Origin of the sequence: Candidatus Flexicrinis affinis (assembly GCA_016716525.1) — a bacterium.
Classification (GTDB): domain Bacteria; phylum Chloroflexota; class Anaerolineae; order Aggregatilineales; family Phototrophicaceae; genus Flexicrinis; species Flexicrinis affinis.
Window position 1 is genome coordinate 115,343 of the sequence record JADJWE010000006.1, and the last position, 115,343, is coordinate 230,685.

Annotated in this window: 90 protein-coding genes (2 of these 90 running past the window's edge); 42 read left to right on the plus strand and 48 right to left on the minus strand. The window is 63.4% G+C overall.

Going from position 1 to position 115,343, the window contains the following annotated elements:
- The 4 genes from IPM16_15840 to IPM16_15855 all read right to left on the minus strand — a co-directional run.
- Positions 1-929, minus strand: partial view of an ABC transporter permease gene (locus IPM16_15840; protein MBK9124571.1) — the 5' end (the start) only. The gene continues 1,333 nt to the left of window position 1, outside the view; 929 of the gene's 2,262 nt are visible here — the first part of the coding sequence; its start codon is at positions 927-929; the stop codon falls past the left edge of the window.
- A 2-nt stretch (positions 930-931) separates the two neighbouring features.
- Entirely contained in the window at positions 932-2,479 is a 1,548-nt protein-coding gene (locus IPM16_15845) for an ABC transporter ATP-binding protein (protein ID MBK9124572.1), read from the minus strand.
- Positions 2,480-2,554: 75 nt separating this feature from the next.
- Positions 2,555-3,745, minus strand: a complete 1,191-nt coding sequence (locus tag IPM16_15850) for a glycosyltransferase (protein MBK9124573.1) — start codon at positions 3,743-3,745, stop codon at positions 2,555-2,557.
- 3 nt (positions 3,746-3,748) lie between these two features.
- Positions 3,749-4,636: an FkbM family methyltransferase gene (locus IPM16_15855; GenBank protein ID MBK9124574.1), complete on the minus strand. Its 888-nt coding sequence runs from the start codon at positions 4,634-4,636 to the stop codon at positions 3,749-3,751.
- A 229-nt stretch (positions 4,637-4,865) separates the two neighbouring features.
- Between IPM16_15855 and IPM16_15860 the strand changes: the two genes are divergently transcribed.
- Entirely contained in the window at positions 4,866-6,656 is a 1,791-nt protein-coding gene (locus IPM16_15860; protein ID MBK9124575.1) for an ATP-binding cassette domain-containing protein, read from the plus strand.
- Positions 6,657-6,709: 53 nt separating this feature from the next.
- On the opposite strand, the gene IPM16_15865 is transcribed toward IPM16_15860, so the two are convergent.
- The gene (locus tag IPM16_15865) at positions 6,710-7,465 is read right to left on the minus strand and encodes a class I SAM-dependent methyltransferase (protein MBK9124576.1); all 756 of its coding nucleotides are present in this window, start codon (positions 7,463-7,465) and stop codon (positions 6,710-6,712) included.
- Positions 7,466-7,606: 141 nt separating this feature from the next.
- A complete protein-coding gene (locus tag IPM16_15870) occupies positions 7,607-9,178 on the minus strand; it encodes an alpha/beta hydrolase (protein ID MBK9124577.1) in 1,572 nt (523 codons plus the stop codon).
- Between the two features lie 66 nt (positions 9,179-9,244).
- Between IPM16_15870 and IPM16_15875 the strand changes: the two genes are divergently transcribed.
- From IPM16_15875 to IPM16_15885, 3 genes are all read left to right on the plus strand, one after another.
- Positions 9,245-10,036, plus strand: a complete 792-nt coding sequence (locus IPM16_15875; protein MBK9124578.1) for a HEAT repeat domain-containing protein — start codon at positions 9,245-9,247, stop codon at positions 10,034-10,036.
- A 301-nt stretch (positions 10,037-10,337) separates the two neighbouring features.
- Positions 10,338-13,517 carry a PAS domain S-box protein gene (locus IPM16_15880; GenBank protein ID MBK9124579.1) on the plus strand — a complete coding sequence of 1,060 codons (3,180 nt, stop codon included), beginning with the start codon at positions 10,338-10,340 and terminating at the stop codon, positions 13,515-13,517.
- Positions 13,514-14,623 (plus strand): response regulator, encoded by a 1,110-nt coding sequence (locus IPM16_15885; protein MBK9124580.1) that lies wholly within the window; start codon positions 13,514-13,516, stop codon positions 14,621-14,623. Before IPM16_15880 ends, IPM16_15885 begins: the two co-directional genes overlap by 4 nt.
- 96 nt (positions 14,624-14,719) lie before the next feature.
- On the opposite strand, the gene IPM16_15890 is transcribed toward IPM16_15885, so the two are convergent.
- The 3 genes from IPM16_15890 to IPM16_15900 all read right to left on the minus strand — a co-directional run bounded on the left by IPM16_15890 (position 14,720) and on the right by IPM16_15900 (position 20,803).
- Positions 14,720-17,290: an ATP-dependent Clp protease ATP-binding subunit gene (locus IPM16_15890; GenBank protein ID MBK9124581.1), complete on the minus strand. Its 2,571-nt coding sequence runs from the start codon at positions 17,288-17,290 to the stop codon at positions 14,720-14,722.
- 207 nt (positions 17,291-17,497) lie between these two features.
- Positions 17,498-19,231 (minus strand): hypothetical protein, encoded by a 1,734-nt coding sequence (locus IPM16_15895; GenBank protein ID MBK9124582.1) that lies wholly within the window; start codon positions 19,229-19,231, stop codon positions 17,498-17,500.
- 99 nt (positions 19,232-19,330) lie between these two features.
- Positions 19,331-20,803: a S1 RNA-binding domain-containing protein gene (locus IPM16_15900; protein ID MBK9124583.1), complete on the minus strand. Its 1,473-nt coding sequence runs from the start codon at positions 20,801-20,803 to the stop codon at positions 19,331-19,333.
- 398 nt (positions 20,804-21,201) lie between these two features.
- Between IPM16_15900 and IPM16_15905 the strand changes: the two genes are divergently transcribed.
- The 4 genes from IPM16_15905 (at position 21,202) to IPM16_15920 (ending at position 25,426) form a co-directional block, all read left to right on the plus strand.
- Positions 21,202-22,908, plus strand: coding sequence for a copper resistance protein CopC (locus IPM16_15905; protein ID MBK9124584.1), 1,707 nt, complete (start codon positions 21,202-21,204; stop codon positions 22,906-22,908).
- Positions 22,909-22,993: 85 nt separating this feature from the next.
- Entirely contained in the window at positions 22,994-24,061 is a 1,068-nt protein-coding gene (locus tag IPM16_15910) for an SH3 domain-containing protein (protein MBK9124585.1), read from the plus strand.
- Positions 24,058-24,852 carry a hypothetical protein gene (locus tag IPM16_15915; GenBank protein MBK9124586.1) on the plus strand — a complete coding sequence of 265 codons (795 nt, stop codon included), beginning with the start codon at positions 24,058-24,060 and terminating at the stop codon, positions 24,850-24,852. The genes IPM16_15910 and IPM16_15915 overlap by 4 nt, the downstream gene beginning before the upstream one ends.
- Positions 24,853-24,859: 7 nt before the next feature.
- Positions 24,860-25,426, plus strand: a complete 567-nt coding sequence (locus IPM16_15920) for a methyltransferase domain-containing protein (GenBank protein MBK9124587.1) — start codon at positions 24,860-24,862, stop codon at positions 25,424-25,426.
- A 6-nt stretch (positions 25,427-25,432) separates the two neighbouring features.
- Here IPM16_15920 and IPM16_15925 read toward each other — a convergent pair whose 3' ends face one another.
- The 8 genes from IPM16_15925 to IPM16_15960 all read right to left on the minus strand — a co-directional run bounded on the left by IPM16_15925 (position 25,433) and on the right by IPM16_15960 (position 44,552).
- Positions 25,433-26,140 (minus strand): DNA alkylation repair protein, encoded by a 708-nt coding sequence (locus IPM16_15925; GenBank protein MBK9124588.1) that lies wholly within the window; start codon positions 26,138-26,140, stop codon positions 25,433-25,435.
- A gap of 209 nt (positions 26,141-26,349) precedes the next feature.
- On the minus strand, positions 26,350-34,554 hold the full coding sequence (locus IPM16_15930; GenBank protein ID MBK9124589.1) for a GAF domain-containing protein: 8,205 nt from the start codon (positions 34,552-34,554) through the stop codon (positions 26,350-26,352).
- Between the two features lie 24 nt (positions 34,555-34,578).
- Positions 34,579-36,873 carry a GAF domain-containing protein gene (locus IPM16_15935; GenBank protein ID MBK9124590.1) on the minus strand — a complete coding sequence of 765 codons (2,295 nt, stop codon included), beginning with the start codon at positions 36,871-36,873 and terminating at the stop codon, positions 34,579-34,581.
- A 2-nt stretch (positions 36,874-36,875) separates the two neighbouring features.
- A complete protein-coding gene (locus IPM16_15940) occupies positions 36,876-38,591 on the minus strand; it encodes a hypothetical protein (GenBank protein ID MBK9124591.1) in 1,716 nt (571 codons plus the stop codon).
- Between the two features lie 18 nt (positions 38,592-38,609).
- Positions 38,610-40,262 (minus strand): GAF domain-containing protein, encoded by a 1,653-nt coding sequence (locus IPM16_15945; protein ID MBK9124592.1) that lies wholly within the window; start codon positions 40,260-40,262, stop codon positions 38,610-38,612.
- Between the two features lie 3 nt (positions 40,263-40,265).
- Entirely contained in the window at positions 40,266-43,634 is a 3,369-nt protein-coding gene (locus IPM16_15950) for a GAF domain-containing protein (protein ID MBK9124593.1), read from the minus strand.
- A 70-nt stretch (positions 43,635-43,704) separates the two neighbouring features.
- Complete coding sequence (locus IPM16_15955; protein ID MBK9124594.1) at positions 43,705-44,130, minus strand: response regulator; 426 nt, start codon at positions 44,128-44,130, stop codon at positions 43,705-43,707.
- Positions 44,130-44,552 (minus strand): response regulator, encoded by a 423-nt coding sequence (locus IPM16_15960; GenBank protein ID MBK9124595.1) that lies wholly within the window; start codon positions 44,550-44,552, stop codon positions 44,130-44,132. Before IPM16_15960 ends, IPM16_15955 begins: the two co-directional genes overlap by 1 nt.
- A 247-nt stretch (positions 44,553-44,799) precedes the next feature.
- On the opposite strand from IPM16_15960, the gene IPM16_15965 reads away from it, so the two are divergent.
- The 6 genes from IPM16_15965 to IPM16_15990 are packed head-to-tail and all read left to right on the plus strand — an operon-like array spanning position 44,800 to position 49,794.
- A complete protein-coding gene (locus IPM16_15965) occupies positions 44,800-45,255 on the plus strand; it encodes a peptidylprolyl isomerase (protein ID MBK9124596.1) in 456 nt (151 codons plus the stop codon).
- A gap of 3 nt (positions 45,256-45,258) precedes the next feature.
- The gene (locus IPM16_15970; protein MBK9124597.1) at positions 45,259-45,588 is read left to right on the plus strand and encodes a hypothetical protein; all 330 of its coding nucleotides are present in this window, start codon (positions 45,259-45,261) and stop codon (positions 45,586-45,588) included.
- Positions 45,585-47,156: a glycosyltransferase family 39 protein gene (locus IPM16_15975; GenBank protein ID MBK9124598.1), complete on the plus strand. Its 1,572-nt coding sequence runs from the start codon at positions 45,585-45,587 to the stop codon at positions 47,154-47,156. The genes IPM16_15970 and IPM16_15975 overlap by 4 nt, the downstream gene beginning before the upstream one ends.
- Entirely contained in the window at positions 47,153-48,136 is a 984-nt protein-coding gene (locus IPM16_15980) for a hypothetical protein (protein ID MBK9124599.1), read from the plus strand. The genes IPM16_15975 and IPM16_15980 overlap by 4 nt, the downstream gene beginning before the upstream one ends.
- Positions 48,137-48,150: 14 nt before the next feature.
- Positions 48,151-48,606: a DUF3291 domain-containing protein gene (locus IPM16_15985; GenBank protein MBK9124600.1), complete on the plus strand. Its 456-nt coding sequence runs from the start codon at positions 48,151-48,153 to the stop codon at positions 48,604-48,606.
- A 9-nt stretch (positions 48,607-48,615) separates the two neighbouring features.
- Positions 48,616-49,794: an anhydro-N-acetylmuramic acid kinase gene (locus IPM16_15990; GenBank protein MBK9124601.1), complete on the plus strand. Its 1,179-nt coding sequence runs from the start codon at positions 48,616-48,618 to the stop codon at positions 49,792-49,794.
- Between the two features lie 138 nt (positions 49,795-49,932).
- On the opposite strand, the gene IPM16_15995 is transcribed toward IPM16_15990, so the two are convergent.
- Positions 49,933-50,148: a cold-shock protein gene (locus IPM16_15995; GenBank protein MBK9124602.1), complete on the minus strand. Its 216-nt coding sequence runs from the start codon at positions 50,146-50,148 to the stop codon at positions 49,933-49,935.
- Between the two features lie 442 nt (positions 50,149-50,590).
- Between IPM16_15995 and IPM16_16000 the strand changes: the two genes are divergently transcribed.
- From IPM16_16000 to IPM16_16025, 6 genes are all read left to right on the plus strand, one after another.
- A complete protein-coding gene (locus IPM16_16000; GenBank protein ID MBK9124603.1) occupies positions 50,591-51,094 on the plus strand; it encodes a GNAT family N-acetyltransferase in 504 nt (167 codons plus the stop codon).
- A 30-nt stretch (positions 51,095-51,124) separates the two neighbouring features.
- The gene (locus IPM16_16005; GenBank protein ID MBK9124604.1) at positions 51,125-52,630 is read left to right on the plus strand and encodes an ABC transporter substrate-binding protein; all 1,506 of its coding nucleotides are present in this window, start codon (positions 51,125-51,127) and stop codon (positions 52,628-52,630) included.
- A gap of 167 nt (positions 52,631-52,797) precedes the next feature.
- Positions 52,798-53,760, plus strand: coding sequence for an ABC transporter permease (locus IPM16_16010; protein MBK9124605.1), 963 nt, complete (start codon positions 52,798-52,800; stop codon positions 53,758-53,760).
- On the plus strand, positions 53,753-54,604 hold the full coding sequence (locus IPM16_16015) for an ABC transporter permease (protein MBK9124606.1): 852 nt from the start codon (positions 53,753-53,755) through the stop codon (positions 54,602-54,604). The genes IPM16_16010 and IPM16_16015 overlap by 8 nt, the downstream gene beginning before the upstream one ends.
- A gap of 186 nt (positions 54,605-54,790) precedes the next feature.
- The gene (locus IPM16_16020; GenBank protein MBK9124607.1) at positions 54,791-55,405 is read left to right on the plus strand and encodes a helix-turn-helix domain-containing protein; all 615 of its coding nucleotides are present in this window, start codon (positions 54,791-54,793) and stop codon (positions 55,403-55,405) included.
- 2 nt (positions 55,406-55,407) lie between these two features.
- On the plus strand, positions 55,408-56,274 hold the full coding sequence (locus IPM16_16025; protein MBK9124608.1) for a DNA-protecting protein DprA: 867 nt from the start codon (positions 55,408-55,410) through the stop codon (positions 56,272-56,274).
- A 174-nt stretch (positions 56,275-56,448) separates the two neighbouring features.
- On the opposite strand, the gene IPM16_16030 is transcribed toward IPM16_16025, so the two are convergent.
- The 11 genes from IPM16_16030 to menA all read right to left on the minus strand — a co-directional run bounded on the left by IPM16_16030 (position 56,449) and on the right by menA (position 66,108).
- Positions 56,449-57,786 carry an MFS transporter gene (locus IPM16_16030; GenBank protein ID MBK9124609.1) on the minus strand — a complete coding sequence of 446 codons (1,338 nt, stop codon included), beginning with the start codon at positions 57,784-57,786 and terminating at the stop codon, positions 56,449-56,451.
- Positions 57,783-58,385: an exonuclease domain-containing protein gene (locus tag IPM16_16035; GenBank protein ID MBK9124610.1), complete on the minus strand. Its 603-nt coding sequence runs from the start codon at positions 58,383-58,385 to the stop codon at positions 57,783-57,785. The genes IPM16_16030 and IPM16_16035 overlap by 4 nt, the downstream gene beginning before the upstream one ends.
- 63 nt (positions 58,386-58,448) lie before the next feature.
- Complete coding sequence (locus IPM16_16040) at positions 58,449-59,663, minus strand: methyltransferase domain-containing protein (GenBank protein ID MBK9124611.1); 1,215 nt, start codon at positions 59,661-59,663, stop codon at positions 58,449-58,451.
- Complete coding sequence (locus IPM16_16045) at positions 59,650-60,036, minus strand: hypothetical protein (GenBank protein MBK9124612.1); 387 nt, start codon at positions 60,034-60,036, stop codon at positions 59,650-59,652. The genes IPM16_16040 and IPM16_16045 overlap by 14 nt, the downstream gene beginning before the upstream one ends.
- 8 nt (positions 60,037-60,044) lie before the next feature.
- Complete coding sequence (locus tag IPM16_16050; protein MBK9124613.1) at positions 60,045-60,950, minus strand: ThiF family adenylyltransferase; 906 nt, start codon at positions 60,948-60,950, stop codon at positions 60,045-60,047.
- A complete protein-coding gene (locus tag IPM16_16055; GenBank protein ID MBK9124614.1) occupies positions 60,947-61,996 on the minus strand; it encodes a hypothetical protein in 1,050 nt (349 codons plus the stop codon). Before IPM16_16055 ends, IPM16_16050 begins: the two co-directional genes overlap by 4 nt.
- Before the next feature lie 11 nt (positions 61,997-62,007).
- Positions 62,008-62,475, minus strand: a complete 468-nt coding sequence (locus IPM16_16060; protein ID MBK9124615.1) for a hypothetical protein — start codon at positions 62,473-62,475, stop codon at positions 62,008-62,010.
- 171 nt (positions 62,476-62,646) lie between these two features.
- Entirely contained in the window at positions 62,647-63,693 is a 1,047-nt protein-coding gene (locus IPM16_16065) for a hypothetical protein (GenBank protein MBK9124616.1), read from the minus strand.
- A gap of 130 nt (positions 63,694-63,823) precedes the next feature.
- A complete protein-coding gene (locus IPM16_16070) occupies positions 63,824-64,654 on the minus strand; it encodes a coenzyme F420-0:L-glutamate ligase (protein MBK9124617.1) in 831 nt (276 codons plus the stop codon).
- Between the two features lie 139 nt (positions 64,655-64,793).
- Positions 64,794-65,150 (minus strand): hypothetical protein, encoded by a 357-nt coding sequence (locus IPM16_16075; GenBank protein ID MBK9124618.1) that lies wholly within the window; start codon positions 65,148-65,150, stop codon positions 64,794-64,796.
- A gap of 16 nt (positions 65,151-65,166) precedes the next feature.
- Complete coding sequence (menA, locus tag IPM16_16080; GenBank protein ID MBK9124619.1) at positions 65,167-66,108, minus strand: 1,4-dihydroxy-2-naphthoate octaprenyltransferase; 942 nt, start codon at positions 66,106-66,108, stop codon at positions 65,167-65,169.
- 129 nt (positions 66,109-66,237) lie between these two features.
- On the opposite strand from menA, the gene IPM16_16085 reads away from it, so the two are divergent.
- Together IPM16_16085 and IPM16_16090 are read left to right on the plus strand one after the other, a co-directional pair.
- Positions 66,238-66,495 carry a hypothetical protein gene (locus IPM16_16085; protein MBK9124620.1) on the plus strand — a complete coding sequence of 86 codons (258 nt, stop codon included), beginning with the start codon at positions 66,238-66,240 and terminating at the stop codon, positions 66,493-66,495.
- Positions 66,492-66,902, plus strand: coding sequence for an HNH endonuclease (locus tag IPM16_16090; protein MBK9124621.1), 411 nt, complete (start codon positions 66,492-66,494; stop codon positions 66,900-66,902). Before IPM16_16085 ends, IPM16_16090 begins: the two co-directional genes overlap by 4 nt.
- A gap of 52 nt (positions 66,903-66,954) precedes the next feature.
- Here the strand turns inward: IPM16_16090 and IPM16_16095 are convergent, their stop codons facing one another.
- From IPM16_16095 to hisS, 5 genes are all read right to left on the minus strand, one after another.
- Positions 66,955-67,941, minus strand: a complete 987-nt coding sequence (locus tag IPM16_16095; protein MBK9124622.1) for a Gfo/Idh/MocA family oxidoreductase — start codon at positions 67,939-67,941, stop codon at positions 66,955-66,957.
- Between the two features lie 148 nt (positions 67,942-68,089).
- Positions 68,090-68,491, minus strand: coding sequence for a site-specific DNA-methyltransferase (locus tag IPM16_16100; protein ID MBK9124623.1), 402 nt, complete (start codon positions 68,489-68,491; stop codon positions 68,090-68,092).
- Between the two features lie 126 nt (positions 68,492-68,617).
- Positions 68,618-69,619, minus strand: a complete 1,002-nt coding sequence (locus tag IPM16_16105) for a hypothetical protein (GenBank protein ID MBK9124624.1) — start codon at positions 69,617-69,619, stop codon at positions 68,618-68,620.
- A 275-nt stretch (positions 69,620-69,894) separates the two neighbouring features.
- Positions 69,895-70,380, minus strand: coding sequence for a DinB family protein (locus IPM16_16110; GenBank protein MBK9124625.1), 486 nt, complete (start codon positions 70,378-70,380; stop codon positions 69,895-69,897).
- 148 nt (positions 70,381-70,528) lie between these two features.
- Positions 70,529-71,860 (minus strand): histidine--tRNA ligase, encoded by a 1,332-nt coding sequence (hisS, locus tag IPM16_16115; GenBank protein MBK9124626.1) that lies wholly within the window; start codon positions 71,858-71,860, stop codon positions 70,529-70,531.
- 252 nt (positions 71,861-72,112) lie between these two features.
- Here hisS and IPM16_16120 point away from each other — a divergent pair, with 252 nt between their 5' ends.
- From IPM16_16120 to IPM16_16175, 12 genes are all read left to right on the plus strand, one after another.
- Positions 72,113-72,592 carry an NUDIX hydrolase gene (locus IPM16_16120; GenBank protein MBK9124627.1) on the plus strand — a complete coding sequence of 160 codons (480 nt, stop codon included), beginning with the start codon at positions 72,113-72,115 and terminating at the stop codon, positions 72,590-72,592.
- Between the two features lie 294 nt (positions 72,593-72,886).
- Complete coding sequence (locus IPM16_16125; protein ID MBK9124628.1) at positions 72,887-77,395, plus strand: S8 family serine peptidase; 4,509 nt, start codon at positions 72,887-72,889, stop codon at positions 77,393-77,395.
- Positions 77,396-77,584: 189 nt separating this feature from the next.
- Positions 77,585-79,036, plus strand: a complete 1,452-nt coding sequence (locus tag IPM16_16130) for a proline--tRNA ligase (GenBank protein MBK9124629.1) — start codon at positions 77,585-77,587, stop codon at positions 79,034-79,036.
- A 253-nt stretch (positions 79,037-79,289) separates the two neighbouring features.
- The gene (locus IPM16_16135) at positions 79,290-79,499 is read left to right on the plus strand and encodes a hypothetical protein (GenBank protein MBK9124630.1); all 210 of its coding nucleotides are present in this window, start codon (positions 79,290-79,292) and stop codon (positions 79,497-79,499) included.
- Positions 79,500-79,510: 11 nt separating this feature from the next.
- Complete coding sequence (locus IPM16_16140; protein ID MBK9124631.1) at positions 79,511-81,721, plus strand: CopD family protein; 2,211 nt, start codon at positions 79,511-79,513, stop codon at positions 81,719-81,721.
- A 12-nt stretch (positions 81,722-81,733) separates the two neighbouring features.
- Entirely contained in the window at positions 81,734-82,423 is a 690-nt protein-coding gene (locus IPM16_16145) for a toll/interleukin-1 receptor domain-containing protein (protein ID MBK9124632.1), read from the plus strand.
- A 297-nt stretch (positions 82,424-82,720) separates the two neighbouring features.
- Complete coding sequence (locus tag IPM16_16150) at positions 82,721-84,094, plus strand: Glu/Leu/Phe/Val dehydrogenase (protein ID MBK9124633.1); 1,374 nt, start codon at positions 82,721-82,723, stop codon at positions 84,092-84,094.
- A gap of 137 nt (positions 84,095-84,231) precedes the next feature.
- Positions 84,232-85,257: a phosphate/phosphite/phosphonate ABC transporter substrate-binding protein gene (locus IPM16_16155; protein MBK9124634.1), complete on the plus strand. Its 1,026-nt coding sequence runs from the start codon at positions 84,232-84,234 to the stop codon at positions 85,255-85,257.
- Between the two features lie 81 nt (positions 85,258-85,338).
- Positions 85,339-86,097, plus strand: coding sequence for a phosphonate ABC transporter ATP-binding protein (phnC, locus tag IPM16_16160; protein MBK9124635.1), 759 nt, complete (start codon positions 85,339-85,341; stop codon positions 86,095-86,097).
- A gap of 1,119 nt (positions 86,098-87,216) precedes the next feature.
- Positions 87,217-88,263, plus strand: coding sequence for an ABC transporter permease subunit (locus IPM16_16165; GenBank protein MBK9124636.1), 1,047 nt, complete (start codon positions 87,217-87,219; stop codon positions 88,261-88,263).
- Positions 88,264-88,384: 121 nt separating this feature from the next.
- Complete coding sequence (locus tag IPM16_16170; protein ID MBK9124637.1) at positions 88,385-89,590, plus strand: WD40 repeat domain-containing protein; 1,206 nt, start codon at positions 88,385-88,387, stop codon at positions 89,588-89,590.
- 26 nt (positions 89,591-89,616) lie between these two features.
- Positions 89,617-90,471: a tetratricopeptide repeat protein gene (locus IPM16_16175; GenBank protein MBK9124638.1), complete on the plus strand. Its 855-nt coding sequence runs from the start codon at positions 89,617-89,619 to the stop codon at positions 90,469-90,471.
- A gap of 55 nt (positions 90,472-90,526) precedes the next feature.
- On the opposite strand, the gene IPM16_16180 is transcribed toward IPM16_16175, so the two are convergent.
- Genes IPM16_16180 through IPM16_16195 form a run of 4 tightly spaced genes read right to left on the minus strand, consistent with a single transcriptional unit; the run spans position 90,527 to position 93,402 of the window.
- Positions 90,527-92,224 (minus strand): ATP-binding protein, encoded by a 1,698-nt coding sequence (locus IPM16_16180; protein MBK9124639.1) that lies wholly within the window; start codon positions 92,222-92,224, stop codon positions 90,527-90,529.
- A 38-nt stretch (positions 92,225-92,262) separates the two neighbouring features.
- Positions 92,263-92,631 carry a transposase gene (locus tag IPM16_16185; protein MBK9124640.1) on the minus strand — a complete coding sequence of 123 codons (369 nt, stop codon included), beginning with the start codon at positions 92,629-92,631 and terminating at the stop codon, positions 92,263-92,265.
- Positions 92,624-93,118: a transposase gene (locus tag IPM16_16190; GenBank protein ID MBK9124641.1), complete on the minus strand. Its 495-nt coding sequence runs from the start codon at positions 93,116-93,118 to the stop codon at positions 92,624-92,626. The genes IPM16_16185 and IPM16_16190 overlap by 8 nt, the downstream gene beginning before the upstream one ends.
- Positions 93,115-93,402 carry a transposase gene (locus tag IPM16_16195; GenBank protein MBK9124642.1) on the minus strand — a complete coding sequence of 96 codons (288 nt, stop codon included), beginning with the start codon at positions 93,400-93,402 and terminating at the stop codon, positions 93,115-93,117. The genes IPM16_16190 and IPM16_16195 overlap by 4 nt, the downstream gene beginning before the upstream one ends.
- A gap of 531 nt (positions 93,403-93,933) precedes the next feature.
- Between IPM16_16195 and rpsB the strand changes: the two genes are divergently transcribed.
- The 3 genes from rpsB to IPM16_16210 all read left to right on the plus strand — a co-directional run bounded on the left by rpsB (position 93,934) and on the right by IPM16_16210 (position 96,444).
- Positions 93,934-94,812, plus strand: coding sequence for a 30S ribosomal protein S2 (gene rpsB, locus IPM16_16200; protein MBK9124643.1), 879 nt, complete (start codon positions 93,934-93,936; stop codon positions 94,810-94,812).
- Positions 94,813-94,887: 75 nt separating this feature from the next.
- Complete coding sequence (tsf, locus tag IPM16_16205; protein ID MBK9124644.1) at positions 94,888-95,508, plus strand: translation elongation factor Ts; 621 nt, start codon at positions 94,888-94,890, stop codon at positions 95,506-95,508.
- 147 nt (positions 95,509-95,655) lie between these two features.
- Entirely contained in the window at positions 95,656-96,444 is a 789-nt protein-coding gene (locus IPM16_16210) for a UMP kinase (GenBank protein ID MBK9124645.1), read from the plus strand.
- 76 nt (positions 96,445-96,520) lie between these two features.
- Here the strand turns inward: IPM16_16210 and IPM16_16215 are convergent, their stop codons facing one another.
- Together IPM16_16215 and IPM16_16220 are read right to left on the minus strand one after the other, a co-directional pair.
- Positions 96,521-97,759 (minus strand): hypothetical protein, encoded by a 1,239-nt coding sequence (locus tag IPM16_16215; protein ID MBK9124646.1) that lies wholly within the window; start codon positions 97,757-97,759, stop codon positions 96,521-96,523.
- Positions 97,760-97,762: 3 nt separating this feature from the next.
- Complete coding sequence (locus IPM16_16220) at positions 97,763-99,382, minus strand: hypothetical protein (GenBank protein ID MBK9124647.1); 1,620 nt, start codon at positions 99,380-99,382, stop codon at positions 97,763-97,765.
- A gap of 69 nt (positions 99,383-99,451) precedes the next feature.
- Here IPM16_16220 and IPM16_16225 point away from each other — a divergent pair, with 69 nt between their 5' ends.
- On the plus strand, positions 99,452-100,534 hold the full coding sequence (locus tag IPM16_16225; protein ID MBK9124648.1) for a PASTA domain-containing protein: 1,083 nt from the start codon (positions 99,452-99,454) through the stop codon (positions 100,532-100,534).
- A 124-nt stretch (positions 100,535-100,658) separates the two neighbouring features.
- Here IPM16_16225 and IPM16_16230 read toward each other — a convergent pair whose 3' ends face one another.
- From IPM16_16230 to glgB, 4 genes are read right to left on the minus strand one after another with little or no spacing between them, the layout of a single operon-like run.
- Positions 100,659-101,609 carry an aminoglycoside 6-adenylyltransferase gene (locus IPM16_16230; GenBank protein MBK9124649.1) on the minus strand — a complete coding sequence of 317 codons (951 nt, stop codon included), beginning with the start codon at positions 101,607-101,609 and terminating at the stop codon, positions 100,659-100,661.
- The gene (locus IPM16_16235; GenBank protein MBK9124650.1) at positions 101,551-102,318 is read right to left on the minus strand and encodes a class I SAM-dependent methyltransferase; all 768 of its coding nucleotides are present in this window, start codon (positions 102,316-102,318) and stop codon (positions 101,551-101,553) included. The genes IPM16_16230 and IPM16_16235 overlap by 59 nt, the downstream gene beginning before the upstream one ends.
- A gap of 46 nt (positions 102,319-102,364) precedes the next feature.
- Complete coding sequence (locus tag IPM16_16240; protein MBK9124651.1) at positions 102,365-103,129, minus strand: enoyl-CoA hydratase/isomerase family protein; 765 nt, start codon at positions 103,127-103,129, stop codon at positions 102,365-102,367.
- A complete protein-coding gene (glgB, locus tag IPM16_16245) occupies positions 103,126-105,414 on the minus strand; it encodes a 1,4-alpha-glucan branching protein GlgB (GenBank protein ID MBK9124652.1) in 2,289 nt (762 codons plus the stop codon). Before glgB ends, IPM16_16240 begins: the two co-directional genes overlap by 4 nt.
- A 155-nt stretch (positions 105,415-105,569) precedes the next feature.
- Between glgB and IPM16_16250 the strand changes: the two genes are divergently transcribed.
- The 4 genes from IPM16_16250 (at position 105,570) to IPM16_16265 (ending at position 109,587) form a co-directional block, all read left to right on the plus strand.
- Positions 105,570-106,208 carry a TetR family transcriptional regulator gene (locus IPM16_16250; GenBank protein ID MBK9124653.1) on the plus strand — a complete coding sequence of 213 codons (639 nt, stop codon included), beginning with the start codon at positions 105,570-105,572 and terminating at the stop codon, positions 106,206-106,208.
- Positions 106,205-108,754 (plus strand): SMC family ATPase, encoded by a 2,550-nt coding sequence (locus IPM16_16255; GenBank protein ID MBK9124654.1) that lies wholly within the window; start codon positions 106,205-106,207, stop codon positions 108,752-108,754. Before IPM16_16250 ends, IPM16_16255 begins: the two co-directional genes overlap by 4 nt.
- A gap of 178 nt (positions 108,755-108,932) precedes the next feature.
- Positions 108,933-109,190, plus strand: a complete 258-nt coding sequence (locus IPM16_16260) for a hypothetical protein (protein MBK9124655.1) — start codon at positions 108,933-108,935, stop codon at positions 109,188-109,190.
- The gene (locus tag IPM16_16265; protein MBK9124656.1) at positions 109,162-109,587 is read left to right on the plus strand and encodes a PIN domain-containing protein; all 426 of its coding nucleotides are present in this window, start codon (positions 109,162-109,164) and stop codon (positions 109,585-109,587) included. Before IPM16_16260 ends, IPM16_16265 begins: the two co-directional genes overlap by 29 nt.
- 107 nt (positions 109,588-109,694) lie before the next feature.
- Here the strand turns inward: IPM16_16265 and nagZ are convergent, their stop codons facing one another.
- From nagZ to IPM16_16285, 4 genes are all read right to left on the minus strand, one after another.
- Positions 109,695-112,091, minus strand: a complete 2,397-nt coding sequence (nagZ, locus tag IPM16_16270) for a beta-N-acetylhexosaminidase (GenBank protein ID MBK9124657.1) — start codon at positions 112,089-112,091, stop codon at positions 109,695-109,697.
- A 1-nt stretch (position 112,092) separates the two neighbouring features.
- Positions 112,093-114,216 (minus strand): CapA family protein, encoded by a 2,124-nt coding sequence (locus IPM16_16275; GenBank protein MBK9124658.1) that lies wholly within the window; start codon positions 114,214-114,216, stop codon positions 112,093-112,095.
- 119 nt (positions 114,217-114,335) lie between these two features.
- Complete coding sequence (locus IPM16_16280; protein MBK9124659.1) at positions 114,336-114,737, minus strand: TIGR03618 family F420-dependent PPOX class oxidoreductase; 402 nt, start codon at positions 114,735-114,737, stop codon at positions 114,336-114,338.
- Positions 114,738-114,862: 125 nt separating this feature from the next.
- Positions 114,863-115,343, minus strand: partial view of a fasciclin domain-containing protein gene (locus IPM16_16285; protein MBK9124660.1) — the 3' portion only. 458 nt of this gene lie beyond the right edge of the window; 481 of the gene's 939 nt are visible here — the last part of the coding sequence; its start codon lies beyond the right edge, outside the window; it ends in the stop codon at positions 114,863-114,865.

Genomic DNA, 115,343 nt, shown 5'->3' on the forward strand with positions numbered 1-115,343 from the left:
GGATTGGTCAGGATGCCGCGTTCGTACATGGCGTTCACGAGCGAAAGCTGCCGTGACAGTTCATTTTCGTCCACGATGCCGCTGGCGAGCAGGCGGTCGTCAATGCCGCGCAGATCGTTGACGTAGTCCGACCCGGTGCGCGATCCCTCCGCCAGTTCGCTGATGGCCGCGATGGAATCGGCCTCGTCGCCCATCGGGTCGATGCCGAGCTGATCCAGTACGTCCAGTTGCTCCAACATGCGGCTGATCGTGACGGCGCTGCCGCGCTGGTTGGTGATGCTCAGGTAGGCCAATAGATCGCCCATGCTGTAGTCGGCGGCGACCGGGACCTGCTCGACAATCGCGGCGACATCCTCATCCGTGAGCGTGTCGAGCACGCCGTAGCTGCGGAAGATCGACGCGGCGCCGCTGCTGCCCAGCGCGACCAACCCGTCGGTGAGGGGCTGCATCGCGCGCAGGGTATCCGGGCCAACCTCTTGAATGCCCTCGATGCGCTGGCCAAGCGCATCAAGCGCGGCGGCGTCGAGGTTGTCGGCATAGGCATCGATCACTGCAGCGAAACGCGCAACGGTCTCTGCCCCCAGTTCGGAAAGGCGTGTCACGCTGCGGGCCAATAGGCGCAGGTCGCGATTGGTGAGCGAATCGTTCTCGGTGAACGTCGTCACTGAAGCGACGTCGGCCGCCGTGACGAGGTTGTTCACGGCGACACCGGTTGCGCCTTCGATGAACGCCGCGTAGGCGGTCAGCGCGATGTTGAGGCCGCGCCCGATATCGCCGCGCCCGCCGGTAATCATCATGAACGGAATCGTCAGAATCATGGCCGAGAGCACGGCCAGAACCGGCACGAAACGCGGCGAAATTCGCCGCCAGGAATATCCGATTGAACTCAGGGCCGACCCACCGGGGCGCTGCATCGTACCTTCCGCCATGGCTAGGCCGTCCCTTCCGGTTTGAGTTCGGCTTCACTGTGGACGCCGGCCATCAGCAAGCCGATCGACTCGCGCGTGGCGGTTGCCGCGTCCACGATGTCGATAATCTGTCCAGCGTACATGACCGCGATACGATCGCTGAGCGACATAATCTCGTCCAATTCGGTGCTGACCAGCAGCACGGCGACGCCCTCGTCGCGCATGCGCACAATTTGCTTATGGATGAATTCGATCGAGCCGACGTCGAGACCGCGCGTAGGCTGGGCGGCGACGAGCAGCTTGCTGTCGCGGCTCAGTTCGCGCGCGATGATCACCTTTTGCTGGTTGCCACCGGAAAGCGACCCGATGTTGGTGTCGATGCCGGGCGTGCGGACATCGTACTGCTTCACGAGCTTGTCGGCGTGTTCGGCGATCACCCGTTCGTTGCTCAGGATGCCGATCGAGAAGGGCGCCTGATAGTACTGCTGCAAGCGCATGTTGTCCTTGATTGGGAAGGGCATCACCATGCCGTTCTTCTGGCGATCTTCCGGCACATGCGCAACGCCCGCCTCGGTCACTTTGCGCGGGGGCGCATGCGTGACTTCCTTTCCCGCGATGCCGATATGCCCTCCCAGCACCGGGCGCAGCCCCGTCAGCGCCTCGACCAATTCGGTCTGGCCGTTGCCCTGCACGCCGGCCACGCCCACGATCTCGCCTGAACGTACCATCAGCGAGACATCACGCACGGCGGGTAGTTTGCGGTCGTCGAGTACGTTGAGGTGGCTGATCTCCAGCACGGTATCGCCCGGCGCCGCTGGCGCCTTGTCGACGCGCAGCAGCACCTCGCGGCCCACCATCATCGACGCCAGCGACTCTTGCGTGGATTGTTTCGGGTCGGCCTCGCCGGCCACCTTGCCCAAGCGCAGCACCATGATGCGGTCGCAGATGCGCAGCACTTCCTTCAGCTTGTGGGTGATAAAGATAATGCTGACCCCGCGCGACTTGAGCGTCTCCATAATGGAGAACAAGCCCTCGGTCTCCTGCGGGGTGAGCACGGCGCTTGGCTCGTCGAGGATCAGGATTTCGGCCTTGCGATACAGCGCCTTGATGATCTCGACGCGCTGCTGCACGCCCACCGACAGGTCTTGCACCATCGCGTCAGGGTCGACGTGCAGGCCGTACTGCTCGGCGATCTCAATGATCCGCGCGCGGGCAGAACGGCGGTCGAGGAACGGACCGCGCACGCTTTCGTTGCCCAGCATCACGTTTTCGGTCACGGTCAGCACCGGCACCAACTGGAAGTGCTGGTGAACCATGCCGATTCCGGCGCGGATGGCGTCGTTCGGGTCCTTAATGCGAATCGGCTGGCCTTTGACGAGGATTTCACCCTCGTCCGGCGCATACAGGCCGTAGATCATGTTCATCAGCGTGGACTTGCCTGCGCCGTTCTCGCCCAGCAGCCCCAATACTTCGCCGCGATGGACCTTTAGGCTGATGTGGTCGTTGGCGAGCACGCCGGGAAAGCGTTTCGTCAGCCCGCGGACTTCCAGCACCACGTCTGGAGTACTCATAAGTAGGGATCCCAATTGGCCGTGTTCGACGCGGGATTATAGCGAACGTCTGCCGCTTGTCACTAAGACCGGAGGCTACGCTAAGCGGCCTAGAATCCGTTCGGCGCGCTTGTCCCACGTGTGATGCGCGAACACGTCGCGGTGCGCGTTGTCGGCAAGGCGCGTGCGCAGCGTCGCATCGGTCATCACGTGGATGAGCGCGGCGCTCAATGCCGATGCCGACTCAGGCTCGAACAGCAGAGCATTGCGCCCATCGGTGAGCACATCCGCCCAGGACGGCAGGTCGGAGGCGATTAGCGGACGGCGCGACGCCATGTACTCGAACAGCTTGAGCGGGGACGTGTAGTACACGAAATGCGACTGCTTGGGCAGCGGCAGCACGCATGCGTCGAAGGCCGAGATCCAGCGCGGCACGTCGTCCGGCGACACCTGACCGGCGTACAGGAACCGCGCCGGGTCGAGGCCCGCCTGTGCCCACGCCTGCCGGTACTGCTCGGCCACATCGTCCGGCCCACCGACCAGCCCCAACGCCGCGCGCGCACGCAGGTCGGGCGGAAGCAGGCCAATGGCCGCGATGATCAGGTCGACGCCTTTGCTCATGCCGTAGGTCGTCAGGCGGCCCATGTAGCCGACGACGAACGGCTCGCGCGGCCACTTGGTGGCGGCGCGCGCGTCATCGCGGCTGGGGAGCGATTCAAACCGTGTACGGCGAATCCCGTCATGCGCGACGAGGACGTTCGCGGCCGGTTCGAGCGCGTGCAGATCGTCGCGCAGCGGCGGGGTGATCGCCACGGTGAGGAACGCGCGTTTGAGCGTCTGGCGCTGGATCCAGCGGCCGCGCCCGGAGGTCTTGAGGCTGTGCGCCTCCCAAACCATTTTGGCGCGCGGATACAGCAGGCTGACGAGCCACAGCGTTAGCGGGTCGCGCCCGTAGATCACGTCGGGCCGGGCAAACCGCGCACCAATCGCCGCCGCGATGCCGAACGTGGCGAGCATGATGTTGAACGCGAAGGCGACAAACGGCGCAGGCAGGCGCGAATCGGCCCACGGATGCAGATTCAGGCAGGGCACCTTGCGCACTTTGAACGCCTTCGGGACGCCGTAGAATGTGTACAGCGCGTCTTTTCCGGCGGGCGATCCGTGCCGCGCATACCAGAGCCGCACGTCATGCCCGGCGGCGGCGAACGCCTCGCAGTTCTGTGTGATCTGTACGCCGTGTGCCATCGGATTAGGCAGGCGCGCGCCGGTCAAGTAGATCAATCGCATCCGTCATGCCCCCCGACGCGCGAGCAGCTCGTAGCGATTACGATGCGCAGGCGGAAGATCTTCGACACGGCGGATCGCAACCGGCGCGGGCCGGATCAGTGTGCGATGGCGCCACAACGGAATGTATGCGAACGTGTACCCCGGCAGCGCCTCGCGCAGGTCGTCCAGCGTGAAGCCAGCGCGCCGCCACAACCGTTCGACGTACTCCAGCACGATCGCTGGCCGCGACCGGGCGATCGTCTCTGCTGCGCCGCGCAGCGCGGCCACGTCGAATCCCTCGACGTCGCACTTGATCGTGTCGACATGCGGGTGGCTGCGCGCCGCCATCAGCGCGTCGAGCGTCGTCACCTCGACATCGACCGACAGCCAATCGTCTTCGCCCGCGTGGGTTGCCAATCTGCCTTTCGACCATTCGGCTCGGTCGGGCGGGTAGTAGAACGGCAGCGTACCGGGCTGATCGGACACGCCAACCGGAATGACTTCGATGTTGGCATAATGCGGCGACGACGCGACGTTCTGCCGCAGGCGCTCGACGACATAGGGATTGGCTTCGACGGCGAATACGCGCCCGCGTTCCCCAACATGTAGGCTGAGCGCGGTCGTGTGGACGCCGAGATTCGCGCCGAGGTCGACTACCGTCCCGCCCGCCGGCGTGACCTGCTTGAGCACGCTCAGCACATGCGGCTCGTAGCGGCCCTCCACATACAGCTCTCGTTCGCGCGGGTTAGCGAGGTTTACGACGAGCCTACCCTGCCCCTGCCAGCGCATGAGGCGGTCGGCGTACGGCGGCGGGGGCAGCAGGCGTGCAGCAAGCGAGTGCCACCGCACAAACGGCACCGCGCGATTCATCGCACATACCGCGTCGAACATCATCGTCCCTAGATACGACATTTCCGTCTCGTTTGCAGATACCCTGCGAAGCATACCCGTACGCCGGGAGGAGTGCCAGTGCCGCCGTGACAAAAGATACATGCAACGCTCAGCGACGCGCGCGCGTACCTTATGATAGACTCGCCCCCGAGAACCAGAGGACGATGCAATGATGATTCGGAGACGCTCGCGGCGCAGGCAGCAGGCCAAGGACGCGAACACCGACAAGAACGGTCAGCCAGTCGAGGAAATGGAAGACGACCTGCGCGGCGTGCCGATGCAGTGGCGGCGCATGCTGGCGTATTTGCGACCGTACTGGCGCCGGCTGATCGTGGCCTTGATCGCGCTGCTGTTCAGCGCCGGGATCAGCTTGATCTTCCCGGCCGTTATCGGGCAGGTCATCGACACGGTCTTCGTCAACCGCGATCTGGCGCAGCTCAACACGATCACGCTGGCGCTTTTGGGCGTGTTCCTTTTCCGCGCGTTCACCACCATGATCGAGTCCTACAACGTGAACTACATCGGTGAACGGATCGTCGCCGACCTGCGCATGCAGGTGTTCCGCCATATCAGCGGGCTGTCGCTGGGCTTCTTCGTCCAACGGCGGGTGGGCGAGATCGTCTCGCGCATCAGCAGCGACGTCACGATGATGCGCTCGGTGCTCACCAACAACGTTAACACGCTGCTGCAGCAGCTGCTGATCCTGACCGGCTCGCTGGTGCTGATGATCGTGCTCAACTGGCGGCTAACAGCGTTCATCGTCGTGCTGCTGCCGGTCATCATGGCGGCAGGATTCGGCTTCGGCCGCGTGATCGGCCGCATTTCAACCCGGGTGCAGGACGAACTGGCCGGCACGACCGTGATCGCCGAAGAAGTGCTGCAGAACGTCAAAGAGGTCAAGAGTTTCGCCCGCGAACCGTATGAAGTTCAGCGCTACGAGAACGCGATGGTGCGGGTCGTGCGCTTGGCAATTCGGGTGGCGCGCTACAACGCCGCCTTCGGCGCGCTGATGGCCTTCCTTGCCTTCGGTTCGCTGGCCGGATTCCTGTGGTTCGGGGGGCGCGAGGTGATCGAGAATCGCCTCACCAGCGGCGAACTGGTGACGTTCCTCGTGTACGGGCTGTCGGTCGGTCAGAGCTTCGGCACGCTGGCGTGGCTTTACGCCGAGTTTCGGCGCGCGCTGGGGGCGACCAAGCGGGTGTTTCAGATCCTTGACGAGCATCCGACGGTGCAGGACGCTCCAGACGCAACGCCAATCGCGCAGGCCGAGGGACGCATCACGTTGGACGGTGTCGGTTTCAGCTATGACGGCCGGACGGATGTGCTGACCGACATCAACCTCGACATCGCGCCGGGTGAGATCGTCGCGCTGGTCGGGCCAAGCGGTGCCGGCAAGTCGACCACATTCAACCTCATTCCGCGCTTCTACGACCCGACCTTCGGTGCAATCAGGCTCGACGGGCGCGACTTGCGCACGATCACGCAGGCCAGCCTTCGCGCGCAGATCGGCATTGTGCCGCAAGAGACACTTCTGTTCGGCGGGACGATCCGCGAGAACATCCAGTACGGCCGGCTTGACGCGACCGAGGACGAGCTGATCGAGGCAGCCAAAGCGGCCAACGCACACGACTTCATCACCGAACTGCCGGACGGCTACGACACGATCGTCGGCGAGCGCGGCGTGCGCCTGTCTGGCGGTCAACGCCAGCGCGTCGCGATTGCGCGTGCCATCCTGAAAGACCCGCGCATCCTGCTGCTCGATGAGGCCACCAGCAGCCTCGACAGCGAAAGCGAGCATCTCGTGCAGGAGGCGCTGGCGCGGCTCATGACGAACCGAACGACGCTCATCATCGCCCACCGGCTGAGCACAGTGCGCATCGCCGACCGGATCGCCGTGCTCGAAAAAGGCCGGTTGACGGAGATCGGCAGCCACGACGAGTTGATGGCAGCCGACGGGTTGTACGCGCACCTGTATATGATGCAGTTCCGCGAAGCCGAAGCGGCCGACGGCCTACTTGCCAGCGATCCAGCGAGCGATTGACGGCTGTCTGTATCCTTTGTCATCGATTTTCGCTGAAGCGGGTAACGAACCGCTCAGTCGCCGACTTTGCGAGCGACATAGTAGCCATAGCTGACGGACGCCCGGTAATGCTCGTAGAGCGCGATTTCTACCTCCTCAGCCGCCGCGATGGCCTTTGCGGCATCGGAGTGGTTGTGCGATTCAAGAAATCCGCCAAGCCTGAGCTGGATGGGCCTGTAGTAATTGTCGAGCCAGCAGTATTCGGGAAGCGCAAAATAGCCGACCGGCGAATAGCCGTGCCGCTCCAATAGCGCCAGCTTGGCCGCGGCGGTATCTACCTCGGGGTACTCCGCATCCCAATGTGCCTGAAGCTCGGCGGGTCGATCATGCGTCAGCCATGTGAGTTCCGAGACGGCCAGTATCCCGCCCGGCTTTAGGAAGCGCCTCCACGCGGCAATCCCGGGTTCGAAGCCCATGTTGTAGATCGCGCCTTCCGACCAGATGGCGTCCAGTTCCCCTTGCTCGAACGGGAGCGCATCCATCGACTGCGCGAGCGTCGTGATCCGATCCGCGACGCCGGCCTTGGCGGCAGCACCCTCCAGCACCGCAAGGAACTCCGGCAAGAAGTCGACGGCGGTGACGTGTGCGTCCAGTTCATCGGCCAGCACCAGCGTGGATGCGCCGGTGCCGCAGCCGATATCGGCGACCTTGAGATTTCGCCGCCCCTTGAGTCCGGAGAGCGTGACGGCCAGACGCGTCTCGCCGTCGCCGCCGGGGCCTTGACGCTTACCGTCGATGTGGAGGTCGATAAGCAGTTGCAGGCTGTCCATTACGGGTGATCCTCCTACGCTCCGCTGTACTGTTTACTCGCCGGGAGCCGTGGCTCGGTGTGGTTTGCCGCACGCGCGAGCAAGACGCATGTCCGGCGAAATCGATTCCCCTCCCTGAGGGAGAGGGGCTGGGGGTGAGGGCTACGGCAGCTCGGCGTGTTCTAACAACCAGTCGGTCACGGCGTCGAGGAAGCCGTCCACAAAACGCGGTTGAAGCAGCGTGTATTCCGACGGCGAACCGGTCGCCGCAAGCTGGAACAGGTGATTGGCCGCGGGCAGTGTCTCGACCGTGACGTCGAGATTGCGCGCACGTGCCATCGCCGCCTCGAACGCAGGCCGGTGGAGTGCCGGATCGATCTGCGTGTCCAGTTCACCGAATAGGGCCAACACGGGTACCGTCACGATCGACCAGTCGGTCGACGGATCGTAGTTGAGCAGGAACGGCCACCACGGCCCGTCGAAACTGAGGAACTGCACGTTTGCGACCTCGCGGATGAACACGTCGATGTCGGTGACGCCCATCTGCTCCAACTGTTCCTGCGTTAGCTCGGCGGCCTGTTCGCGGATCAGCAGCTCGAGTTCGGTGCGCGCACCGGCCGTATCGCCGGCCGCAACGCGCGGGAAGAACCGGCCAAGAAAGTCCAGTTGCTCGGCGATTGCCGCGGCATCCTCGCCGTCGGCTTGATACACGCGCTCGGTTTGGTGCAGGATCGACTGCAGTCCGTCGACTGCCTGCGGCGCGAGCGCGACGACAAAGGCGATGTCGTTTCGGCTGCTCAGGATGATCGCGGCCGCGTTTGCCCCTTCGCCATGCGCGATCAACCCGACCTGTGCGGAATCGATGTCGTCGCGGGCCAGCAGCGCGTCAAGCGCGGCCGAGGCGTCAACCGCGAAGTCGCCGGTGGTCGCCTGATCGTGATCCCCGCGCGACCGGCCAACGCCCCGCTCGTCATAACGCAAGACGGCGAAACCCGCGCGCGTAAGATGATCGCTCAAGACCGCAAACATCGGGAACGATCCGCTGATGAGCTGCGTCTCGTCTTCGGTAACGCCCACCAGCGCGCCGTCACGGTCGTGCGGGCCGCTGGAGCTAACGAGGACGACCACAGGATGCGGGCCGTCGCCTTCGGGCAGCGTCAACGTGCCGGACAGCTCGGTGCCATCTGCGGCCGTAAACGAGACGTCCTCTGCGGTGTAAGGCGTGTCCTCTGGCAGCACGTCGGCGCTGCTCAGCGGCACGAGCCCATCGACCGCCGGCAGGAATACCGCCTGCTTGAGCGCGTCGTGCTCTTCGACGACCGACGCGAGGATGATGAAGTACGTCAGCGTTCCCTGCCCGGTAATCGCCACGTCGATCGCCGCGTCCGACCCGGCCGGCGCGAGAATCTCATAGATCGCCCACGTCAGCCCGTTGGCATCGCGGATTTCGACCGGCTCCGGCACGGTGTCGATACCGAACTGCGGCAGCAGCGAAACCAGCACGACATCCGGCGCTTCCGTGCGCGCCTGCTGCGCCATGAGGACCTGCGCGCCCGACTCGCGGCTCCACAACCCGGCAGTGACCTGTACCCAACTGCTCGGCACGACGCCCGTGAACGTATAGTTGAAGTCGGTAAACGGCACCAGAATGATGTCGTCGGCGGCCTCTTGCGCTACCGTTCCGGTCAGGACGAACACGGCCAGCAGCACAGCGGCGACAATCCGTTTGATCATGAGCAGTGCCTCACGTCGGTTGGCGTATAATCGCGGCTATTGTACAAGCACACCCGCGGTCGCCGTATGCCCAAGCCGATCGAACCGTACTTGCCCGACCTCTCCAACCCCGATGAAAAGGTGCGCCGCGCGGCGGTCAAAGGGCTGCGCCAGTCGCGCAACCCGGCGGCCCTGCCGCACTTGATCGCCGCGCTGGACGACCGCTCGTTCGGCGTGATCTACCATGCCGTGCGCGGGCTGGAGGCGCTCGGCGACCCGGCCGCGATCCCCCCGCTGATCGCGATGCTCGAACGCGACCGGAGCTGCGATGTGTGCGACGAGATTGGCGCGGCGCTGACCGAATTCGGCGAGACGGCCGTCGACCCGATGATCGATGCGCTGAAGTCGCCCTCGCCGCGCGCCCGGTCGATCGCCGCGCGCTGCCTCGGCCAGATCGGCGATCCGCGCGCAGTGCCCGGCCTGATTGGCCTGCTGGACGACCCGCACCCGTGGCCGCTGAGCGCCGCGCTGGCGGCGCTGTGGCGGCTCAAGGACGCGCGCGCGACCGATCCGCTGGCGGCCTTCCTCAGCCGTCCGGAAGACGCACTCCCGGCCGACGAGGTCACCTCCCCGTACGATCAGAAGCGCGCGGCCGCCTACGCGCTGGCCGAGCTGGGCGATCCGCGCGCGATCGACACCCTCGCCGACGCGTACACGCGTGACCGCGGCTCATGCGTGACCACCATCCAGCAGCTGGGCAAGATTCACGATGCCCGCGTGCGCCCGCTGATCGAACGCTATCTGGACGCCGACCCGCAGACCCTGTGCGCGTCGCAGGCACGGGCCACGCTCGAACACCTTAAAGCGCGGGGGCGGTAGTACATTGGGGCGCTGCCCCAAACCCCGCCAGAAGGCTTTCGCCCTCTGGACTCCTATACCCGCAGATTTGATGCGCATGCGCATCAGTTTCGCAGTAACGGGGTCAAGGGATGTAAATCCCTTGTGGAGGCTGGATCGCCGGCGTTTCGGGCTCAGCGCGGAAATTGTGAATTACCCAGTATCGCCACTGAGCCATCTGACATCATGATGTCCTCATTGACAGAATTGGTGGTATGCAATACGGTGTAATAACACGTTCCATTCGGGGTGCAGGGTGATTAACCGGGGTACACTGTCCTCGATGTTTGACATCCGCCGCAGCTTCCGGGCGCGGCTTGGATTTGTAACTCTAGCCGTCCAAGTAATCGTCGGGGTGGTGGCCACGGCATTTATTACGGCCGACGCGCTGCGCACCGCACAAGAAGGCGTTGGTGCTCGACTGGCCGACCTTGCAACATACGTGTCGGACACGTTCGACTGGACGATGTTCGAGCGCGTCCGCGAAATCCGGGTATCCGCGTCCCAAGTGATCCTCATTCACCCGGAGAGCCCAATCAGCGATAAACGGGAACTTCTCGAACTGGTACATGCAAACCACTCCGATTTTGCGTGGATCGGCCTCACCGATGCGAGTGGCACCGTAGTTGCCAGCACTGGCGGGCTGTTGGAGGGCGCAGACGTCTCTCAACAACCGTGGTTCATCAACGCGCAAGAGGGACCGTGGCACAGCGATGTCTATGTTGCGGACTCGCAGACCTCCCTGCTTCCCAATCCGTCGAATGAGCCGCTCAGGCTGATCGACATAGCCGCACCAGTCTATTCCGCGGATGGCGCGCTCATGGGTGTGCTCGGCGCTCACTTGAAGTGGTCTTGGACGGAACCGATCCGGAATACGTTTATCAGTGAAGTCCACTCCACCGAGGCCATTGACGTCATCGTACTCAGTGCTGACGGCGACGTATTGCTCGCACCCGAACACGTGACCGCGACGTCCTTGAGCACCCTCGAAAGCTTCCGTATTGCGTCCGATGCAGACCGCAGCTCGGTGATCGAAACGTGGCCGGACCAAGAACGCTATGCCGTAGGTGTCGTGAAAGCCGCTGGATTCGGCGAGTATCCCGGTCTCGGATGGATCGTGCTTGCTCGGCAGTCAACGGACATAGCGTTCGCGCCGCTGTTTCAGGTGCAGCGAAGGCTGATCTTGATTGGACTGTTGGCAGGTGGGGCCATTGGTGCGGCGGTCTGGTTGTACTCGAGCCGAATCGTACAACCCATCGTCAATTTGTCTCGTGCCTCGAAACAAATCAGCTCCGACGATTACAGCGTGATCATTCCGGTTCATCCCGGGCAGGATGAGATCGCGACGCTCGCACAGAGCCTGCACGACTTGGTCAACACACTGGTCCAGCACATCGGACAGCTGACGTTGAGTTCCGAAAGATTCCGCGCGATGAATCGAATCGATCGCGCAACCCTCGCCGCGAAACAGGTCGATGAGGCAGCATGGATTTGCGTTGATTTCTTTAAGTCTCATTGGGATATCGCCAGTGCAAGCATCGTCGCCTTCGGCGATGACACGCGTGAAGCGACCGTCCTCGCCGACTACGCCGCCAGCGGGTCAGGCCTGTCGACAGGTACGGCAGTTACACCGAATGCGTCCGCGCTTGAGGCCATTCACGACAACGGGACACTGGTCGTCGACGAGCTGGCACGTTTGCCTGTTGCGACCCCAAGCACAGCAGCGGATCTGTCGAGACCCGGCCGCGTCGCATACGTTGCGCCGATGTTTGTGCAAGGGCAGCTCGCGGGCCTATTCACCGTCGTAACCGATCGCAACCGCGCGACCGACCCTGAGAACATCAGAATCGTCAACGAATTCAGCAGTCAGATGGCCGTTGCTCTACAGCAAGAACGTTATCGCCTACAGATTGCGCAGCATATCGACCAGCTCGAAACGCGCGTCCAACAACGAACCGCAGAGCTATTGCAGGCCAAGAACCGGATCGAGGCCATTTACAGCAGCACGAGCAATGCGGTCGCGACCGCCGATTGCGACGGCGTTATCAATACCTTCAATCCGGCTTTCGTAAGGACGTTCCAACTCGCCGAGCAGAACATCGACGGCCGCCGGGTGACGGAGTTTGCGGAGGCCGACTCGCGAAGCGTCCTTGAGTCTACGCTGCGCAAGGTCTGCGCGACGGGCGAGCCACGCACGGTTAGCGTGGTTCTCCAACGCGATGGCTATCCATTTGAGGCCGATGTCGCGATCTCTCCGGTGCTGGGGGCCGACGACCTGCGGGGGATCGTCTTTGGCGTACGTGACGTGACGGAGAGGAATCGGCTCGAACGCGCGTTGCAGGCAAGCGAGGAGATGTACCGCAGGTTCTTGGACCTCACGCCGTATCCGATCGTCGTGATCAACAGCACGGGCGAGATCGTACGGATCAATGAACGGTTGACGACCTCGCTGGGTCACAAGGTCAGAGATTTGATCGGCAAACCCGTCGAGATCCTTCTGCCCGCGCGCGACCGCGAGCAGTACACAGCGCTGCGCAGGGAATACATGCATGCCCCGGATACTGTCGTGCTGGGGGTTAACGAGAGCTTCAGGGCCCTCCACCAAGATGGTCGTGAAATCGAAGTCGAAATCGGCCTCAGTCCGATCATACTTCAGGGCGAACGCATGGTCTTAATCCAGATCGTCGATGTCACCGCGCACCGGCTGCTGCAGAGAAGCCTAGAACTGGCTGTTGAGAGGGAGCGCGAGCTCAACGATCTCAAGTCGCGGTTCATTTCGATGGTCGCGCACGAATACAAGACACCGCTCGCGGTAATCCTGTCGTCCGTTGGGCTGATCCGCGATTACAGCGACCGCCTGTCCGCAGAGCGCAAGGCGAATCTGTTGGACACGATTTCAGTACAGGTCGAGGAATTGACCGCACTGCTCAATGATACCCTTACTCTGACAAGACACGAAGACAGCGGGACCGTTTTTTCACCCGAACCTGTGGACCTAATAGAGATCGTCTCTGCGCTGGTCGACGAGATCCAGTTGACCTGCCTTGCTACGCACAGGATCGAGTTCACGCATCGCGGGCAGTGCCAATCCATTATGATCGACCTGAAACTATGCCGAGGTGCATTGACCAACTTGCTGTCCAATGCCGTCAAGTACTCGCCGCAAGGGGGCAGCGTATTCGTTGACGTCGAGTGCGGTGAGTCCGAAGCGAGTATCAGCGTGAGGGATACCGGCATCGGCATACCGCAGGCTGATCAGGCGCGCATTTTTGAAACCTTCCACAGAGCGCATAACGTCGAGAACATCTCCGGAACCGGCTTGGGTCTGGTGATTGCCAAGCAATCCGTCGAGGCGCATGGGGGGACGATTTCATTCGAAAGTGTAGAAGGCGAAGGAACAACGTTTACAATTAGACTTCCTGTAATGAAAGATCCGCCAAAAAATCGGAGCGAACGACAATGAGCGCGAGAATTCTTGTCATTGAAGATCGATCTGATATTCGTCGGAATATGGTAGAGGTTCTTCAGTTCGAAGGATTCACGGTATTCGATGCGCCGTCCGGCGGCATGGGGCTGGGAATTTTACAGGTGCAGTCGCTCGATCTCGTCATCTGTGACATCAATCTGCCTGATTTCGACGGTTACCAGATTCTGCGTCATGTCAGGCAGGACAAGAACATGGCCAACCTGCCGTTTATCTTCGTAACGTCCCGATCCGAGCGCAAAGATGTACGGCTCGGGATGGATCTGGGCGCCGACGACTATATCACCAAACCGTTCACCAACGAGGAACTGCTTTCGGCCGTACATTCCCGCCTCGAACGTTCGAAGTCGCACGCTTCGGTGAACACAGTCGAGCTTGAAACCGCCAAGAAGCACCTCACGCAGATGGTTGCGCATGAGCTACGCACACCGCTCTCGTCGCTTTCCATGGTCGAGCAGATCATCTCGCGTCAGATCGACAATTTGACATCGGTGCAGATCCATGAGCTGCTCGACTCGTGGAAGTCCGGCGCGCATCGGCTGCACCATCTCGTTGAGCAGATGGTGCTGATGACACACCTTGACTCAGGAGCCCTTTCCGCGACAGAGATACGGCGTAACGGCCAATCGCACGATGTGTGGTCCATTGTCGATGCCGCGGTCAAGCTGGCGCGCCAGTTCTCCTATCGTCACCCGCACGGTGAGATCGTGTTTGATCCCGCGGACGAAAAACTGTTCGTCAAGTGCAATTTGCAGGCCCTCCGACATGCCTTCGCGGAGCTGATCTCCAACGCGTTGGATTTCACGCCGGAAGGTACGATGGTCATCATCAGCCAAAACAAGCACATGTCTCGCGCCCGCACGGAGATCATCGATTCGGGTGCCGGCCTCACGACGCGGCGACTCGAGCGCGCCCTGCAGCCCTTCGAACAGATTGACCGTCAAAAACAGGAGCAGCAGGGGATGGGGTTGGGTTTACCCCTAGCAAAGGCCATCCTCGAGATTCATGGCGGCGCCATCGAGTTCCAGCGCGTCGCATCGGGTGGAACCAAAGTTGTCCTGAGTCTTCCGCTTGCCGTGTACTAGCAGGCGGTTGCTAGTGTCGTTCGGGTCTTGCGCAACGACACAATAAAAAGGGCCGCGCGGTGATGCGCGGCCCTTCGATTTCGTGCGGTGTGCAGGCTAGATCGCCGGCGTTTCCGGCTCCGTGCGGAATTCGTTCTCGCCGGTGAATTCCTCGTCGCCGTTGACGAGGCCGAGCGCGTTGTCCTCCACGATGACGCGGACGACGCTGCCCAGACCGAAGCGCCCGGCGAGAATGCCGTCGGACAGCCGGTCTTCGACCTCATTCTGGATCAGGCGGCGCAGCGGGCGCGCGCCGAACTCCGGATCGTAGCCGTGCTCGGCCAGCCAGTCCTGCGCTTCTTCGCTCAACTCAAGCGTGATCGCGTTCTCGATCAGGCGGTCGCTGACCTTCTTGATCTCCAACTCGACGATCTGCTTGATCTCGGCGCGGGAAAGCGGGCGGAACACGATAGTCGCGTCAACGCGGTTGAGGAACTCGGGCCGGAAGACGCGGCGGAGCTGATCCATCACGTTCTTCTTCATGTCGTCGAAGCGCTGGGCTTCGTTGCGTTCCTCGTCGCCACTGATCTGGAAGCCGAGCGTTGTGCCGCGCTTGATCGTATCGGCGCCGACGTTGCTGGTCATCACGATGATGGCGTTGCGGAAGTCGACCTTGCGGCCGCGGGCATCCGTCAGGCGCCCCTCTTCCATCACCTGCAGCAGCATGTTGAAGGCTTCAGGGTGCGCCTTCTCGATTTCGTCAAACACGACGATGCTGTACGGGCGGCGGCGGATGGCCTCGGTGAGCTGGCCGGCATCTTCATAGCCGACGTACCCCGGAGGCGCGCCGACCAGACGGGCAATGCTGTGGCGCTCCATGAACTCGCTCATGTCGAGCTGCACCAGCGCGTCTTCCGAGCCGAACATGAATTCGGCCAGAGACTTGGTCAGCTCGGTCTTGCCGACCCCGGTCGGCCCGAGGAACATGAACGTCCCGATCGGGCGGCGCGGATCTTTCAACCCGGCGCGGCTGCGGCGCACGGCCTTGCTGATGGCATCGATGGCCTCGTTCTGGCCGACAATGCGGCTGTGCAGCGCGCGTTCCATCTCGAGCAGGCGCTGGGTTTCGTCGCTGGCCATGCGGCGGACCGGGATCCCCGTCCACATCGACACGACCTCGGCGATGTCGTCGCCCACCAGACGCGGCTGATTGGTCTCGCTGTTCCAGTTGGCCTTGAGGTCCGTTAGGGTGGCGCGCAGACCTTCGGCCTGCATGCGCAGGCGGTCGACATCGTTGGCCTCGGCCTCTTCGCCCTCCTGAAACTCGTCGATCTCCTCCTCGATGCGCGACAGCTCGGCTTCGGCTTTGCGCACCTGCGCGGCCTCAGGCGACTTGTACATGCGCAAGCGGGCGGACGCCTCGTCGATCAGGTCGATGGCCTTGTCCGGCAGGAAGCGGTCGGGGATATAGCGCGCCGACAGATTGGCTGCCGATTCGATCGCCTCGTCGGTGATCTCGACGCTGTGGTGCTGCTGATACGGTTCCTTGATGCCTTGCAGAATCTCGACCGTCTCTTCGATCGACGGTTCGGCAACCAGAATCTGCTGGAAGCGGCGCTCGAGGGCGGCGTCGCTCTCGATGTGCTTACGGTACTCGTCCAGCGTGGTCGCTCCGATGCACTGCAGTTCGCCACGTGCCAGCGCCGGCTTGAGGATGTTGGCGGCGTCGACACTGCTGCCGGCCGACCCTGCGCCGACGAGCATGTGCACCTCGTCGATGAATAGGATGCTGTCCGACGACTTCAGTTCTTCGATCACGCGCTTGAGGCGTTCCTCGAACTGCCCGCGGTACATCGTACCGGCCACCAGCGACCCGACATCCAATTGGAGCACGCGCTTCCCGAGCAGCGGGCGCGGCGTGTCCCCGGCGACGATGCGCTGGGCGAGCCCCTCGACGATGGCCGTCTTGCCGACGCCCGGCTCACCGATCAGCGCCGGATTGTTCTTGCGGCGGCGGCTGAGCACCTGAATGACGCGCTCGATTTCGGTCTCGCGGCCGACAACCGGATCGAGCTTGCCCTCGCGGGCCAGTTCGGTCAGATCGGTCGCCAGTTGATCGACCATCGGCGTCTTGTTTTCGCTGCTGCGGCGCGACGCGGCCGACCCCGACGAACCTACCGGACGGCGCGGTGTCGGAGACGTCGGTTCCTGCGGCTCGTTCGCCTGCGGCGGCTGAACCGGGCTGTCGCGCAGCACGTTGTTAGTCTGGCGGCGCACCTCTTCCGGCGTAATGCCAAGCCGGCGCAGCACCTCGATCGCGGTGCCCTCCGGCTGACGCACGAGCGCCAGCAGCAGGTGTTCGGTGCCGATATAGTGGTGGCCCATACGGCGCGCTTCGTCGATGGCCAGTTCCATCACGCGCTTGGTGCCGGCGGTCAGGTCGAAGTTGCCGGAGCGCTTAGGCGATTCCGGTTTCTTCATCTTGACGACCAGATCTTCGACACGGCGCGGATCGAGTCCGAGTTCGCGCAGTACGCGCCCCGCAACGCCGCCTTCTTCGCGCAGCAGCCCAAGCAGCAGATGCTCGGTGCCGATATGCGCATGGTTGAGGCGCTCGGCCTCCTCCTGCGCCAGCCCCAGCACCCGCCGGGCGCGCTGCGTAAAACGCTCCATACCCTTGTTGGCCACGGCAAAGACCTCCGCCGCATTTCGTGTGTTGACATTGACCCCGCATGGCGGCGACACAAATGCATCATCCGCCGGCGTGGTAGGAGAATTATACCGCAATCGGTCGCGATGTCGCGTCAGAAGTGACTTAGAATCAGTGTCACCCGTCACAATGCGCCGAAACCCCTACCAATTCGGGTAGGTGAATCGCGCACCGCTTTATACGCATCAGTCGACCAGCGCGGACAGGTCGTACAAGCGCACCTCCCACCCCGCAGCCACGGCGACGGTTCCGCCGTCCGAGCTGAGCGCGGCGGCGGTTGTCGTCTGGCCTTCGTAGACTAGACGCATCTCCTCGAGCGACCATACCTGCAGCGGTTGTGTCATCCCGGCACTGATCATGAAACGTTCATCCCCGCCGATTTCGAAGCGACCCCCGGCGACCCAGATGTCGTCCGCATACGTCAAGACGACCTGCCCGGTGCGCTTGTCGAACAACCCGGCCAGCGTCGCCGCGTAGTTCGCACTCTCCGCCAACAGCGCGTGATCCTGAAACGCACCGTTGATCCGGTCTGGCGGATGCGGAAAGTCCACCGACGGGTCGATCTCACGCGTGCTGACGTCGAAAGCAACGATCGGCTCAGGCGAACCGTAAGTGAACAGGGTGGCGCCGTCCGCGCTCCAGACGACCGAGTGCACCCAGTCGCCGGCGTTCAAGACGGCGTACGGGCGCGGCTCGGAGGGCCGTTCGTACGGCGGGAACTGCGACGGATCGACGTGCTCCGGCAGCCATTGCACACATCCGGCCCGTGAGCCGCACGCCTCGATCTCGCGCCGGTACGTGCCGTCGGTCACCTGCGTGAAGGAAGTGCTGGCGCAGTAGGCCGGGCCATCCTCGACGCTGATGAGCCAGTTCTGCGTCGGGTGCCATTCGACCCGCCCGCCAAGGTTGCCCATGAAGCTCAGGGTCGTGGGCGGCACGTAGGTCGCCTCGCCGGTCGTCCGATCCACAATCACCGGGCCGTCGTAAATGTGCGCAATCAGCCGTTCGTCAGGCGAGATTTGCGGCGTCGAGTACGCCTCGAAGTCCCAGGCGATCGGTTCGACCGCACCGGTGTTGTCGTCGCGAATCGTGAGGCCTTCCGGCGTGCGAAACAGGAACCGTCCGTCGCCGAGTACTTGCAAGAAGTCCCAGTCGAGCGGGTGGCTGTAGAGCGCGTCGGCGTATAGCCAGCGCTCGTTGTCCTGCACCCATGTGAACGGCAGCGGCGGTGCGCCGGACCGTTCTCCCAGCGGCCCGTCAGGCAGATCAAGCTGCTCGACGACGATCCCGCCGCGGTCCGAATTGGCGATCAGTGCCCGCCCCTCAGGCAGCAGCGCAACCACCGGGAAGTCGTATGCGGCTTCGCGAACGTGCAAGTCCGGCCCGATGATCGTGAATCGCGATTGCTGCTCGGCGGTCGAGACGATGAGCGCGGTCTCGCCGATCCACTGCACCCGCATGGAAGCAAAGGTCCACGTCAGTTCGCCGGCTGCCAGCGGCTGATCCGGCGTGCTCGGATCGATCACGAGCCACTGGTGGCCGCCCGGTGGTGCGCCGGCAGTGAGGATCAATACGCGGTCGACCACCGGCGACCACGCGAACTGGGCCTGCGAAAAGGTCCATGACGCGCCGCCCTCCGGCCCGGCGAGGACGAGCCCGTTTGGACCCGCAGACATCCCACACGTGCTGCTATCGCGCGTCCCCCCCATCAGCCAGCGTCCCGACGCCGACCACGTCCCGCCAAACGCACTGACGTCTGGGCCAAGTTCGGCCGTGATGATGCGGCTGTCGGTCCCATCGGCGCGCTCGATAACGTAACCGTCGTCAGTCGGGTAGTAGATGTACGGCGGCATCTCGTCCTGTGCAAAAACGCCGGTCGCCATCAGGACCAGACAGGCCGCGGCTGCCAGTCGTCTCATCGTCAAGCCTCCGTGCTAACGTCACACTCCAGTGTAAACAAAACGGCCCCGGAGGACTGTCCCCCGGAGCCGTTCGTATCCGATACGTAGAGTTAGCGACTAATGCTCGTCGCCCCAGTCGCGGCCGAGGTCGAGGTCGAGATACTCGGCGCTGTTGACGCGCTTGAGGCTCAGGCCCAAACGGCGATTGCGCACGTCGACCTTGATCACGCGCAGGGTGACCTCGTCGCCTTCGTTGACGACATCCTTCGGGTGATTCACGCGGCTGTCGGACAGCTCGCTGATGTGGATCAAGCCCTCGATCTCGTTGTTGTCGACCAGCCGGGCGAACGCGCCGAACTTGGTCAGCTTCGTCACTCGGGCGCGCACAAGCTGGCCCTGCGTGTACGCCGTGGCGATTTCGTCCCACGGGTCGGCCTCGGTGCGCTTGATGCTCAAGCCGATACGCTTGCGCTCGCGGTCGACGCTGATCACCTCGACGCGCACCTCTTGGCCGACCTTCAGCACATCGCGCGGGTGCGTGACATGCTTCCAGCTTAGTTCGGTCAAGTGCACTAGCCCCTCGGCCCCACCGATGTCGACGAACGCGCCGAAGTCCTCGAGGCTGACGACGCGCCCATTCATCAACTGGCCGACGTTGAGCTTGGAAATGAGCTCTTCCTTGCGCTTCTCGCGGCTCTCGCGATTCGCCATCCGCTCGGAGAGGATCAGCCGGTTCTGTTTCTGGTCAACTTCCATGACTTTGCAGTTGATCGACTGATTGACCATCGAGTCGTACTGATCCGGGGTCGACGCCTGCACGGCGCGGCGGCGTTCGTCGCTCATTTGGCTGAGCGGCACAAACCCGCGCAAGCGCCCGAAGCGCACGATCAGACCGCCCTTGTTGAAGCCGGCCACGGTGCCATCGAAGACCTTCTGCTCGCCGCGGTATTCCTCCGCCTGACGCCAGTCGATTTCCTCTTCGGCGCGGCTGAGCGAGACGAGCGTCTTGCCTTCGTGGTTCATCGGGTTGACGATGAAGACGGTGTACGACTTGCCTTCTTCGAGCTCCTGCAACTGCTGCGGAGACATACGCTCCAGCTCGCGGCTCATGATCTCGCCGGTCGTGCCTTCACCCAAGTCGAACGTGATCATCAGCGGCGACTTGGAAGCCAGCACGCCGGGCACCAGATCGCCACGGTTGAAGCGGCTGGGCGGACGTTCGGGCTTTGCTTCCGGCGCGGGCTGGGCCGCGGCTGCCGGTTCGGCAGGGGCCGGCTCGGGCGCCGCGGGTGCTTCGGCCACCGGTTCTGCAGGGGCAGACTCGGGTGCTGCGGGTGCTTCGGTCACCGGCTCTGCAGGGGCAGGCTCGGGTGTTTCGGACGACTCGGGCGCGGATTCAGAAGGCGCTTCGGCGGCGGCTTCTTCAGCAGCAGGCTCGGACGACTCGGTCTCTTCGACAGCGGCGGCGGGCTCATCTTGTTGTGGAAGCGGTGGCTGCGCGGAGGCGGCAGAATCCGCCTCCTCCTGCGGTTTTACATCCGCAGGCTCGCCGTTCGGCGCATCCATCGGCTTTTCCATCTCGTCGGTCATGCTCGATCCCTGTGTGTGTACTTCGGCTGCTGCCACGCCAACAACCCTGTCTTTAGTAGTGGGAGACGATTGCTGCTTCGGCCGCGCGTCCCGCGCGCCGTGCGCTATGCGCACAAAACTATGATCCGTGCAAACGGACACAATCACGGGGATTATACACACCTGCCTAAACGGTGGCAACTTATGCGTGAACCGTCTTGACCTACCATTAACGTGACACCATTCGCCGGGCATGATGGCGTGGTGCGCAGCCGCATTCGACTGCCTGCCACCTTTCGCTCAGCGCTTCATTTCGCCGCGGCTAAGGTGAGCGCGGTACAATGCCGGTCACATGAGATGAGGCGGGGCGTACCAGCGTACTAGGCGCGTGAAACGCCCGTTTGTGGAGACCGGTGTACATGACCCGACTTGCCCTGCGGCGCACGAGCGTGCTGGCCGTACTGATCATTGCGCTGGCGGTGTGGGCCGCGCCAGCCTTCGCCCACGCCAATCTGGTGAGCGCAAACCCCAGCGCCAACTCCCGCATGAACGCCGCGCCGGGCGCCATTCGCCTGACCTTCAGCGAGCCGCTCGAACCGGCCTACAGCGACATTCACGTGCGTAACCTCGCCGGTGAGGAAGTCGCGGCAGGCGGCCAGCTTGCGCAAGATGATCCGTTCACGCTCGAGCTGCCACTCGCCGGCAACCTACCGGACGATGTGTATACGGTCGCGTGGCGGGTCGTCAGCGCAGCCGACGGCCACGAGTCGACCGGGCGCTACACGTTCGGGATCGGCATGGCGGCAGGATCGGCCGTGCGCATCACCATTGACGAGTCCGTGCCGCCACTGAACGTGATCGGCCGCTGGCTGGATATGGCGGGCGCCGCGCTGACGTTGGGCGTCGCGGCGTTCGCAACGCTTGTGTGGCGACCGGGCCTTGTGCAGGGACTCCCGGTGCGGGACAGCCGCTTGCGCCGCGCGGGCGTCGCCGGGTGGGTGCTCGGCGGCGCGGGGCTGGTCGCCGGGTTATCCGCCAACGCATCGGTGATCGCTGGATCGCCGTTCCCGGCGAACCTGTGGGATGGCACTGCATTCGGAGTCATCGGCGGGTCAGGGTATGGCGCAGTCTGGCTGATGCGCGCCGGGCTGTGGGCGGTTCTCGGCGTAGCGCTGGCGATCCGGCAGGGAAAGCCCTTGCATTGGGGCGCGCTCAGCCTGATCGGGTTGGGGCTGGCCGTGCTGCCAAGCCTGATCAGCCACGCCCGTGCCTTGGGCAGCGGCGATGCCGTGTTGAACGACATGGTCCACCGCGCGGGCGCGGCCCTGTGGGTCGGCGGGCTGGCGGCGTGGATCGTGGTGCTGCTGCCCGCGCCGGATTTCCCTGCCGCCAAGCCGCTCTCGAAGGCTGTCAGCCGCTTCTCGAACATCGCGCGCCTGCTGGTCATGCTGCTGGCGATCGGCGGGTTGTTCGCCGCGCTCCAACAGATCACCGACGGCGACCTGCTGACCGCAACGGTGTATGGACGGGCGGCCGTGGTCAAGGGCGTTCTGTTCGTCGCGATGTTCGCGCTGGCAGGGTTCAATTTGCTGATCGTCGAGCCGAGGCTCAAGCGTGGGATCGAATCGTGGTCGCCGACGCTGCGGCTGACGGTCGGCGGGGAGTTGATTCTGGCGGCGGCGCTGTTCGTCGTGTCGGCGGTGATGGCATCGGGACTGCCGGCGATCGACGTAGCGCAGCTTCGTGCGCAGGCGGACGAAGCCAACGCGGTGACCGACGGCGCGCCGTACTTCGGCATGGAGATCGCCGGCGATGTGATGGTGCACATCGAGGTGCTGCCGGGTCGTGTCGGGGCCAATGAGATCATCGTGTCGCCGTTCGTGCTCAGCGACGACAACCGTGCGCTCTCCGACGCGGCCCACGTACAAATACGGGCAGTGCCCCCCGACGGCGGCGGGACTGACCTCACGTTCGACGCCGAACCGCTCGACGACGGCGCGTACGTCGTGCCGGAGGCGCTGTTCGATCGCGCGGGGACGTGGCTTCTGCAGGTGGTGATCGGGCAGGCTGGCGCGGACGACACCGTGACGGAATTCGAGGTGACGATTCCCCTACCATCGTCCTAATCGTTGAGAACCGCAATGCGCGCGCCCGTCCGAGACGCTATAATGAAACACAAGCTCTCATACATAAGAGACGGAGGGAGTCGTCATGGTGAAGCGGCTCATCTTGTTTGCGATGGCGGTGGTGGTATTCGGCGCAGTCAGCCTTGTGTCGACTCCCGTGCAAGCGCAGGCGTTTACGGGTAGCAACTGGACGGGCGAGTACTTTAACGACGCCAACTTCACGCCGCCGGCCGCGTTCACGAAGGTCGATCAGGTGTTGAACTTCAACTTCGGTGCCGGTTCGCCCACCAACGGGCAGGTGACGCTCCCGGTCGACAATTTCTCGATCCGCTGGAGCGGCACACAGCAGATCCAAACCGCCGGCACCTATCAGTTCACCGTGCTGCGCGAAGACGACGTCCGCGTGACCGTGAACGGCATTGTGATCATCCCCTTCACCGGGCAGGACATCGGCACGGCGCAGGTCGTCAGCGGGACGGTCGCGCTCAACGCCGGCCCGGCCACGATGACCGTCGAGTTCCGGGCCTTCACCGGCAACGCCAGCATTAACTTCTACTACCAGTTGGTCGGCGGTGGCGGTGGGCTGCAAACCCCGGGTTTCGCCTTTACGCCGACCGTCACGCTAACCGCATCGCGTACGCCGCTTCCGGCCATCCCGCCGGGCGCGCTGACGGCGACGGTCATCCGCGCCTCGGTGCTGAACGTGCGCGACGCCCCCACCACCGGCGGCCGCAAGCTCGGCCAGATTCTGCGCGGCGAGACGTATCAGGTGCTTGGCCGTGACGCCGACGCGCGCTGGTTCCTGCTTCAGCTTGGCGGGTATCAGGGCTGGTCGTACGGCTACTACCTGTTCGTCAACGGCAACGAGTTCAGCCCGCCGATCACCAGTCCGTTCGGCACGCTCGGCGTCCCCGGTGGCTTCCCGGATACGGGTGTCGTCGCACAGTCCACCGCGACGCTGGTGCTGCGCGATGTCCCAAGCGTCGCCGGAACGCAGATCGGCCGCGTAACTTGGGGCGGCTTCCTGCCGGTCGTCGGCCGCACGGGCGACGGATTCTGGTATCAGGTCGCGTGGAAGGGCACCATCGGCTGGGTGTATTCGCCGTTCACGAAGATCACGCAGGGCGACCTCAACAACGTCCCCGTGCGATGAGTGAACGCGCTCACTTCGTAAGTCTGTACATCGCGGTTGGCTCGACCAGCCGCGATGTCGTATTGGCGGATGTCACCGCCGCATTGGACGCCGCCGGGGGCCGTGCCTACGATCCGTTCGGACTGATGCCTGCCCCCGCTTTTGCCCGTGCGGTGAAACTGCTGGCCGCGCCCGTACAAGAGGGTTGGCTTCGGCTTGCCTCTGCGCCCGACAGCGATCTCGACCCGGTAGTTGGTGCGGCGTCGCATCATGGTCTGACGATACATGCCACCATCGATGCCGAGCTCGTGCCGCACGTCGCCGCGTATCGAAACGGGGAGGCGGTGGACTTGGCCGGCAGCTTGCCCGGTGCATTCGACCGCGCCCGGGTAAACGCCTTGCTGGCCGCGCCCGTTACCGGAAGCGGAAGTGCATTCGGCGGGGTGAGCAGCGCGGCGCTGCCACCCGATGTGCGCGCGATGGGCAGCGGGCTGGGGTCGCGGCAGGTGGAGCGCCTGATGCACACCATGACCGCCGGTATGGGCGGCGACAACCGCGCCGACGCACAAAGCGCGCTCGTCACCGTCGATTGGGAGGCCGGCGCGGGGCGCTGGCTGCGCGACGTTTTGATCGCCTGCGCGGTCGGCGACCGTGTCTTGCCCGACTATGCCACGCTGTCGACAGCTTATCGCGTGTTCAAGCGGCTGGAACGTCGACCGGGAGCAACCCTGTATCCCGGCGACTCCGAGGCGACTGCTGCTGCGCCAAATGCCCTCGACTACACTCCGGTGTACTACGGCTGGAAAGGCTAGACCACCCGTGAGCGCACGCGACCGCGCCACATGGAACAAGCGCTACCTCGACCTTGTCAACTCGCCGTTCCCGCGGCCCGACCTGCTGCTGATGGACTACACGCCGCCTGCCGCCGCCGTGGATGCGCGCGCGCTCGACCTTGCCGGCGGCCGCGGTCAGAACGGGCTTTGGCTCGCCGAACAGGGTTACGTCGTCGACATCATGGATATCAGCCGCGTGGCGCTGGACAGCGCCCGTGAGGAGATGACCCGCCGCGGACTGCGCCGTGTCAACCTGCTGGATGTCGACCTCGACACCATGCATCTGCCAGCGCAGACGTACGACATCGTGAGTGTGTTCCGCTTCTTCAACCGGCGGCTTCTGCCGGCGATCGGCCGGTCGGTCAACCCCGGCGGACGGCTGATCTACGAGGCGTTCTCGCTGCACATCCTCGACGAGCGCCCGAACATGAACCCGGACTTCTGCGTGCAGGGTGACGAGCTAGCGGACGCCTTCCCCAAGTGGAAGATCGTGCTGCACAGCACCGAAGGTGTATTCGCCCGCTTGGTTGCTATCAAGCCAACGGGCGGATAGTCTCGCCTACCCCTTCTTGCCGGTATCCAGCTTTCCCCGAACTTCGCGCACGACCAGCTTCGCCAGCGATTCGCCGTGTGCGTCAAGGAAGGAGGCCACCTCCTCACGGTGATGCTTGATCGCCGAGCGCAGCACCCAGCTCACCGCTTTGACGATCAGCTTGTCGCGTTCCGGCGCGTGATGCTCGGCCAATTCGAGGGCCAGCGCGATCAGGCGCGGGTCGTCGCTTGTACGCACCGGCGTCACCAGCAGGACGAGGCTCGCGCGCCGCTTGTTGATGTTGGCATCCACCGACAGCGCGCGCAGGAATGCGTCCCATTCATCCCAGCGGTCGAGCAGATCGGACGGCTTGAAGTTGTTCTGGCACGTCGTATCGACCTCAGCCCAACCCTGCAGCGTGCCCAGCCAGCGATCGAACCGGTCGAGCGGCAGCGCACGCCGCACGGCGTGTAGGCGGCCCAACAGCAGTCCGGCCAGCGCGGCCTCCTCAAAAGTCTGGCCATCGTACAGCGTATCAAGCAGGTCGAGCCATTCCGCGCCCGTCATCTGCTTGCCGTACGCGCGGACCAACTGCGCCACAAACGCGTGCAGTTCGTCCGCTTTCAAGCCCAGCGACTGCCGCTGCGATCCGGTGTAGTTGGCGAAACCCGACCATACCTCGTGCCCGCCCTGTTTCTCGGCCAGGAATGTTCGAATGTCTTCGATCGCGCTCATACTCGCTCCCTACTTCGATGATTCGGCAGGAGTCTGTCCTGCGCCGCGTTGCTCTCTTAACTCGCGGTATTGGACCGCGTGCGGTCCAATACCGCAGATAAGGGAGTCTAGAGGGCGAAAGCCCTTTGGAAAAACAGCCCTCACGCAACCGCCCCCGCTCCGGATCGTTTCGGAACAGGGGCGGCAATAGAACTGCATGTGGCGTGCGTCTAGTTGACGCGGTTGATCTTGTCGGTAACGCCCCTGATGAACGTCTCGTACTCAGACTGCGAGATTTCCGCCTTGGGCACGATACGCACTTGCGCCAACTGTTCGCGCTCTTCGTCGCCGAGGGTGGTATCGCTGGTGACGACCATGACCGGGATGTTTTGCGTCTCCGGATTCTCGCGCAGCTCGCGCAGCACGGCAAACCCGTCCATCTCCGGCATACGCAGGTCGAGCACAATCAGGTTTGGCCGGCGGATCGCCACCTGCTGCAGCCCTTCAATACCGCTGCTGGCGGTGTACACTTTGAATGTGCCGTGTTCGCGCAGCAGTTCGCCAAGCAAGCGCAGCGCGTCGTCCTGATCGTCGATCAGCAGGACGCGCGGGATGTTGGCGGCTTTCTCCGCACGGTGGACGGCTTCCATCAGGATGTCGGGCGAGAACGGCCGCTGCAAGAAGGCGAATGCGCCCTTGTCCAGCGCGCGGTCGCGATCTTCGCTCAACGTCGTGACGATCAGCGGAATGTCGCGCGTGTCGTCGCGGGACGTGAATTCCTCGAGCAGTTCCCAGCCTGCGCCGTTCTCGAAGTTGACGTCCATCAGGATGAGCGTGGGCTGCATGGCCGGCACGACCGCGCTGGCTTCGAGCGGCGACGCACACACGATCACTTCCCAGCCCTCGCGCTGCAGCGAACGCCGGAACTGGTCGACCATGTCCGGGTTGTCCTCGATCAGCACAAGCTGGCGCTTGACCTCGACAGGCATTGGCGGGACGAGCATTCCGGTGTTGCCTGTGCGGCGCGGCAGCGTCTTGGGGACGACCGGCTCGAGCGGCTCTTCCTCGGTGACGATCATCTCGGTCGGGATGGTCACGCTGAACGTCGACCCGACATTGACCTCGCTCTCGACCGTCAGCGTGCCGCCCATCAGCTCCATCAGCGACTTGGCGATCGGCAGGCCGAGGCCGGTACCGCCGGCAGTGCGCGTCAGGGACGAGTCGACCTGACGGAACGGTTCGAACAGCAGCGCCATGTCGTCGTCAGAGATACCGATACCGGTGTCGATGACGTCGATACGCGCAAACGCTTTGCCGTCCGCGGTGATCGGATAGGCTTGGATCGTCACCTCGCCCTGCCGCGTGAACTTGGCCGCGTTCGAGACGAGGTTTAAGAGCACCTGTCGCACGCGCGTCTTGTCACCGTATACGTTCGGCAGGTTGTTGGCCACGTCGAGGCGCAGCTCGATGGGCTTATCCTTGATCAGGCCGACGGCGATCGACCGCACCGCCTCAATTTCCGGCTTGAGGTCGAACTCCTCGACGTTCACCGTCATCTTGCCGGCGGTAATCTTGGCCTGATCGAGGATGTCGTTGATGACCGTGAGCAGATGCTGGCCAGAGCTGAAGATCGTGTTAAGGTCGGTCTCCTGCATCTCGCTGAGCGGGCCGGACATGCCCTTGAGCATCATGCGGCTGAACCCGATGATCGAGTTCAACGGCGTGCGCAGCTCGTGCGACATATTGGCGAGGAAATCGCTCTTGAGACGGTCCATCTCGCGCAGTTCGTCGTTGGCATGGGTAAGCCGTTCAAGCAGCTGGTTGGTCTGCACGACTGCGGTCAGCGAACTCGACAGCGTTTGTAGAAGCTGAACGACTTCGCGCGGGAACTCGTTGGTCTCGTTGCCCTCGACCACGATCACGCCGAGCAGTTCGCCAGCGCCGACGAGCGGCACGATCGCCGCCGAGCGCGACCCCGGCGACATGCGGCGGTAGGTCGGAACGCGGTCAAGGTTGTTGAACACCGACACGGTCTGCTTTTCGGCGGCGCGCAGCAGCGCGTCGTCGGGCAAGCTGCCGATCCGCACCGACATCACCTCGTCGTTCTCGATCCCGAAGCCAGCCACGGCCTCGACCTCGAGGGCTTCGCGGGTAGCGCCCGTATGATCCTGATACACGCGCTTGACGTACACGCCGATCGCGCGCGCGTTGAACGATTCGTACAGCGTATCCGCCGCGCTCTGCAGCGCCTCGCGGACGGTCGGCGCGGCGGCGGCGGCAGACGTCACCTGGAACAAGAGACCCATGCGGTCGGCTTGATCCTGCGCCGCTTCGTACAGGTTGGCATTGTCGATGGCAACCGAGATCTGCGCGGCCAATGTCGTTAGCGCGGTGATGTCGTCTTGGGTGAACGCGTTCGATAGGTTCGACTGCACGTCGAGCGCGCCGATCACCCGCCCTTTCAGGATCAGCGGCAGCGCCATCTCGGAGCGTGTCAGCGGCAGGAAGCTGTTGGGCGCGTGCACCACGCCCTGTGCGGACGTGTCCTGCGCGATCACCGGACGGCCTGTGGCGGTCACCTGACCGATCACCGAGGTCGAGCCTTTGGCCAACCGGTGACGGGCGGCGAGCATTCTCTCGCCTGCTTCGCCGGTCGATGCGCGCAGCACCGCATACTCGTCGCGGTCGTCCATCAGGAAGATTTGCGCATGGTCGTAGTTGAAGCTGCTGCGCACCAGATCGACGATCTGCGGCAGCAGTTGGTCAAGCTCGAGGATCTGACCGGCAGCGTTGGACACCTGCGCGGACGTTTCGAGCTGGCGGGCGCGCCGGTTGGTCTGATCGAGCAGCAGCGCCGCATCCAGCGAGAGCGAGGCCTGCTCACCGAACGACTGAAGGATACGCCGCTCGCTTTCGGTGGTCGCGTGCGGCTCTTGGCTCGAAATCCAGATGGCACCGAGCGAGCGCGACGCCACGCGCAGCGGGATGACCGAGAACGAGCGAGCGTTCAACACCATGCCGACTTCCGGGCTGATGCCGAGCTGCGCGAGCAGTTCCTGCGCACCAGCCGAGTGGATGTCGTTGATGCTGACCAACTCGGGCTGCCGCAGGGCTTCCCACCCGGGGAAGTCCTCGCGCTTGAACGTGACACCGCGCATGATCGGCGTTTCGTCGCGCGTCCACTCGGCCGTGATGGTGATGGCGGCGTTCGGGTTGTCCCATGACACGCCGTTGAGCTGCGCGACGAACGCATGCGTCAGATCATCCGACAACAACGTGGCGACCAGCGCATTCAACACGTCCGCGGCATTGGTCGCGTTGCTCAGCGCGCGTGATGCCTGATACAGCAGCGCGCTTTCTTGCAGCGCCATCTCGGTCTGTTGGAACAGCAGGCGGTTATCGATCGCGGTTGAGGCGACCTCGCCGATCTGCGACAGCAGGCGCTGGGCGTCGTCATCGAAGCCGACGGGCTTGCGCGAACCGAGCACCAGCCACCCGACGGGGATGTCGCTGATGGACGAGCGCAGCGGCACCGTCATCAACGATTGGACGCCGATCCGGTTCAATTCGGTCTCGGCCTGCTCGCCGACGACTTCCGGCTTGACATGATCGAAGTAGCGCACTTCGTCGTTGCTCAGCACGTTGATCAGCGCGCCTGCGCTCTCCAGAGGAGTCACGCTGCCGCGCGCTTCGCTAAGTTGGCCGGTCACCAGGTCGCGCAGGAGGATGTACGACTCGTCAAAGCCGAGGTTCTGCAATTCGAAGTTCAACACGTCGAGCGCCTCGTCGAGCTGCTCGGCCTGCGCCAAGCGGCTCTGCGCGCCATAGATCGTCACCGTTTCGTTCAGCACGTCTTGCAGCGAGCGTTCGAGCACGCGCAAGCCGGAGATGTCGCTGAACGTCAACACGATGGCGTTGGTTGCGCCGGCGACGTTGGCAACCGGCGCTGCGCTGATCAGCAGGTCGACCTCGCCGTAAGGCGTGCGCACCGCGACATCGTCGTTCGAGGCTGGCTCTTGCGTCGCTTGCGTGGCGTATACGCACAGCTGGTCTTCCGGGTACGGTTCGAACGTGTCGCTGCGGATCAGTTGGTAGTTCTCGATGGAGAACGGCTTGTCGACGCGGTCGCCGAGCAGCTCGCGCGCACGTTCGTTGGTGATGATCGGCAGCAGGTTGCGCGCGTCGAGCACGACGACGCCGGCGGGCAGCGTAGCGAGCGTGGACGAGAGCGTCTTCTGCTCGGACTGCGCTTGCAGGAACAGGCGCTGGTTTTCGAGCGCCACCGCGATCTGCGAAGCCAGCGTGCTCACCAGTCGGGCGTCGGCCTCGTCGAGGTTGGCGCTCTCGGCGGCGCGGCCCACGATCAATGCGCCGATGGCTTGATCGCCGACCCGAATCGGGGTCGCGATGGACTTGCCGTATACCGGGCGATAGGTCTGTGGCAGCGACCGAGGATCGTTGATGATAAGCGGCTCGGTCATGCGCAGCGTCGACGTCAGCGGGTGGGCATCGGTCGTGTGCAAGCGGTTGACGGTCGACTGTTCGTAACCCGGCAGGTTGGCGCTGATCGTCTCTAGCAGGTCGTTACGCGGGTTGTAGATCGCCAGATGCCAGCGGTCCAATTCGGCGGCTTCGGCTACACGGCGAAGCACCTCGTCGATCGACTGCTCGAAATCGACACCGATCTGGTTGGCAAGCTGCGCGGCCTCGGCCAACGCGAACGCGCGCTGTGCTTCGAGGCGGGCATTCTCGAACAGCAGTTTATTTTCTAGCGCCAAGCCCAACTGACCGGCGGTCGTTTGCATGAAGTTGGCGTAGCGGTCGGTCAGTCCCTCGGGACGGTTGCTGTGCGCCACCAGCGCGCCAAACCAGTACCCGTGCGACTCAACCGGAACGATGACCGCGAAACCGGCGCCGTTGCTGTGCAGTACGTCGGCCACTTTTGCGGCGGGATCAGTCTCGTCAATCGCGTCCGACACGTTGAGCGTCACAGCGCCGACGGCGTCTTGCAGTAGACTGGCAATCGGCAGCTCGTCGCGGCCAAAGGTGCGGCGCTCGCCCCCTTCGGTGATGCGCGACTCGGAACCATCGACCGCCCACTCGTGGGCGAGTTCCAGAAACGGCGCGTCTTGGCGCGGGTCAGGCTGCGCCAGCCAGATCATGATGCGCAAATCCTGCGCGCCCTCGGCTTCGACAGCCAGCAGCGGGCGTGAGAGGTGATCGACTGTTGCGCTGAAAATGTCGTCGGCTGTCTGGGCGCTCGAAATGGCGCGGGTGGCGATGTACAAGCGGCGGGTTTCGTCCAGCGCCTGCTCGGTGCTTTCCAGCAGGCGGCGGTTTTCAAGCTGTGTCGACATCTGGCCGGTAATGGCGCGGTAGACGACCCCGTCTTCCGGCGAGAATTGGCGCGGCTCGCTGGACGTGATGTAGAAGAGCGCGATCGGCGTCGCGCCGCTGAACAGCGGATAGATCGCGACAAAGCGCACAGCCTGCGGATCGGGCAGCCACGGGACACGCTGCGACAGCACCGGCGAAGTGCCGCGGTCGTCCAGCAGTAGTTCCGGTTCGCGGCTGCGCATCGGAGATTCCGGCGCGATGCGAATACGATGGCGGAAGTTGACCTGCTGTACAGCGAGGTTTTCGCTGTAGGCCACGACACGCTGCATGACCGGCCAGCCGGTCTCGTCCAATTCGCCTTCCAACAGCGCGAGGCTGAAGTTGACCTTCAAATCGGTGGTGGTCGCCAGCGCGGCGCTGATCAGATCGCTGAAGTCGCGGGCAGTGTTGATGATGCGGCTGGCAGCGTAAAGGCTTTCGTTGCGGGCGCTGGTCAGTTCGTTGCGCTCAAGCAGCAGCAGGTTGTCGCAGGCGATGCTGACCGGGTCGATCAGCGCCGGATACAGACGCGTCTCGCGCACACTGAACACGCGCGGCAGCGGGAAGCCGAACACCGCGATTCCGAACCACTCGTCGCGGACGGTCAGCGGGAGCACGAGGGCCGACCCGCAGGCCAATTGCTTGAACAGCGTGCGGGTGGCTTCGTCCATCCGGTCGTCGGTTTCCACGTCCTCGAGGAACAACGCTTCCTGCCGGTTGAGATTGCGCAGAAACGGCACGTCCTCAAAGCGGATCTCGCTGTCGTCCATCGGGTTCGGGCGGCGGCTTGCGGTACGCGCCGACGGGCTGTAGCGGTCGGCACGGATGACAGCAGTCTCGGGCACTTCGTCGTCGCTCACGGGATCGGCGAAGATCCAGATTTGGCTGCGATGTGCGTCAGGGATGGCGGTCGAGTGCACGGCATCGACCACGCCGGGCAGCACATCGGCTTCACTGAGGCTGCGGCTAAGGGTATAGAGCGTACGCGTCTCGGACAGGTTATTTTGCGATTCGGTGAACAAGCGCGCGTTTTCGACAGCCAGCGCAACGCGGTCGGCCACGGCCCGCAGCACGGTTTCGTGCGCATCGGTCAGCGGCTCTTCGACGTCAGGCTGAGCGCGCAGTTCGCCGATCACCTCGCCACGTACGCGGATCGGGACGCTGATGCCGATCTCGCCGTCCTGCGGCTCTTCGTCGACTTCCTCGACCTTCATCAGGTCGTACTGGTAGTGGTATTCGGTCGAGAGCGGGTCTTCGAACGATTCCCACGCGTCACGCGTCAACTGGCGGTTCAGCGCGTTGATCTGCTCGACGCGCTCCTGCGTCTGCTGGATGAGCTGCGCCTTGTTGATCGCGACGGCCAACTGGTCGGCCAACAGCCCGTACACCGGCAGGTCTTGCTCGCTGAACGCGTTGACCTGTGAGGATTGGATATCCAGCGCACCGATCACCTTGTTGCCAACGATCAGTGGCAGCCCGATTTCCGCGCGGGTCTCCGGCAGCAAGGCGTTGAAGCCGTGGCCGGCCTGCGGGTCGCGCGTGTCGTTGACGACCACCGGGAGCTTGGTCGACACGGTACGCCCGATGACCGTGGGCGAGCCGTAACGAATCTTGTGCCCCTGCTCGAGCATGCGTTGGCCGGCCTCGCCCTGACTGTAGGCGAGCACCGCGTTCTGCGAGACGTCGTCCAGCAGGAACACCTGCGTGTGGTAGAAGTTGAACTCGGCGCTGATGAACTGAATCGCCCGTGTCACCAGTTCGTCGATGTCCATCAAGCCGGCGGTCTCGCGGCCAATGCGCGAAGCAATTTCGATTTCGCGATTGCGCCGCCGCAGTGTCTCGTCCAGCTCGTCGCTCAGTTGATTGATCCGGAACGTCGCCGATTCGATGGCCCCCATCAAGGCATCGATTTGCTCGTCGTCGCCCGTACCGTTGGCGCTCGCGCCATTGGTCGCCGTCACCGGGCGCAACTGTGTCGCGGAAATACGCGAGACCTCGGCGGTTGCCAGCCGTTCGGCGGCGGAGTGCACGGCGGACTGGAACGGCCTCAGCGCGCTGACCAGAAGCCGGTCGAACAGGAAGACTGCCGCCACGCCCAGCGCAAGCACAATACCCGCCGTGACGACCGACGCGTTGTTGGCGTCGACCAGCAAGGCGGTCCCGTTGTCGATCAGCGCGACGCGCCACGGGAAGTCTTCACCCGGGTACGGGCTGACCAGACTGGTCGAGTACAGATCGTTGCTGACCCACGTATCGTTGAACGCGTCGGGAATCTGCGAGAGGTTGAAGCGCGTGGCCGTCTCGTCAATCGACAGGTCGGACAGCGCGAGAACGTCGTTGGTGTTGTTGACCAGAACGGCACGCCGTTCGGATTCGAACAGCGGGCTGGTGCTGTCGCCGACTTGCGACAACACCGATTGGAAAGCGGCCAAGCTGAGTTCGAGTTGCAGCACACCGCCCGTCTGATCGATGGCGACGTATAGGCTCACGGATTCGTTGAACGTATCGGCAGGGCCGACACGGACGCCGGTCTGCGCGGACTGCGCGACCGCGTTGAACGTGATATCGGTCTCCATAGACAGGCGCTGCCGATAGCGTGTCACCAACGTGACCTGACCGCCGAGGTTTTGCGCCTCACCCCACACCGCGTTGGTGCGGGTAAGATAACGTGCAGCGAGGTACAGGTCGGGCGACCGGGTGATCAGGTCACCGAACGAACGCAGCAGGTCGCGCTGGGCAAGGCGCAGGCGCGCGCTCGGCGCGACCGGGTTCGGCTCTGCAACGACGATCTCGTTGTAGCCGCGCACAAACGCGCTCGACGCCAAACCCTGCAAGTCGGTAGCGGCCTGTGCCAACAGGCTGTTGACGTCGCGGTTCACCACGCGCATCGCGTCTTCGCGTTCGATTGCAAGCCGCTCGCGCTCGCGGATTTGCGGCACGACAAACGCGATTACGACGGCGGTCGCGACAAACACGCCGAGGATCGGCAGCATGCGGAGGCGAATGCGCCGGAGCAGAGAGTTGCGCGCGGCCTGCGTCCGCCTGATGGTCGTCGTCATAGGTCAACGCTCCGTAAACGTACTCTACTCGTCCGAATTCACGCCGTTGGTGTAGCCGGCGCCACCCAACTTGAAGATTTCGCTGCTGCGCGTACGCCGGCGTGCGCCTTCCACGCCGAGGCGCAAGCTGACGTTGCGTGTTTGCAGCGCCTGCCCAACCTCGCGCACGGCCGTCGTCAAAATCGCTTCGACATCGCTTTGCGCGGTGATCTTGGCGGCGATGTCGTTCAGAACGCGTTCGCGCTCGGCGGCGCGCTGGCTTTCCTCGAACAGGCGGGCGTTGTCGAGGCTGACAGCCAAACGGCTGACCAGTTCCTCGGCAAGCTGCACTTTGTCGTCGCCGAATTCGTTCACCGGCAGTTCCCACAGCACCGCGCCAAGCACCTGACCGCGCAGCGCGATCGGCACCGCCAGCGGGATGGTGCGGTTGCTGGTGATCGATCCGATCTGAGTGACGCCGGTCTTGATGGCCTGCGCACGCAGCGTTTCGGTATCGGTGCGGGTGGGCGTCCCCGACCAAGCCACCAGTTCGCGCGAGCGTACCGAGAACAGGTGCTCGCGCCAAGCGGCGGCGGTGTTGTCACGGTTGGTGCGCGCGATTTCGTTCAGCGCGGCCACCGATTCCTGATACAGACGCGCGTTCTCGAGTGAGACGGCGATCTGGTCGGCCATCGCTTGCAGCGTACTGATCTGATCGGGCGTGAAGCTGTTGGCGACGGTGCTCTGCACGTCGAGCGCGCCGATCACGCGTTCACCGAGGCGCAGCGGAATAGCAAGCTCGGCGCGGGTGTTCGGCAGCAGTTCGTTGACTCGGTGCACTTCAGACGCTGCCGTGTCGAGCACGGCGGTAATCATGCCCTCGCCGGTGGTTCGGCCGATAACGGATGTCCCGCCAATGCCGAGGCGGTGGCCGCGTTCGAGGAGCTTGCGGCCCGCGTCGCCTGTCGAAGCACGCAGCACGGCGTTTTCGCCCAGTTCGTCGTTGAGGAAGATCTGCGCGTGGTAGATGTTCGGGAACACCTTGATGATGAGCGCCACGACCTCGTCCATCAGGCGCTGTTGGTCGCGCTGGGTGGTCGCGTAGCGGCCGACTTCTTGCGTCGCCGCGATGTCGCGGATGCTCGCCTGAAGACGTTCATTCAGCGCCCGGATGCTGTCCTTTGTCTGCTGGTGAACGGCTACCGCTTCGCGTAAGGCAGCACCGAAGGCGTCGCCACGCCGCAGCGCGCGCTCGTTGACTTCCAGCGGCGCGTCGAGATCGGACGAGATGACGCGGCGGGTTTCACGCAGCATCGTGGTGCCATCGCGCCATACGGCATACACCATCACGGTGCCGATGAGGGCCACGATTGGGATCAGCCACGGCGAGCTGCCGAACGCCGCTTCGGTAACCGATGTATCGAAGCGCCCCGTATTGACCTCGGTGATCAACGCCAGCGCCGTGTTCGGAATCGACAGGTAGTATCCCAGCATCGGCAGCGCGACGCCGGTGATCTGGTATTCGGCGAACCCGCGCTGGCCGGCCAGAGCCAGATTGATCGGGGCCGAGCGCACGGACTCGGTCGCTTGCTGAACCGAACCGGGATCGGTCAGCACGACGCCGGTACGGGTCGCCAAGTAGCTGACGATCGAGAACTGGGTCTCAGCGTCGGGGTCGGTCACACCCGCAAGGTTGTTCAAGAGCGTATTCTGGAGGTTCAGACGGCCGATCAGGAAGCCGACGATCTCTTGATCGATCTCGATCATCTGCACGATTTCGGCCTGATCTACGTCGTCGTCGGTGCGATACACGATAAGGCGCTGTGGTTCGCCGAGGGTTTGGGCGTCGATAGCGCCGCGGAAAGCCGGCGACTGTGAAATGTCGGTGCCGACGATTTCGCGCTGGGCCGCTTCGGTATCGAGCGGGTATACGCTGGCAGCGATTACACCCTCCGGCGATACCACGCGCACATACTCGAACAAGCCGTTCTCGATCAAGCGGAATCGCAGAAGATCAGTCGCCTCGGACCGCGCGACGATGTCCGAACCGGACGGCGTGCCGGTGATCTGGAGCAGACGCAGCAAGCGCGGGCGCAGATACGCCGTGGACGACGCGTTCTGGATGGTGTTGAACGCGTTCTCGACCGCGTCTTCAATACGCGCCGCACGCGTGATCGCGGCCTCGTACACGAAGTCGCGCAGGCGGCCTTCGGCTTCGGCTTCAGCAGCAGACTCGAAGGCGTTAATCACTAAGCCGCGGCTGATGACGATGAACGCCAGCAGAATCGCCGCGAGCTTGAGCCAGTACGGCCACTGGCGAGGGTTGAGGGCGGCTAGCATGCTTAGTCTCCGGCCACGGGTTCGGTGTCAGACAGCGGCGACGGGATCACCTCGGTAGAAGCGGGAGGCTCGTCGCGCATCGGCGGCGCTTGTTGTTGGAAGGGCTGCACGTGGATGCGCGAATTGACCGCGCCGAGTACTTCTCGGAAGCTCTCGACCGCCGTAGACAGCACGGAATCGACGTCGGTCGCCGAAATCAGGCGGTTGGCCACGCCGGATGCCAACGCTTCGCGCTCGGCCTGTGCGCGCGTCTGTTCGATCAGCCGCTTATTCTCGAGCGCGAGCGCCAGACGGCCGGCAAGAATGCGCGCCGTCGCGAGCTGGCGCTCGCTCAGCGGCTTGCTGCCGGGCAGCGAAAATGACATCACGCCGAGCGTCTCGCCGCGCAGGGTGATCGGCAGGCGCACGATCCGGCTTGCGCCGCGCTGTTCGACCTGAAGTTCGGCGCTTTCGAGCACCGGGCGCAGGTCGGTCGGCATGTCGTTGGCCGGAACCAGCGCGCCGCTGGGCGACACATCATAGCCGGCGAGCCGCTGACCAACGCGCTGATTGCGCCGGCCGGTCGAGGTCAGCTCCGCCAAACGGGCACGCAGGGATTGAGTCGTTTCCTGCTGTTCGCGCACGGTCGTCTTAAGCGACAGCGATTGGCGTACGGTCGTCAGCGTCGCGGCGATGTTGTCCGCCAGCGTCTGCAGCGTCAGCAGTTGATAATCGGGGATCTCCGACACGGCTTCGTGCTGTACGTCCAACACGCCAAGCAGGGTATCGCCATAAACCATCGGCAGCACTGCGCCGCAGACCGTAGTCGGCAGAAAATGGGTGCGCCGGATGAACGTGTCGGTGCGGTCGATACGCACGCTGCGCCGTCCTGTCGCGGCCTCGCGGACGGCACTGGTTTCAGGCAGGGCAGTCACGCCGGCGCGCTCGATACGCTGACCGCTTCCAACCGCCAGTCGAACGCGCTCGTCCAGCCCGCCGCTCGTGCCGATCAGGTAGAACTGGGCGAACGGGAACTTCATGTCCGCGCGCACAAAAGACAAAGCCTGACCGAGCAGGCGGTCTTCGTCGTTGATGTCGAGCGACGCGCCGATCGCGGCAACGCGCTGGAGCGCGATGACGTCGCGCTGAGCATCACTGGCGACAACCGGCGCCCATCCCGCAAATGCAATCAGAAGCGCCGAGTCGACGATTAGCGTGAACATGACGAGCAGCAGGTCGGGCAGCACCGATTGGCCCGGATCCATCACGACGGTTTCGGCCGTCTGCCGCTGCGCAACGGCCAGCACAATTGCGGTCGCCACCAGCAGTGCGCCGGTGATGGTCATACCGGTACGGCGCATCAGGCTGCCGGCCGCTACCATCGGGATCGACAGCACGATGACGCTGCTAAACGACAGCGAGCCGCCCATCACGGTCATCGCAAACAGGCCGAGCAGTGCGACCAATACCGCCGATGCCACGCCGATCAGACCGCGCCGCGCCGTAAGGTAGACGACAAGCGCTGCCACCGGGGCGACATACGAAATCACCAGCCCGGCGCCACGGGCCATCGGCGCATCCGGCGCGGTCGCCGCCGAAAGCAGGCTGAGGGCCAGCCACGGCAGCGCGATCAGCAGCAGTGCGAACCCGATGAAAATCAGGCCGCGCATCCGCTGCTGATCGACACGGTCCTCGAATACGACCGGCGATGAAAGAATTCCCGTCGATGAACGCTGCATATCTTGTCCTCCGCCCTGCTACCGCGCCGCCTGCCCGGACGGCATCAATCCGACGCGGATCGAGCCCTCGTCGGCGGCGAGGGTCTCTGCCAATTCGGTCAGCGAAATTTGCAGCAGTTCGTCGACCGTCTCAGCCTCCTGGAAGCGCGAGATGACGGTATTGATCCGCTGCTGCTGCGCGGATGTCGCCTGCGCCTCTTCAATTAGCCGCACCAGCTCGAGCGCGGCGACCAATCGTTCGGTAAACCCGATAATCGCGTAGATCAGGTCGATTTCAGTGTTATCGCCGCCAATGATCTCGATGGCACCGAGCGTCGCATCGCGTAGTTTAATCGGCGTGGCAGTCAAAAGGTCGCCGTCAGGCGTCCGACGAGTCACGACCGTACCGGAGTGATAAGCGTCGATCATAGCGGGCGTCCAACCGGGGTTGTACGTCACTTCGTCCCCGACGATCCGGATACCCGTTACCTCGGGCTGCGCACTCAAGGCGTCTTCCCATGCTTGGCGCGTCAGCTCACGGTTCAGGCGCTGAATCTCGCCGAGGCTCTCCTGCGCGCGCTTGGCCAGCTCCTGATTCTCGCGCACGCTGCTTTCCTGCGCGGCGAAGAGCTGTGCATTGCGGATCGTCACGGCAAGCTGGTTGGCGAGCGCCTGAAGCGCCTGCACGTCCGTATCGGAGAAGGCGCCAGCCTCCACGCTCTGCACGTCGAGCGCGCCGATGACGCGCTGTTCGCCTGCGTCACCCGCGACCTGCATCGGAAGCGCCAACTCGGCGCGTGTTTCCGGCAGCAGCGCGTTAAAGGCGTGCCCCGGCTCGTTCCTGGTGTCGTTGATCAGCACGAATTCGTTGGACAGCGTCACGCGGCCGATAACCGATTGCGACCCGACCCCGAGGCGGTGGTTGCGCGCGAGCAGTTCGCGGCCTGCGTTCCCGGTTGAGGCGACGAGATTGGCAAACTCGCGCTTCCCGTCCACAAGGAAGATCTGAACGTGGTAGAAACCGAACTGCTCCTGAATCGTGTTCACAGTATTCTGGAGCAGCGTCTCAAGCGCGGTTAGGCGGCTGGTCTGACGGCCGATGTCCGCTACCGAGACCAGACGGCGGAACGACCGTTCGGCCGTGACTGTCGTGCGCTGCGTGATGTCGAACAGGTAGCGGAACACGATCGCCACGACGACCGTAACGCCGATCCCGCCAACGGCCTCAATGCCGCGATCCGTCGGCGAGATGCCGGTCTCTTGGATGACCTCCAGCAGTGTGCGAAAGAACGGCACGGTTGCGATGACCGTCGCAACGATGAAGAACGGCGTCGTTGTCAGCGTGGCAGCGACGATGACACCCAAAACCACCAGCAGCAACCGGATTTCGTTCTGAGAAATGAACAGCGCCGCCGCTAAGAGGATGAACGCGGCGATCACGCCCGCCGCGTTGATGCGCCCTTGGCGCACCAACAGCAGCGCAACCAATCCAACCAACGATGTTCCGAGGTTCAGTGCCAACTGGCGCGGCGAGAAGATGTCTGCGCCTGCAGCGGCTTGTGCGACCGCGCCGAACCACGGCAGAATGAGCAGCACCCAGCTCAACGTCAGCGCAAAGCGCCGTTGAATTGAACCGATGCTTCCCGTCAGGACATTCTGGCGGGCGGCGCTTTGGCCGGTCGCAACACCCATTGACTACTCCTCGTTTACATCCCGGGCTCCATTCACGTTGTCGCGATGCGATTTCGACTGCGACTGCTCATCGGGCGAGCCCAGTTGAAGCGTAACACCTTTTGCACCCAATGAGTCTTGATAATTCTTCGCACCCGTCACAAGGGTGTCGTGCACGGTCGAGGTGCCCTGAAGGCGTTCGGCGAAGTGCGCCGTGACCTGCTCGGTCTTGGCCGAGCGTTGGGCGGCTTGCAGGTTTCGCGCGCGGTCGAGGGCTCCGCTGATCTGAGCAACCATCTGCACGAATACATTGGTGTCGTTGCGCGTGTAGATCTCGGGCTTGGCGCTGTCGATTTCCACAACGCCGACGACCCGTTCGGCCACGACGAGGGGCGCGGCCAGTACCGAGCGCACCGGCCGGCTTGCCACCAATGGGCGCAGATCAGGATTGGCCCGCATATCGCTGATGGAGACGGTGTCGCCCTTCTGCGCGCGCTCGGCCGGCGTGCCGTCCAGCCGGTAGTTGATCGGCTCGGTCGGGCGGTACGGGCGGCCGTTCTCGAACTTCATCACCACGCGCACGGACCCCGGTTCGGACGGTTCGAGTTCCGGCCACGACGCACGGCCTTGCAGCCAATCGGTGTTGACGAGCACCCACAGGTCGTCGGCAGGCAGGATGTCGTGTATGCGGTCGGCCACAGAGTCGAAGACTTCGTCGTCGTGGCTCGCCATCACCAAATCCGACGACAGCCGAGTCAGGGCTTCGAGCTGCGACGCCTGGCGTTGTGCCTCGCGGAACTGCCGCAGGCTGAGGAACAGCATGGCGAGCTGGTTGGTCAATGTGCGCGCTACCTCGACGATGGTCAGGTCGAACTCGTAATCGTCGCGCTTGATGTCGAGACCGATCGACCCGAAACAGCGTTCGGACGCGTCCAGCATCGGCAAAAACAGCATTTGCTTGATGCCCGACTCCACCAACGCGGCGCGGTTCTCAGGCGTCAGCTTGGTGTCGTTGGCGACATCCTCGACGATCACGGGTTGGCGGGTCTCGATGGTCTGGATGAGGTACGGGTTGTCCGGCGGGATGACGAGGCCGACCAGCTTCTCGTCGGGGTACTCGGCGACCACCTCGGCGGATTTGTCCTCGCGCACCAGCGTGATGCCCGCGTGGTCCACGCCGAGGGCGCTCGCAAACGTCCGCGCGCCTTCTTGCAGCAGGCTGGGCTCGTCACGTACCGTGAGCAGGCGCAGCGCGAGGTCGTTGACGACCTGCAGCACCGGGAATTCCTGCTTATGCGGCGTGCCGTTGGTTTCATTCATTGTCCTGACCTTCAGACTCACTTGATCGCATACAAGTTGGCAAAGTTGGGCAAATCCGGGCGTCATGTCGACAGCCGCGTGCAGAGCAACGTAGATCTGCGCGACGAGCTGGTTGTTGACGATGACCGGCAGCGCCACCGCGCTGTCGAACGTCAATTCCGTCTGGCGGATGAGCGCCGGCATCACCGGGTCGTCCTGCCAGTCGTAATCGGAATGGTAGAACACGGGTTTTCCGAACGCCCGCGACGCCAGCCATGTGCGGAAGAACCAGTCGCTGCGCTCGACGTCGAACGTTTCGTGCAGCGGGATGTCCGGCACGTCGCTGCGCAGGCCGTACAGCAGTCGATTGACGACGTAGCGTCCGACACGCTGTGTCTGGAACGGGTTGATCTGCACGCTGGCCCATGCGACGACGTCGTAGTCGGTGCCAAGACAGCGGCGGACGGTTTTCATCACGTCGGTCTCGTCATGGGCAGCCAACAGTGCGCGGCTGAATTCAACGACTCGCGACAAATCGTTGGGCTTGCCGCGCAGGTCGTCGTCGCGGAGCCGCACGACCGCCGCCGTCACCGGTAAGCTGATCCCCGGCAGCACGACTTGTAGCGGCTGGAGCAGTTCGGCAGTCGTCGCGCCGATGACCAGCACGCCGTGGACCTCGTCGTTGGCGACCAGTCCGATGTACGCGGCGGCTTTGCAGCCCATCGCCATCAGGCTGTGGGCCAAACGTGGCGCAAAGCGGGCCAGTCCGCTGTTCTCAAGCGCGTCGACGAACGGCTTCGCTTCGCCTAACCGCGTGATCATCTCATAGGAGTCGCGGCTGCGCGCATTGTCGTACAGTTCGTCGACGACGGGCTGCATACCACGCACGCTAAAGCGCGACGCCACCGCTTCGACGGTCAGCAAATGCGGGGTCATACCGCCGCGTACTGGCTCGTTGAACAGCGCCACCATGGCGGTCGTAATCGTCGGCGGCAACGCGTCCAGCACGGCGGCCGCTACACCCGGGTATTCGTCGGCATCGAGCATCTGCTGGCTGGCTTGCACCAAACGCGAAGCCCAATGCTCGCGCACCGACACCTCGTTCAAACCGCGCGCCGTATCGGTCAACAGGGCGATGCGGTCGGCAAGGCGCTGGAAGCTATGAATCGCGACATCGCTGATCACGCGCGATACGGTGGACAAGACGGCAAGCACCGCCGTCGTGCGCCCGATGCGCGAGATGGGGTAGAAGGCCGCGTTGACGAAGTCGTTAGCGTGCAGCCATTCGTATAATGCCGTGCCAAGCGTGAGTTTCGTGTCCGGACCGAGCGCGTGCAGCACGAACGCATCACCGGCGCACACACGATCGCGCAGCTTTTCGCCCAACCGCGACCACGCAATATCGAGCGAGATGCTGCGCCGGACATCGGCGTGGTTGGCCGGCAGGGGGCTCCATCCTTGCAAGTACCCCGCCTCGTCGTACTGCAGCACGTTGACGGCCAGCACTTCGCGCTTGGTCAGCAGGCGCTGCGCCACGATATCGGCCATCTGGCCGAGGCTGGTGGCCGTGGTGAGCGTCGTGAGGACGGTCAGCAGGTTCTGCTCGATCATCTGCTGGGCGTTGTCTCCGTAACGCTCCATAGCCGCGGCGAACGTGTTCACCGCGCGCGAATCGCGCAGGTCGAGCGCCAACCCGATTTGGCGCGCCAGATCGATCAGCCGCGCGCGGGCCTCATCGCCGAGCGCGCCGCGACGCGTCACCTCCAGCACGTATTCGGGCGCGCGGACAAGGTCGGCCACTGCCGGGAAATACCAGCGATCCGGCGCGTCGAACGCCGGCACGCCCTGATGCAGGACCGGCACCAACGCCGGATGCGTGCTGAGCCTGATGACTTCCCGCCGTTCAGAGTCAGACGCGGCGGGCACTGCCGCCGCTGTCGGGACCAGAATGTCGTCTTGAACTTGATACAACCGGAGATCGTACAGGTCGCGATCGGAACTACGTGCACTGTCGAGCAGACGTGCCAAGAGATCACGGGGAGGAGCAAGGCTCCTCGACCACTGGTCGATGATTGTGAGTAGGTCTGCGCCCATACTCCACCCTAACTGCCGGGTGAGCCCCCTTCACCCTGCGTTTCACGCTGAAACCGACACCCGCGTCCGGCTACTGCCATTCCCACACGGGTTCACCGTTCAGAAGACGCCGAATCTGGGTGGGGAAACGGTCGGGATCCAGTGGTTTGCCGAGAAACCCGTTGAAGCCGGCCTTCTGCGCCCGACGCATTTGTTCTTCGCTGGCTTCGGCGGTCACAGCACACACCACCGTGTTCTTGAGCTTCGGGTTTTGACGCACTTTGTCGAGCACCGCATAACCGTCATTATACGGCAGTCGAATATCCAATAGAATCAGATCGACGCGGGGAAGCATCTCCGCGTACTGGACGACCTGCCAGCCTGAGGTTTTCCATTCGCAGCGGCGAATCCCCATGTGATTGAGCATACGCGCAATCAGCATGAAGTTCGGCACCGTATCCTCCACGACGAGGACGTGCGCCTCAGTGGGATCCACCACCTTGCGCTCTTCAACCATCAATCGGCACCCCCGTTCTGCGATGCGTTAGCTGCCTGCACGGGCTCCGCGCGCTTGAGAAAGCCTCGTACAGTGTCGACGAATGTGTCAATGTCGATGGGTTTGCTGATGTATCCGTCGCATCCGGCAGCGATAAATCGCTCGCGGTCGCCTTCCATAGCGTTGGCTGTCAGCGCAACGATGGGAACATGGCGAATAGCGTCAAGCTTGCGGATTTGGGCAGTCGCCGTGAGGCCGTCCATATCCGGCATGCTGATGTCCATGAGGATCAAATGAGGAGGCTCGGCAATCGCCAGCTCGATGCCGGTTTGCGCGTTGTCGCTCTCGAGATATGTGATCTCAGGCGCAAGCATCGAGAACAACCGCTTGACCAGCAATCGGTTGTTCGGCTCGTCCTCGATATATAAGACACGGGTGGTCATTCCGTGGCGCCCCTCAATCTTCAAGCGTATACAGCATGGTACTGCAGACACACCCTCAGGCGATTGCAGCAAACCCATTGTAACCGTGAATTGTCGATCTGCAATTAAGGTTACAAGACCGCAATCATTCCGGGCCCTGCGGGAGTTTGGTACACTTGACCCCGACGTGCGCGCACCGACCGCACGGCATGTGATCCGGAGATACTCAGGAGATTCGCACATGAAGCAGTACAACACACCGCCGGCGATGGCGATCGACCCCAAGAAGAATTACACCGCCGAGTTCGTGACCAACAAGGGCACGTTTCAAATTCAACTGTTCGCCGACCGCGCCCCGATCACCGTCAACAACTTCGTGTTTCTCGCGCGCGAAGGGTTTTACGACGGGATTACCTTCCACCGCGTCATCGCCAACTTCATGATTCAGGGCGGCGACCCGACCGGCACCGGGCGCGGCGGCCCCGGGTACCGGTTCAACGACGAGGCCGGCTCGCTCCAGATTCGCCACGGGACCGGCGTCTTGAGCATGGCGAACGCCGGGCCGAACACCAACGGCTCGCAGTTCTTCATCACGCATTCGCCCCAGCCCCATCTCGACGGCAAGCACGGCGTGTTCGGGCAGATCATGGGCGACGGCATGACGGTCGTCAACGCCATCCGTCAGGGCGACAAGATCGAGTCGGTGACGATCACCGAGGCTTAGCCGATGAGCGATCCGGCCCCCGAACCGGTCGAGCCGATCAACGCCGAGCAGGCGCGCAGCTTGTTGTATCAGGCGATTCGCGACCGGCTGGGCGAGCATTGGGACGACGAAGAGACCGGATGGCGGCTGGTCACCGGCCATGACTACATGGCGCGCCTCACCCGTGGCCGGCGCAACGTCGACTTCTACGTCGACCTGCTCGGCAATGTGACCGTCGAGGAGAAGCCGATCAGCCCGGCGCAGGAACAGGGCCGGTTCAACGCGTGGCTGCTGCTGATCGCGTCGCTGCTGTTGGCGTTCGTAATCGCGTATCTGGCCGGTTTCTTCTCGTGATCCGCCGACTTGACCGTTGGGCGTTGGCGGCCGCGGCGCTGGGCATCGTGCTCGCGCTGCCGATCCTGACCTACCCGATGGGCCGCGATCAAGGCATGTACGCCAACATCGCGCAGAGCATCCGCGCCGGTGGCTTGCCCTACATTGATATGTGGGACATCAAGCCGCCGGCGATTTATTACCTTTACGCCACCGGATTCAGCGTGTTTGGCGCGTCTCCGCTGACTGTGCGCCTGCTCGACCTGATCGCCATACCGCTGGCGCTGCCGGCGTTGTTCGGCCTCACCGACTCGGCAGCGGGCCGGCGCGCGGCGCGCTGGGCAATGCTGCTGTTCCCCGTATTTTACTTCACCGAGACGTTCGCCAGCCTGAGTCAAAGCGACTCCTTGGTGCTGCTGCCGATGATGTGGGCCGCGTGGGCGGCGCACCGCGCGTCGAAAGCCCCGCCGGCCACCCGCCGCGCGCTCGGATTCGCGCTGCTCAGCGGCGCGTTGTGCGCGGCCGTGATGTGGTTCAAACACTATTACGCGCTCTTTGCGGCGGCGCTGGCCGTGGCGCATCTCGCGGCGCGGATCGCCGTGCGGGTTTCTCCGGGGCGTATCGTTCGCGAAGCGGCGGCGTTCGCGGTCGGCGGGTTGGCCGTCGGCCTGCCGGTCCTGCTGTATTTTGTGGCCACTGGCATCTTCGACGAAATGCTGATCGTCGCTAGCGGCACGTCGCAGTACAACGCGCAGGCGTTCTCGAGCTTGTCGGCGTTCTGGGATCAGATGGGTAATTACGTGGCGTTCCGCTGGTGGCACTGGGGGCCGCTGCTCGTGCTGGCCTCTACGCTTCCGCTGACGCTGCTGCTGCCCCGACGCCAACCTGCGCGCATGACGACGCTGATCGGCCTGTGGCTGGTGTCCGGCATCGTATTCGTCGTGATTCAGGCCAAGGGGTTCGACACGCATTGGCTGCCGATCCTCCCGCCGCTGACGATCCTCGCCGCGCTGGCGCTCGACCGCTGGCTGTCGGCGGCGCAGCGTATCGACCGCAGATTGGCGTATGCGATCGGCGGCGCGGGGGGTGCCCTGTTCGCCGGCATCCTCGCCAAAGACACGTGGGTGCGGGCGTGGCCGTACATCTCCGGCGAACAGGGCGTGCGCGGCTACTGGCGGCAGTTTCAGGCGGGCGACCTGAACGCATGGGACTCGCTGCAGATGGCGCGCTGGCTCGAAGAGCGCACCACCCCCAGCGACACGGTGTACATCTTCGGCTTCCGGCCTGAGGTCGCGTTTCTCGCCCAACTGCGCCCCGCGACGCGCTTTCAGGCGCAGTTTCCGCTGGTGGGAGACCGCTACCCGCAGGCATGGAAGCAGGAGAACGTCGATACGCTGTGGGCGGCGCTTCCGCCGTACGTGATCGTGCTGCGCGCCGATTATATGCCGTGGGTCACCGGCAGCGACGACGACTCGAATGTGATCCTTGCGACGCAATACCCCGCGCTTTCCGATTGGCTCGCATATAATTACGAACGGGACATTGAACTGGGCAATTTCCTCGTTTGGAAGCGTAGGGGGGATTCATGAGGGACGCCGCGGGCTTCTTGGGTACGGGTGCGTCATTGGCAAGCGATTTGACCTTGCTTGCATATTTGTTGTTTCTGCTGCCGGGCATGCTGCTCGGCTTTTATTTTGCGCGGCGCAAGAAGTTCTCGCCGCATCACAAGCTGGTGATGACCACGGTCGTCATCATCAACTGGATCCTGATCGGATTCCTGATGCTGGTCAGCTATCGCGAGGGGGTTATCCCATTTCTGTCGGCGGAGTTCAACGCCGACCCGCGCGTGGCGCTGCCCATCGTCCACGGCGTGATCGGGTTCACCGCACAAGTATTGGCGACCTACCTCGCTCTGCGCATGTGGTTCGAGAAGCGGCTTCCCAGCATCGTGATGGTGCGCAACATCAAGGTCTACATGCGCTTCACGCTGGCGATGTGGATCGTCACGGCGATGTTGGGCGTGGCGATTTACGCTGTGTGGTATGCAGCACCTTCGGGTGCAAGCGCCGATATCCCGCCCGGCGCGACTCCCGAGCTAGCGGCGACCGACGAAGTACGCGGCGACCCCGGACATGTATCGTCGCTCATCTCCGACGTGGGGCCGATCGGGCTACAGATAACGCCGGCAGCAACCTCTGAACTTGTGCCCGCAGCCACGATCGAACTACGCCCGGAATCGACCTCCGAACTGAATCCGGCGTCGACGCCCGAGATTCGACCAGCCGTGACGCCCGAAATCGGCCCTGAGTTCACGCCCGAACTTCGCCCGGCTATGACGCCCGAGATCCGCCCCGCTGCGACGGCAGAGATTTTTCCGGTATTTACTGCCGAGGTGCGATCTGACGCGGCCGAACGGGCAGCCCGGGATGCCCTGCGCGCCACCGAGGACGCAATCGACGCTCTGCAACGCGCGGCACGCGATGCGCAGCGCGCGACAGAGGACGCGTGGGACGACATCATGGATGCTACGGAAGACGCAGCCAAACGCCGTGATGATGACGATGACTAAACGAGGATACGCCGATGAGCAGCGGCTATCACATCGCGCAGATCAACATCGCGCGGCTGATCGAGGAGATCGATTCGCCGCGCATGGCGACATTCTTTGCCCGCATCGACGAGATCAACGCGCTGGCCGAGCGCACGCCGGGGTTTGTGTGGCGGCTCAAGGGCGACGACGGCAACGCCATGGCGATCCGCGTGTTCGACGACAACATGCTCGTCATCAACATGTCGGTGTGGGAGTCGATCGACGCGCTGTACAACTACACGTACTTCAGCGATCACGCGGAGGTCTACCGCCGCCGTGCCGAGTGGTTCCCCAAGCTCGGCGCGCAGCATCTGGCGATGTGGTGGGTCGAAGCGGGTCACATCCCGACGCCGGCGGAGGCCAAAGACCGGCTCGCCCACATCGAAGCGCACGGCCCGACGCCGACCGCCTTTACGTTCAAGCAGCGATTCGATCCGCCCAACAGCTAGAGGAAGCGTATGAAAGTCATTGGTTTGATGTCCGGCACGTCGGCAGACGCGATCGACGCGGCGCTGTGCGAGATCGACGGCGCACCGCCCAAGCTCGAGGCGCGCACGCTCCACGCCATCACCTACCCGTATCCGGACGGCTTTCAGGCGCGGATTCTGGAAGGCTGCCTGCCGGAGCACAGCCGCGTCGATACGCTCTGCCAGCTCAATTTCGACATGGGCGAGCTGTTCGCGAAGGCCGCGCTGGCAGTGATCGAGGCGGCCGGCCTGACCCCGCTGGACGTCGACCTGATCGGCTCGCACGGGCAGACGGTGTGGCACATGGTCCAGCCCGGCGGCGCGGTGAGCGCGACCCTGCAAATCACCGAAGGCGCGGTGATCGCCGAGCGCACCGGCATCACGACGGTCAACAACTTCCGCACGCGTGACGTCGCCGCCGGCGGGCAGGGCGCGCCGCTGACCGGCTACGCCGATTGGCTGCTGCTGCGGCACCCGACGGCCTGGCGCGCGATCCAGAACATCGGCGGCATCGGCAACGTGACATTCCTGCCGCCGCTGAGCGATACGCGCAGCGTGCCGGTCGCCTTCGACACCGGCCCCGGCAACGCGCTGATCGATGGCGCGGTGGCGTACATGACCGGAGGGCGCGAGGCCTTCGACCGTGACGGTCAGCGCGCGCTGCGCGGGCATCTCGACGAGGATTGGCTGCAAGACCTGAGCGCGCATCCGTACTACGCGCAGAAGCCGCCCAAGACGACCGGGCGCGAGTTGTTCGGCGCGGTAATGGCAGCGGAGTTGGTGCAGGCCGGACGAGCCAAAGGCATGAATGACGACAGTATCGTCGCCACGATCACCGGACTGACGGCGGCCAGCATTGCGGACGCGTACATCCGCTACGGCCCGACCCGGCCGGAGGAGGTGATCCTCGGCGGAGGCGGAGCGCGCAACCCTGCGCTGATGAGTCTGCTGCAAACGCTGCTGCCGGGGTCGCGCGTGCTGACTCACGAGGATGTCGGGCTGGACAGCGACAACAAGGAAGCGGTGGTGTTCGCGCTGCTGGCGCACGAGACGTGGCACAACCGGCCCGGCAACCTGCCCTCGCTGACCGGTGCGGATCACCCCGCTGTGCTCGGCCAGATCACGCCCGGGGCGAACTACGCGGCGTTGATCCGCCGGACTTGGTGTTGAGGGGAATTCGGAGCGTATGAGAAGCGTACGCCCTTCGCTGTCTTTCGTAGGGACACGGCCGATCTCGGGTAGCAAGTCAATATGCAACAAAAAGGGGGCTTCTCAGCCCCCGGGTTCTAAAGGTGTAGCGCGTGCGTGCTAGCTGTTCACGACCGTGACAGCGCTCGCCTGCATGCCCTTCCGGCCCTGCGTGATCTCGAACTCGACCTTAGCGCCCTCTTCAAGGGTGCGGAAGCCGCTGCTCTGGATCTCGGAGTAGTGGACGAACAGGTCTTCGCCACCGTCCTGGGAAATGAAGCCGAAGCCCTTTTCCCCATTGAACCACTTCACGGTACCATTCGTACGATTTGCCATTGTGATACTCCTAAACGGATTGGGTTTTGCCACGACCTGATCACACAAAATCCAATCGGTGTAGGATGCTTTGTGTACCTAGAGGGTTACTTGAAGAGTGACGACTGCCTGGTGAATGCGCGCATTCGCTGCTGCAGGAGGCTCTTACTGTTTCTCTTGTGAGGCTGATGGGTGCACAACCACTGCACCAATGTAGTCCGGCACCATTGCCGGGTTATGTGCTACATTGCTCAGTCAGCATAACAGAGTTCTTGCCGAATGATAGGGTGAACCTTGATCGCCGGACAACCGGGATAAAGAGGCTGGCAGACACCGGAGTCTGGCGCTTGAGAAACAAAGCAGGTTTGGTGCCGGCACTTCGCATTCCCCTTCCCCCTCTTCACTGGACTCTGGCGGGCTTTCGCGCGGGGCGGGGTCGCGCTACAGTCACCGTATGAGCGCCGTGTCGTTCCGCCCCATGACCCACAAGGACGCCGAGTTGCTCGCCGGATGGATCCCGCAGGTGCCGCTGTGGCAGCGCTACGGGCTGACCAGCGAGCGTGCGTTTTCGCTGCTGCTCGGCGGGCTGGACGCGGGCGACGTGCTGCCGGTCGCGGTCCTCGAAGGCGACTGGATCCCGGCCGGGTTCGCGTGGGTGCTGCCGCGCGGGGCGTTCGGGCGCAGTCCGTACCTGCGCTGGTTCGGCATCCGGCCCGGCCTGCACGGGCAGGGGCTGGGGAGTTCACTGCTGGCGCACGTCGAGCTGCTGGCGGCGGAGCATGGGCGTGAGCTGTTCCTGCTGGCCGCCGACTTCAACATCGAGGCGCAGCGCTTCTACATCCGCCACGGCTACGTGCAGGCCGGCACCCTGCCCGACTATGTGGTCCCCGGCGTGGGGGAATTGCTATACTTCAAGCGATTGGAGGCCCGTGCGGAACCGGACAACACGACATCGACCTCTGAGTAGTGGTTTTTGCATCCAGGGAGTAGACCAACCATGCGTAAAGCGTTTCTCGCCCTCGTTTTGATCGCCCTCGTGGCGCTGGCGATTTCGCCGGTGGCTGCGCAGGGCAACGTGCTGGTGATGGCCCGCGCCGCGGACACCACCGGCCTCGACCCGCACACCCAGACCGCGTTCGCGTCGTTCCGCCTGTTGGAGCTGATCTACGAACCGCTCGTCAACCTCGACGCTGACCTTAACGTCATCCCGGCGCTGGCCGAAAGCTGGGACTTCGCCGAAGACGGCATGACGCTGTCCTTCGCGCTGCGCCAAGGCGTGACGTTCCACAACGGCGCCGACTTCACATCAGCCGATGTCGCGGCGACGTTCGCCCGCATCCTCGATGAGGCCACCGGCGCCGCTGCCCGTGCCAACTACCTGAACATCGCGTCGATCGACACGCCGGACGACTACACGGTTGTCTTCAACCTGTCGGCGCCGGACGTGCCGCTGTTGGCCGCGCTGGCGACCACCAACGCCGCTATCGTCGACAGCGCCGATATCGAGAGCGGCGCGGTCGCCACGGTCGCCAACGGCACCGGCCCGTTCGTCCTCGACAACTGGACGCCGGAAGAGACCACCACGCTCAGCGCCAACGAGACCTGGTGGGGCGACGGCCCGAACGTCGACGGCATCGAAATCCGCATCATCCCGGATGAGGCGTCGATCCTCGCGGCCCTGCGCGCCGGCACCATCGACTTCGCGCTGCTCAACGACCCGCTCGTGGCGACGCTGTTGATCGGCGACGCCAACGTGCAGCTCAACCGCGTGCCGGCTATCGCCTACCACGTGCTGCAGCTCCGCGCCGCCGTCGAACCGCTGGACAAGCTGGAAGTCCGTCAGGCGATCAGCTGTGCCATCGACCGGCAGGAAGTGCTCGACACCGCGTCGCTGGGCGAAGGGATCGTGACCGGCCCGCTGACGATGGCCGCATTTGCGCTGCCGACCGACGAGCTGTTCTGCTACGAGAAAGACCTCGACAAGGCCCGTGAACTGATGACTGCGGCCGGGGTCGACGGCTTCACCCTCAAGGTGATCGCCGCCAACGCCGAGCCGCCCACCGCCCTCAGCGAGGCGCAGAGCATTCAGGCGCAGTTGGCCGAGATCGGCATCACCGTCGAGATCGAGTCGCTGGAACTGAGCGTGTACGTCGACCGCTGGCTGGCTGGCGACTTCGAGGCCGCGGTGGCGCTCAACGGCGGCCGCCCCGACCCGTACACGATGTACTCGCGCTACTGGCAGACGTCCGGCAACCTGAACAACGTCGCCGGCTACATCGACGAGACGCTCGACGACCTGATGGCGCGCGGCCGCACCGAGACCGATCCGGAAGCCCGCTACGAAATCTTCGCCGAGTTCCAGCGTCACCTGACCGAGATGGCGCCGTGGGTGTGGCTGTACACCGGCTACGAATACACTGCGCAGCTGCCGGTCGTGCAGGGCTTCGTGCCGTACCCGACCGACTCGCTGATCTCGCTGGCACAGGTCACCCTGAGCCGCTAGTCGGCGACCTGCACGTGCCAAGGGGCTAAAGCGCCCCCTGCACGCTCATTCACGCGGATTGGCCTCGTTCGCGGGGCCAATCCGCACAACACCGGTGATGCGCGATGCATATCCCTAACGGGGCATGCGACAGCGCCCCGTCTTTCTTTCCTTAGGCATCAGATATGATTCGCTATTTGACCCAACGCGCGATCGCCTTTGTGCCAACCCTGATCGGCGTGTCGATCCTGATCTTCTTCGCGATTCGGCTCGTCCCCGGCGACGCCATCGTGGCGATGCTCGGCACCGAAGCCGGTATGCTGACGCAGACTCAGCGCGAGTCGCTCGAGGTCTACTTTGGCCTCGACAAGCCGCCCGTGGAACAGTACTTCTCGTGGATGGGCGGCGTCGTGACCGGCAACCTCGGCCTGTCGGTGCGCCACGGCCAACCGGTGCTCAACCTGATCCTCGCGCGCTTCCCGGTCACGCTGCAATTGGCGGTGATGGCTTTGTCGATTGCACTCCTGATCGGCCTGCCTATCGGGATTCTATCGGCCATTCGGCACAACTCGGCGGTCGACCTGTTCGGGCGTCTGCTTGCGCTGCTGGGGCTGGCCACGCCGAACTTTCTGCTCGGCTCGCTGATCATCGTCGTGCTGTCGGTCGTGTTCAAGATCCTGCCCAATTCCGGTGACTTTACGCCGCTGCACGAAGACCCCGGCAAGAACCTCAGTCAGCTGATCTTCCCGGCGTTCACGCTCGGCTTTTCGTTCTCGGCGTCGGTGATGCGCACGACGCGCTCGGCCATGCTCGAAGTGATGGGACAGGACTACATCCGCACCGCCCGCGGTAAGGGGCTGGCGGGCGGCGTGGTCGTGCGGCGGCATGCGCTGCGCAACGCGCTCATCCCGGTCATTACGATCATCGGCGTCGAGCTGGGCTACCTGCTCGGCGGCGCGGTCATCATCGAAGAAATCTTCGCGCTGCCGGGGATCGGGCGGCTCGTCTACAACGCCATCTCGCAGCGGGACTACGCGCTGGTGCAGGGCGTGGCGCTGTTTGTCGCCTTCAACTTCGTCGTCATCAACCTGATCACCGACCTGCTGTACGCAGCCGCCGACCCCCGGATTTCGTATGGACAGCATGCCTAAGCCGCCCTCGACGTTCGCGCGCCTGCTGCGCAACCGCAGCGGACTGGTCGGACTGCTGCTGGTCGTCGTCTATGTGGCGGTCGGTGTGTTGGGACTGCTCGGCACGACTCCCTATCCGGTCAACGAGCAGCACGTCCGCGACCGGCTGACCGGCCCCAGCGAGACGTACGCCTTCGGCACCGACTTGTTCGGCCGCGATGTGTTCAGCCGCTTGATGAAAGGCGCGGCGAATTCGCTGCAAGTCGCCGTGCTCTCGGTGGCGATCGCCACGCTGGTTGGCACCGCTATCGGCACCGTCAGCGGCTATATCGGTGGCCTGTTCGACAACGTCGTGATGCGCATCATGGACGTGTTCTTCGCGCTGCCTGCGCTGCTGCTGGCGCTCGTGATCGTCAGCGTGTTCGGGCCGGGGGGCGGCACGACGGTGGTCGCCATTGGCATCGTCTACACGCCGATCTTCGCGCGCGTGTCGCGCGGGCCGGTGCTGGCTGTCAAGGAGATGGAATTCATCATGGCGGCGCGCTGTTTGGGGCTGTCGAACCTGCGCATCATGCTGCGCCACGTGCTGCCCAACACCCTCGCCCCGCTGATCGTGCAGGTCAGCCTCGCGCTGTCGTGGTCGCTGCTGACCGAGGCGGGCCTGAGCTTTCTCGGCCTCGGCACGCAACCGCCCGAGCCGTCGTGGGGCGTGATGCTCAGCGAGGGCCGCGCGCTGGCCGAGATGGCGCCGTGGCTGATGATTTTCCCGGCGCTGGCGATCATGCTCGGCGTGCTGGGGTTCAACCTGCTCGGCGATGGCCTGCGCGACGTGCTTGACCCGCGCCTGCGCGGCGTAAAAGCCTAAGGGCGAAGTTGCCAGATGTCAGTAGGCAGTTGTCAGCGACCCGGACACGGTAGTGCCGCGTCCCTACGAAATAGTCGGTTTTCCCGAAGCCTTACATCTGGCCACGGACTCCTGATAGCTGACTCCTGATTTCATACACCTCGCGTAGTGTATACTCATGCGCGGGGACTGCACATTGAGGCACGTATGAGCGACAACGAGTGGGTGAGCCTGCGCCGCGCGGCCGAGCTTCTCGGCGTACATCCCGCGACTGTCCGCAATTGGGCGGACAAGGGCGACCTGCCGTCGCGCCGCACGCCGGGCGGGCACCGCCGCTTTCGCGTGTCCGATCTGCAGCGCCAGATGCAAGCGGACAGCGAACTGCAGCCCATCGAAATTCAGGTCATCCTGCAAAGCGCGCTGGGGCAGGCGCGCCTACAGGTCGGGGATGGCGATTTGGCGAACGTGCCGTGGTACCGCGCCATGCGCGACGAGACCCGCCAGCACATGCGTGTGCAAGGCCGCGCCCTGCTGGAAGAACTGCGCGCGTTTCTCGCCGCCGGATCGCCGGACAGCGGCCTCAGCCGCGCCATCGAGATGGGCAAGCAGTATGCCGTCTCGCTGATCGAGGACGGTTTGACACTGCCTCAAGCCGTGCGCGGATTCCTGTTCTTCAGCGACTTTGTCATCAACTCCGTGCTGACGTGGTCGGAACTGACTGCGCCGCGCAGCCCGATCGAATGGGCCGCGCTGCTGCGCCATGTCAACACGTTCATGAACACGATGCTGTTGTCGATCATCGAATACTATCAGGAAGACTGAGCGTGGCCGACGCCGCGTGGGTGGCCCTGAGCGTCATTCGCGGCCTCGGGGGTAAGACGCTGCGTGCGCTGATCGACCGTTTCGGCGCGCCCGACGCGATCCTCGGCGCGTCGGCCAGCGATCTGCGCCGCGTACGCGGAATCGGCCCAGCGCTCAGCGCGGCAATCACCGCCGTCGACCTGCCGGAAGTCGAGCGCGCGCTGGCACGCTGGCAGGATCGCGGCGTCCGCATTGTGGCATCGGACGACCCTGAGTACCCCGCTGCGCTTCGTACACTCGACGACGCTCCACCAACATTATTCATCAGAGGCCATTGGCCGTGCCTGACCGAACGCGCTGTCGCCATCGTAGGGACGCGCACCGCCTCCCCCGACGCGCTCGCGCTCGCCCAACGCGTTGCCGGCGATCTGGCGGAACAGGGGGTCACGGTCGTCAGCGGGCTGGCGCTCGGTATCGACTCGGCCGCGCACATCGGGGCACTTGCGACGACCCGCGGCGTCACCGCGGCGGTGCTGGGCAGCGGACTGCTCGACATCTATCCGCCGCAGAACGCAGGACTCGCCGCCGCGATTGAACGGCGCGGGGCGCTCGTGTGCGAAATCCGGCCGGATTCACGCGTGAATACGCCGGCGCTCGTCGCGCGAAACCGCATCATCAGCGGGCTGAGCCAATGCGTCCTCGTCGTGCAGACCGACGCTGACGGCGGGGCACTGCACGCCGCCCGTGCGGCGATTGCGCAAGGGCGGCGCGTGTGCTTCGTGGACGATCCGCTGGGCAACGCCGACACCGGGCGCGGCATCGACGCGCTGCGTGAACTGGGTGCCGATCCCCTGCCGCCCGGCCTGTCGATCGATGCCCTGCTGGGCTAAGCGCGTAAATGAGAATCGTGCAGAGGCTTCGCCTCCGCACCTCCACAAGGGGTTGACACCCCTTGACCCCGTTACTGCGAACTCGGCACGCGAGCGTGCCGAGTTCGCGGAAATGGGAGTCCAGAGGGCGCAAGCCTTCTGGCGGGGTTTGGGGCAGCGCCCCAAAGCAGATGGCTAGACTGTCGTGCGCGGTTCGCGGATGAGGATGGCCGCTGCGCCGACGATCACAGCCATCACCGCGGCGCCGGCCAAGTAGGGGGCCGTCGCGCCGATGGACTGAAACAGCACGCCGGCCAGCAGTGGCGCGGCAGCGTTCGCCAGGCTGACCATGGCGGCCGATGCGCCAAGCGACTGCCCGTAGCGCGCGTCGCCGGCGCGTTGGGTGATCAGCGTGTTGATCGCCGGGCGGACCAGCCCTGCGCCGAGCGCGACCGGGACGACTCCCACGATCAGCCACACGACGGCGCCGATGCCCCGGTTGGACTCGGGTGGAAGGGGCACTTGCAGCGTCCCGATCACGGACTCGGTTGCGGTCGGCGCCAGCGAGGCGATCTCGCGCTCGGCGATTCGCGTGATGTAGAACGGGTGCGCCTGCTGCGGTGTGAATGCCAGCACGAACAGGCCGATCGTGAGGGCAGCGAGTGCGATCAACATCAGGTTACGCGCGCCGTAGCGGCGCGCCAGCTTGCCGATCCCGCGCGCCTGCACGCCAACCAGCAGCAACCCGACCCAAATGAACAGCAGCGCGTTGGCCTGCCCCAACATGCCGGCGCGGTTGAGCGTGAACAACCCGAGCGTCGCCTCGAAACCGAAGAACACGACCTGCTGCGCGAACATCAGCACAAGCAGCGCCGTAAAGCGCCGGTCGCTCAGCAAGCTGAACGCGGCCAGCGGCGAACGCGTGACCGACGTCCCCCGCCCGCGCCTGTCCGGTGGCAGCGTTTCCTTGAACGCGAAGACGGTGATCAGAATCGAGATGAACGAATACGCCGCGGCGATGAAGGCTGGCAGGGCGAGGCTGTCGACCGCTTCAAGCGAGGCGATGGCGATCGCCGGACCAAGCAGGAAGCCGAACCCGAACGCCGCGCCGGTCACGCCGAGCCCTTGCGCGCGTGTCGAATCGTCGGTGATGTCGGCCATCGCAGCCTGCGCGGTGGCGAGATTGGCGCCGAACAGGCCGTCGAACACGCGCGAGATCACCACCATCGTCAACGACTGCGCCAGACCGAGCATGACGAAGCTGATACACGTCGTGATCTGACTGATGATCAGCAGCGGTTTACGGCCGAAGCGGTCGCTGAGCGCGCCCATCACCGGCACACCGACCAACTGCGCCAGCGGGAACGCCGCCGCGGTCAGCAGCACTTCGAGCGGCGACGCGCCGAATACCGCCGCGTACAGATGCAGCAGCGGAAGGATGATCGTCAGCCCGAGCACGTCGACGAACGTCAGCGCAAAGATCGGCAGCCAACGGTCGACCGTCAGGCCGGGCCGCGGGGTTTCGGCGGTCATAGAACGGGGCGGTCTTTCTTGGGCAACGTGAGGAAAAGCGCGGCGAGGCCGTAGGTCTGGCACAGAATCTGCACGATCCGCGCCGTATTGTAGGCGTCGTCACCGCCGCGGTGATGCGTGCCGTCGAACGGCAGAGCAAGGTGTTCGAGCGCGCTGCGCAGGCCGACTCCTTGCTTGCGTTTGGTCAACCGCGCATAAACGCGCTTGAGGTTGGCGTGATGCGTGCCGAACGGATACGGCACGGCGTCGGCGGTGCACTGGGCCTCGAACAGCTTACGGTCGAAGCTGCCCCAACTGCCCCACATGCGCTCAGCCGAGCAGAACCGCTCGCTCAGCCACGCGCATCCCTCGGCAAGACCCATACCACCGGCAGCCATCTCCGGCGTGATGTGTGTGAGTTCGGTGCAGAAGGCACTGATCTCGCTGGTCGCTGGCTTGATCAGCACCGAATCCCGCGCGGTGATTTCAAACGACGTGAGATCGAGCGCGCTAACGCCGATCTCGATAATCTCGATACGTTGTCCGTCAGGCGGGGGGCCGCGCCAGCATGTCGCTTCGAGATCGACGATCACCAGTTGGTCAAGGAGCAGTGTCATCATTAGCCTGCCAGAATCCGGGCAGACTCTACCACAAGGCGGCGCTGAGAGATACGCCGGCGCGGCTCAATCGTCGAGGATGTCGTGGTTGGTCTCTTCGCCTACAGGTTCAAGCCAGACTTGAAGCGCGTGGTCTTGGCGCGTGAAGTTGCAGCCGTGATTTGGCGGATCCGATATCGGCGCGCCCAGCGGGATCAGGCGCACGCGAAGCTGTTCGGTGCCCGGCTCGCCGATCGCATGCCAACGGTCGAGCATGTCCTGCGCGACCAAGAACGCGTCCGACCCGGCGAAAGTGTGGCACTTGCCGCCACCTTGATACGGGACGAATGCGGCGCTGGCGGGGCTGAGTACGGCATATCCGCCGCCTGCATCCATGCCGTAGGCCTGCTGCCCTTCACTGATGAAGTAGGTCGCCAGAACGATGTCATCGGGGGCGTTGAGCATGGTGTACGGCATGACGCCCGACCAGATTTGTTCGCTGGTCAACGGCTGGCTGAGGAAGTTGATCTCCTGATCTGCGCTGAGCAGCAGATGCAAGCTCGCGCCGTCGATCTCGTCGGCGTCCAGCGACCACATGACCAGCGCGCTGCTGGCGACCTGTCGCACGAAATTCGGCACGGCGGAGGTGCCGCGCATCAGCACGAAGCGGCACGGCAGGTTTTCCGAGCTGTACAGCGAGCCGTCTTTGAGCACGTCGAACGCAGCCGACACCTGCCCGGCGTGGACCTGAATCGGCGTGACGAGCCTCCCGCGTGGCTTAAGCTGGCGCACCCACGCCTGCGGGACATCCCACACGGTTGCCGTACAGATAATGCGATCGTAGGCCGCACGCGGCGCGTAACCCGATGCGCCGTCGCTGGTGACCACCTGCACGCTGCCATACCCTGCGCGGGCCAAGTTCTCGCGCGCCTGCTCCGCGATGTCTTGATCCAGCTCCAACGATGTAACGTGTCCTTCGGTCCCGACAAGCGCCTTCATCAAGGCGGCGTTGTAGCCCGACCCGGTGCCAATCTCCAACACGTTCATGCCGGGCTTCAGCATCAGTTGATTGAGCATCTGCGCCATCATGGTCGGCTGGCTGGACGAGCTGATCGCCGCGCCGGTCGGGTCGCGCTTGATAATGATCGCCCGGTCGGCATACACTTCGTCCGGGTCGAGGTCGGGCAGGAAGTATGCGCGTGACACGGTCTTGAACGCAGCACGAACACGTGCATCGTGCAGCACGCCGCTGTTCTCGAGCTGTTTGATCAGGGCAGCCGTATCCGGCTTAATACCACGCACGGCGCTTCCTTAGGGTGACGCCCGCATCCGCTTGACTGGCCCGACGCGCCGTGCGCACGCGGCCCATCGCGTCGATGTGCACCTGCCCCGCGTTTTGAAGGCGTGCGAATTCATCCGGCGTGATGACCGGCGCAGGCTCGCCGCCCAAACGTTCGAGCCGCGCGCTCATGTCGTCCACCGGCGCTTCAGGCTGCGGGGGCAGCGTGGCGCGGCTTTCGACAGCCGGCGGTTCGGGCATCGCTTGGGGCGCTGCCGGGGGTTGGCTGGCAGCAGAAGGTGTGCCTGTCGGCGGCGTCTCCTCGATGAAGTTGTCATCGAACGCCTCGCCTTCGGGCGGCGTCGGTGGGGTGAGTTCCGGCATGTTATCGGGCATACGGCCTCCTATTCGTCCCGCAGGCGGCGATCCGCCTCGGCCGTTTCGATCGTAATATCGCCTGCCTGTGCGGCCAAATCCTCGAGGCTGAGCGGCGCTTCGCTCACGTCCTGCAAGCGGTCGCCACACACCAGACACTTCGGGTCGCGCGCGATGTTGACCCACAGCGCGCCGTGCGGCAGGGTGGTCTGTCCTTCGATAATCTCGAGCGCGGCGTTTGCCATCACCAGCGTGTTGGCCGGAAGCGGCGGCCGCGACCCGGGAAGCAGCAGCGTCAGCGCCACATCGGCCTGCGCCGCAGCGATCCGCACGACATGGATCCACAACCCCGGCTCCGCCTTGAGCGTGCCGTCCTCGCCGATCTGGCCGTAGTCCAGTTCTTCGACCGGGCCGGCGCTCAGGCCTTCGCGCAGTTCGGCGGCCCAACACGCATAACACGGGCCGTCGTAGGGGCGGATCACGCAGACGTCGCCACCCTCGCCGCGGGCGTAGACCCCGGCATAGACGGCAGGCAGATTGCGCGCCAGCGCCATCTCGTTTAGATGATACTTCATCCCTTCGCCGTCGACACCGACAATCATCAGGTCGGCGCCGTCGAGCGCGTCGGCGTGGTCGGCAATGTCTCCAGCGACGACACGCACCTGCGCATCGGGGTTGCGCTGCGCGATCAGGTCCGCCACCGCCTGCGCCTTGTTGACGCCAAGATAGCGCGCGTCGGCCACGTGCCGCACAACGTTCGGCTGTTCAAGGTCTTCCATGTCGACCAGCGTGAACCGGCCAACACCGCTCATGGCGAGGCTAAGCGCGACGAATCCACCGCCAGACCCGACCCCCACGACCACGACGTGCGCTTGCGCAAGCCGATGTAGGCCATCGCTGCCGATCAATCGCTCGACGCGATCCCACGCGGTCATTCGTCGTCCTCCCCATCGTCGCCGCTGTCCGACACGACCGGATCGGCCCCGGCGGGCGAGCGGCCCATCAACGCAGCGACGTAATCCACCAGATACATCTCCGGCGACCATGTCAGGCCGTCCGGCCACGGCATCGGATCGGCGTCGCGCCACGCCTTCTCGAATGCGTCGTACAGCTCCTCGTCGCGGCCCAATGGCACGAACGGCGCGGAATAGGCGCGCGGCGGCGACTCCGGATAATCGTGTTCGGTCGCCAGCAGCATCAGCGACTCTCCGCCCGCCCGCCCGAGCATGAAGCAGGCCTCCAGCGGCGGCTCGAGGTCGGTATCCCACAGCACCACCTGCGACACCAGCCATCCGTCGTGTTCCAACTGCCCGACTTCGAGGCTCAGGCGCGCGTCGTCGGCTAGGTGCCACGGCGGCGGCGGAAGTACGGGAAGCTGCGCGTTCGGATACACGGACGGAACAATCGGTCGGAACGCCTTGGCGCGCCGGTCGATCAACCAGAAGTCGACGCGCGTCAGCCCGCCGTGGCCGTCGGGAACGGCGACGTAGTTCACCGCAGCGCCGTCGCGCAGTGTCGGCGGATGCCCGAGCGTAACGATCGGCGCCAGCCAAAACGGGATGTCCGGCGCCTCTGCCAGCAGGGTGACCGCCGAGGCCAGATCGCCACCGCTGGGGGCGATCATATAGCCGGGCTGTTTATGCCAATCGCCGATATGCGCCAGCGGCGCTTCGGATTTGAAACCGGCGTCGCGGCGCAGTTCGGCATCGGCCCGCCAATTCTCCAAAAGCCACGTGAACTGATCGTATTGGCTTTCGCCGCCGTGAGCGAAGGCATAGGCCTCGCGCTGCACGTCCTCCTCGTCAGGGGCGATCGTATCCAGCACATACAGGGTCGGCACGCTGCCGGCGGCGCCCGGTTGGTGAATCAGACCAACCAGCGCCTCACCCGTTTCGTCGTGGATGAAGCGTGCGGCACCCTTCGCCATCTTGTCGATGACGCGCTGGGCGATCACGAGATTTGGAAGCTGTCCGTCGCTCATCGGGCTTCCTTTCAGCGGCGCAAGCGCGGATCGATCTGGCTGGGATCGACGGTCTCCTCGATACCCGGCCAGACACCGGTCGCCCGCCACGTGTAATAGGCGTAAATCCACTGCACCGCCCACGCCGCAACGGTCACTGCTGTCGATTTGGCGGGGTTCCAGCCGTAGCTTTCGCCGTCTTTCGGATTGAAAAGGCACAACTGGCCGTCGACATACTGATGCTTGCGGCTGTAGATGCGCGGATGGGTCACGTAGGCCTCGGCAGGCTGATTGGGGTAGTCCGCCGGGTAGACGATCTTCACCGTGTGAATGCGCTCTTTCAACCGCGTCAGGTTGATCTCGATGTCGCCGTGCCAGTACAGCAAGCCGGTTTCCGGCACGTTGAGTTTGAATGTGTTCCCGAACACCGCACGCATGCCTTCGACTTCAAGCCGAAGCCGGGCCGAGACATTCTGCCGTGTACCCCACCAAGCAGGCATCGCACCTGTCGCTTTCCACTGCGTTCGTCGTGCTTAACTTTAGTCTGAAAGCGCGGCGGTGTCTATGTTATCTCATACGGGTGGCGGGGGGATTCGGTTGCGGCGTGCCGGGCAAAACAAAAGCCCCCGCACGGTCGCGTGCGGGGGCTTGACGATATTACGCGGTCAGGCTTAGAAGCCGCCCATCGCACCCATCATGCCCATCAGGTCCATGACAGTCGCAACCGGGGCGCCAGCCGGGGCCGACAACGCCGGAGCGGCGTTGAAGTTGGCGAAGCTGAACCCGCCGGTGATGCTGATGCTGTCCATCGACTCGCCGGTGACGGCCGCGAACGCCGCGCCGTCGAGGGCGATGTTGAACTCGACATCGGTCTGGTAGAAGCTCGCCAGATCGACCTTCTGCGTGACACTGACGTTGATGGCGCTGCCCAGCGCGCTGAGCATCTGCTGCGCTTCGGCCAGTTCCGACTCGCTCAGTTCACCGGCGCCGGCCTGCGACATCACCAGACCCATGAACTCTTCATTGTTGAAGATGGCATTGAAGTCGAGCGTGGTGTTGAAGACCGCCTTGCCGTCCTCATCCGCGCCGCGGGTGATGATGGCCGCACCCATGAGCGAATTCATCAGGGCTTCGGTCTGCGCCGGGTCCATGGCGGCCGCGCCACCGGTATCAGGCATTTCCATACCACCCATCATCGGCCCAAGCATCTCAAGCGCGCCGACCAATTCGAGACCTGCCCAATCCGCCGGCAAGCCCATCGCTCCCAGCGCCTCTGGGCCGCCCAGCAGCGGGGCCAACGCGCCGAAGTTCAGGTAACCGACGCCGTCGATCAGCAGCAGGTTGAGGTCGATCATGCCCATCGCGTTGATGTTCAACTCGCCGTCGAACGCACCGAGCACGCCGCCCAAGGCGCCAAAGACTGCGGTCGGATCAGCGGCGGCCCCGGCCAGCGCGTCCATGTCGATGGCCGCAATGGCAGCGGGATCAATCGCGTACGAGCCGTTGCCCGTCAAGGGAATAATGTCCGATCCCGAGCCGATGTTGAGGGTGAAATCGAACGTGGCCGACGTCAAGCCTTCTTGCGCCGCCGCCGACTGAACCAAAATATCGCAGTCCGCGCCAGTCAGATTGCCGCAGAGCGGATCCTGTGCAAATGCCGAACCGCCAAAGGCCAGCATCGCGAGGATCATGACGAGAATCATCAAGTACTTCCGCATAGTGAGGGGTCTCCGTTCCGTAGCGATAAAGCAGCCAGCAATTCACTGGCCATCCAACCCATTATACGCGAATTCTGTGGCGCGGTAGCGTTGACAGCGAATTCAACCGGAATCAACGCAGCATTTAGGCCTAGACGACCGGGCGAAGCGCAGGCAAACCGTTGGTCAAGCCCAGCCGGAGCGCCCCGACGGTGAGCGACTCGACGTAAATGCACATGTCCCACGGGATCGACACGTCCGCGGCGGAGAGCGCAACCTCCTCGATCGGCACGCCGCTGTTGCGAATCACGGCAAAAGGAGTGGCTTCGTCGCGTTCGCCCATCACCAGCTGCGCGGCAACGCACAGCGAATCCGCCACGCCGCGCTGCGTGACTTGCATGGGGTTACCGAACAGGTCGGCCTTGCCGCGCTCGTCTGCGACTGGGCGGAAGCCCGCCATCGCCAGCGCAATGCCGGTCGTACCCCAGCGCCCCGGCACCAGCCAACTGTCGGTGAGGATCACACCGATATCCACGCCGAAGTGTTGGCGAACCTGCGCCCTGATCCATGCGGCTGTGCCGTACGGGTCGGCCGGGAACAGGACGACCTGCCCGCTGGGGATGTTCGATCGGTCGAGGCCGGCGTTGGGCGAGATGATTCCGTGCACATGCGTGAGCAGAAACCCGAGCTGAATCCCACCAAACACATGCTCGGCGTTCTCCAACACGAGCTGCGCCATCTTGGGGTTCATGTTGTACTGGGCCGCCACACGCTCGGCGTCTTCCGAAACGACAACGTCGGCAAGGTTGACGACGCGGCCTTCGGAAATCGCGGCGTATTTGCTGGACACGGCCAGCACGTCGCCATCGGCCAGCGCGAGATCGGACGCATTAAGCGCGTCCTCGAGGGCGGAGATCAGGTCGAAACGGTGAGTCTGCACGGTAGCGCGTACGGGGAAGATTTGCAGGGGTGTGGGTGTCATCGACGTCGTGAATCCGTTAACGGGAGGTATCCCAATGGTGTAGGCGGTGTGGCGTTCTGTGAAACGTCGTCACACATCCTAACAAAGCCACCAAGAATTGCCAGTGCCGGACTGGTTACGACTGCGTTTCGATTCGCCGCTATCCCGCCGCTCCCCACGCCTCGCGCAGCCACGCAGCCACCTCACCGTCGACGTCGGCTTCATCGTAGAGTTCGATGTGATGCGTGAAACGCCCCGGCCGCGGCTCGACAACCTCTTTCCAGCGTGGTGACGGGTCGTGCCGCCGTAGCCCGATGGTCAGGACCAGCGGGGCGGCGGCGCGCTTCAAGACCTTTGTCGGACACCACGCCCACGCAAATGCGATGCGCCGCCGAAACGCGACCTGACTCTTGCTGACTCGCAGTTCGCAGTCGCCAATCGCGTCAACAGCGCGGCAAACCTCGGCAAAAAGCCGCAGCGCAACAGGCTCACCCGCGAAGTACTGTTCGGGAGTCACTGACCCTCTTCCCAGCTCAGATCAGCGCATCGAGCAGGAGCCACAACAGCCATCCGGCGACCATCAGCAGGCCGAAACGCCCGTGCAAGCGCGCCGTGCGGCCCTGCGCGGGGTGCAGCGTGGCCGGATCGTCCTCCGTGTTGAAGATGCGGATCAGCGCGCGCGCCTCCGGCAGCGTGAGGGCGACCAGCGCGGTGGTGACCGGCACCGCGCCGAACACGATCAAAGCTGCCAGCGCCACATAGGCACCGCCGACCAGCACGACGTACTCGACCCGCGCGGCAGGCCGGCCCAACAGCACGGCCAGCGTTCGCTTGTTGGCGGCACGGTCGGCCTCCATGTCGCGCAGGTTGTTGGCGTGCAGAATTGCCGCTACCATCAGCGCGACCGGAAGCGAAATCCACACCAGATCGGGCGCTAGCTGACCGCGCGCCATGACGTAATACGCCCCGACCACGATCAGCGGTCCCATGAAGATGCCGGCGGCCACTTCGCCGAGGCCGTTGTACGCCAGCGGGAACGGGCCGGCAGTGTAGATCACGGCGACCAGCGCGCCGCCGATGCCGATCGCCCACAGCAGCGGGCCGCTTTGCGACAGCAGGAACAGGCCGATCAGGCAGCCCGCGACCAGCGAGACCACCGCCCCGATACCGACCTCGCGCGGGGTAAGGCCGTACTTCTTGATCGCCATGCCCTGCCCGTCGACTTTGAGGTCGTCGCTGCCGCGGACGAAGTCGTAGTACTCGTTGACGAGGTTGGCGGCGGTCTGCAGCAGCATCACGCCGATCAGCGAGAGCGCGAACAGCAGCACGTCGAATACCCCGTCGCGAATGGCGGCGGCGGCGGCCACGCCCATCGGCACATAGGCGGCGGTGAACACGCGCGGGCGCGTCGCGCGGATCCACGCTTGACGTTTGTTGACCGGCGCGGCCGGGGCGGGCGCAGCAGGTGCGGACATGGACTAGCGTTCCTGCAAGTGACGAGTGGAATGGGGCGCAGTATAGCGTCAATCCGTTAGCCGCGTCTAAGTAGGTGAATTGGGATCGTGATACAATGCTCGTGAACGCCGGGACACAGGATGACTGTGATGCTCAACGCTCCAGCGCGATCCGTACTAGACGTGGTTACCGACTTTCTCGCGGCCAATCCATCAGCCGACGAACTGCTCGCCTACCACCTTCCTGAAGATCTTCAGGCACGCGTTGATGACCTCGTGGAGCGTAACGCCGAGGGTGAGCTGACACCTGCGGAGCAGCAGGAGCTTTTCGACTTCGTGCGCGTGGATGACCTCATCGCATTGCTCAAGGCGAAGGTTAAGCTGCGACAGCGCGATGGTGATGCGTGACAATATCTCAAGCCCTGCGCAGGCAGATCCGATCGCAGGCGGGATACTGCTGTGAATACTGCCGTGTAACTGAAGACAATCGCCTATCAACGTTTCAAGTTGACCATATCATTCCCCTAAAACACGGTGGCACCGACGATCCGTCCAATCTCTGCCTTGCCTGTCTGAAGTGCAACAGTTTCAAGGGGTCAAATGTTGCGGGTCTTGACCCTGCGACCGGAGATCCGACGCGTCTGTTCGATCCACGCAGACAGAGTTGGCGCGATCACTTCGAAATCGAGCCTGACGGCGTGATCAACGGTTTGACTCCGGAAGGTAGGACAACCGTGGACGTGCTGCGTCTGAACGATTTGCCCAGTTTGGTGGCCCGTCGCGTATTGATTCTGACGGGAGAGTATCCATGTTGATGCCGCCACAGTTATCCTAACCCGAGCCTAGCGATGTGCGCCGCGGGCGCGATTACGCGCGGGCGGACTTGAGCAGCATGTCGACCACGCGCATATTCTCGACACCGTCCTGCGGGGCGTAGCGCGGCGGACGCCCGTCGATCAGCGCGAGCGCGAAATCATCGGCCATCAGCGTATAGGAATTAGCCGGCGGTACGGTGATCTCGCGGTAGGTGTCGCCATCGGGGCCGGCCTGCCACCAGCGGATGAACGTCGCGCCGTCGTCTGGCACGACGAACGCTTCTTCAACCGTGATCTTGCCGTTGGTGCCGCGCAGGTGGTAACGGTGATTGTGATGCCCGCGCAGCGAACAGTCGAAGTGCCCGATCACGCCCGATTCGAACTTGAGTACGCCGGCCAGCACCTCGTCCACGCCCGATTCCGCGCCGAAGCGCGCGACGGCATGCCCGGTGATTGGCTCCGCCCCCGCCATCAAGCGCGTGACGTTGACGCAGTAACAGCCGACGTCCATCAGCGCGCCGCCGGCCAGCTCGGCGCTCAGGCGGATGTTGTCCTCACGGGCGATACGAAAGCTGAACGCAGCCTCGACCGCCAGCAGCTCGCCGATGGCCCCGTCGTCGAGCATCTGCTTGACCTGCACGGTCTGCGGATGGAAACGGTACATGAACGCCTCGGCAAACAGGACACCGCGTTCGGCGAAGGCGTCGACCATCGTCTGCGCTTCGGCGGCGTCGGACGCCAGCGGCTTTTCGCACAAAGTCGGCTTGCCGGCCTCGGCGCACTTGATACTCCACTCGGCGTGCAGGCTGTTGGGCAGCGGGTTGTAAATCGCGTCGACGTTCGGGTCGGCGAGCAGCTCTTCGTATGAGCCATAGGCGGTCGGGATGCCAAGCTCGTCGGCGTACTCGCGCGCCGCGTCGCTGTTGCGGCTGGCGACGGCGGTCACGACGCCGTGTGCACTCGCCTGCATGGCCGGGACGACGCGCTTGCGCCCGATGTTGGCGGTGCTGAGAATGCCCCAACGGATTTTGTCGGTCATGGCGGTCGGCTTTCGGTGATCGTGGGCACGGACCGCCGATTATAGCGCGGAGGAGTAGTCTCGCTTATTCAGCGAACTCTGAGCGTCGTTTCTCGGTGAGCTGTCGTCCCCCTCGGCCTCTTCCGGTTCCTGCCGCCAGTCTCGAGGGTTACGGTGGTTCACGGATTGAATCTGCATCATAGTAGTATTGATTGCTCTTTGAGAAAAGAAAGATCGTTTCATGATCAACAGTTGGTCTAGTAGCCACAGATGATGGCATCGCGTTTGGTTTATGCCAGATTACTTCGCTTCGAAGAATCCATCCGACTTCCTGCAGCGCAAATGCAACCCGCCACGGTATTCCCAGAAGCTGACCATTTCGATAGGTATCTCCAAGATTTAGCCATAAGGTACCGTCGTTTTTGAGAGCGGGGTATAGATGTTGGAAGAGGTTCTTCAGCTTCTCAACATACTCAATTGGGGACTGTTCACGTCCGAATTCATGAGCATCGGGATCTCCTTCCTGCGAGTAGACCCTGTGCCCGAAATACGGGGGACTTGTGACAATCATCTGGATGCTTTCGCTGGGCAAGTGCGCGGCAACTGACCAACTGTCACCATTGATGATTGAATCTCGACACTCACTCTCGGTCAAATCACGAGTATGGTCGAAGTGGATTATCTGCACAGATTTCACCTATTCGTTATCACCAGTCTTCTTAGGATGAATGACGCCGTCTAATACATTGGAAACGAATTGGTTAAGTGACTCCTGTTCGCTCGAGCCAAATTCGATGAATTCACTGGGCGAGATTTCAAAATTCACTAGATAGTCAACGGCTTCCTCTATTGCTCGAGCTTCGCGCCGCGACCAATTCTTGGCCACTATGATAACCGCAAGGTAATCATTGCTTCCACTACTTTTCGCTGACGTGATCGCTGACATAATATCACGTGTGAAGAGGTGAGAATGGCCACCACCCTCGGTCTCTCTTGTCTTTATTGGCACAAGCATCCTGCTCACCGTTATACCCTTGCCATCGAGAAGATTGACGCTCACGTCGTAGCTTTCGGAGCCAATGCTGACCTGGGACGCCGGTATTTCCACGCCACCAAATACACCGTAGTGACGGTGTGTTTCGTAATAGCTTTGAATGGCTACCAATAGCGCGGAGCGAACTATAGTCTCTTTCTCGTGACCCTTGATGCTACGCCGAGATCCCTCGAGACGATCAACAATCACCTCACGTATCGCCTCCCAAGAAAACGTCCGCACATGCTTGCGATATTTAGTTATGAGCTGTGCCAACACGTCAATCTCAACGTCGGTGCGAGGCTTCCTCGTAGCTTGGACAATACGCTGGACCATTGGGGCTAATCTCTGTTGAGGCGCATCTCGAATCGTCCATGAGAAAAAATAGTAGCATGCCTTGGAATGCGGGTATGTCCTACCAACCCCATCGAACAAGAAAGGAACGTCGTGCCTATCTTCCACACTGTAACAAGCCCGAATACCCTGCCGAAGGTCATCTAGATCCGAATGGTTGAGTATTTCCGTAAAATTCCGTGTTTCAGAAAGCACATCTTGGAATGTTCGTTCAATCCATTCGTAAAATGGCTTTGCCTGATCTGCAAGTCGTGTAAGGTCGACAAGTCTAGCATGAGATATGTCGACACCAGCCACGATCAGTAGTTCCATAGCGATACTGCCCTGATTTCAGATCTGAACCAACAAACTCGAAAGTGCAACTAAAGACTAACAGATAAAACGGTGTGCAACAGTGCTTGATAGCTGTGATCGTCGTGCCGTATCACCGTTTGAGTCGATATCGACGCGCTGGGATCCCCTCGACAAGGCAGTGAGATATGCATTACCAGTTAACAGTACTAGCTACTTCATTGTCGTAATCGCATCAACCTCTAGCACCGTTCTTTTGGTCAATTGTTCAGTCGTATGAACCTACCGTGACTTGGCTACACGTGATCGTAGCAGTAGAACACGAAGTCCTGCGGGCCGGTCTTGACGCCCAGATCGTGCAGCAGTCTGAGCGTCTGCGCGCGGTGATCGGTGCCGTGGTTGGCGACATGCAGCAGCACCTGCCACAGCACAAGGTCTTTGTCCTCGCCCTCCGACCACGGCTTTTGCAGCAGCATGTCGTCGCGCAACGTGGCCAAATACTCGCGCATGCGCCCCTCGACCTCATCCCAATGCCGGCGGATGACGTCTCGATCCACCACCGCCGCATCCTCAATGTCCTGCGGTTCCACGCCCCGAAGCTGGCTGAACCAGACTTCGTCAACGTTCATCAGATGCACGAGCTGATCCCGTACCGAGCCGATCGAATAGGCGGCTGGCTGGACGAACAGCGCCTGCTCCAGCGGCACGACGCAGGCGTCCCAAATCCTGCGGTTCTCGCTGATGTGGTAGTCGTACAGCATGCGAAACGCGTCGGCGTTCATGGGGTGTCGGGCCTTTCGTGGAAGCGAGGGGCTTGTCGTATTGTAGACCACACCACTGTGCAGCGTGCTGACGGCACTGCAAACGGCCACGGCAGTGCCGTGGCCCTACGAACGCACGTGACCTGACGTCTGACGACTGAAAACTCCCCTACGCCAGCATGTCGCGCACGGTGTCCGCCAGGACCGCCGATGCGACTGTGACTTCCACACCGTCGCGCAGGCGCTTGACCTTGACCTCGCCGCGTGCCGCCTCGTCCGGCCCTTGCAGCACGACCAGCGGGATGCCCTTCTTGTCCGCATAGTTGAACTGCTGGCCGACCTTGCGGTCTTGCAGCATCAGCTCGGCACGAATGCCTGCCTCGCGCAGTTGAGCCGTGAGCGCAGTCGCCGCCGGGCGCAGATCCGGGCTGAACACGCCGACCAGCGCCTGCACGACCGTCCCGCCGATGTGCGCCGGATACAGGCCGAGTTCGTCCATCACGTCGATGATGCGCTCGATGCCGAGGCTGACGCCGGTCGTCGGCAGGCTTTCCTTGCGGAACATGCCGATCAGCCCGTCATAGCGCCCGCCGCCGCTCAAGCTGCCGATCTGCGGCTCGGTCACGACCGTCTCGAAGATCGGGCCCGTGTAGTAGCCCAACCCGCGCACCATCGTGAAGTCGATCTCGACGAACTGGCGGGGCACGCCGGCGTCGTCCAGATGCGCGGTCAGGTCGCGCAGTTCGCGAATGCCTTCCGCCGCCGAGTCGACGCCGCCCATGGCGTCTTCGAGGAGGGCGAGCTTGTCAGCGCTCGGGTGATTGTCGACCAGCAGCGCCATCATGCGCGCAACGGCCTCCGCGTCGATCCCGCGCTGGATCAACTCGTCGCGCACGCCATCGGCGCCGATCTTGTCGTACTTGTCCACGCTGCGGTACAGGTCGCCGAGCTGCGCGTCCGGCACACCGCTGTAATGCCCCATCGCGCTCAGCAACTTGCGGTTGTTGATCTTGACCGTGAAGGTCGGGAAGCCAAGCCGCCGCAGAGTCGAGACGACTACGCCCAGCACTTCGGCGTCGGCGCTGACGTCAGCGACGCCCACGATGTCGACGTCGCACTGGTAGAACTCGCGATAGCGGCCCTTCTGCGGGCGCTCGCCGCGGTACACCGGCGCGAGCTGATAGCGCTTGAACGGCAGCATGATCTCGGCTTCGTGCATGGCAACCACGCGCGCCAGCGGCACGGTTAGGTCGTAGCGCAGCGACAGTTCCTCTTTACCGCCGGGGTGCTGGGCGTTGTAGATCAGTTTCTCGGCGTCTTCGCCGTACTTGCCGTACAGCGTCTCGCGCAGTTCGAGCACCGGCGTGCTGAGCGGCTCGAAGCCGTACAGGTGGAAGACATCGCGGACGACGCCAAACACGTAGTCCCGTTTGATCATGTCGGCGGGCATGAAGTCGCGCATGCCTTTGGGCAGGCGGGGTTGGATGCGATTCGTACTCACTCGAAGCTCCTGTGCGTGCAAGGTCGGACAGGTCGGATGGATGTACTGCGAATTGTGCGCGTTTATGGCGCGATTGGGTAGGGAATGATCTAGCGAATCGAATCAGCCTCGAGGAGAGGCTGGTGTCGACGTTGGGGGAAGCAGGGAATAGTCATAGGCTCACGATAACGCATGCGCCGGATCTGTCGACCGCCGAAAAGCGGGGGTTGTGCGGTACGATTGCCGGGTTCTAATCCGCGCGAGGTTCATCCCATGCCCATCCCCGAATACGTCCGTACGATGCGCGCTCGAATCGGCCATGACCTGCTGGTGATGGTCGGGGCGGCGGCGGTCATCCGCAACGACGCCGGCGAGGTGCTGCTACAGCTCCGGCGTGACAACGGGCGGTGGGGGCTGCCCGGCGGCGCGGTCGATCCCGGCGAAGACCCCGCGGCAGCTGTCATCCGCGAGGTGCTGGAGGAAACCGGCCTCGTCGTCGTGCCGGAGCGGATCGTCGGCGTGTACGGCGGACCGGAGCTGATCTTCCGCTATCCCAACGGCGACGAAATCGCCCTGACCAGCATCACGTTTGCGTGCCGGGTCAGCGGCGGCGCGCTCGGGATCGGCGACGACGAGTCGCTCGATCTGCGCTGGTTCGCGCCCGACGCGCTGCCGGACTCGGTACTGCCCATGCACCGCGAGCGCATCCATCACGCCGTCACGCGCGACACGCCTTATTTCCGAGTAACGTGAGCAGATCGCGTTATAACGTGTAACAGTTTTCCCACAATTGCGGCAGTTTTATTTGGCACAACATACGAAACTTGTAATTCCTCAACATTTCTCAGCAAACGCCGCGGCGTTAAGCCTGCTATCATCCTTGTTGGGATTCTGTGAGGTCCATGTTGGCCCGCGGCACGATCACGCGGGTCAGTGTGATTCTCGCCGAACCCACGTGCTTCCCATACAGACCTTCTGCGAACGCGTGGTTCTGTCGTGGGAAGTTCGTAGTTTCTGTTCTGCGGGCCTCATGGAGGGGTCGAAACTATGAAGTATCGCCGTCTAGTTGTCTTATTGGTCCTTGTGCTTGCGCTGGTCGCCGTTTTACCTGCGGCACAGGCGCAAACCGTCAAACCCAACGTATACGTCAGCGAAGGGGTCGCACAGGCCCTGAAGTCAGGCCCGGCGAACGTGCTGGTCACGCTCGATGTTCCGGTCTCCAGCAACCTCCAACAAGTCCGCGACTCCGTAGCGGCTGCGCAAGCGACTGTGCTGAACGCTCTCAATCCGCGCACGTACGCATTGAGAGCGCAGTACTCGCACGTCGCCGTGCTGTCCATGTCTATCGAGCCTGAGGCGCTCGCGGTCCTGACCGGCTTGCCCAACGTCCGCGCGATCAACCTCGATCAGGAACGGTTCCTCTCCGATCTCGAATCGAACACGATCACGCAGATCTCCGACGTGCACACGTCCGGTTACACCGGTGTCGGAACGCGTGTGGCGGTCGTCGACAGCGGCATCAACGGCACGCATGTCAACCTTAGCGACGACCTTTACTATGAGGCATGCTTCCGGACTGAAGCGGACTGCCCCGCCGGCACGTCCGGCCCGGGCAGCGCACTGGATCAGGATGGCCACGGCACGCATGTCTCGGGTATCGTGACCGGCTCTGGCGGCACCGCCCCGGATGCCGAGATCATCGCCCTCAAGGTGTTCACCCTCGGCAGCACGAGTGACACGAACATCCTCAACGCGCTCAATGCCGTCATCAGCAATGACGCGACGTGGCAGACCAACGTCGTCAACATGAGCCTCGGCGGCGGTAATTATGCCACGCAAGCGGCCTGCGATCTTGACAACGCGTCTTATGTGACGGCGTTTGCCAATCTCAACGCACTCGGGATCGCGGTTTTCGTCTCGACTGGCAACGACGCCTCGATCGTTGACGTGAGCGCCCCGGGCTGCGTCACCGGCGCCATCGGCGTCGGCTCGACCAGTGACGCCGTGTTCACCGCGACCTTTAGTGTCTGCACCGAAAACGGCCAGCCCGACAAGGTCACGTGCTACTCGAACACCACCGCGACTCAAGGTGCCGGCGAGTTGATGGACATCCTTGCGCCCGGCTGTTTGATCACGTCCGAGTGGACCGGCAGCCCGACCGCGATGGACACCATCTGCGGCACGTCGATGGCAAGCCCGACCGCCGCCGGCATCGCGGCCACGCTGCTCTCGCTCGATCCATCGCTCACACCAACCCAGCTTGAGGATCTGATTGAGTCGACCGGCGACCCGATCGTCGATTACCGCAACAGCGTGACGTATCCGCGCATCAACGCGGCTTCGGCCTTCGCCGCACTGGCGATCACGCTGCCGACGCCGACCAATCTGGTCGCGACCCCGATCAACGCCACGCAGATCGACCTGACGTGGGACGACATCGCCGGCGAAGACCAGTACGAAGTGCAGCGTTCGCCGGACGGTGCGGGGTGGGCGCCGCTGGGAACGACCGGCACTGATGTCACGGCACTGTCAGACCTTGCGACGCTGTGCGGCACCAACTACTACCGCGTGCGCGGCGTCGACACGACCGGCCCCGGCTATTCGCAATGGTCCAACGTTGCGACCGCCACGACCCGCGCTTGTCCGCTGGCGCCGACCTCGCTCGCCGCGACGATCTTGACGTCCAGCTCGGTGCAGCTCGACTGGGCCGATAACGCCACCGACGAGACGGCGTACCACGTCGAGCGATCGGACAACGGCGGCCCGTGGGGCAATCTCGTTTCGCTGCCGGCCGACAGCATCACGCACACCGACAGCGGCTTCGCCTGTGGTCAGTACAGCTACCGCGTGCGCGCCGAGCGCAGCGGAGACTTCTCGGCCTACTCTAACGAAGTGACCGTCGGCCCGTGCGCGCCGGACAACGACCTGATTGAGAACGTGGAAGTGGTGACGGGCGACTATCTCGACGTAGAGCCGAACATCCGTTACGCCACGATCAGCCCGAGCGATCCGTCGCCGAGCTGCCGCTTCGCTGGCCCCGCGCAAGGCTCGAACAGCGTGTGGTACAGCATCACGCCGGTCGGCCCGATCAGCCTGTCCGTCGATACGCTGTCGTCCGACATCACCGGCGGTGGTAACCCCGCGTTCAACGACACGATCCTCGCGATCTACACCGGGACTCCGGGGTCGCTCACGCAGGTCGCCTGCAACGACGATTTCAGCGGCGCGAATTTGCTGTCGCAGATCTCGAACTTCACGATGAACGGCGGCACGACGTACTACATCTACGTTACCCGCTGGAGCGTTGTACCGATGTCGTTCGACGGTACCCTGCGCGTCAACTTCGTCATCAATGAAGCGCCGCCGGTGCTGAGCGCGACAGGCGTCGTCGATGGGGTCGACCTGTCATGGACGAGCGTAGCCAGCGCCACCGAATACCGCGTCGAGCGCAAACCTGCGCTGTCCGGCGCGTTCGCCGAAATCGCCACGGTGCCAGCCCCGACGACGACCCACACCGATACACCGATTACACCGTGCGCGGTCTACGATTATCGTGTCCGCAGCTACAACAGCGGCACGGCGAGCTTCGGCGTGTATTCGAACGTCGTGCGCATGGAACCGTCGAACTGTAACCTCGCACCCGACAACGATTTCGCCCAGAACGCGGAAGTCGTGTCGTCCTTCCCGTCGACGGATACCGAGTCGGGCGTGCCGTACGCCACGATCTCCGCGGGCGATCCCACCGTTCAGACGATGGGGGACTGCACGATCGGCTTCCCGCGCACCGGAACGAACTCGATTTGGTATCAGTACACGCCGTCCGGAGATGGTGTGTTCGACATCAATACCAACGGTAGTTCCGGTTCCGCGGCGGATACGATGATCGCCATCTTCACCGGCACGTATTCGGCGCTCACGCAGGTGGCATGCGATGATGAAAGCGGCACAGGCTCGCAGTCGCTCATCAACGACTTCCCGATGTCGGGCGGTACGACCTATCTGGTGCTGGTCGCGCGCTGGTCGAGTACCGCAACAACCTCAGCCGGCACGTTCGTCGTCAACTTCGACTTCGTGCCTGATGCGCCGGGCGACTTCACATTGACCTCGCCGGCGGATGCCTCGGTCTACACGCTGCCGACGGTCCCGACCTCCTTCGAGTGGACGGCGTCGAGCGGCGCAGACACCTACACCTTCACGGTGAACGACGGCGTGAGCGACATCATCACGCAGACCGGCATCGCCAGCACCAGCACGACGCTGGATGCGGGCGAACAGGCGCTGCTGGTCGCGGGCAGCTACACGTGGAGCGTCACGGCGGTCAACATCACTGGAAACACGGCCGCCAGCAACGCGCCGTTCGACTTCACCGTCGATCCGGCCCCCGTGCTGCCGGGCGCCTTCACCCTGACCTCGCCGGCGGATGCGTCGGTCTACACGCTGCCGACGGTCCCGACCTCGTTCGAGTGGACCGCGTCGAGTGACGCCGACACCTACACCTTCACGGTCAATGACGGCGTGTCGGACATCATCACGCAGACTGGCATCGCCGGCACCAGCACGACGCTGGATGCGGGCGAACAGGCTCTGCTGGTCGCGGGCAGCTACACGTGGAGCGTCACGGCGGTCAACACCGACGGCAACACAACCGCCAGCAACGCGCCGTTCGGCTTCACGATCAACCCACCGCTGGTACCTCCGGGCGCCTTCACGCTGACCTCGCCGGCGGATGCCTCGGTCTACAACCTGCCGACCGTCCCGACGACGTTCGAGTGGACCGCCTCGTCGGATGCCGACACCTACACCTTCACGGTCAATGACGGCGCAAGCGACATCATCACCATCGCCAGCCTCGTGACCAACAGCGCGACGCTCGACGCCGGCCAACAGGCCCAGCTCGGAATCGGCAGCTATACGTGGTCGGTCACGGCCTACAACACCGACGGCAATACGACCGCCAGCAACGCGCCGTTCGGCTTCGATGTCACGCCCGAGCAGGCCGAACGTCTGTTGAACGGCAGCTTCGAGACCGCCGGCGCCAGCGAAAGCGAAGCCGCCGACTGGACGGGCAAGCTGCTGACGACGAAGGACAAGCGGGTCTGCGGTAAGCCCAACTTCCCGGCGACCGACGGAAGCTGCGTGTTCCGCTTCAAGTTCGGGGTTGGCGCATCACCCAGCCGCAACCTCTCGCAGACGCATACCGCGCCCGCATGGGGCAACACCGGCGAGCACCTCGATCTCAGCGTGTATGCCGCGGCCAAGAACTTGACGGCCGGCGCGAAGGTGATCTTCAATGTCAAGTACACCGACGACACCAAGTCCAAGGTGACACTCGACCTGCCGACCGGCACGTATGCGGCGACCGAGTTCACCGGTGACATCGACATCCTGCTGCAGGTGGCGAAGGTCAAGGTCAAGATCAAGCCGGGCGCAGCGACCGGCAGCTTCTGGCTCGATGATATGTCGATGCTGTGGACGCAGGCGATCCCGCGCGAGGTCGTTCGCAGCGACGTGCTTCCGGTACCGGTCGCGCCGAACGGTTTCCGCGGCAAGAACTAACCGATCGTCCGCTGACGATCACGACGCCCGGCGCAGCAGTGCGCCGGGCGTTTCTTTTTGGGGGTATCTGCGGGATATTCGCTTGATACCCCCAGTTCTGAACTACCCAAGCCGCGCTGTCGGCCCGTATAATGTGGCGACCTGCATCCCGCAGGATCGTTTATGTTCCGCGCAGCGAAAAGGATCGTTATGGCGCAGCAAGCAGTCACTCCACTCAGCGAAGACGTCTCGAAGTGGTACAACGAGATCATCTACCGCGCGGACATGGCTGCCCCGTCGCCGGTACGCGGATGCGTGATTATCAAGCCGTATGGCTACGAAGTGTGGGAAGCCGTACGCAATGGGCTTGATCGGCGTTTCAAGGCGACAGGCCACCAGAACGCGTACTTCCCGCTGTTCATCCCCGAGAGCTACTTGCGCCGCGAGGCCGAGCACGTCGAAGGCTTCAGCCCCGAGCTGGCGGTCGTCACCATCGGCGGGGGCAAGCAGCTCGAAGAGCCGTTGGTCGTGCGGCCTACCAGCGAGACGATCATCGGCGAGGCGTTCGCGCTGTGGATCCAGTCCTACCGCGATCTGCCGCTGCTGATAAACCAGTGGGCCAATGTCGTTCGCTGGGAACTGCGTACGCGTCCCTTCCTGCGCACGGCGGAATTCTTGTGGCAGGAGGGGCACACCGCCCACGCGACGCACGAGGAAGCCGAGTTCGAGACACTGCAAATGCTCGACATCTACGCCGACTTTGCGATCACCGAGGCGGCGATTCCGGTTATCAAGGGGCTGAAGAGCGAGAACGAGAAGTTCGCCGGCGCCCTGCGGACGTACACGATCGAAGGCATGATGCGCGACGGCAAGGCGCTGCAAAGCGGCACGTCGCACAACCTGGGCCAGAACTTCGCCAAGGTGTTCGACATCAAGTACCTCTCGCGCGACAACGTCGAGGAACTGTGCTGGACGACGAGCTGGGGACTGTCGACCCGTATGGTCGGCGCGATCGTGCTGGCGCACGGCGACGATAAGGGCTTGCGTCTGCCTCCGATGGTCGCGCCTATTCAGGTCGTGCTGCTGCCCATTTACAAGACCGACGAGGAGCGCGTCGCCGTCGAGTCGACGGTCGAGCGAATTGCCAAAGAACTCAAGGCCGCCGGCGTCCGCATCCACGTCGACAACCGCGAGGAGACTCCCGGCTTCAAGTTCAACGACTGGGAGATGCGCGGCGTGCCGGTGCGGATGGAGATCGGCCCTAAGGACGTCGCCAACAACAACGCCGTGCTCGCGCGGCGCGACATCCCCGGCCGTGACGGCAAGCGGTTCGTCTCGCAGGACGGCATCGTGGACGCGGTGCGCGACTTGTTGACCGAAGTGCAGGCCAACCTGCTCGCCGACGCGACCGCCTTCCGCGATAGCCGCATCCACGACGTGTCGACCTACGACGAGTTCAAGCAGGTGATCGAGGCCGACGGCTGGGCGCGTGTGTGGTGGGCTGGCGAAGACGCCCGCGGCAGCGCCGACGAGGCGCGCATCAAGGAGGAGACCGGCGCGAGCCTGCGCTGCTTCCCTCTCGATCAGCCTGGCGGCACCGGTCGGTGCTTCCTGACCGGCAAGACCGCCGACCGCGTCGCGCTGTTCGCGCGGGCGTATTAGGCGGGAAGGTCTCAGGAATCAGGTTTCAGGAGTCAGGATACGGCGTGTGGCGCAGACCACGCGCCGTTTTTTGTCTCCATTCTCTAATCCGCATGTTGTGCGTCCTCAATCCCGCCTCCTGAGGCCTGACGACTGGCGGCGGACAGCCATCTTCTGATACCTGACGACTGAATCCAGACTCCTCCCCTCGTGAAATACCGCACAAACCCGAGCGCATTCTGCTAAAATAGCGGCCGTTCGAAAGGCATCCGCAATGAACTTGCCGATCTTCCTCGCCCACGGCGCGCTCGGCTCTTGGGACGAGATCATCTTCCTTTCCGTATTTGTCGTGTTTCTCGCGATCATGGGCATCGCGTGGGTGCGCAGTCGCGCGATCGGAGACCGCGACATCGACGACGACGAACCGGCGTCTCCGCTCGATGCACCGGCCGACGACTCGCCCGACCGATTCACCCTTCAGTAACGCCCGTGCCGATGTCTCGCCGTACCGTTCTCCTTGCCGTGCTGTTGATCGCCGGCGGCTTGCTCTCCTTCGGGGCGAGCGCGCACGGATTCCTCGTGCGGGCCGTGCCCAACGACCGCGCCGTGCTCGAGCGTTCCCCGGCGCGCGTGCAGTACTGGTTCAGCGAAAGCCTCGAACCGGCCTTCTCCAGCTTGACTGTGCGCACCCCGGCCGGCGAGGTGATCGCTGAAGGTGGAAGCGACCCGGACAACACCGCTCTGTTGAGCGCGACCCTACCGCCCAATCTTCCTGACGGCGCCTACATCGCCGATCTACGCCTCGCGTTTGCCAGCGACGGCCACGTCATCGCCGAGACGCGCGTGTTTTTCGTCGGCGGCGAGGTCGCCGGGGTCGGCAGTGGTGTCGACGCCAGTGTCAACGTGGTCGAGGCCGTGTGGCGTGCCTTAACCGCCATCGGGCTGATCGTGAGCTTCGGCGCGGTCGGGCTGTATGCATGGGTGCTGCGTCCGGCGTGGGGCAGCGCGGCGCATCCTGCCGGTGGACTGCCTCCGCGCGTGATGAATCGGCTGACGCTCGTACTCGCCATCGGCTTGGGCATGACGATCGTCGCGCAGATCGCCGCGCTCTTGCAGCAGTCAGTGACGTTCTTCGGCGTCGATTTCGGGCTGGTGCTGTCCCAATCGCTGTGGGGCGTCGTGCGCAGTTCGACGTTCTTCGGCCAAGTATGGACAGCGCGCATGCTGGTGGTCGGCATCACCGCGGTGATGATCGCAGCAGCGTTCATCAACCGCCGCAGCCAACCCGAGCTCACCCGGCCGATGTGGTCGGCCGCGATGTGGGGGCTGGCGCTCGCGCTCGGCAGCCTTAGCGTGGTGAGCCACGCGCCCGGATCGCGGGCGGCGGCGTGGGCGGCAGTCTTCAACGACTGGACACACCTGCTGACGATTGCGCTGTGGGTCGGCGGATTGGCCGCGCTGGCGGCGGTCCTGCCTGCTGCACTGCGCCCGCTCGATCGTGAGGCTGCGCGCAAGGCACTGCTCGCCGCGCTGCGTCGCTTCTCGCCATTGGCCGCAGCATGTCTGTTCATCGTGATTGCGACCGGCGTGTTCAGCGCGTCGCTGTGGGTTCGCCCGGCCGATCTGGTCACGAGTTCGTACGGCCTGAGCCTGCTGGTCAAGCTGACGCTGGTGGCCGCGCTGGTTGGCGTGGGCGCGCTGCATCACGCGGCGCTCAACCCGCAGCGGTTCGACCGGTGGGCGGGCTGGGTCGAGCGCATCGGCGGGTGGCGCCGCACGCTGCGGATCGAGGCGGCGTTCGGTGTGCTGGCGCTGGCCGGTGCGGGTTGGTTGACTGCGACACCGGTACCGGTACCGTCCGATGCGCTGGTGGCCGTCGCGCCGCTGACCGCCGTGCAGACCGTCGACGATCTCACCGTTTCGCTTTCGATCAGCCCGGGCGGGCCGGGGATTAACACGTTCGACGCGACCGTGACGCGGGCCGGCGAGCCCGTCACCAACGCCCGCGTGACGATGCAAGCCGTCAGCCCCGAGCGCGACGTGCGCGCGCCATGGAGCCACTTCGAACCTCTCGACAGCGGCGGCTACGCCACGGTCAACGCAGACATCGACCGCGAGGGGGCGTGGTGGACGCTGATCGACGTCGCCACACCAGACGGCGAGACGACCCGCGCCGCGTTCACGTTCGATGTCGCGCCGGACGCAGCGGTCGAGGCGACTATCCCGCTCAACCTCGTTCAGGCCGGCGCGCTGGCGCTGGCGATTGCTGCATTGATCGCGGCCCTGCGCCCGGTGTGGCGCGCGCTGTACCGTCGGCTCGACCTTTCGCCGCAGGCAGTGACGATCGTGATCGTCACCGTGTTCGGCTCCGGCGCGGCGCTGGCGGCGGGATACTTGTTCATCGCAGCGGAGAACGAACGCTATTTCGCGACCGTCAATCCGCCGCCGCAGGTCGTCAACCCGACACTGCCTGACGCCGAATCGCTCGCACGTGGCGCGGCGTTGTTCGGGTCGGCGTGCGCGGGCTGGTCGCCCGACTCACCCGGCTGGGAGGCGCTGACGATCCGCCTCGACCGCACGCGGGACGAAGAGCTGTTTGCATTTACCCGCGACGGCTTCCGCGGCCTGCCCCCTTGTGATACCCTGACCGACGCCCAGCGCTGGGACGTCGTGAATTATGCTCGTTTCGCACTCCGTCCCGGATAAGGAATCCGTCCCATGCCCGTGAATCTCGCATTCCATGACACCGATGCTGCGCTCGCCGAAAAGCTCGCTGCCGACTTGAGCGCCGCGAAGATCAAAGGCCCCGGCACCCTCCTAATCGCGCTCATCTCGCGCGCCTCGGCCGCCGACGCCGATGTGCTGCGCCAGATCGACGAGGCCGCAGAACTGCGCCAGCACGTCATCCCGCTGCGGCTGGACGACGCGCCGCTCCCGCGCGTAATCGACCATCTCGACGCACTCGACCTGCGTGAGGGGGCGTACCCGTTCGATCGGATCAAGGCACGCGTGGCGGAGCTCACCGCGCCGAACGCGCCGCGTCCGCTGACGACCCACACGGCGAGCTTGCGCCGGTCGAACCGCCGCGCGGCGATTGTGGTATCGATCATCGCCATCGCTATCTTCGCCATCGGCCTGTACGGGGTCGGCGTGCTGGGCATTCGCGCACCGCAAGACGAGTTCGACGCGGTGGAGACGGCCCGCATGGATCAGCGCAACACGCTCATCGCCCCGACGCTCGAGCCGTTGATTCCAGTCGGGCAGTTCGCTATCAGCCAGTTCGAGCTGACAGTGACCGCTGTGCCGACACGCCTGCGCGAGTATTTGATCGGCACCGTTACGGCCACGTCGCAGGGGACGTACATTCCATCGCCGACACCGCGCATCACCGCCACGCCGGGGGAATAGGCGAGCAGTGGCAAGTGATGAGTGCTGAGAATCCGCCGCATTCCTCGCTCGCTGACCATACTCGTCACTACGCCCCGATCAGGCACAGTTCACGCGGCCGGACCTCTGACTTCTGATTCCTGACTCCTGCCAACTGGCTCCTCCCCACTGCGTTATACTCGGTCGCGCACCTGTTCAATCAGCCGCACCATCGCAACGCCCGGAGATTGCTCTATCGAATAGTCCAGTCACGTGAAAGGATTCCTTATGGCCGTCACAGACCGCCCCGCCGCTTCTTTTAGCCAGAACGTCCACCACATGATCGACCGTGCCCTCACGCACTTCGATCTGCCCCCCGGCCTTGCCGAACTCATCAAGGCCTGCAACAGCGTCCTCGAAGTCCAGTTTCCCGTGCGCCTCGACAGCGGTGAATACCGCATCTTCCGCGGCTGGCGCGCCACGCACAGCGATCACCGCCTGCCGGTCAAGGGCGGCATTCGTTATTCACCTGACGTGCATCAGGACGAAGTCATCGCGCTGGCGACGCTGATGACGTTCAAGTGCGCCATCGTCAACGTGCCGTACGGCGGGTCGAAAGGCGGGCTGGAGATCGACCCGCGCCAGTACAGCGTCGACGAACTCGAGCGCATCACCCGCCGCTTCGCCCGAGAGCTGTACATGAAGGGTTACATTAGCCCGGCAACCAACGTCCCCGCGCCGGACATGGGCACCGGCGGACGCGAGATGGCGTGGATCGCCGATACGTACAAGGCGCTCAACCCGACCGACATCAATTATCTGGCATGCGTGACCGGCAAACCGCCCGAGCACGGCGGCATCCGCGGCCGTGTCGAGGCTACCGGACGCGGCGTGCAGTACGTCATCCGCGAGTTCTTCCGCCACCGCGACGACGTGCAGCTCGCGCGGCTTTCGCCGGGGCTGGCCGGGAAGCGCGCCGTTGTACAGGGACTGGGCAACGTCGGCTATCACGCCGCCAAGTTCCTATCGACCGAGGATGACGTGCGGGTTATCTGCGTGATCGAACGCGATGGCGCCGTGATCAACGAGGACGGCATCGACATCGACCACCTGCGCGCGCACATCGTCGAAACCGGCGGCGTCAAGGACTTCCCCGGCGGGCGCTTCGAATCGGATGGGCGTGGCGGACTGGAGATGGAGTGCGACATCTTGATCCCGGCCGCGATGGAAAGCCAGATCTCGCTCGAAAACGTCGACCGCATCAAAGCGCCGTTGATCGTCGAGGCGGCTAACGGGCCGGTCACGTTCGACGCCGACTCGCGCTTGCGCGCGCGCGGCACGGTCGTGCTGCCGGATACGTACGTCAACGCGGGCGGCGTCACCGTCTCGTACTTCGAGTGGATCAAGAACATCTCGCACATCCGCTTCGGGCGCATGGATCGGCGGTTGGACGAGATGCGCAGCCAGCGGCTGATGGACGCGCTGGAGGTGATGACCGGGCGCGAGCTGCCGGAGTCGCTGCGCAACGGGCTGATCCTCGACTCCGACGAGCTTACGCTGGTGCGCTCCGGCCTCGACGATACGATGCGCTTGGCGTATCAGGAGATCAGCGAAGCGTTCCACCGCAACGAGAAGATCACCGATTTCCGGACGGCGGCGTTCTACGTGGCGATCAAGAAGATCGTGCAGACACACCTTGAAATGGGCGTCTAGCGATGTTAACCGGGATTTTGGCGATCACCCGCCAATGTCTTAAACGTGGCTTAACAACAAAACGCTAATCTTTAACCCGTGATCACCGATCACCTGTACATGGCAAGTGGTCATTCGATCGTAACTCAGGAGGCTGTATGCGTTCTCGTTTTGTGATAGTTGCTATTGTGGCGCTGCTGATCGTTGGCGCCGTCGTTCCGTCCGCGCTGGCGCAGGACGCGCTTGGCTCGGAGGGCAACCCGATTCAGGTGTACTTCGTACCGTCGGTTGAGGCGGGTGTCATCGTTTCCGGTGGCGAGGTCATGGCGCAGGCACTGGAAGCCGCGACTGGCCTGAGCTTCGAGGTGTTCGTGCCGACGTCGTACGCGGCGACGGTCGAGGCCATGTGCGCCGCGCCGGACAGCTCGATGGGCTTCATCCCGGCCGCTGGCTACGTCATCGCCAACAACCGCTGCGGTGTCGAGGTTTCGGCCGCAGCCGTCCGCCGCGGCTGGCCGGTCTACTGGGCCGCCTACATCGCCCGCCGTGATAGCGGAATCCGCACCTTCAACGACCTGGCCGGCAAGAGCTGGGCTTACCCCGATGCCGGTTCGACCTCCGGCTTCATCTTCCCGTCGGTCGAGCTGGGTCTGGCTGGCATCGAGCCGGGCGAGCTGGTTGAGGCCGGTAGCCACAACAACGTCGTCACCGCCGTCTACAACGGCGAGGCCGACTTCGGCACCACGTTCTTCAGCCCGCCGGTCGGCGAATTTGGCGCATGGAGCATCGGCGACAGCCCCGAGCCGTACGACCTGACCGTTGAAGACTCGTACATCGGTGACGACGGCAACCTGTACGTCGGCAACCTGCGTATCCTCGACGCCCGCGCCAACATCCGCGAGACCGCGCCGGACGTGATCGACGCCGTCAAGATCGTGCGCCTCAGCGCCCCGATCCCCAATGACACCCTGAGCTTCGGTCCGGACTTCCCGGCGGAACTCGCCGATCAAATCGTCGACGCGCTGATCGAGTTCTCGGCGACCGAGGAATGGGCGCAGTCGATCGGCAGCGAGGACTTCTACGGCTGGAGCGGCCTCGAGCGCGTTAGCCCCAGCCTGTATGACATCGTGCGCGGTCAGTTCGACGTGCTGGGCCTGACCGAAGAAGACGTCTTCGGCAACTAAGGTCGTTTCGGCCTTAGCACCCGTTGGGTATACTACGGGCAGGGAGGCACCTCCCTGCCCGGTTTTATTTGAGTACATGCGATGCTGATTATCGAAAACCTCACCAAGATCTACGACAACGGCTTCAAAGCGCTGGACAACATCAACCTCGAGATTCCGGACGGCCAGTTCGTCTCGATTATCGGCTTGAGCGGCTCCGGCAAATCGACCCTGCTGCGCTGCATCAACCGACTGATCAAGCCGACCCACGGGCGCATCATTTGGAATGGCATCGATATCACCGCGGCCAACGAGGAAGACGTGCGCGCGATCCGGCGGCGCATCGGCATGATCTTTCAGCAGTTCAACCTCGTCAAACGCTCGTCGGTCATCACCAACGTGCTGCAAGGGCGGCTCGGGTATACCAACCCGCTGTTCAGCTTCATCAATTACTTCCCCAGAAGCGACCGAGACGAGGCGCTGGCAAATCTGCAGCGCGTCGGCATCAAGGAGCAGGCATACAAGCGAGCCAGCGCGCTCAGTGGCGGTCAGCAGCAGCGCGTCGGAATCGCTCGCGCGCTGATGCAGCAGCCCGAGCTGATGCTGGCCGACGAACCGGTCGCCAGCCTCGACCCGGCGACGTCGCACAGCGTGATGAAGTACCTCGAAATCCTGAATCAGGAGGACGGCATCACGGTGTTGTGCAGCCTCCATTTCCTCTCGCTCGCGCGGGCTTACTCCGATCGCGTAATCGCGCTTAAAGACGGCGTGCTGATGTTCGACGGCGGCCCGCAGGAAATCGACAACGTTCGCTTCAAGGAAATCTACGGCGAAGACGCCGTGGAAGTCCAGATCAACTAGGCGTAGGACGGAAAAGCCATCATGCTCACGCCTCCAACCGATTCTCGCAAGGCACTCCGCCGTCTGCTCATGATCGCGGCGATCACGGCTGGGTTCCTGATCTACAGCTACGGCTGGACGATCACCGATATCGACCTCGTCAAGCCACAGGAACTGCCACGGCAGGAAGGCGTCACCCGCGCGCTGCAAGAGCTGCTCAGTCCCAATCTATTCGATCAGGACACCGAGACCGAAATCTTCGGCACAGAGTTCCGCATCGGCTGTGATACCGGCGACCTGCCGGACGTGGCGCAGGCCGCCACGGGCGAACCCGCCCTCACGATCGAACCGGCCTGTGGCGAGCCGGGCGACCGCGTATTCTTCAGCATCGGCAATCTGCCGGTCAACGCGCGCAGCGGCCTGCGCTGGGTGACCGCCTCGGGCGAGGGCCGCCCGCGGGATGTGTTCGTAAGCGAAGATGCACCGCGCGGACGCAATCAGTTCTTTATCCATTCCGACGGCGGCTATTCGGGCTACATCGAAATCCCGCGCATCGCCGGCACGACCGGGGAAGTCCATCGGCTTGAACTGGGCGTCGTCATCCCGATCGGGACGCCGTACGCGAGCCCGACGCTGGAAGAGGTCATTCGCCGTATGATCGAGACGATCTTTATGGCGCTGATGGCGACCACCATCTCGATCCCGATCTCGGTGGCGATCAGCTTCTTCGCCGCGTACAACCTGATGCGCCCGATCAAGATGCAGTTGGGCAGCGCGATGCTGTGGCTGGCGGTGCTGCCGTTCGGTTTCCTGCTTGGGGCATGGCTGCTGACCGAAGTGATGCGATTCACGTTCGAGATCGGCAGTTTCCGCGCCTTCAACGCCACACCTGCCGTCATCGGCTTGAGCCTGCTGGTCGGCGTCACGGCCGCGACGCGCACGACCACGCTGCAACCTGACACGGGCCTCGCCCGACTCCGGCAGATCGCCACGCGGCTTGCTGCAATGGTGGTGGTGGCTGCGGTCATCGGCCTGATTGGCGGGTTCGGAATTGCCGGTCAGGATGGCCTCAGCGACCTCGCGTCGCGCTTCGAGCCGGACGGAAATCTGCTCTCCGGCATCCTGAACAGCATCGGCCGGATGGTCGGCATTCTCGGCGGAATCATTGAGCTGGCAACCCCTCTCATCGCTGGTGCGATCGCGGCGCTCATGCTTCCCGGACTCGTCAACGAACTTGTTAAGCCGATCCTGCGCACCGTGACCGGCGCGGCGAACCATGCCATCGGCGCGGTGCTCGGCGGCATCAGCGGCGCCTTTGCGATGGGTGCCGTCGCCGCGGTTGCGATGGGCGCGGCACTGCTCGGCCTGCTGCCGGTGTTGGTCGGGGCGCTGTTGGGACGCGCTGCCATTACAGGTATCGTGAACCGCTTCTTCCCGCCGCCGCCGGTTTTCCTCGTGACCAACACGGGCCGCACGGTGCGTTCGCTGGTCGGCCTCGCCGGGGCGCTGGTTTCCGGATACGCCACGTTCCTGATCCTCAACGTTGGCCGCACGTTGATCGACGGCACGCTGCCGCCGGTCGAGAACGGCTCACTGCTCGGCCTCGTCACGCTGCCGACCTATATGCTGACTGCGATGACGATCGGCCTCGTGCTGGGCGCCACGGCCGGCGGGTTCAGCGGCGTGCGCGGATCGTTCGCCATCGGCGACGTGCTGTACGGCTTCACGCGCAACATCTTGAACGCCCTGCGCTCGATCGAACCGCTGATCATGGCGCTGATCTTTGTGGTGTGGGTGGGCATCGGCCCGTTCGCCGGCGTGCTCGCGCTGACGCTGCACTCGATCGCCTCGCTTGGCAAGCTGTACAGCGAGCAGATCGAAACGATCGACAACGGCCCGATCGAGGCGCTGCAGTCGACCGGCGCCAATCACCTGCAAACGGTGATCTACGCCGTCGTGCCGCAGATCGTCCCGCCCTACATCGCCTTCACGATGTACCGCTGGGACATCAACGTGCGCATGTCGACGATCATCGGCTTCGTCGGTGGCGGCGGTATCGGCCTGCTGCTCAACCAGTACATCAACCTGCTGCGCTACAGCGACGCGGGCGTGGCAGTGCTGGCGATTGCGCTCGTCGTCTCGGTGCTCGACTACCTCAGCGCGGCCATCCGCGAGCGGTACACGTAGCCACAAGGCCCCTGCAGTGCTGAGTGTGAAGTGATGAGAAACGAGCATAGCCCAACACTTCGAGTCGTATAGGGCTGCCATAGATCGGTGAAGTCAGCCGGGGCATCAGGACAGCGGAAACATGCGCGCATTGGTCATAGCGTTTCTGCTCATTGCTGCGTTTACAGACGGGATCACAGCCCAAGATGACGTCGTGTTCACGTTCGGGCGCGGTGCGCCGGAAGTCATCGTGTGGGACGATTCCGGCGATTCGTTCTATGTGAAGACGAAATCCGGTTCTGTTTGGGCGTATGACGTTGCAACCCTGACCGGACAATCTTCAGATCGGGTCGTGCCGGAGTACGGTTACTACTGGAACGACTCGATGCAAATTGTGGAGGTCGAGTGGCCAAGCAACACCGGGCAGTGGCTCGCGGTGACCCGCGGCGCAGGATACTACGGGGCCGTCGAAATCTATGAGGCAGGGGGAAGTGAGCCGACTGCTGTACTCAGAGGTCATCTGGACGTACAGGGTTTGCGGAGCGTGGCGTGGTCGAATGATGATTCTCGCATCGTTACTTGGGATAGCTACGGCCTCATTCTGGTGTGGGACACAACGAGTTTCTCGTCTCTAGGCAGGATCGAGGATCACGTACTTACGCACACCTATGCGTTTAGTTCAGATTCGCGGTGGATCGCTTTGGGCGACAAATACGGCCGGGCGCGAGTTTTCGATACGACTACTGGCGACCTCGTGCACACGTTCAACAGGGCGCGCTACTACGCCTTGCTGATAACGTGGCAGCCGGATGGCACGTACTTGGCAGTCCACACGTACGGGCGCGCAACAACCAGTAAGGTCTACCGTGAGGAGTGGGTTGTCGACATCTACGACACAGCAACAGGTAAGTTCGCCACCTCCCTAAACTATGCAATTCCTGTAAATAGTGCAGAATGGCATCCCGACGGTGATTACTTGGTGGCGGCGACTCGTGACGACATCCTCATTTGGAAGCCCGGATTCTGGAAGGCGCGGAGACTTCCAATCGAACCGCCATTCAGCGCATTCACGTCGGTTTACTTCTCGACCGACCACAAGAGTCTCGTGGCGAACTTCTCTAACTGCTCACATTCTTCGCATGGCGACATTATCGTTATGGACGCAAAATTGTTCGCGGTCGAGCAGACGATCAGCTGCATTGAGAAACTTCCGCCCGAGCTGCGACAACCGCGGATCAGCCTGATCAATCGGTGGCAGCCCGGGCACAGTCCAGACGGTCAATTTCAGACCGTGAATGACTGGGGCTCAGGATTTCGCTTAGTTCGCGTGGCGGAACATGAGAATTAGCCGCAAGTCCGCGCTATAGTATTGGCATGATCGACATCGATTCGCAGTGGGATTACAACGACCCGGCCGGCTCGGAGATGCGGCTGCGCGCCTTGATTCCGCAGGCCGAGCAGTCCGGCGACCCGGCGCTGGAGGCCGAGCTGCTCACGCAGATTGCGCGGGCGATGGGCCTGCAAATGCGCTTCGACGAAGCCCACGCCCTGCTTGACGACGCGCAGGCGCTGCTCACGCCGGACATGCCGCGGGCGGCGGTTCGTTTGGCCCTCGAGCGCGGACGGCTGATCAACACGGCCGGCGATCCGGGGGCGGCGTTCCCGCACTTCGAATGGGCGTGGGGCTATGCGCGCGATACGCAGCAAGACTTCTACGCCATCGACGCGGCGCACATGCTGGCGATCGTAACAGGTGGCCGCGCGGCGCTCGACTGGAACGCGCAGGCGCTCGACATCGCCGTCAACAGCAGCGACGCTCGGGCGCGCAATTGGGCCGGATCGCTGTACAACAACCTCGGCTGGGCGTATCACGATCTGGGCGACTACAACCTCGCCTTGCAGGTGTTCCTCGACGCCTTGCAGTTCCGCGAGGTGCAGGGCGAGCAGCAGGCGATCCGGATCGCCGCGTGGTGCGTGGGCCGCTGCCTGCGCTCGCTGGAGCTGTACGACGAGGCGCTGACCATGCAGACCGACCTGCTCGTACAGTACGGCGGCAGCGATCCGAACGGGTACACCGAGGAAGAGATCGGCGAGTGCCTGCTGGCGTTAGGGCGCGGGCCGGAAGCGCGCAAGCACTTCGCCGCGGCCTACGGCGTCCTCAGCCACGATCCGTGGCTCACCGCCAGCGACCCGGCGCGCATCGAACGGTTGCGGGCGTTAAGCCGGTAGATAGACATGTCCGCATCTTCTCGAGATCGGACTCTGCACGCGATTTCGAGCTCCATTACTTGGCGGCGAGGTAACTCACGACGCGGTTGATGAACAAGCGTGCTTGACCAAATCTCTCGGGATCGTCGACTTTGCGGAGGGCGTCGGAGATCCATTCCGATTTTGAAGCAGGGAGTCCTCTTTCCCAGCCTTCAAGTTCTCCGACCGGTACTATGAATAGGCCTATCTCTGCAAGCTCTTGGAGGAGCGTTTTGCACGTTTCATGGGCTTGGCCTTTTAGTGCATTGATTCCATGCTGCTTGGGCTGGCTCCACGCGCTTGCTTCCGCGAGTTCGCGATCGATCTTCTTTATAGTCTCAACACTCAGGGATTTACCATTTTCCAGTTCGTCTGCATGTCGTCGCAGGGTCGTAGCGATAGATGACTTGTCGCGTACAGGCGCAACATGCTTGAGATCTGCATTGATGCTCTCGAATTTCGACTGAATCTGCGAAAAATCCTCACCGAGTGACTCGACAACCGACTTGAATCTTGCAGCATCCTGCAATACGTCGAAGTCGGCAATCACGGCCACTGGCACATGCAGCTCTATGTACGAAGCAGCTAGGGCCGGAAGACCCGCGCTACCAGCACCATGCACAAAGTGGATGTCGATCGGTGCGACACCATCTAGTCCGAGTGCGAGACCTTCATAGAATCGACAATCCGCATCTCCTTCGCAAACAATAACACCCTTGTGGAACGCTCCCTGAATTGCATCCGTAGACCTAAGCAACGGCTTTTTCCATAGGTGCCGGAGGTCTTGATTGTCGAGTGTATATATACTAGTGGTATTTCCTATTCGTTCGACTCGGCAAATCTGAACTGCACCATCAGAATCGAGAGCCCCTTTGATGATGTCGCTGCTGTGAGTTGCAACGATTACTTGCCGACCCTCTTGTTGTGCGGTATCGGCCAATAGTCTGCCTAATCTTCGAGCCTGTGGTGGATGCAAAAACGCTTCCGGCTCGTCGACCAAGAACACCTTGTACGGACTACACCTCAATGCGAGTAGACAACCTAAGAAGCTACGTATGCCGTCACCCTCTTGCTCCAACGGCGTAGTGCTGTTTCGTAATGCTTTCAGGTAAGTCATGGAAGTTTTGTCATCGTCTACTGTCCACGGAACCTGTTTTCCGATACGTATGCCGATATCTACCCCAAGCCCCGGATCGAGCATGAGGCTAACATCAAATGCAGCTCCAGTTTCTGAATTGATTGCTTTCAGCACCTGTGAATTAGCTTGTAAGGCGTGAAACTCATGTTTGGGTGCCTCGTTCAGAACATCGATTCTACGCACCGGCCGTGTCAGGTTCAGCCGCGTTTCAGCATTAAGTGAGCGGATCAGGAAATGCGCGAACTTCTCATGAAACAGTCCCGAAGTGTATGTTGAAAATGAGTCAACTGGTTTGACAGTTAAACCAGCATTGATCTCTTCTTCGCTTAGTTTTTCGTCGATCGTGACGAACATCCGCTTACCGCCGTCAATCACGGTCGGGAAGTTCAATCTCATCCAGTCAACCCATTCTCGTGGATTCCCACGCCTAACAGTTTCTGCATCTCCTATCACTAGACCTGACGTGCTCGAACGTGTGTCGTGAGTTTGGATCCGCCGCGTGATCTCGCGCAAAATCGTACTCTTACCGGAGCTATTTGCTCCAATAAGGACAATGAGTGTGTCTGGTGAGAGCGCTATCTCCTTACCATTGAGCAATTTGTGACCTAACCCCGATTCAACGGACGGGCAGAGTGTCAGGGGCAAGTGAGTTGCTCGAATTCAGCAGGGCTGAGATAGCCCAAGGCTGAATGCCGCCGCTGACGGTTGTACCACACCTCGATGTATTCGAAGATCGCCTTGCGAGCTGCCGCGCGTGTCGCAAACGGACGGTCGGCGCACTCGGTTTTCAGCGTTCCCCAGAAGCTCTCCTGCATGGCGTTGTCATAGCAGCGCCCGACATCACTCATGCTGAGGGTCACCTGGTCGTTCTCCAACAGACTCAGGTAGTCGTCGCTGGTGTATTGACTGCCCTGGTCGGAATGGTGCAAGCGCGGTGCACCACGCCGCCCCACCGCCAGCCTCCACGCGTCACAGACCAGTGTTTTGGTCGGGCGGTCACTCATCGCCCACCCCACAATGCGCCGCGAAAACACATCTTGAATGCCTGCCAGATACAGCCATCCCTCGCGGGTCGCGATGTAGGTGATATCCGACAGCCACTTTTCGTTCGACTGCTTGGCCGTGAAGTCGCCTGCCAGCAGGTTCGGAGCGCGGCGGTGGGTCGCATCGCGCTGGGTAGTCGTCTTGGAAGCGCCGTCGCCCTTTGGTCTGTAAGCCCATCTGGCGCATTAGCCGCGCAATCCGGTGCTTGCCCGCCCGCTCGCCATGTGCCCGCAGTTCCGCCTGAACGCGCAGCGTGCCATAGGTCTGGCGGCTCGCCTCATGGACCGCTCGGATCCGTGCGCTCAGCCCGTGATTGGCTTGCGCGCGACGGCTGGGCGTGCGTTTCAGCCAGTCGTAGAACCCGCTCACCGACACCTTCAGCACCGCACACAACCGTCGCAGCGGATACACCCTCCGCTCCTCGGCGATGAACCGGTAGCGGCTCACGACTCCCCCCGCGAGAACACCTGGATGGCTTTTTTTAGGATATCCCGCTCCTGCTTGACGATCTCCAGCTCGCGCTTCAACCGCCGCAGCTCCGCTTGCTCCGCCCGCGCTTCGCTCGGTTCCAGCCGCTCGTCCTGCACCCGGTAGCGCTGCTGCCACTTGTAGATCAGTCCTGGCGTCAGATCCAAGTCGCGTTCGATCTGCGCAATCGTCCGCGTCTTCTCCGCTACCATCGCCAACACGTCCCGCTTGAACTCCTCGGTGTACTTCTTGTAGCGTCCCATCGTCCTCTCCTTACGCTCAGTCTAACGGACATTTTCTCCGTCCGCTAAACTGGGGTAAGGTCATTGAGCTTGCGAATGTAGAACTCTACGCTACTCGACTCTACTTTGGCACGAACCGGAGCCGCATCAGATTCCGACAATTGTTCACCCCCTGCTCTGTCGTTGTGCGAGAATAGTTCGCGGAGAAATCTGCGTATCTTGCTCTCTGTCATGTGCGATCGGACTGCATTCCGCTCAGGCTCTTAAGCCGCAACTCTTGGTTACAATCTGACATTATAGCATTGATAGCAAAGACAAATACGCCCATAATCCTCTACCAACACACTGACACCTTAGCAATCGAAGTGCATCTGCGGCGATACCCCACCCTTGCCGTTGCGCTGCATTTCCATATAATTCGTTCAGCCGCATGACCCATGTCTGCGGCTAATTTCACACGTCTGGACCGGCCTCCGGCGTCGGCACTACGGTGTCGCGGGGGGCGGGATGAAGGGCGTGATCGTCGAAACGCCAACACAAGGAGTAGTACCCATGCCGTCCAAGGTCACGATGCGCGACCTGCTGGAAACTGGCGTCCACTTCGGGCATCGCACCCAGAAGTGGAACCCCAAGATGTCCCCGTTTATCTACACCGCCCGCAATGGCATCCACATCATCGACCTGCGCCAGACGTTGACCAACCTCAACGCCTATTTCGACATGGTCGCGGAAGTTGTGCGTAAGGGCGGCACCATCCTGTTTGTCGGCACCAAGCGGCAGGCGCAGGAGACGGTGTTCAAGGCGGCTGTCGACTGCGGCATGCCGTACATCAACGAGCGTTGGCTCGGCGGCACGCTGACCAACTGGCGCACCATCAAGGAGCGCATCGACACGCTCAAGAAGCTGGAAGCCCGCCGCGACAAGGGCGAGTTCAGCCTGCTGACCAAGCGCGAAGCCCTGATGCTTCAGCGCGAGATCGACATCCTGAATCAGCGCCTCGGCGGCATCAAGGACATGAAGCGCCTGCCCGAGATGCTGGTCATCGTCGACACCAAGCGCGAAGAAACGGCCATCAAGGAAGCCAACGCGCTCAACATCCCGGTGCTTGCGCTGGTCGATACCAACTGCAACCCGGACGTGATCGACTACATCATCCCCGGCAACGATGACGCCATGCGCGCCATCAAGCTGGTGGTCGACGCCATCGCCGATGCCGTGAAGGAAGGCAAGGCGATGCGTAAGGCCGAAGACGAAAGCTTTGACGACGACGCCGTCAGCGCCGCCGCCCCCGTCATCGACTACGAAGAGGAAGACGAGGACGAGGACGACGAGCGGTATCTGGGTAAGTCCACCCTCGCCAAACTTCGTGACGCCAAACTCTTCGACGAAGGCGGAGACGAGGAAAGCGCGGAAAGCGCGGACGACGAATAAGGCACACCCAGCCCACCGCAACCGCGATGGGCTGTTTTACGACAACCAGCCGAACCACAGGCGATAGGAGCAGAAATGGCTGAAATCACCGCACAAATGGTCAAGGACCTGCGTGAAATGACCGGCGCAGGCCCCTTGGACTGCAAGAAGGCGCTCGAACAGTTCGCCGGCGACATGAACAAGGCCGCCGACTTCCTGCGCGAGAAGGGCCTCGCGAAGGCCGCCAAGAAGCTGGGCGCAGGCCGCACCATGAACGAAGGTCTGATCGAGACCTACCTGCACTTCAACAAGCGCCTCGGCGTGATGGTCGAAGTCAACTGCGAGACCGACTTCGTGGCCGCGACCGACGCGTTCAAGAACTTCTGCCGCGAACTGGCGATGCATATCGCGTCGCTGTCGCCGGAATACGTCAGGCGCGAGGACGTGCCCGAGGCGATCGTCGCCAAGGAGCGCGAAATTCAGACCCACCGCGCTGTCGAAGAAGGCAAGCCGCCCGCCATCGCCGAGAAGGTGGCCGAGGGCCGCATGGCCAAGTTCTTCGAGGAGATCGTGCTGATGGAGCAGCAGTACTTCCGCGACGACTCGAAGACGATTCAGCAGTTTCTACAGGAAACGGTGGCCGAGGTCGGCGAGAGCATCCAGATCGCCCGCTTTGTGCGCTTCGCACTCGGACAGGGTGGCGCTGACACCGAATAGTTGTGGTATACTGCGTTCCGATGCGAACGAATTTCCACACCCACTTCGCTGTCCAAACAGCCCACCGCATGGGGATTAGCCAATGTGCTAGTCCCCTTTTTTTGCCTGCCGACCGTGTCAGCATCGTTCGTTGAAGGGGACTCCATGATGATCGAATCGACCACTGAAGCCGCCGTTGACGCCTCTCAGGAAGTGCCGGTAACCCCGCCCGGGCCGTACCGGCGAATTGTGCTTAAGCTGAGCGGTGAAGCGCTCAATGGCCCGCAGGGCTTCGGCATCGACACCAATCGTGCCGAAGTGATCGCCCACAAAATCCGCGAAGTCCACGAGCTGGGCGTACAGATCGGGGTCGTGATCGGTGCAGGCAACCTGTGGCGCGGAACGACCGGCACCAAGCGCGGCATGGAGCAATCGACCGCCGACCACATGGGCATGATCGCCACCGTCATGAACGGGCTGGCGCTGCAAGACGCGCTGGAACGCATCGGCATCGCCACCCGCGTGCAGACCGCCGTCAGTATGAACGCCATCGCCGAGCCGTACATCCGCCTGCGCGCAATCCGCCACATGGAAAAAGGGCGCGTCGTCATCATGACCGGCGGCACCGGCAACCCGTACTTCACCACCGACACCGCTGCCGCCCTGCGCGCTATGGAAATCGACGCCGACATCGTCATCAAGGCAACGAAGGTCAACGGCGTGTACAGCGCCGACCCGAAGAAAGACCCGACCGCCCAGCGATTTACGCATCTCAGCTACGATCAGGTGCTGTCCAGCCGCTTCGAAGTGATGGACATGACCGCCTTCGCGCTGTGCCGCGAAAACGACATGCCGATCCTCGTACTGGACTTTGAGGCCGAGGGCGACCTGGTGCGAGCGATCAAGGGCGATACCTCGGTCGGCACGCTGGTCAGCCACGAGGGCGGGCTGCTGTAGGAAGTTTGCAGACGCCAGTTTCAGTTATCAGGGACACAGTACGGGCGCGGGAGACTGCGCCCGTTTGATTCTGAGGCTACGGCGACGTACTGCGCTGGATCAGTAGTCGCACGGCGCTGTCATCGTAGATCACGAACTGCGTCTCGCCGTTGGCGTGCAGCGCGTCAATGACCTCCGCCTGCGTGATCGGCAGCGGGTCGCCGGCCAACGTCAGCGTCATATCACTGGTCACAAGGCTGATCGCCATGAGGTCGGGGAACACGTCGGCCAGTCGGACGATCAGCGGATCGGGCGGCTCATCAAGTCGAAACTGGCCGGCAGTCCGAACCACTGCAATGCCATCTATCGCGAGCTGATCGACGAGGGTTTGATACTGGTACGCGCCGGATGGGCCGCCTGCGCGCGCACCGCCGGTCAGCGCGAATGCCGCCAAAATCACGACAACATTGACGACGACGAGCGCCAGCGCGCCAAGGGCAATTGGACGCATGCGCCGTATGGGCAGCAGGCCAACCGGACTGGCCGGAATCGGCGAAAACGACACCGCGTAGCCGTTGTCGAAGGCAAAACGCAGCAGCGCGTAGATAAGGATGACCGCGCCGAGCATCTCGAACGTTTCCTCGATCGTCGCGACGATCAGGTACGGGTACGTCACGCCGCTCTCGCCGTACATGCTCGCGCTGATCCCTTCGATGACGAACGCGCCGCCCACATACACCACGGCGGCAACCAGAAACAGCGTCCGTGTCGATGCCGGCAAACGGAGCCAAAAGCGAATGTACACCAGCGCAAAGAGGACCAGCGGCGGCAGCGCGGCGAGCTGCCAGCCAAACGTCAGAAACCCGCTGAGGTCGAAGTCGGTTTGCAACCACTCGGCGAAGATCTCATGGATCGATGCCGCCTCGTCAATCGAGAGATACAGAAACACCAGCGCAAGGCCGAACCACAGCAGTGTCCCCGGCAGACCGGACTTGCGGCGGCTGACGGCGATCCACAGCAGCAGAACCGACGCCCCGAACAGCAGCAGCGCCGAGTACCACGTGGGGATGCTGTTCTCGACATTGACGCTGAACAGGTCGAGGGCGAGCACGAAGTACGGATGCCGGGCTTCGTCCAGTACGACCTCCGCCAAATACTCGGCGACGAGGCTCTGCGCACCGAAGAACACGGCCAGCCCGCCGAGAAGCAGGCCGACCGTGCGCGGCGCCAACCGGAGGTCTAGGCGCACGGTTCGTCTTCCGAGCGCTAGAGCTGCCCCGCCGGACTCCGGTGACGAATCGCCGGCATCCGACGAGGCAGCGTCGATATCCTGCATTCGTTAGGACGATCTGCGGCTGGAACCGCTGCCCCGGCCCGAACCGCTGCCCTTGCCGGAACACTTTAGCTTGAAGCTGCCCCGGCCGTTGCCTGAAATCTTGCACCCGATCGGCACGAAGATCGGGCCGCTGGGCGCGCCGACGAGGATGATGTCGATATCCACGATCACGACGGTGACGGCGACGATGACAATGGTCGTGCTGCCTTCCAGCAGATCGCCTTCGACGCGAATGATGTCACCGATGCGGATAGACGTCAGCACCGGGTCGTTCGCATCGATTTCGATATCGAGGCCGAAGATCGTGATGATGTTGATGTTGATCTCATCGACCGGGCCTTCGATGATGATGACCACACCGGACGTGTCGTCTGAGGTGACGCGGTAGCTGGCCGTGTCGGTATCGCTGACCGTCTGGCCCTCGTATTCTCCGGATGCGGTCGCTGTGTTGGTGTAATCGTCTTCACCGGTTGGGAACGGCCCGATGACGCACTCGTAGGAAGCTCCGGGAGCCAGTTCGACCGGCAGGATGCACGAGGCCGTGCTGTAGGTATCGTCGACCAACGTGAGATTGGTCAGCGGGACGTTGCCGGTGTTGGTCATCGCAAGCTTGTAGACCACGTCGCGCACGCGGCCAACGCGAATCGTATCGGCCCACGTCGAGCCGCCGTTCTTCGAAATCTGCTTCTCGATAGTGATTTCGGGCAGGTTGCCGCTGAAGTAGTGCGCTTCGTCGCTTGTGGTAATCGTGACGCCTTCGTACGCGGCGGACGCCGTGGCGATGTTGGTATGCTGGCCGTCTTCGACCGCGAACGGGCCGATTGTACACTCCGCGAACGCCCCGACAGGAAGGGCCGCCGGCCACGTGCATCCCGACGTATCGAACATGCTGTCGGTCAGTCCGATGCCGGTCACCTCGACGTTGCCGACATTCGTGATGACGAACCGGAACGAGACCTGATCGCCGGCCTGATATTCGGGGCCGGGTGCGTCGTCGGCGTTGTCCCATGTGACGCCGTCGTTCGAGACGAACTTGTCCACGTCGATCGAGGCGGTCTGGCACGACGGACCGGGCAGTGATGCGATCTCAAACCCGTTGCCTGCCTTCACTGCAACCTGTACGTCGCCTTCTGCGACATTCCCGAGGAATGCGATGCTGTACGTGCGTGAAGCGCTGGTAGAAAGCGGCAGGTCCCACTTCATCCCGGACACACCGGTCGTCGGGTCGGTGCCGAATGACACGGCCTCCGATGGAACGGTCTCGACGACCAGAAGCGGCGGCGTACAGCTCGGGATGCCAACGTCGAAGTGGCTGAGATCGGGGGATTGGTCGACGCCCACCACCACATACGAAAAGCTGGTCTGGTTCAATGCGCTGTCGTACACGCGTCCGCCATAACTCACGTTGAAGCTAAGCAGCTGTGTCGCCGAGTCGTTCTGCGCAACACCGATCGAAACGATAAACGTCAATGCCAGCAGCAGCACGATCGCGCATAAGTCCATTCTCCATAATAGATCGATGACTTCAGGTGCGAAGATGCCTTCATCGTACACGTTATACCGTTGAGCATGCGTGAATGTTGCTGGCACCAGTACATAAGTACGCACATCATCATGCAACATCTTTCGCGGTTCCTCGGTTATGCTTTATAGGCCATTCGCTCAATTAATCGTGTTACCCGGGGTCAGCTCATGTTGAAACGTATATTGAAGGCAGCGGCGGTATGGATGATGGTCGCCGCATTGTCTACGGGTATCGCTGCGCAGGATGAACAGGTCGCCGTACCTGACGTTACCGGCCTCACAGTGGCGCAGGCCGCCGCACAGCTCAACGCGGCAGGCCTTGCGCTCGGCCGCGAGGTTGTCGTACCGGTCGATGGACGCACGCCCGACGTCGTCAGCGGCCAGTCGGTCGCTGCCGGCCAATCCGTAGACGCGGGCACCGAAATCAACGTCGAGATCGCGCGCTCGGCCAACATCCGCCTGGTATACGACGATAACGATCTCACGATGGTCAACCTGACCGGCGACGTCCTGCGGCTGAGCGGGCTGTCGTTCGAGACGGTCGACAGCGCCCAACCGGCGGCCTTCAACGCTGGCCGTTGGTCGGACATCGTACGGCCGCGCCAGTGTACGCAGGTATGGTCCGTAGGTCGAAACGGGCCGAAGTCGCTCCCGGAGTGCGAGTTCATCCAGAACTGGCTGACGACCAACAATCGCGGCGAGCATTTCTGGACGACCGTCAGCGGCGCGCGCACGTTTCGCGTGCTGCAAAACGACGTCGAGCGCGCCGTGTGCGAGGCGGCCCCGCCCAGCTCGCAGGATCGCCCGCTGACGTGCGAGCTGTACATCGCCGCCGACGCGCAGGGCGACGACGTGCCGTTCATCTACATCGCCTATACCCGCGACACGCTCGCCATCATCAATATCTCGCCGGACAAGTGGATGCGTGTCAACAGCCCCACGATCATCAACGGCTTGGAGAACCCTGACCCGTTCGGGCGGGAATTCAAGATCAACAACAATCTGTTCGGCCGGCCAGAGATTGTCGCGCGGGTCAACCGCCTCGCGCCCAATCAGTGCGTGCTGTTCGCCACCGACGCCGTAACCCAGCCTGCCGGACTACAGAACTGCAACGTGATCGCCACCTATACCGTGCAAGCCTCGCAGGCGTGGTGGAGCGCCAACTTCGAGGTTCAGGGCCAAGACGGCAAGCGGCGGCTGTGTAATGCCGCGCTGTCCGACCGCACGACGGTTTGCATCATGCCCCGGTAGGGAAAGGAATCAGTTGGCAGGAGTCAGTTGACAGGGGCGCAGGGCGAGGCAGCGTGGTTCACAGTCTCGTAATGACTGACGTGGCTCGATTGTGTCTCATCACTCAGCACTTTCAACTTCTCGCTTAGTCCTCGCCGGCGTACAACTGTTCGACGTAATCCGTGATGGCGCTCAGGCGCGTCTCGGGAAAGTCGAACGCCCACTGGGCGGCGGTCTCCCGCGCGAGCCGCGTATACAGCGCAATCGAGGAGAACAGCGCGCGCCAACTGCTGGGTGCGTCGAAATGCGCAAACACGCTGTGCAGCGCACCCCAGATGTCGTCCCGTACCCAACTGCGCATGAAGTCCCCGCGCGACCACGTATCGATCGGCTCGGCGGCGGTGGCTTGCGCGTGCCAGACCAGCATCGTCAGCAGGCAGTTTTGCTGGTTCTGATCGGCCCACTTGACCTTCCACAGGTTGTGCCGCGCGATCTGCTTGGCGACATACACCGCGCCGTAGAAGTAGGTGTCGACCGCCTGTGAGAATGCGTTGGCGTCCGGCGGCTCGAACGGCGGGACATCGAACGGGCGCGGGGCGGGCAGTCTAGCCGCCAGCCCGTCCTTGTCGAGCAGGATGTCGTAACCGCGCAGGTGACTGTTCCACAGCCGCTGTTCCTCGACCAGCTGGCGCAGTACCGACACCGGCGCGGTCGAGAAGTCGAGCTTCAGACCGCCTTCGTACAGGATCAGCCAGCCGCGCTGCTCGTCCTGCTGTTCCTCGACAACCGCCCACACCGGCGCATAGCCTTTGACCTGCTCAATCCACGCGGCATGGTCTGCGAAGTCGTCCCGGACGAACAGCTCGAGATCGAGGTCGGAATACGCGTCGGCCGGGTTGCGCTGGCGCGCCTGCGATCCGGTGACAAGCACCGCCCGCACGTCGTCCACGCCTGCGGCCCATGCCACAATATCGCGCTTGATGGTATCGAAGAACGCCCCAATGCTGTCCGGATCGGTCGTCATCGCCGCTAATCCGTCAGGCTGGCCGGGCGATGACGACCATACGCGGCGCACCGTCCTCGAACTCACCGCCATCGAGGTCGCCGTAGACCGTAGTCACTTCCCAACCGGTCATCATCAGCAGCAGCTTGATTTCGCTGTAGAAGTAGTAGTACAGGCGCAGCGGCGCAAACGTCCGCTTCACCGTGCCGTCGGCGGTGATCTCGTCGTAAATCCACGTCACTTGAAGCGTCTGCATGGTGCGGTCAAGCGTGCTGATAGACTGCTGCATGACAAGATGGCCGGTCTCTGGCTCAAGGAAGGTGCGCTCGAAGATCAGCCCGTCGGTGTCCTCGGTGGCATACACGTCACCGGCGTTGGGCAAGTCGAGCACGAGCAATCCATCGTCGCGGGTGCATTCGCGCAGGTGGCGCAGCACGGTGATCTGCGAGTCCTGATCGAGGAAGTGCATCAGGCCGTTATACGGGACGAGCGTCAGGCCGAACTTGACGGGGAACTTGAACGTACGCGCATCGCCTTCGTGAAAGTGCATGCGGTCGGTCAGCTCCTGCTCGGCGTCGAGCAGGGCGCGGGCGCGTTCCAGCATGCGCGGCTCGTTGTCGATGCCGTGAACGTCGTAGCCGGCGCGCGCCAGCGGGAACATCACACGGCCGGTGCCACATCCTACGTCGAGGATCGGCCCGTCGATGTCCTGCGCCAGCTCAAGGTAGAACGGCAAGTCGTCGTTCTTGTCGGTGTTCTCGGCGTCGTAGTAGCGTGCAATTTGGGCGTAGAAACCGCTCACGGTGTCGTCCTTGCAGGTGCGATAGTCTGCTGCCTCTATTATACGCCTAGCGGCGGTTCAGGAATGTCTCCACCGCGCGCAAGTGGTCTTCGGCGGCCCACAGCGCTGGGAACAGCTCGCGTTCGGTGCGCAGCGCGTCGGCGTACGGCTGTGTCAACCCCGCCCACAGCACGCGCTTGATCGCCGTAATGACCGCCGGCGGGTGCTGGACGATACGCCGGGCGAGTGTCAGGGCTTCGTCCAGCGCCTGCGCGCGCGGCGCAACATGATGCGCCAGCCCAAAGGCCAACAGCTCGTCCGCGCCCATGGGCCGGCCTTCGAGCAGGATCGACAATGCACGGCTGTAACCGACGATGCGCATGAGCCGCTGGCCGGCGCCCCACCCCGGCGTGAGCGCCATGCGAATCTGCACAAAGCCCATCTGCGCGGCCTCGTCGACAATGCGCAGGTCGCAGGCGACGGCGATTTCGCTTCCGCCGCCCAGCGCGTAACCGTGAATGGCAGCGATGACCGGCACCGGCAGGCGCTCCATGGTTGCCAGCGCATCGCCCATAATGGCGATGAATTCACGCGCATCGGCCTCGGTCGGGCGGCCTTGCAGGTCGATCAAGTCGCCGCCGGAACAGAACGCATCGCGCCCTGCCCCGGTCAGGATCAGGGCGCGCAGCGACAGGTCACCGGCCAGCGACTCAATCAGCCCGTGGAACCGAATCATCGACTCGAGGGTGAGCGCGTTGCGGACGTGGGGCCGATTGAACGTCAGGACGGCGATGCCGTCGGCGTCACGGTCGAGCAGGACATCCCCACTCATCCGACAATTCCAACGTTGGCGTCCGGGTCGGCCGGGGGCGGCAGGGTCACAAAGGCTGGCGCTTCGACCGTTTCAGGATCGCGCTTCGCCTCGCGGTCGGGCCTCAGCACGATCACCGCCAACGGTGGAACGGTCAGCGTCAGGCTGTGTTCCCACTCGTGGTGGCGGTGTTCTTGGCTGTGCAGCGGTTCGGGATTACCGACGTTGCCGCCGCCAAATTCGGACGCGTCACTGTTGAGGACTTCACGGTAGGTGCCGGGCTTCGGCACGCCGATCCGGTAGTCGTGCCTGACGACCGGCGTCCAGCTCGCGACGACGATCAGCATGTCGTCTTTGTCATCGGCGTAGCGGATGTAGCTGTAGACACTGTTCTCGTTGTCGTTGGCGTCGATCCACTTGAACCCGTCGAAATCGTAGTCGTGCTGCCACAGCGACGGTTCGTCACGGTAGAACGCGTTAAGCCGCTTGCACCAGTTCTGCAGCGACTGATGGGTGTCCCACGACAGCAGGTGCCAATCAAGCTGGCGCGCCTCGCTCCACTCGCGCCATTGACCGATCTCCGAGCCCATGAAGTTGAGCTTCTTGCCCGGGTGGGTGTACATATAGCCGAACAGCAGGCGCAGGGTGGCGAACTTCTGCCACCAGTCGCCCGGCACCTTGTTGATCATCGAGCCTTTGAGGTGGACGACCTCGTCATGGCTGAGCGACAGCACGAAGTTTTCGCTGAAGGCGTAGAACAGGCTGAACGTGATTTTGTCGTGCTTCCAGCGCCGGTAGACCGGGTCGGCCTTGAGATACTCGAGCGTGTCGTGCATCCAGCCCATGTTCCACTTGAACGTGAAGCCGAGGCCGCCTACGTAGACCGGTCGCGACACCATCGGCCATGCGGTCGACTCTTCAGCGACGGTGATCGCCCCCGGCGCTTCGCGGTGGACAACCTCGTTGAACTGGCGCAGGAACATGATCGCTTCGAGGTTCTCCCGCCCGCCGTAGCGGTTGGGGATCCACTGCCCGTGCTCGCGCGAGAAGTCGAGATAGATGATCGACGACACGGCGTCCACGCGCAGGCCGTCGATGTGGTACTCCTTGAGCCAGAACAACGCGCTGGCGATCAGGAAATTGCGCACCTCGTTGCGGCCGAAGTTAAAGATCAGCGTCCCCCAGTCGGGGTGTTCGCGCTGCAGCGGATGGTCGTGCTCGTAGAGATGCGTGCCGTCGAAGTAGTTGAGGCCGTGGCCGTCCTTGGGGAAGTGCGCCGGCACCCAGTCGAGGATCACGCCAATGCCGGCCTGATGCGCCGCGTCGATCAGCGCCATAAGCTGATGTGGCGTGCCATAGCGGCTGGTGGCGGCGAAATAGCCGGTCACCTGATAGCCCCAACTGCCGTCGTACGGGTACTCGGTCACCGGCATCAGTTCGATGTGCGTGTAGCCCATGTCCTTGACGTAAGCGATGAGCTTGTCGGCCAGTTCGGCGTAGGTCAGCCACGAACCATCGTCGTGGCGCTGCCAACTCCCCAGATGCACCTCGTAAACAGCCATCGGTTTCTTGAGCGGATCGCCCTGCGCGCGCGCTTCCATCCACGCGCTGTCGCCCCAGCGGTAGCCGGATAGCTCGGTGACGATCGACGCGTTGGCGGGCCGCACCTCGCAGAAGAAGGCGAACGGGTCGGATTTCTGGAAGCGCCAACCCTGATTGTGCGAACGGATTTCGTAGCGGTAAACCTCGCCTTCGGCGATGCCGGGGACGAACAACTCCCATACCCCGCCTGTGCGCATGCGCATCGGCAGGCTGCGCTCGTCCCAACGGTTGAAGTTGCCAATGATGCTGATCCGCAACGCGTTCGGCGCCCAGACTACGAAGTTCACGCCGCGTACGCCCTCGTGTTCGACTATGTGCGCGCCGAACGAGTCGTAGGCGTACAGCAGGTTGCCCTCGCCCCACAGGTAGAGATCGAAGTCGGTCATCAATGGGCCGAAACGGTACGGGTCGTCGACCTCGGTGGTCACACCGTCGAAATCGGCCTGCTTCAGGCGGTATGTGAACCCTTCCGCTACCGCACCGTCAACAACAGCCGAAAACAGCCCATCGGCATGTACTTTTTCCATCGAATGCTGGGTGCCGTCCGGCAGCACGACGGCGAGTTCCTTCGCCCACGGCCGAAATACCCGAACGGCAACGCCGCCATCAACCGCATGCGGGCCAAGGACGTCAAACGGCGCGCCGTGCCGTCCTTCGATGAGCGCCGCCACTGCATCGGGATGAATCTCCGCGTCCAAAGCCATGTATCATAATCCTTTACACGTATCTGCCGTTTGGTCAGAATACGGTCGATTGTAGCGCATGCCGGCTATCGGCCGCGATACGCGCACAATTGCCGCGTTACCCCGCATCCCGTACAATGCGGCACTGTGATACAGCACCCCGTTGAGGACAACCTGTGGCCCGCAAACCCGCCGAACAAGCCGTCAGCCGTGAGGACATCCTCCACGCGGCGGCCGAAGTCTTGCGCCGCAACGGTTACGAAGGCACGACGATGAAGGACATCGCCGCGCAGGTCAACTTGACCGCGGCGAGCCTGTATCATCACTTCGAGAACAAGGACGTGCTGCTGTTGGCTGTGCTGGAGTTAGGCTTGCAGTACGTCGCCCATGAGATCGAGGCCGTCGTCGCTGACGTGTCCATGACCTGCACGGACAAGCTGCGCCGAATCGTCCACATCCACATCGCCAACCAGACCGAGAACCGCCCCGCCGGTGTGGCGATGGTATACGAAGTGCGGCATATCGTGGCGCAGCAGCCGCGCGGGGGTCTATCGGATGAGGCGATCGCCGAGTACAACGCGCGCCGCACCAGCTTTTTCGCCGAACGCCGGCGGTTTGAGGCGTTGTTCCAGCGCGTCGTTCACGAGGGGATCGAAGCGGGCGAGTTTCGGCAGGTCGATGTGCCGGTCGTCGTCAAAACGATCCTCGGCGCGAACAACTGGGTGTCGGTGTGGTACACCGAAGGCGGCCGCCTAAGCGGGGAGCAGATCGCCGAGGAAATTGCCGAATTGTTCGTGAGGGCGCTGCGTCCGTGAAGCCAATTCGCCTAGAACTCAAGAACTTCCTGCCCTATCAAGTCCCCGACCCGCTGCGCTTCGACGGGATTCACCTCGCCTGCCTGACCGGCCCCAACGGCGCCGGCAAATCGTCGGTGCTGGACGCGATCACGTGGGTATTGTGGGGCACCGCGCGGTCCAAGCGCGACGACGAGCTGATTCATCAAGGTCAGACCGAGATGCACGTCCAGTTCGACTTCGAGCAGGACGACGTGCTGTACCGCGTCATCCGGAGGCGGTCCAAGAAGGGCAAGACCGGCAGCACCGAGCTCACGCTGCTGGCGATGAACGACGAGCAGTGGAACTTGATCAGCGAGCCGTCGATTCGCCAGACCGAGAAGAAGATCGTTGACATCCTGCACCTGAGCTACGACACGTTTGTGCATTCGGCGTTCTTGCAGCAGGGCCGGGCCGATGCCTTCACGACCCGCACGCCGGCCGAGCGCAAATCGATCCTCGGCGAAATCCTCGGGCTTGAGCAATGGCTGAAGTACGAGGCGGCGGCAAAGGAACGCTACAACGCGCTCGAACGCGAGGTCGACCTCAACCGCCGCGAGATCGAGTCGATCGAGATCGAACTTGCCCGGCGGCCCAGCCTCGAAGCGGACAAGGCGCTGGCAGAGGCCAGCGTACGCGAGGCGGAAGAAGCGCTGGCGCTGGCGCAGCAGCGGCTCGACGTGGTGCGCGATGCGCCGGACGCGCTGCGACGCGCACAGGCCGACCGCAAGGACCGCGTCGACCGCGAGCTCGACCTCAAACGGCAGCAGGACGAGGCCGAGCACGAGATGGCGCGGTGGGCTGGCGAGATCGACGAGTGCCTGCAGATCGTGGCCCGGCGCGCGGACATCGAGGGCGGCTACGACTCGCTGCAAAGCGCGCGCGAGGCCGACCGGTCGCTGCGCGACAAGCTGGACGCGCTCACCGACATCGATCGTAAGCGTGCGGACCTCAACAGCCAGCTCAACACGATCCGCGCCCGCCTCGACGCTGAGATCGAACGGCTGGAGCGCAGCATCGACGATCAGCAGGCTGTGATCGACGCCGACCCGTCCGCCGAACTCGAGTCGGTGCAGGCGGAGCTGCGCGCGCTCAACGAGGCCGAGGCCCGGCGGGCCGACATGCAGCGCGAGGAGACGCGCATCCGCGAGGAGATTGCAGAACACAAAGCGCGCCTTGAGACCGTTGGCCAAGAAGGCAAGGACATGGTCGAACGGCAGGCGAAACTCGAAGCGACCGATTCCGCAACGTGCCCTTTGTGCGGTCAGGAACTGACACCGGAACATCGCGCCGAGATGCTTGCCCAGCTCGAAGTCGATATTGTCGCGCATCGCGAGCGTTACCGTGCGAGCCGCGACCGTGCCAAGGAACTGGACGACCGGCTGAAGCAGCAGGAGCGCGAACTCAAACAGCTCACCGCGACGTTGGCCGGCATGGCCAAGCTGCAGGAACGCGCCGGCCACCTCTCCGCCAGCGCGGCGGCGGTCGCTCAGGCCGCGGGCCGGAAAGCCGAGGATGCGCAGCAGCTTGAGACACTGATCGCGCAGCGCGACACCGGCGACTATGGCTACGACGTGCGCGAGGCGCTTGCCGCCCTTGACGCCGAGGCCGCGGCGCTCGGCTACGACAAAGGCGAGCACGACGCTACTCGCCGCACGCTCGACGATTACATGCAGTACGAACGGCTGAAGGTGCGCCTCGAGTCGGCGCTGGAACAGCTTCCCAAGTTCGAGCAGTCGCGCGCCAACGCCGAGGCGCGCCGCGACCGTCTCGCGCTCAATCTGTCGACGCTGGCCGGTGAGATCGAGCAGATCGACATTCAGCTTGCCGGGTTGGAGGAGCGCGCCCGCGAATACGCCGAGCGCGAGGCCGAGCGCCGGATGCAGGACAATGTCCGCATTCAGGCGACCGGCCGGCTGGCCAAGATCGAGCAGCAGCTCGATACGCTGGACAGCCGGCTCGAACGGCGCGCGTATCTTGAGGAGAAGCTCGCGGCCGACCAGCACGAGATGGGCCTGTACGCGGAACTGCGTACGGCGTTCGGGCGCAACGGCGTGCCGGCCATGATCATCGAGTCGGCCATCCCCGAGCTTGAGGAACTTTCAAACGACCTACTGCGCCGGATGACCGAGGGCCGCATGGCGCTGCGCCTGATCACGCAGAAGGACAAGGTCACCGGCGGCGTGGCGGAGACGCTCGACATCGAGATCGCCGACGAGCTCGGGACGCGCAGCTACGAGACCTACAGCGGCGGCGAGGCGTTTCGCATCAACTTTGCGCTGCGCGTGGCGCTCAGCAAACTGCTGGCACGGCGGGCTGGGGCACAGCTTCGCACACTGTTCATCGACGAGGGCTTCGGCACGCAGGACGAAACCGGCCGCGCCCGTTTGGTCGAGGCGATCAACACCATTCAGCACGAGTTCGAGCTGATCCTTGTCATCACCCACATCGACGACCTGCGCGACAGTTTCCCCGTGCATATCGTGGTCGACAAGACGTCCGCCGGGAGCCGCATCAGCATCCGGTAGGGCGAGTGATGAGTGATGAGGAAGGACTAGGGCGGGCACAGAGCACACAGAGGACACAGAGCGCACAAAGGCTGTTGTATGGGCGAGCCGGGGGCTCGCCCAGCTTGACACGTAGCAGGCGGAGCAAACTTCACGGTCAAACGATGCTATACTCAATCCATCTGGCTTGAGGTTCCACATGAACGACACCAACCCCAAATCTAGCGCGCACGCGCTGGAGAAGCAGCTAAAACAGCTCACGCCTGTACTGGCGGAAGCACTCGCCGCGGTCAGCGCTGACGAGGACGACGTTGTCTCGCTTCCCGACCGCAAGACGCGACGCGAACTGATCGCCGCATGGATCGGGTCGATTGAGTCTGATGCCAGGGACGCCTCGACGTCGATTGACGAAACACTGAAGCAGGCGTATGGCGACGCAAAACAGCCTGCTGATTGACACCAACATACTCGTTGCGGCGGCATATCCAAAAGACATCAACCATCAGCAGGCCATTGTCTTCTTCGAGGTCTACATTGATCGCGACCTTGTCGTACCTGCTCCCGTACTGAGCGAGTTGTTCCACGTCTTGCTCGTGCGGGAAGGTTATGCGACGGCGCTCGGTGCTGTCGCCCATACCGTTCGCACATTCGAAGTCGTGTCTACACAACGCAGTGACTACATCCGAGCGATCCAGATTATGCGTCAGCACCTCGACGCGCAGCTCGACCTCACCGACGCGACGGTGATGGCGCTGGCCGAACGGCTTAACATCGCGGAGATTGCCACGTTCGACCGGCGCGACTTCTCGATTGTTCGGCCTAAACACAGCGACAGCTTCACGTTGCTTCCGTGATACCTAGCGGCTTGCCCTGAGCCTCACCCCGCGTCGCGTCGCTCCGCCGCCTTATCACTGGCAGCTGCCCCCTGAAACCTGACAACTGACTCCTGGCAACTTCCTACTCACCGCTCGCGCTGCAGCAGGATCAGCGTCTTGTCGTCCAGCAGCTTGCCGTTAAAGCGCGCGTGCAGCGCCTGATTGGCATGCGCGCTGACCGTGTACACCCACCGGCGCGGCGTCGATTCACGCAGCACGGAGCCGCAGTCCTCACAGGTCACACGATGGCGCACGACCGGCACGCCGACATAGCGCCGCCGCACCGCCTTGACGTGCAGATGCGTTGAGCCGCACGCCGGACACCGCTCGATCGGCACACCGGCCCGATAGCGCCCGTTCGAGCGCGCATTGAGCGTGTACAGCGCCCCGTAGGCCAGACCCACGCCGCCCATCAACGCCAACGGAAGCACCGGCAGCGTAAACGGCTCGGACGGCGTCGACGGGGTGTCGGCCGGCGCGTTCGACGCTTGGAGCGGCGGCAGCGCGGCGATCACGGCCTTGGTGGCCGTTGGTTCGGGCTGCGGTTCCGGCGTCAGGCTGGACGGCACCGAAGCGACGACCGGGTTGGCGACGCGTGTCCCGCTGGTGAGCGGCTCGCGGGTCGGTGTGGGGGTTGGCGGGGGAAGCGTCTCCACCGGCGCGCTGCTCTCGTCCGGCACATCGGACGGGAACAGCATGGCGACCGTCGTGCCGCTTGGATCGACCGGCGCGGCCAGTCCCATGTCGGCGCGGCGTGGGATCAGCGCAAGCGCGACGCCCTCGCCGATTTGCGCGCCGCCGTTGACGAAATCGCGCGCGCCGTCCAGCGCCACCGGGAGGCTGCCGCGCGGATCGACCCGCCCGAACAGCACGCCGCATGCCGACGGCACGCTTTCCGGCAGCGGCGAATAGGTCGTGACGTATGCCGACACGCCGGGGAAGGCCGTCCAGTCGAACGGCGAGAACAGCGCGACGGCGATCGTCTTGTCGGTCGGTAGCGCGTTGACAAGCGCCTGCTGCGACCGGTCCGAGCCGGCGTTCAGGGTAAAGACTACGGTCAGGTCGGCGCGGCGCGAGGCGTCGACGGCCCGCGCGATGTCGCTGTTGGACGGGCTTTCGGCCACCCCGACCCAGCGCACGACATCCGACGGCAGCACGTCGCACTCGGTGCGAATCGACGGGCGCGATGCCGGGTAGACCAGCGCGACGGTGCGGTCGCCGATCAGCGGCAGCACGCCGTTCTGGTCGTATGCAATGGTTGTCCCTGCGTCAAATATCTCGCTGACCAATGCCGCGCCCGACGGCGCATCCACGCGCAGTTCGGCCGACTCGGGGGTCAGCGGCTTCCAGTCGAGCAGGCCGTAGCGCGCCTTGGCATCCAGAATCCGGCGCACGGACTCGTCGATGCGTGCCTCGGTCAGGCGGCCCGAGCGCACGGCGTCGGCCGTCGCCTTGATCGCCTCGACCTGCGTGTTGGGGCTGAGGTGCGCGCCGAAGGCGACGAGGTCGACACCCGCTTCAATGGCGCGGATCGACGCTTCGGGGATGCTGTAGGTCGTGTCGATCGCATCCATCTCGATCGCGTCGGTCATAATCAGGCCGGTGAAGCCCATCTCCTCGCGCAGCAGGCCGGTCACCACGTTGCGCGACAGAGACGCCGGCAGCGGGCCGTCGGGATCGAGCGCCGGGTACCAGATATGCGCGACCATCATCGCTTCGACGCCGGCCGCGACCGTCCAACGGAACGGCGCGAACTCGACGGCTTCAAGCTCGTCCACGGCGTAACTGACCACCGGCAGCGAGGTGTGCGAATCGTGCTCGGTGTCGCCGTGGCCGGGAAAATGTTTGGCGGTCGCCATTACGCCGCCGGCCTGCATGCCGCGGATCAGACCAGCCAGCATTTGACCGGTGCGCTGCGGCTCGCTGCCGAAGCTGCGCCGGCCGATCACCGGATTGCGCAAGTTAGTGTACAGGTCGGCCACCGGTGCGAGATTGAGGTTGACACCTACGGCGGACAGCTCACGGGCCATCGCCTCGCCCGTGCGCACGGCCAGCGAGACATCGCCGGTGGCGGTCAGCAGCATCATGGCCGGGAAGGTCGTAAAGCCGTCTTTGAGGCGCGCGATCACGCCACCTTCCTGATCGGTGGCGATGAACATCGGTGTACCGCCGGCATCGACCACCGTTTGCTGCCAGTCGTTGATGAGCGCCGTCACCGCGCGCGGGTTGCCGACGTTGCTGACGAACAGCACCGCCCCGCCGGGCTGCCAGTCTTGCAGCATGCGACGGTTCGGTTCGTTCAGCACCGGGCCGTAGATGCCGACGAGGAACATCTGGGCGACCTTCTGTTCCAGCGTCATCGACGCCATCAGCGCGTCGACGCGCGACTGCCCCAGCGCCGGGGCAGCGGACAGCACGGCGAGGATCAGCGCCATCAGCGCCGCCCATGCCGAGTGAACCGGAACCTGACGCCGTATCGACACGCTAGAAGACTCCGTGCTGCACCATCAGGACATACAAGAAGTTATCGCGCTCTTCGGCCGTCATCAAGCGCGGACGGGTATTGTCCTCGATGATGCCGGGGTAGATGGCGACCGTCGTCAGGCGGCCGTCATAGATGTACAGCTCGTCGAGGCTGAAGCGCACCCCCGCCCACCACGGCTGATCGAACATGAAATTGCCGATGCCATAATGCAGGAACGCCGTCCCTTCGCCGTAGCCGGTGATGACGTTGTACGTCTGCGGGAAGTGCGCCTGCGTGCCGATTACCACGTCCGCGCCGAGACGGGCGTAGTTGGCGAAGTCGACGCGCTGCTGGGCCGTCGGCGCATATTGGTCGAACTCCCAATACTGCACAGAGAGGATCACAATGTCATTCTCGGCCTTGAGCGGCGGCAGCACTACGCGCAGCCACGCCGTGTCGCACGGGGCGGCGCCGGGGCGGTTCTGCGCTTCGCTGACGTGAGCATAATAGGGGCCGGGCAGGTTGCAGCTCACCCACGCGATGCGGTTGCCGTCGCGCTCGATGATCAGCGGGCGCTGCGCGTCGAGGATCGTATCGCCGCCGCCGACGGTCGAGAATCCTTTCTCAGCGAACAAGCGCAGGGTAGCGCGGTACGCATCGTAGCCATAGTCGTTGTTGTGGTTGCCGCTCAGCTCGACCACATCGACACCGAGCCGGTCGAATACGTCGAAGTGCTCCGGCTTGGTGCACATGCTGTTGCCCCCGCCGAGCCGCTCCGTGCCGCCGCGCGGGCAGTCTACGACCGCCGAGACCTCGTTGGAGACATGGAACACGTCGGCGCGGGTGGTGTACGGCGCGATCAGTTCGGCCGCCCAGTCGACGCCGTTTGCATCCATCTCCGGCGTGACGTTGCGCGCAATTGCCGTGACGCCGGACAGCATGACGGTCGTGAGCTTGGCCGGGTCGTAGTTCGGCGTGTAGCTCGCCATCGCCAGTGGATAGGTTTCGAGCGCATACAACGGGTGCTGTTCGTCGATCCACAGCACGCGCAGACGCAGGGACATGGCATCCCACGGCACGATCGCCCAGCGCGTCCGGTCGCGGTACAGGTCGTTGAGGAGCGCCGTATCGTCCTCCACGGTGCGAATGTTCGGATGCAGCGGTTTGCCATAACCGAACAGCCCGTCACGCGTGGCGCGCGTCACCGTGAGTTTGGCGTCGTCCTCACCCCGCAGCACGGCGTCGAACTGCGCTCGCGGCAGGTTGAACACCCGGCTGGGGAACGCGGCGACCGGCACGAACAGCGCCAGACCCACGCCTTGCTGGGGAGGAGGCGTGTTGGTCGCAAACAGTACCGGCGCGGGGGGCGGCGCGAGATGCGCCCCGTAGAACGCCAAGTAGTCGGTCACGTGCGCCGACCAGTACGCGTCGTTGTGCTGGCCCGCCGGGTGGATGATGTAGGTGTGCTCAATCCGCGCTTCCTTGAGCCGCGCGTCCATGATGTCGAGGCCCGGCGCGGCGTAATCGTCGATGCCGCGGTCGAGGTACAGCGGCGGCGGGTTCTGGACGACCAGCGCCAAATCGAGCGGGTTCTGGTCGTCCGGCGCGTGGTACAGGTCGAAGAAGGCCGAATGCCCACCGATCGCCGCGAACTGATCGGGATAGCGCAGGCCGATCTGATACGCCCAGAAACCGCCGCGCGAGATACCGCCGATGGCCCGCCGCCTCGGATCGAGGTTGAACTGTGCCTCGGCCGCGGGGATCAAGTCGTGATAAACGACCTCGCCCCACGAGTCCGGCCCGAACTGGTTAGTATTGGCGAGCTGTTCGCCATAGGGCAGCACGATCGCCATGGGCGGCAGGGTCTTGTCGGCGATGCCGATTTCGAGCTTGCCGGCCACGTCGAGGTCGATCCAGTGGCTGTCGTCGCGGTTCGAGCCGCCGAACAGCACAACGTACGGCAGGGGTGCATTCTGTTCGGCGCACGGCGGCAGGATGACGGTCGCCATGAATCCGCGACCCGCGCGCGGGCTGTCGAGCGTCACGCGCTGGCGGGTGCTTGCGATTTCACTGCACGTCGAGGGTTGTGCGGCGGGTAGGCTGACGGCTAACGAAAAGACGATGAGCGCAAGGACAAGGCGCATCCGTTCGACCTGAGTAGTTCATGGGCATCAACCGCGCGAGTATACCGGTTTCGACGCGCGCGTGTAACGCGCGATTTTGTACCGCGCCGCGATTACAGGTGTGGGTTGTCGACGTGGCGCTAGTAACGAATGGCGACGGTCTTGGCCGGCTTCACACGGACGACCATCGTATCCGTCAGGTCGCCTTCGGGCGGATTCGGATCGCCGTACTTGCCCATTACCAGCGCGACGAGGCGACGCTTTTCCTCAACCTCGGTGACTTCTTCGGCCACCCCTTGCATGCTGACGAACGTGATCGGGTCGTCCGGCTTGCTGACGCACACGGCGATGCGCGGGTCGGCGCGCAAGTTGCGCCCTTTGACCGTGGATACGCCGGTCATGAACACGATCTCGCCCGCATCCATCTCATACCACACCGGCACGAGGTGCGGCTGTCCGCTGCCGTTGACGGTCGCTACGAGCACGTCGCGGCCGCCTTCCGCCAAGAACGCCTGTATCTGTTCCGCCGTCAGGTTCTCCATGATCTCCCCCTGTGTTGGATCGCGCGAGTATACCAACGAGACGTCAGTTCGCGGAGCACGAACGCGCGAATCAAAACGGGGCCGGATCGTGACGACCCGGCCCCGCCAAAAACGTCACGGAGCGACTACATGCCCTGCGGCAGCAACACCGCGTCGATGACGTGGATCACACCGTTGCTGGCGATGATGTCGGTGATGATGACGTTCACCGAACCGTTCAGCACGACACCCGCATCGGTGACTTCGATCGTAATGTCCGAGCCCTGCAGCGTGGTCACGCTGTCGAGCGTCACGACATCGGCGGCCAGCGCCTGACCGGCAACCACATGGTACAGCAGGATGTCGGTCAGCGTCGGGATGTCGTTCAGCAGCGCCTCGACGGTGCCGGCCGGCAGCGCGGCGAACGCATCGTCGGTCGGGGCGAACACGGTCAGCGGGCCTTCGCCGTTGAGCGCGTCGACCAGACCGGCGGCTTGCACCGCAGCGACCAGCGTGGTGAAGCGGCCGTCTGCAACGGCGATTTCAACGATCGTGCCGGCAGCAGGCGCGTCCTCGATCGGCTGTTCCGGAGTCGGCGGCAGCAGCACCGCGTCGATGACGTGGATC

Excerpts from the sequence above, each read along its gene's own strand:
- IPM16_16185 (MBK9124640.1), bottom strand. The coding sequence starts at position 92,631 with ATGAGTGACCGCCCGACCAAAACACTGGTCTGTGACGCGTGGAGGCTG.
- IPM16_16030 (MBK9124609.1), bottom strand. The coding sequence starts at position 57,786 with ATGACCGCCGAAACCCCGCGGCCCGGCCTGACGGTCGACCGTTGGCTG.
- IPM16_16055 (MBK9124614.1), bottom strand. The coding sequence starts at position 61,996 with ATGAGCGACGGACAGCTTCCAAATCTCGTGATCGCCCAGCGCGTCATC.
- IPM16_16085 (MBK9124620.1), top strand. The coding sequence starts at position 66,238 with ATGCTCAACGCTCCAGCGCGATCCGTACTAGACGTGGTTACCGACTTT.
- IPM16_16230 (MBK9124649.1), bottom strand. The coding sequence starts at position 101,609 with ATGGCGGTGAGTTCGAGGACGGTGCGCCGCGTATGGTCGTCATCGCCC.
- IPM16_15985 (MBK9124600.1), top strand. The coding sequence starts at position 48,151 with ATGAGCAGCGGCTATCACATCGCGCAGATCAACATCGCGCGGCTGATC.
- IPM16_15970 (MBK9124597.1), top strand. The coding sequence starts at position 45,259 with ATGAGCGATCCGGCCCCCGAACCGGTCGAGCCGATCAACGCCGAGCAG.
- IPM16_15945 (MBK9124592.1), bottom strand. The coding sequence starts at position 40,262 with ATGGGTGTTGCGACCGGCCAAAGCGCCGCCCGCCAGAATGTCCTGACG.
- IPM16_16070 (MBK9124617.1), bottom strand. The coding sequence starts at position 64,654 with ATGACACCCACACCCCTGCAAATCTTCCCCGTACGCGCTACCGTGCAG.
- IPM16_16280 (MBK9124659.1), bottom strand. The coding sequence starts at position 114,737 with ATGGAGAACCTGACGGCGGAACAGATACAGGCGTTCTTGGCGGAAGGC.
- IPM16_16050 (MBK9124613.1), bottom strand. The coding sequence starts at position 60,950 with ATGACCGCGTGGGATCGCGTCGAGCGATTGATCGGCAGCGATGGCCTA.
- IPM16_15845 (MBK9124572.1), bottom strand. The coding sequence starts at position 2,479 with ATGAGTACTCCAGACGTGGTGCTGGAAGTCCGCGGGCTGACGAAACGC.
- IPM16_15955 (MBK9124594.1), bottom strand. The coding sequence starts at position 44,130 with ATGGTTGAAGAGCGCAAGGTGGTGGATCCCACTGAGGCGCACGTCCTC.
- IPM16_16150 (MBK9124633.1), top strand. The coding sequence starts at position 82,721 with ATGATCGACCGTGCCCTCACGCACTTCGATCTGCCCCCCGGCCTTGCC.
- IPM16_16225 (MBK9124648.1), top strand. The coding sequence starts at position 99,452 with ATGTTGAAACGTATATTGAAGGCAGCGGCGGTATGGATGATGGTCGCC.
- IPM16_16140 (MBK9124631.1), top strand. The coding sequence starts at position 79,511 with ATGTCTCGCCGTACCGTTCTCCTTGCCGTGCTGTTGATCGCCGGCGGC.
- IPM16_15960 (MBK9124595.1), bottom strand. The coding sequence starts at position 44,552 with ATGACCACCCGTGTCTTATATATCGAGGACGAGCCGAACAACCGATTG.
- IPM16_16110 (MBK9124625.1), bottom strand. The coding sequence starts at position 70,380 with ATGAACGCCGACGCGTTTCGCATGCTGTACGACTACCACATCAGCGAG.
- IPM16_16100 (MBK9124623.1), bottom strand. The coding sequence starts at position 68,491 with ATGATTGTCACAAGTCCCCCGTATTTCGGGCACAGGGTCTACTCGCAG.
- IPM16_16035 (MBK9124610.1), bottom strand. The coding sequence starts at position 58,385 with ATGATGACACTGCTCCTTGACCAACTGGTGATCGTCGATCTCGAAGCG.
- rpsB (MBK9124643.1), top strand. The coding sequence starts at position 93,934 with ATGCCGTCCAAGGTCACGATGCGCGACCTGCTGGAAACTGGCGTCCAC.
- IPM16_16155 (MBK9124634.1), top strand. The coding sequence starts at position 84,232 with ATGCGTTCTCGTTTTGTGATAGTTGCTATTGTGGCGCTGCTGATCGTT.
- IPM16_16170 (MBK9124637.1), top strand. The coding sequence starts at position 88,385 with ATGCGCGCATTGGTCATAGCGTTTCTGCTCATTGCTGCGTTTACAGAC.
- IPM16_15865 (MBK9124576.1), bottom strand. The coding sequence starts at position 7,465 with ATGGACAGCCTGCAACTGCTTATCGACCTCCACATCGACGGTAAGCGT.
- IPM16_15930 (MBK9124589.1), bottom strand. The coding sequence starts at position 34,554 with ATGACGACGACCATCAGGCGGACGCAGGCCGCGCGCAACTCTCTGCTC.
- IPM16_16045 (MBK9124612.1), bottom strand. The coding sequence starts at position 60,036 with ATGCCCGATAACATGCCGGAACTCACCCCACCGACGCCGCCCGAAGGC.
- IPM16_15950 (MBK9124593.1), bottom strand. The coding sequence starts at position 43,634 with ATGGGCGCAGACCTACTCACAATCATCGACCAGTGGTCGAGGAGCCTT.
- IPM16_15980 (MBK9124599.1), top strand. The coding sequence starts at position 47,153 with ATGAGGGACGCCGCGGGCTTCTTGGGTACGGGTGCGTCATTGGCAAGC.
- IPM16_16005 (MBK9124604.1), top strand. The coding sequence starts at position 51,125 with ATGCGTAAAGCGTTTCTCGCCCTCGTTTTGATCGCCCTCGTGGCGCTG.
- IPM16_16220 (MBK9124647.1), bottom strand. The coding sequence starts at position 99,382 with ATGTTGCATGATGATGTGCGTACTTATGTACTGGTGCCAGCAACATTC.
- IPM16_16260 (MBK9124655.1), top strand. The coding sequence starts at position 108,933 with ATGAACGACACCAACCCCAAATCTAGCGCGCACGCGCTGGAGAAGCAG.
- IPM16_15895 (MBK9124582.1), bottom strand. The coding sequence starts at position 19,231 with ATGAGACGACTGGCAGCCGCGGCCTGTCTGGTCCTGATGGCGACCGGC.
- IPM16_15965 (MBK9124596.1), top strand. The coding sequence starts at position 44,800 with ATGGCGATCGACCCCAAGAAGAATTACACCGCCGAGTTCGTGACCAAC.
- IPM16_16165 (MBK9124636.1), top strand. The coding sequence starts at position 87,217 with ATGGTCGGCATTCTCGGCGGAATCATTGAGCTGGCAACCCCTCTCATC.
- IPM16_15925 (MBK9124588.1), bottom strand. The coding sequence starts at position 26,140 with ATGAGCGCGATCGAAGACATTCGAACATTCCTGGCCGAGAAACAGGGC.
- IPM16_16105 (MBK9124624.1), bottom strand. The coding sequence starts at position 69,619 with ATGGAACTACTGATCGTGGCTGGTGTCGACATATCTCATGCTAGACTT.
- IPM16_16125 (MBK9124628.1), top strand. The coding sequence starts at position 72,887 with ATGAAGTATCGCCGTCTAGTTGTCTTATTGGTCCTTGTGCTTGCGCTG.
- IPM16_15915 (MBK9124586.1), top strand. The coding sequence starts at position 24,058 with ATGAGTGAACGCGCTCACTTCGTAAGTCTGTACATCGCGGTTGGCTCG.
- IPM16_15855 (MBK9124574.1), bottom strand. The coding sequence starts at position 4,636 with ATGTCGTATCTAGGGACGATGATGTTCGACGCGGTATGTGCGATGAAT.
- phnC (MBK9124635.1), top strand. The coding sequence starts at position 85,339 with ATGCTGATTATCGAAAACCTCACCAAGATCTACGACAACGGCTTCAAA.
- IPM16_15850 (MBK9124573.1), bottom strand. The coding sequence starts at position 3,745 with ATGCGATTGATCTACTTGACCGGCGCGCGCCTGCCTAATCCGATGGCA.
- IPM16_15990 (MBK9124601.1), top strand. The coding sequence starts at position 48,616 with ATGAAAGTCATTGGTTTGATGTCCGGCACGTCGGCAGACGCGATCGAC.
- IPM16_15935 (MBK9124590.1), bottom strand. The coding sequence starts at position 36,873 with ATGCTAGCCGCCCTCAACCCTCGCCAGTGGCCGTACTGGCTCAAGCTC.
- IPM16_16175 (MBK9124638.1), top strand. The coding sequence starts at position 89,617 with ATGATCGACATCGATTCGCAGTGGGATTACAACGACCCGGCCGGCTCG.
- IPM16_15995 (MBK9124602.1), bottom strand. The coding sequence starts at position 50,148 with ATGGCAAATCGTACGAATGGTACCGTGAAGTGGTTCAATGGGGAAAAG.
- IPM16_15880 (MBK9124579.1), top strand. The coding sequence starts at position 10,338 with ATGTTTGACATCCGCCGCAGCTTCCGGGCGCGGCTTGGATTTGTAACT.
- IPM16_16145 (MBK9124632.1), top strand. The coding sequence starts at position 81,734 with ATGCCCGTGAATCTCGCATTCCATGACACCGATGCTGCGCTCGCCGAA.
- IPM16_15910 (MBK9124585.1), top strand. The coding sequence starts at position 22,994 with ATGGTGAAGCGGCTCATCTTGTTTGCGATGGCGGTGGTGGTATTCGGC.
- IPM16_15875 (MBK9124578.1), top strand. The coding sequence starts at position 9,245 with ATGCCCAAGCCGATCGAACCGTACTTGCCCGACCTCTCCAACCCCGAT.
- IPM16_16275 (MBK9124658.1), bottom strand. The coding sequence starts at position 114,216 with ATGCGCCTTGTCCTTGCGCTCATCGTCTTTTCGTTAGCCGTCAGCCTA.
- IPM16_15905 (MBK9124584.1), top strand. The coding sequence starts at position 21,202 with ATGACCCGACTTGCCCTGCGGCGCACGAGCGTGCTGGCCGTACTGATC.
- menA (MBK9124619.1), bottom strand. The coding sequence starts at position 66,108 with ATGTCCGCACCTGCTGCGCCCGCCCCGGCCGCGCCGGTCAACAAACGT.
- IPM16_16065 (MBK9124616.1), bottom strand. The coding sequence starts at position 63,693 with ATGCGGAAGTACTTGATGATTCTCGTCATGATCCTCGCGATGCTGGCC.
- IPM16_16020 (MBK9124607.1), top strand. The coding sequence starts at position 54,791 with ATGAGCGACAACGAGTGGGTGAGCCTGCGCCGCGCGGCCGAGCTTCTC.
- IPM16_16015 (MBK9124606.1), top strand. The coding sequence starts at position 53,753 with ATGCCTAAGCCGCCCTCGACGTTCGCGCGCCTGCTGCGCAACCGCAGC.
- IPM16_15870 (MBK9124577.1), bottom strand. The coding sequence starts at position 9,178 with ATGATCAAACGGATTGTCGCCGCTGTGCTGCTGGCCGTGTTCGTCCTG.
- IPM16_16120 (MBK9124627.1), top strand. The coding sequence starts at position 72,113 with ATGCCCATCCCCGAATACGTCCGTACGATGCGCGCTCGAATCGGCCAT.
- IPM16_16215 (MBK9124646.1), bottom strand. The coding sequence starts at position 97,759 with ATGCAGGATATCGACGCTGCCTCGTCGGATGCCGGCGATTCGTCACCG.
- IPM16_16240 (MBK9124651.1), bottom strand. The coding sequence starts at position 103,129 with ATGAGTGGGGATGTCCTGCTCGACCGTGACGCCGACGGCATCGCCGTC.
- IPM16_16265 (MBK9124656.1), top strand. The coding sequence starts at position 109,162 with ATGGCGACGCAAAACAGCCTGCTGATTGACACCAACATACTCGTTGCG.
- IPM16_15900 (MBK9124583.1), bottom strand. The coding sequence starts at position 20,803 with ATGACCGACGAGATGGAAAAGCCGATGGATGCGCCGAACGGCGAGCCT.
- IPM16_15940 (MBK9124591.1), bottom strand. The coding sequence starts at position 38,591 with ATGCAGCGTTCATCGACGGGAATTCTTTCATCGCCGGTCGTATTCGAG.
- IPM16_16060 (MBK9124615.1), bottom strand. The coding sequence starts at position 62,475 with ATGCCTGCTTGGTGGGGTACACGGCAGAATGTCTCGGCCCGGCTTCGG.
- IPM16_16135 (MBK9124630.1), top strand. The coding sequence starts at position 79,290 with ATGAACTTGCCGATCTTCCTCGCCCACGGCGCGCTCGGCTCTTGGGAC.
- tsf (MBK9124644.1), top strand. The coding sequence starts at position 94,888 with ATGGCTGAAATCACCGCACAAATGGTCAAGGACCTGCGTGAAATGACC.
- IPM16_15885 (MBK9124580.1), top strand. The coding sequence starts at position 13,514 with ATGAGCGCGAGAATTCTTGTCATTGAAGATCGATCTGATATTCGTCGG.
- IPM16_16195 (MBK9124642.1), bottom strand. The coding sequence starts at position 93,402 with ATGGGACGCTACAAGAAGTACACCGAGGAGTTCAAGCGGGACGTGTTG.
- glgB (MBK9124652.1), bottom strand. The coding sequence starts at position 105,414 with ATGGCTTTGGACGCGGAGATTCATCCCGATGCAGTGGCGGCGCTCATC.
- IPM16_16210 (MBK9124645.1), top strand. The coding sequence starts at position 95,656 with ATGATCGAATCGACCACTGAAGCCGCCGTTGACGCCTCTCAGGAAGTG.
- IPM16_15860 (MBK9124575.1), top strand. The coding sequence starts at position 4,866 with ATGGAAGACGACCTGCGCGGCGTGCCGATGCAGTGGCGGCGCATGCTG.
- IPM16_16095 (MBK9124622.1), bottom strand. The coding sequence starts at position 67,941 with ATGACCGACAAAATCCGTTGGGGCATTCTCAGCACCGCCAACATCGGG.
- IPM16_16130 (MBK9124629.1), top strand. The coding sequence starts at position 77,585 with ATGGCGCAGCAAGCAGTCACTCCACTCAGCGAAGACGTCTCGAAGTGG.